This window comes from Streptomyces sp. NPDC028635 (assembly GCF_040637635.1).
Lineage (GTDB): Bacteria > Actinomycetota > Actinomycetes > Streptomycetales > Streptomycetaceae > Streptomyces.
In genome coordinates, this window is record NZ_JBEZWX010000032.1 from 1 (window position 1) to 81,256 (window position 81,256).

General features: G+C 72.9%; 67 protein-coding genes. 25 read left to right on the top strand and 42 right to left on the bottom strand.

Annotated elements, in window-relative coordinates; genetic code table 11:
- Positions 1-9: 9 nt before the first annotated feature.
- Positions 10-1,809, bottom strand: coding sequence for a gamma-glutamyltransferase (ggt, locus tag AB0E88_RS27125; RefSeq protein WP_361635547.1), 1,800 nt, complete (start codon positions 1,807-1,809; stop codon positions 10-12).
- Positions 1,810-1,887: 78 nt separating this feature from the next.
- Here ggt and AB0E88_RS27130 point away from each other — a divergent pair, with 78 nt between their 5' ends.
- Entirely contained in the window at positions 1,888-2,646 is a 759-nt protein-coding gene (locus tag AB0E88_RS27130; RefSeq protein WP_361635550.1) for a hypothetical protein, read from the top strand.
- A gap of 377 nt (positions 2,647-3,023) precedes the next feature.
- On the opposite strand, the gene AB0E88_RS27135 is transcribed toward AB0E88_RS27130, so the two are convergent.
- Both AB0E88_RS27135 and AB0E88_RS27140 read right to left on the bottom strand, forming a co-directional pair.
- The gene (locus AB0E88_RS27135; protein WP_361635552.1) at positions 3,024-3,767 is read right to left on the bottom strand and encodes an amino acid ABC transporter ATP-binding protein; all 744 of its coding nucleotides are present in this window, start codon (positions 3,765-3,767) and stop codon (positions 3,024-3,026) included.
- A 147-nt stretch (positions 3,768-3,914) separates the two neighbouring features.
- The gene (locus AB0E88_RS27140) at positions 3,915-4,334 is read right to left on the bottom strand and encodes a DUF6278 family protein (RefSeq protein WP_361635555.1); all 420 of its coding nucleotides are present in this window, start codon (positions 4,332-4,334) and stop codon (positions 3,915-3,917) included.
- Positions 4,335-4,541: 207 nt separating this feature from the next.
- On the opposite strand from AB0E88_RS27140, the gene AB0E88_RS27145 reads away from it, so the two are divergent.
- Positions 4,542-6,332 (top strand): SGNH/GDSL hydrolase family protein, encoded by a 1,791-nt coding sequence (locus AB0E88_RS27145; RefSeq protein ID WP_361635558.1) that lies wholly within the window; start codon positions 4,542-4,544, stop codon positions 6,330-6,332.
- 70 nt (positions 6,333-6,402) lie between these two features.
- On the opposite strand, the gene AB0E88_RS27150 is transcribed toward AB0E88_RS27145, so the two are convergent.
- From AB0E88_RS27150 to pcaC, 3 genes are all read right to left on the bottom strand, one after another.
- Positions 6,403-7,182: an exodeoxyribonuclease III gene (locus AB0E88_RS27150; protein WP_361635561.1), complete on the bottom strand. Its 780-nt coding sequence runs from the start codon at positions 7,180-7,182 to the stop codon at positions 6,403-6,405.
- A 41-nt stretch (positions 7,183-7,223) separates the two neighbouring features.
- Positions 7,224-7,859 carry an MBL fold metallo-hydrolase gene (locus AB0E88_RS27155; RefSeq protein WP_361635564.1) on the bottom strand — a complete coding sequence of 212 codons (636 nt, stop codon included), beginning with the start codon at positions 7,857-7,859 and terminating at the stop codon, positions 7,224-7,226.
- 78 nt (positions 7,860-7,937) lie between these two features.
- Positions 7,938-9,239 (bottom strand): 4-carboxymuconolactone decarboxylase, encoded by a 1,302-nt coding sequence (pcaC, locus tag AB0E88_RS27160; protein ID WP_361635566.1) that lies wholly within the window; start codon positions 9,237-9,239, stop codon positions 7,938-7,940.
- A gap of 166 nt (positions 9,240-9,405) precedes the next feature.
- Between pcaC and AB0E88_RS27165 the strand changes: the two genes are divergently transcribed.
- Positions 9,406-11,091 carry a ribonuclease J gene (locus tag AB0E88_RS27165; RefSeq protein WP_361635569.1) on the top strand — a complete coding sequence of 562 codons (1,686 nt, stop codon included), beginning with the start codon at positions 9,406-9,408 and terminating at the stop codon, positions 11,089-11,091.
- Between the two features lie 231 nt (positions 11,092-11,322).
- Here the strand turns inward: AB0E88_RS27165 and AB0E88_RS27170 are convergent, their stop codons facing one another.
- Complete coding sequence (locus AB0E88_RS27170; protein WP_361635571.1) at positions 11,323-11,823, bottom strand: GNAT family N-acetyltransferase; 501 nt, start codon at positions 11,821-11,823, stop codon at positions 11,323-11,325.
- A 64-nt stretch (positions 11,824-11,887) separates the two neighbouring features.
- Between AB0E88_RS27170 and AB0E88_RS27175 the strand changes: the two genes are divergently transcribed.
- Together AB0E88_RS27175 and AB0E88_RS27180 are read left to right on the top strand one after the other, a co-directional pair.
- The gene (locus tag AB0E88_RS27175) at positions 11,888-13,297 is read left to right on the top strand and encodes an NAD(P)/FAD-dependent oxidoreductase (RefSeq protein ID WP_361635574.1); all 1,410 of its coding nucleotides are present in this window, start codon (positions 11,888-11,890) and stop codon (positions 13,295-13,297) included.
- Positions 13,298-13,445: 148 nt separating this feature from the next.
- Positions 13,446-14,090 carry a dihydrofolate reductase family protein gene (locus tag AB0E88_RS27180; RefSeq protein WP_361635577.1) on the top strand — a complete coding sequence of 215 codons (645 nt, stop codon included), beginning with the start codon at positions 13,446-13,448 and terminating at the stop codon, positions 14,088-14,090.
- 325 nt (positions 14,091-14,415) lie between these two features.
- Here the strand turns inward: AB0E88_RS27180 and AB0E88_RS27185 are convergent, their stop codons facing one another.
- The 13 genes from AB0E88_RS27185 to AB0E88_RS27245 all read right to left on the bottom strand — a co-directional run bounded on the left by AB0E88_RS27185 (position 14,416) and on the right by AB0E88_RS27245 (position 33,234).
- On the bottom strand, positions 14,416-17,214 hold the full coding sequence (locus tag AB0E88_RS27185; RefSeq protein WP_361635580.1) for a hypothetical protein: 2,799 nt from the start codon (positions 17,212-17,214) through the stop codon (positions 14,416-14,418).
- A gap of 5 nt (positions 17,215-17,219) precedes the next feature.
- Positions 17,220-18,332 carry an AAA family ATPase gene (locus tag AB0E88_RS27190; RefSeq protein ID WP_361635582.1) on the bottom strand — a complete coding sequence of 371 codons (1,113 nt, stop codon included), beginning with the start codon at positions 18,330-18,332 and terminating at the stop codon, positions 17,220-17,222.
- 75 nt (positions 18,333-18,407) lie between these two features.
- Positions 18,408-19,913, bottom strand: coding sequence for a VWA domain-containing protein (locus AB0E88_RS27195; protein ID WP_361635584.1), 1,506 nt, complete (start codon positions 19,911-19,913; stop codon positions 18,408-18,410).
- Positions 19,910-21,328, bottom strand: a complete 1,419-nt coding sequence (locus AB0E88_RS27200; RefSeq protein WP_361635586.1) for a hypothetical protein — start codon at positions 21,326-21,328, stop codon at positions 19,910-19,912. The genes AB0E88_RS27195 and AB0E88_RS27200 overlap by 4 nt, the downstream gene beginning before the upstream one ends.
- Entirely contained in the window at positions 21,298-21,801 is a 504-nt protein-coding gene (locus tag AB0E88_RS27205) for a hypothetical protein (protein WP_361635589.1), read from the bottom strand. The genes AB0E88_RS27200 and AB0E88_RS27205 overlap by 31 nt, the downstream gene beginning before the upstream one ends.
- A gap of 328 nt (positions 21,802-22,129) precedes the next feature.
- Positions 22,130-23,962 carry an SWIM zinc finger family protein gene (locus tag AB0E88_RS27210; RefSeq protein ID WP_361635735.1) on the bottom strand — a complete coding sequence of 611 codons (1,833 nt, stop codon included), beginning with the start codon at positions 23,960-23,962 and terminating at the stop codon, positions 22,130-22,132.
- Positions 23,963-24,567: 605 nt separating this feature from the next.
- The gene (locus AB0E88_RS27215) at positions 24,568-27,441 is read right to left on the bottom strand and encodes an SNF2-related protein (protein ID WP_361635592.1); all 2,874 of its coding nucleotides are present in this window, start codon (positions 27,439-27,441) and stop codon (positions 24,568-24,570) included.
- 133 nt (positions 27,442-27,574) lie between these two features.
- The gene (locus AB0E88_RS27220) at positions 27,575-28,156 is read right to left on the bottom strand and encodes a sugar kinase (protein ID WP_361635595.1); all 582 of its coding nucleotides are present in this window, start codon (positions 28,154-28,156) and stop codon (positions 27,575-27,577) included.
- Positions 28,153-29,301, bottom strand: a complete 1,149-nt coding sequence (locus AB0E88_RS27225; RefSeq protein ID WP_361635598.1) for an ROK family glucokinase — start codon at positions 29,299-29,301, stop codon at positions 28,153-28,155. The genes AB0E88_RS27220 and AB0E88_RS27225 overlap by 4 nt, the downstream gene beginning before the upstream one ends.
- Positions 29,302-29,448: 147 nt before the next feature.
- A complete protein-coding gene (locus AB0E88_RS27230) occupies positions 29,449-30,240 on the bottom strand; it encodes an ATP-binding cassette domain-containing protein (protein ID WP_361635601.1) in 792 nt (263 codons plus the stop codon).
- Complete coding sequence (locus AB0E88_RS27235; protein WP_361635604.1) at positions 30,237-31,268, bottom strand: ABC transporter permease; 1,032 nt, start codon at positions 31,266-31,268, stop codon at positions 30,237-30,239. Before AB0E88_RS27235 ends, AB0E88_RS27230 begins: the two co-directional genes overlap by 4 nt.
- Positions 31,265-32,269 carry a sugar ABC transporter substrate-binding protein gene (locus AB0E88_RS27240; protein ID WP_361635607.1) on the bottom strand — a complete coding sequence of 335 codons (1,005 nt, stop codon included), beginning with the start codon at positions 32,267-32,269 and terminating at the stop codon, positions 31,265-31,267. The genes AB0E88_RS27235 and AB0E88_RS27240 overlap by 4 nt, the downstream gene beginning before the upstream one ends.
- Before the next feature lie 227 nt (positions 32,270-32,496).
- The gene (locus AB0E88_RS27245) at positions 32,497-33,234 is read right to left on the bottom strand and encodes a GntR family transcriptional regulator (protein ID WP_361635738.1); all 738 of its coding nucleotides are present in this window, start codon (positions 33,232-33,234) and stop codon (positions 32,497-32,499) included.
- 129 nt (positions 33,235-33,363) lie between these two features.
- Between AB0E88_RS27245 and AB0E88_RS27250 the strand changes: the two genes are divergently transcribed.
- Positions 33,364-34,368, top strand: coding sequence for a Gfo/Idh/MocA family oxidoreductase (locus AB0E88_RS27250; protein WP_361635610.1), 1,005 nt, complete (start codon positions 33,364-33,366; stop codon positions 34,366-34,368).
- A gap of 106 nt (positions 34,369-34,474) precedes the next feature.
- On the opposite strand, the gene AB0E88_RS27255 is transcribed toward AB0E88_RS27250, so the two are convergent.
- The 4 genes from AB0E88_RS27255 to AB0E88_RS27270 form a co-directional block, all read right to left on the bottom strand.
- Entirely contained in the window at positions 34,475-35,659 is a 1,185-nt protein-coding gene (locus AB0E88_RS27255) for a cytochrome P450 (RefSeq protein WP_361635613.1), read from the bottom strand.
- A gap of 93 nt (positions 35,660-35,752) precedes the next feature.
- Positions 35,753-36,433 carry a response regulator transcription factor gene (locus tag AB0E88_RS27260; RefSeq protein WP_361635616.1) on the bottom strand — a complete coding sequence of 227 codons (681 nt, stop codon included), beginning with the start codon at positions 36,431-36,433 and terminating at the stop codon, positions 35,753-35,755.
- Positions 36,434-36,562: 129 nt separating this feature from the next.
- On the bottom strand, positions 36,563-37,819 hold the full coding sequence (locus AB0E88_RS27265; protein ID WP_361635619.1) for a histidine kinase: 1,257 nt from the start codon (positions 37,817-37,819) through the stop codon (positions 36,563-36,565).
- Positions 37,820-38,212: 393 nt separating this feature from the next.
- Entirely contained in the window at positions 38,213-38,608 is a 396-nt protein-coding gene (locus tag AB0E88_RS27270) for a ribonuclease domain-containing protein (RefSeq protein WP_361635622.1), read from the bottom strand.
- Positions 38,609-38,756: 148 nt separating this feature from the next.
- On the opposite strand from AB0E88_RS27270, the gene AB0E88_RS27275 reads away from it, so the two are divergent.
- Positions 38,757-39,500, top strand: coding sequence for an SDR family oxidoreductase (locus AB0E88_RS27275; protein ID WP_361635625.1), 744 nt, complete (start codon positions 38,757-38,759; stop codon positions 39,498-39,500).
- Between the two features lie 91 nt (positions 39,501-39,591).
- Here AB0E88_RS27275 and alc read toward each other — a convergent pair whose 3' ends face one another.
- Positions 39,592-40,707, bottom strand: coding sequence for an allantoicase (gene alc, locus AB0E88_RS27280; RefSeq protein ID WP_361635628.1), 1,116 nt, complete (start codon positions 40,705-40,707; stop codon positions 39,592-39,594).
- A gap of 71 nt (positions 40,708-40,778) precedes the next feature.
- Positions 40,779-42,116 carry an allantoinase AllB gene (allB, locus tag AB0E88_RS27285; protein WP_361635631.1) on the bottom strand — a complete coding sequence of 446 codons (1,338 nt, stop codon included), beginning with the start codon at positions 42,114-42,116 and terminating at the stop codon, positions 40,779-40,781.
- A gap of 294 nt (positions 42,117-42,410) precedes the next feature.
- Between allB and AB0E88_RS27290 the strand changes: the two genes are divergently transcribed.
- Positions 42,411-43,214, top strand: a complete 804-nt coding sequence (locus AB0E88_RS27290) for an IclR family transcriptional regulator (RefSeq protein WP_361635634.1) — start codon at positions 42,411-42,413, stop codon at positions 43,212-43,214.
- 549 nt (positions 43,215-43,763) lie between these two features.
- Positions 43,764-46,136, top strand: coding sequence for an excinuclease ABC subunit UvrA (locus tag AB0E88_RS27295; protein WP_361635637.1), 2,373 nt, complete (start codon positions 43,764-43,766; stop codon positions 46,134-46,136).
- A gap of 127 nt (positions 46,137-46,263) precedes the next feature.
- Here AB0E88_RS27295 and AB0E88_RS27300 read toward each other — a convergent pair whose 3' ends face one another.
- Positions 46,264-46,572 carry a DUF5955 family protein gene (locus AB0E88_RS27300; RefSeq protein WP_361635640.1) on the bottom strand — a complete coding sequence of 103 codons (309 nt, stop codon included), beginning with the start codon at positions 46,570-46,572 and terminating at the stop codon, positions 46,264-46,266.
- 181 nt (positions 46,573-46,753) lie between these two features.
- Between AB0E88_RS27300 and AB0E88_RS27305 the strand changes: the two genes are divergently transcribed.
- Together AB0E88_RS27305 and aceB are read left to right on the top strand one after the other, a co-directional pair.
- Positions 46,754-47,377: a nucleotidyltransferase family protein gene (locus AB0E88_RS27305; RefSeq protein ID WP_361635643.1), complete on the top strand. Its 624-nt coding sequence runs from the start codon at positions 46,754-46,756 to the stop codon at positions 47,375-47,377.
- A 223-nt stretch (positions 47,378-47,600) separates the two neighbouring features.
- Complete coding sequence (gene aceB / locus AB0E88_RS27310) at positions 47,601-49,226, top strand: malate synthase A (RefSeq protein ID WP_361635647.1); 1,626 nt, start codon at positions 47,601-47,603, stop codon at positions 49,224-49,226.
- 61 nt (positions 49,227-49,287) lie between these two features.
- Here aceB and AB0E88_RS27315 read toward each other — a convergent pair whose 3' ends face one another.
- Both AB0E88_RS27315 and AB0E88_RS27320 read right to left on the bottom strand, forming a co-directional pair.
- On the bottom strand, positions 49,288-50,193 hold the full coding sequence (locus tag AB0E88_RS27315; RefSeq protein WP_361635650.1) for a HipA family kinase: 906 nt from the start codon (positions 50,191-50,193) through the stop codon (positions 49,288-49,290).
- Positions 50,194-50,213: 20 nt separating this feature from the next.
- The gene (locus AB0E88_RS27320; protein ID WP_361635741.1) at positions 50,214-51,707 is read right to left on the bottom strand and encodes an IucA/IucC family protein; all 1,494 of its coding nucleotides are present in this window, start codon (positions 51,705-51,707) and stop codon (positions 50,214-50,216) included.
- A 122-nt stretch (positions 51,708-51,829) separates the two neighbouring features.
- Between AB0E88_RS27320 and AB0E88_RS27325 the strand changes: the two genes are divergently transcribed.
- The 3 genes from AB0E88_RS27325 to AB0E88_RS27335 all read left to right on the top strand — a co-directional run bounded on the left by AB0E88_RS27325 (position 51,830) and on the right by AB0E88_RS27335 (position 55,469).
- Positions 51,830-53,317 (top strand): IucA/IucC family siderophore biosynthesis protein, encoded by a 1,488-nt coding sequence (locus AB0E88_RS27325; RefSeq protein ID WP_361635653.1) that lies wholly within the window; start codon positions 51,830-51,832, stop codon positions 53,315-53,317.
- Positions 53,318-53,394: 77 nt separating this feature from the next.
- Entirely contained in the window at positions 53,395-54,657 is a 1,263-nt protein-coding gene (locus AB0E88_RS27330; RefSeq protein WP_361635656.1) for a VWA domain-containing protein, read from the top strand.
- The gene (locus AB0E88_RS27335; RefSeq protein WP_361635659.1) at positions 54,657-55,469 is read left to right on the top strand and encodes a hypothetical protein; all 813 of its coding nucleotides are present in this window, start codon (positions 54,657-54,659) and stop codon (positions 55,467-55,469) included. Before AB0E88_RS27330 ends, AB0E88_RS27335 begins: the two co-directional genes overlap by 1 nt.
- A 29-nt stretch (positions 55,470-55,498) precedes the next feature.
- On the opposite strand, the gene AB0E88_RS27340 is transcribed toward AB0E88_RS27335, so the two are convergent.
- Complete coding sequence (locus tag AB0E88_RS27340; RefSeq protein ID WP_361635662.1) at positions 55,499-56,140, bottom strand: winged helix-turn-helix transcriptional regulator; 642 nt, start codon at positions 56,138-56,140, stop codon at positions 55,499-55,501.
- Positions 56,141-56,221: 81 nt separating this feature from the next.
- Here AB0E88_RS27340 and AB0E88_RS27345 point away from each other — a divergent pair, with 81 nt between their 5' ends.
- The 4 genes from AB0E88_RS27345 (at position 56,222) to AB0E88_RS27360 (ending at position 59,287) form a co-directional block, all read left to right on the top strand.
- Positions 56,222-57,430: a pyridoxal phosphate-dependent aminotransferase gene (locus AB0E88_RS27345; protein WP_361635665.1), complete on the top strand. Its 1,209-nt coding sequence runs from the start codon at positions 56,222-56,224 to the stop codon at positions 57,428-57,430.
- A gap of 79 nt (positions 57,431-57,509) precedes the next feature.
- The gene (locus AB0E88_RS27350; protein WP_361635668.1) at positions 57,510-58,109 is read left to right on the top strand and encodes a histidine phosphatase family protein; all 600 of its coding nucleotides are present in this window, start codon (positions 57,510-57,512) and stop codon (positions 58,107-58,109) included.
- Positions 58,110-58,163: 54 nt separating this feature from the next.
- Entirely contained in the window at positions 58,164-58,793 is a 630-nt protein-coding gene (locus AB0E88_RS27355) for a hypothetical protein (RefSeq protein ID WP_361635671.1), read from the top strand.
- A 71-nt stretch (positions 58,794-58,864) separates the two neighbouring features.
- The gene (locus AB0E88_RS27360; RefSeq protein ID WP_361635674.1) at positions 58,865-59,287 is read left to right on the top strand and encodes an acyl-CoA thioesterase; all 423 of its coding nucleotides are present in this window, start codon (positions 58,865-58,867) and stop codon (positions 59,285-59,287) included.
- Positions 59,288-59,587: 300 nt separating this feature from the next.
- Here AB0E88_RS27360 and AB0E88_RS27365 read toward each other — a convergent pair whose 3' ends face one another.
- The 8 genes from AB0E88_RS27365 to AB0E88_RS27400 all read right to left on the bottom strand — a co-directional run bounded on the left by AB0E88_RS27365 (position 59,588) and on the right by AB0E88_RS27400 (position 67,928).
- Positions 59,588-60,955 carry a nucleobase:cation symporter-2 family protein gene (locus tag AB0E88_RS27365; protein WP_361635677.1) on the bottom strand — a complete coding sequence of 456 codons (1,368 nt, stop codon included), beginning with the start codon at positions 60,953-60,955 and terminating at the stop codon, positions 59,588-59,590.
- A 221-nt stretch (positions 60,956-61,176) separates the two neighbouring features.
- Positions 61,177-62,562: an 8-oxoguanine deaminase gene (locus AB0E88_RS27370; protein ID WP_361635680.1), complete on the bottom strand. Its 1,386-nt coding sequence runs from the start codon at positions 62,560-62,562 to the stop codon at positions 61,177-61,179.
- A 69-nt stretch (positions 62,563-62,631) separates the two neighbouring features.
- The gene (locus tag AB0E88_RS27375) at positions 62,632-64,044 is read right to left on the bottom strand and encodes a nucleobase:cation symporter-2 family protein (protein ID WP_361635683.1); all 1,413 of its coding nucleotides are present in this window, start codon (positions 64,042-64,044) and stop codon (positions 62,632-62,634) included.
- Positions 64,045-64,109: 65 nt separating this feature from the next.
- A complete protein-coding gene (pucL, locus tag AB0E88_RS27380) occupies positions 64,110-65,045 on the bottom strand; it encodes a factor-independent urate hydroxylase (protein WP_361635686.1) in 936 nt (311 codons plus the stop codon).
- An 8-nt stretch (positions 65,046-65,053) separates the two neighbouring features.
- Positions 65,054-65,455, bottom strand: coding sequence for a hydroxyisourate hydrolase (gene uraH, locus AB0E88_RS27385; protein WP_361635689.1), 402 nt, complete (start codon positions 65,453-65,455; stop codon positions 65,054-65,056).
- Positions 65,456-65,463: 8 nt separating this feature from the next.
- Positions 65,464-65,973 (bottom strand): 2-oxo-4-hydroxy-4-carboxy-5-ureidoimidazoline decarboxylase, encoded by a 510-nt coding sequence (gene uraD / locus AB0E88_RS27390; RefSeq protein WP_361635692.1) that lies wholly within the window; start codon positions 65,971-65,973, stop codon positions 65,464-65,466.
- A 1,332-nt stretch (positions 65,974-67,305) separates the two neighbouring features.
- Positions 67,306-67,674, bottom strand: coding sequence for a helix-turn-helix domain-containing protein (locus tag AB0E88_RS27395; protein ID WP_361635695.1), 369 nt, complete (start codon positions 67,672-67,674; stop codon positions 67,306-67,308).
- Complete coding sequence (locus tag AB0E88_RS27400; protein WP_361635698.1) at positions 67,671-67,928, bottom strand: hypothetical protein; 258 nt, start codon at positions 67,926-67,928, stop codon at positions 67,671-67,673. Before AB0E88_RS27400 ends, AB0E88_RS27395 begins: the two co-directional genes overlap by 4 nt.
- 232 nt (positions 67,929-68,160) lie before the next feature.
- On the opposite strand from AB0E88_RS27400, the gene AB0E88_RS27405 reads away from it, so the two are divergent.
- The 5 genes from AB0E88_RS27405 to AB0E88_RS27425 all read left to right on the top strand — a co-directional run bounded on the left by AB0E88_RS27405 (position 68,161) and on the right by AB0E88_RS27425 (position 73,195).
- Positions 68,161-69,000 carry a TIM barrel protein gene (locus AB0E88_RS27405; RefSeq protein ID WP_361635701.1) on the top strand — a complete coding sequence of 280 codons (840 nt, stop codon included), beginning with the start codon at positions 68,161-68,163 and terminating at the stop codon, positions 68,998-69,000.
- 68 nt (positions 69,001-69,068) lie between these two features.
- Positions 69,069-69,959 carry a 2-hydroxy-3-oxopropionate reductase gene (locus AB0E88_RS27410; protein WP_361635704.1) on the top strand — a complete coding sequence of 297 codons (891 nt, stop codon included), beginning with the start codon at positions 69,069-69,071 and terminating at the stop codon, positions 69,957-69,959.
- A 235-nt stretch (positions 69,960-70,194) separates the two neighbouring features.
- Positions 70,195-71,658, top strand: coding sequence for a catalase (locus tag AB0E88_RS27415; protein ID WP_361635707.1), 1,464 nt, complete (start codon positions 70,195-70,197; stop codon positions 71,656-71,658).
- Between the two features lie 575 nt (positions 71,659-72,233).
- On the top strand, positions 72,234-72,494 hold the full coding sequence (locus tag AB0E88_RS27420) for a hypothetical protein (protein WP_361635710.1): 261 nt from the start codon (positions 72,234-72,236) through the stop codon (positions 72,492-72,494).
- Positions 72,495-73,057: 563 nt separating this feature from the next.
- On the top strand, positions 73,058-73,195 hold the full coding sequence (locus tag AB0E88_RS27425; RefSeq protein ID WP_361635713.1) for a hypothetical protein: 138 nt from the start codon (positions 73,058-73,060) through the stop codon (positions 73,193-73,195).
- Positions 73,196-73,305: 110 nt separating this feature from the next.
- Here the strand turns inward: AB0E88_RS27425 and gcl are convergent, their stop codons facing one another.
- Positions 73,306-75,093: a glyoxylate carboligase gene (gene gcl / locus AB0E88_RS27430; RefSeq protein WP_361635716.1), complete on the bottom strand. Its 1,788-nt coding sequence runs from the start codon at positions 75,091-75,093 to the stop codon at positions 73,306-73,308.
- Positions 75,094-75,342: 249 nt separating this feature from the next.
- Here gcl and AB0E88_RS27435 point away from each other — a divergent pair, with 249 nt between their 5' ends.
- Complete coding sequence (locus tag AB0E88_RS27435) at positions 75,343-75,966, top strand: hypothetical protein (RefSeq protein WP_361635720.1); 624 nt, start codon at positions 75,343-75,345, stop codon at positions 75,964-75,966.
- Positions 75,967-76,125: 159 nt separating this feature from the next.
- On the opposite strand, the gene AB0E88_RS27440 is transcribed toward AB0E88_RS27435, so the two are convergent.
- From AB0E88_RS27440 to AB0E88_RS27450, 3 genes are all read right to left on the bottom strand, one after another.
- Positions 76,126-76,659, bottom strand: a complete 534-nt coding sequence (locus AB0E88_RS27440; RefSeq protein WP_361635723.1) for a hypothetical protein — start codon at positions 76,657-76,659, stop codon at positions 76,126-76,128.
- 116 nt (positions 76,660-76,775) lie between these two features.
- On the bottom strand, positions 76,776-78,365 hold the full coding sequence (locus AB0E88_RS27445; RefSeq protein ID WP_361635726.1) for an AMP-binding protein: 1,590 nt from the start codon (positions 78,363-78,365) through the stop codon (positions 76,776-76,778).
- The gene (locus AB0E88_RS27450) at positions 78,362-80,032 is read right to left on the bottom strand and encodes an AMP-binding protein (RefSeq protein ID WP_361635729.1); all 1,671 of its coding nucleotides are present in this window, start codon (positions 80,030-80,032) and stop codon (positions 78,362-78,364) included. Before AB0E88_RS27450 ends, AB0E88_RS27445 begins: the two co-directional genes overlap by 4 nt.
- 125 nt (positions 80,033-80,157) lie before the next feature.
- Here AB0E88_RS27450 and AB0E88_RS27455 point away from each other — a divergent pair, with 125 nt between their 5' ends.
- Complete coding sequence (locus tag AB0E88_RS27455) at positions 80,158-81,018, top strand: LuxR C-terminal-related transcriptional regulator (RefSeq protein WP_361635732.1); 861 nt, start codon at positions 80,158-80,160, stop codon at positions 81,016-81,018.
- Positions 81,019-81,256 lie beyond the last annotated feature (238 nt).

Below are 81,256 nucleotides of genomic sequence, written 5' to 3' on the forward strand. Positions count from 1 at the left end.
GCCGTCGTGTCAGGACGCCGGGCGGACGACCATCGCCGAGCCGCCGCCGCGCCGTACCTTCTCGGCGGCGGCGAGCCAGCGGCCGTCCGGGAGCCGCTGCACGCCGGTCCCGGCACCGATCTCCGGGTTGAGCTTGAAGGAGTGTCCCAGCTTCTCCAGCTGTGCCCGCAGATCGCTGTTCCACAGGCCGGGTTCCAGCTCGGTCTGCGCGGCGTTGCGCTGGCTGGCGCGCGGCGCGGCGATCGCGTCGACCAGCGGCAGCCCGCGGTCGAGGAACTCGGTGAGGGTCTGCAGCACGGTGGTGATGATGGTCGCCCCGCCGGGCGAACCGAGCGCCACGACCGGCTTGTTGTGCGCGTCCAGCACGATGGTCGGGGAGATCGACGAGCGCGGCCGCTTGCCGGGGCCGGGCAGGTTCGGGTCGTGCACGGCCGGGTTGGCCGGGACGAAGGAGAAGTCGGTCAGCTCGTTGTTGAGCAGGAAGCCGCGGCCGGGCACGGTGATGCCGCTGCCGCCGGTCTGCTCGATGGTGAGCGTGTAGGCGACGACGTTGCCCCACTTGTCGGCGACGGTGAGGTGCGTGGTGTTCTCACCCTCGTACGTCGTGGGCGCCGCGGTGCCGTGGGCGCCGCACCCGGCGGGGTGGCGCGGGTCGCCGGGCGGCACGGGGCTGGTGAGCACCGCGTCGTCCTTGATCAGGCAGGCCCGCGAGTCGGCGAACCGCTGCGAGAGCAGCTCCTTGGTCGGTACGTCCTCGAAGGCGGGGTCGCCGACCCAGCGGCCGCGGTCGGCGAACGCGATCCGGCTCGCCTCGATGTAGCGGTGCAGGTACTGCGCCTCGGTGGCCTTCGACAGGTCGGTGTCCTCCAGGATGTTGAGCGCCTCGCCGACGGTGGTGCCGCCGGAGGAGGAGGGCGCGATGGAGTACACACCGAGTCCGCGGTACGAGGTCTTCGTGGGCGCCTGGTACGTGGCGCGGTAGGCGGCCAGATCGCGGGGGGACAGCTTGCCCGGCCGGGCGTTCCAGCCGGAGGCCGGGTCGACGGGCGGGTGGTTGACGGTGTCGAGGATGTCCCGGCCCAGGTCGCCGTGGTAGATCGCGCCGACGCCCTTGCGGGACAGTTCGGCGTAGGTGGCGGCCAGGTCGGGGTTCTTGAACGTCGAGCCGACGACCGGCAGCCGGCCGCCGGGCAGGAACAGCTTCGCGGTGTCCGGGAAGTAGCGGAAGCGGGTCTCGTTGGCGGCCGTCTGCGAGCGGAAGGTGTCGTCGACGGTGAACCCGTCCCGGGCGAGCCGCTCGGCGGGCTTCAGCACGTTTCCCAGCCGCTTGCTGCCCCAGGCGTCCAGTGCCGCCTGCCAGGTGGCGGGGGTGCCCGGGGTGCCGACGCTCAGTCCGCTGCTGACGGCGTCGGCGAAGGCCAGCGGCTTGCCGTTCTCCGTGAACAGGTTCTGATCGGCACTCAGCGGCGCCGTCTCGCGGCCGTCGATGGTGTGCACGGTGCGCGTCCTGGCGTCGTAGTAGACGAAGTAGCCGCCCCCGCCGATACCGGCGGAGTAGGGCTCGGTGACGCCGAGCGCGGCGGCGGTGGCGACGGCGGCGTCGACCGCGTTGCCGCCCTTCTTCAGCACCTCGATGCCGGCGGCCGAGGCGTCCGCGTCGACGCTGGCGACGGCGCCGCCGTAGCCGACGGCGAGGGGCACCTTCTGGACGGGATCCCGGTGCGCGGTGGGCGGTGCCGCCGCCCCCACCGACACCACGGCGGCCGAGACCGCCAGAACGGACAGTTTCCGGGCAACAGGACGACGCATCCGCACCTCCGGTTGAGGGACCGTTCGCGCAGCCTATTCCACCATCATGGTCACGTCAGTCACGTACCATGCGCGCCCATGAACGACGACGTGCGCAACATCGTCCTCGGGGTGATAGCGGCCGGTATCAGCGCCGCGCTGGGCTGGCTGGCCCGCACCTGGCTGTGGCAGCGGAAACTGCGGCGCAAGCAGGCCTTCTTCGGGCTGCCGGACGAATCCGAGTCGCTGCTGGTGGTCAACCGCAACGCGGGCGGGCCCGAACTGGCGGTGATGCGCCACGACGTGTTCGCCCTGCTAGAACTCTCCGCGCTCATCAAGGACTGCCGTGCCCACGCCCAGGTGCTGGCGCACGACACGGCCCGTCAGGGGTTCGGGGAGCGCACCGAGTTCTGCGTCGGAGGCCCGGCTTCGAACCGCCGTATGGCCGCGCACCTGTCGTCACTGCTGCCCGGGGTGCGGATCAACGTGGACGCCGAACCCGGTCCGGACCGCGGCGTCTTCCAGATCGGCTCCGAGCGCCACCGGCTGGAGCCCGGCCGGGCCGAGTACGTGCTGCTCGCGCGGCTCACGGTGGACGGCAGTCACGGCGACCGGCCGGTGTTCCTCTTCTGCGGCCAGACCGCGATCACCAATCAGGCCGCCACCCGCTACCTCGCCCGCAACCACGAGCGGCTCGCCCGCAAGCACGGCCGGAACTCCTTCGTGCTGCTGCTGAAGGTCGTCAACTCGCAGGCCTACGGTCCCGACGTGGTGGAGCTGGTCGCGGACGTCACGCGGGCCGCGCTGGCCCCGCTGCCGGCGACGACGCCGAGGACCTCGCACCGGTCGCAGAGCTGACGGCGCGTCGCCCGAGGGGGATGCACGCCCCCTGGAACGAGCACAACCCGACCGGCGCGCGGCTGACCTTCTCCTCGCGGCGGGCGGCCCCTGGCGTGGGTCGCTGCCGCCGCGCGCAGTGATCTGCGGCCGCGGCCGGGCGGGTATGGCCCTGTGTACTGCTGCCCCCTACGGACGAGGGGCCGTGGGGGGACCCACCCCCGGCAGCAGCGTTCGTGGTGCGGCCGCACCGGCGGGTACGGCCTCTGTCGTCACCACAGGGATGAACGGCACATCGTAGTTGAGAACCGCCGTGCGGGCACAAGCGGTACGGACCATGCGGAGCGCTCCTCGTTCGATTCCGCGCAGGGGCCGGCGCCCTGAGGGCCTGAACTCCCTCAGTGCTTGAGGATCTTGGAGAGAAAGTCCTTGGCGCGGTCGCTGCGCGGGCTGGTGAAGAACTCGTCGGGGTTGCGGTCCTCGACGATCCGGCCGTCCGCCATGAACACCACGCGGTTGGCGGCGGAGCGGGCGAAGCCCATCTCGTGGGTGACGACGACCATGGTCATGCCGTCGCGGGCGAGTTGCCGCATCACCTCCAGCACCTCGTTGATCATCTCCGGGTCGAGGGCGGAGGTCGGTTCGTCGAACAGCATCACCTTGGGGTCCATGGCGAGGGCCCGGGCGATGGCGACGCGCTGCTGCTGGCCGCCGGAGAGCTGCGCGGGGTACTTGTCGGCCTGTTCGGTCACCCCGACCCGGTCGAGCAGTTCGCGCGAGCGCCGGTCGGCCTCGTCCTTCTTGCGGCCGCGCACCTTGACCTGACCGAGCGAGACGTTCTGCAGCACGGTCTTGTGGGCGAAGAGGTTGAACGACTGGAAGACCATGCCGACCTCGGCGCGCAGCCGGGCGAGCGCCTTGCCCTCCTCCGGCAGCGGCTGCCCGTCCAGCAGGATGGTGCCCGAGTGGATGGGCTCCAGCCGGTTGACGGCCCGGCACAGCGTCGACTTGCCCGACCCGGACGGGCCGATGACCACGACCACCTCTCCCCTGCCGACCGAGAGGTCGATGTCCTGCAGGACGTGCAGCTCCCCGAAGTACTTGTTGACGTTCCGCAGCTCGATCAACGGATCGACGGCCATGCGCAGCCCTACTCACTCTCAGCTGTGTCGTGGTTGCCGCAACCTATCCAGCGGCCCTGGCCCCGGAGACACGACACGCACCTTCCGGGCATAAGCCGTATTTAAGCCGGAGGTTGGGCCATGACCTCACCCTCGGATTCCCCGGGGTCAGTCCTCGGCGACCTCGGCGTACAGCTGTGACAGCTCGGGGACCCCGCTCTCGGCCCAGTCCCGGCCCGCGGCCACCACGTCGATCTCGCGCCCCGAGGCGAGCCGGACCACGGGCGGCTCGGCGGGGCGGATCTCCCACTGGGCGCCGGGCACCGTGCGCACGACCACCGTGCCGAGGTACAGCCCCGCGTCGTTGCCGAGCCAGGGCAGCGTCTCCGCGTCGTCTCTCCAGCGCGGCACCAGCTGGTCCAGTGCCTCCAGCGAGGCCGCCGTGTCGTCGAGCCGTACGCCCGCCTCGGCGGCCTGCGAGCGCAGCAGCTCGCACTCCGACAGGAGCGCCGCGACCGCCTCCGGGGCCGCCGTGAACCGTGCCTCGCCGATCTTCCTGCGCCCGATGCCCAGAAATGGGAGATTCATACGGACAGCGTGACATTCGCACCCACGTGCGCACCACAGGCGCGCGGGCTTCCTTTTCACCCGCACCTGCGCCGCCGTCCGGCCCATTTCGCGCCCCTCCCACGCATGGCGCGTTGACGGGTTCCTGACGCCTTCCTAGCTTCGCGGTGCGCGGGCGCGGTCGGGGCCCGGGTGGACCGACGAGCTCGGGAGGAACAGGTGCCGGTGATGCGCCGAGGCGTCGGGGGGCTGACGGCGGCCCTCGTCCTGGCCGCGGCCGGTCCGCTGCCGGCCGGCGCGGCCCCGGCGGCGGACACGGCGCCACCGGCCGCGTCCGCGACCCCGGCCGCGCTGCCGCTGGAGCGGTTCTACGACAACGTCGCGGTCAGCGACGACGCCCGGCCCGGCGCCGCGGACTTCGACGGCACGGGTGCGTCGCTGTCGGCGCGGGACCTCGCGGCCGCCGGCTGGACACCGGGCCGGGCGCTGACCGTGCAGGGCGCGCGGCTGACCTGGCCGCGGCGGGCGCCGGGCGAAGCGGACAACGTGCGGGCCGCCGGGCAGTGGGTGCGTCTGCCGGGGCGTGGTGACGCGCTGGCCTTCCTGGTGGCGGGGACGGCCGGGGACGTCACGGGCGGGGCGGGCACGGTCCGCTACACGGACGGCACGACCACCTCGTACGCGCTCACCGCCCCGGATTGGCGCACCGGCCCGCTCGCCACGAAGGCGGTGGCGCTCTCGCACGTCAACACGCCCGCCGGCCGGCTCGCCCGCCGGGTGCGGCTGTACGTGGTGACGGTGCCGCTCGCCGCCGGACGCACGGTGGCGGCGGTACGGCTGCCCGTCGCGCCGGCGCTGCATGTGTTCGCGGTCTCGGTGCGCTCGCCCGCGCCGGGCTGGACCGGCAGCTGGGCCGCGTCGACCGGCGGTCACCCCGCCGTCGGCCCGTGGACGGACCGCACGCTGCGGCTGGTCGTGCACACCTCGGCGGGCGGCCGGGGGGTGCGGCTGCGCTTCGACAACACCTTCGCGGCCACGCCGGTGCGCATCGGCGCGGCGACGGTGGCGGTACGGACGCCCGGGGCGGCGGGGGCCGTTCCGCAGGCCACGCCGGTGGCGCTGTCCTTCGGCGGGGCGGCCGGGGTGGTGATCCCGGCGGGGGCGCAGGCCGTCAGCGATCCGCTGGACTTCGCGGTGCCGGCCGGGGCCGACCTGCTGGTCGGCTTCCATCTGCCGGGTCCGGTGACGGCGGCGCCGGTGCACCGGCTCGGGCAGCAGCGGTCGTATCTGAGCGAGCCGGGCGACCACACCGGGGACGTGAGCGGGGACGCGTACACGACGGTCCTGACCAGTCGGCCGCTGCTGACCGGGGTGGACGTCGGCGGCGGGAGCGGGGCGGTGGTCACCCTCGGCGACTCGATCACCGACGGGGACCGTTCGACGCCCGACACGAACCGGCGCTGGCCCGACGTCCTGGCCGGAAGGCTGCTCAGGCAGAGTGCCGTGCCACGCTACGGCATCCTCAATCACGGCATTTCGGGCAACCGTGTGCTGGCCGACCGCTACCCCGGCGACGGCGTCTCGGCCGAGCAGTCCGGGGTGAGCGCCCTGCACCGGCTGGACCGGGACGTGTTCGCGCAGACCGGCGTGCGCACCCTCGTCGTCTTCGAGGGCGTTAACGACCTGCTGGCCGGAGTGAGGGCCGCCCCGCTGATCGAGGGGCTGCGCACGATCGCCGAGCGGGCGCACACGCGCGGGGTGCGCGTGCTCGCCGCGACGATCCTGCCCTGCGGGGGCCACGCCCGCTGCCCGGCCGCCGTGGACGCCGAGCGGACGGCGGTCAACCGCTGGATCCGCTCGGCCGGTGTCTTCGACGGCGTGCTGGACTTCGACGCCGTGGTCCGCGACCCCGCGCACCCCGCGCGGATGCGGGCGGCCTACGACAGCGGCGACCACCTGCACCCCGGGGACGCGGGACTGGCCGCGCTGGGCGACTCCGTCGACCTGAGGCTGCTGTGAGCCGGACACCCCGCGACGGCTGCGGTGAGCCGGACACCCCGCGAGGCCGGGACGATCCGGGCGGCGGGGCCTACACGTCCAGGTCGACCACGACCGGCGCGTGGTCCGAGGCGCCCTTGCCCTTGCGCTCCTCACGGTCGACGTAGGCGTCCTTGACGGCCTGGGCGAAGGGCTCGTTGCCGTACACCAGGTCGATGCGCATGCCGCGGTTCTTCGGGAAGCACAGCTGGCGGTAGTCCCAGTACGTGAAGGGGTGCTCGTACTTCAGCGGGCGCGGCACCACGTCGTTCAGCCCGGCCTCGCGCAGCGAGGCGAGCGCGGCGCGCTCCGCCGGGGTGACGTGGGTGGAGCCCTCGAAGGCGGCCACGTCGAAGACGTCGTCGTCGGTCGGCGCGACGTTGTAGTCGCCCATCACCGCGAACGGCCGGCTGCCCTGGGCGTCACCGGCGACGGCCGCGCGGAGGGCCTCGAACCACTGGAGCTTGTACGCGTAGTGCGCGTGCTCCACCTCACGGCCGTTCGGCACGTAGACCGACCAGACGCGGACCGGGCCGCAGGTCGCCGAGATCGCGCGCGGCTCGGTCCCGCCGTCGAAGCCGGGGTCGCCGGGCAGGCCCTTGACCACGTCCTCGATGCCGACGCGGGAGAGCACCGCCACGCCGTTCCACCGGCCGGTGGCGTGCACCGCGGCCTCGTAGCCCAGCTCGCGCAGCTGCTCGAAGGGGAACTGGTCCTCGGCGACCTTGGCCTCCTGCAGGCACAGCACGTCGGTGCCGCTGCTCTCCAGCCAGGCCAGCAGCCTCGGAAGGCGGGCGGTGATCGAGTTCACGTTCCAGGTCGCGATGCGCATGCCTCACAACCTACCCGGCGGCACCGACAACGCGGTCCCCGCTAGACCTGCGTGCTGCTGCCCGGGGCCAGCCGCTGGTGATCGGTGCCGCCGAGGGCGCCGATCTGGCGGTCGTAGATGGGGCGGGCGAGGTCGGTGAGGTAGGCGTCGTGGACGTCGTAGGCGCGTCGCGGCCGGACCTCTCGGACGTAGTCGATGACCTCGGAGATCTTGTTCCAGGGGGCCATGACGGGCAGCATCAGCGTCTCGACGGGGTGGTCGGGGACGGTGAGCGCGTCGCCGGGGTGGAAGACCGCGCCGTCGTCGAGCAGGAAGCCGACGTTGGTGACGCGCGGGATGTCCGGGTGGATCACGGCGTGCCACTCGCCGTGGACCCGCACGTCGAAGCCGGCGGCGGTGAACGTGTCGCCGTGGCCGACGGTGTGCACCCGGCCCGGGAAGGCCGCGGAGATCTTCTCGGCGACCGAGCGCAGCGTCCAGATCTCGGCGGCCGGGTTGTGCTCCAGCGCGGCGCGCAGCCGCCCCTCGTCGAAGTGGTCCGGGTGCTCGTGCGTGACCAGGACGGCGTCCGCGCCGAGCGCGGCGTCCTGCTCGCTGAACCCGCCCGGGTCCAGGACGAGCGTGCGGCCCTCCTTCTCCAGCCGGACACAGGCGTGCGACATCTTCGTGAGCTTCATGCGTCCCATCCTGCACACGGGGAAGCGGAGCGGGGTGCGGTGGCGCGCACCCCGCCACGGAACCGGTCCCCGTCGGCGTCACTCCGCGAGGGTGGTCTCCTCGAGGATGACCTGCTGGACCACGCGGAAGGCGCTGTTCGCCGCGGGGATGCCGCAGTAGACGGCCGCCTGGAGCAGGACCTCCTTGATCTCGTCCGGGGTGAGGCCGTTGCGCAGGGCCGCGCGGGTGTGGAAGGCCAGCTCCTCCAGGTGGCCGCCGGCGACGAGCGCGGTCAGGGTGACGCAGCTGCGCGAGCGCCGGTCGAGTCCGGGCCGGTTCCACACCTCGCCCCAGGCGTAGCGGGTGAGGAGCTCCTGGAAGTCGCCGGAGAAGTCACCGGCCTGCGCCAGCTCCCGGTCGACGTGGGCGTCGCCCAGCACCTCCCGGCGCACCTTCAGCCCCGCGTCGTACGGGTCGGGCCGCCCGGCGGGCTGGGGCTGCGCCACGGGCGGCGCGATCTCGGCGACCGGCGCGGTGGGCTGCGGCGGCGGCGCGGCCAGCACCGGCTTGACGGGCGCGGCGGGGATCGCGATCTGGCCCGTACCGGGGTCGATGAGGGGCTGCCAGGCGGTCGAGAAGTGCGTGACCAGCAGATCGGTCACGGCGGCCGGCTGTTCCACCGGGACCAGGTGGGAGGCGCCGGGTACGACCGCGAGACGGGCGTCCGGGATGCCGGCGACCAGTGTGCGCGCCTCGGCGGGGCCGGTGACCTGGTCCTCGGAGCCGACCAGCACCAGGGTCGGCACGCCGATCCGGCCCAGCTCGGGCCGTACGTCGAACGCGGCGAGCGCCTCGCAGGCGGCGATGTAGCAGCCCGGGTCGGTGGTGCGGACCATCTGCACGGCCCACTCGGTGATCGCGGGCTGGGCGGCCGCGAAGCCGTGGGTGAACCAGCGGTCGGGGGACGTACGGGCGATCGGGTCGAGGCCGTTGGTCCGGACGATCACGCCGCGCTGGCGGAACTCGTCGGCGGTGCCGAACCGGGGAGAGGCGGCGATCAGCACGAGCGAGGCGACCCGCTCGGGGTGGCGCAGCGCCAGCTCCACACCCACCGCACCGCCGAGCGCGCAGCCCGCGTAGCCGAAGCGCTGCACGCCGAGCGCGTCGAGGGTGGCGAGCAGCCGGGCGGTGAGTTCGGCGACGGACCCGGCCGGGTGGGCGGGCGCGCCGCCGTGCCCCGGCAGGTCGAACCGCAGGACGCGCCACTGCTTGGCCAGCTCGGGGACCTGCCGGTCCCACATGTGCCATGTGGTGCCCAGTGAGGGACCCAGGATCAGGACCGGGGCGTCTTCCGGCCCGTCAAAGCGGTATTGCAGGGTGTTCGACGGTGTCTCACTCACGCGTCAGACCCTCTCACGTATCGGGACCGCCCCGCTGACGGGGGTTGTGGCCGTGTGGGTCCGACCGGGTGGAGGACCTCCCGGGCCGTGCCGGGGCATGGTGAGCGCTCAGGGGATCACCCGGGCAATGGATCAACCGGCCCCGGTCTCCGGGTACCGTCAGGGTATGAGTCATCCGCACCCCGAACTGAAAGCCGCCCCACCCCTTCCCGAAGGAGGGCTGCGGGTCATCGCCCTGGGCGGCCTGGGTGAGATCGGCCGCAACATGACCGTCTTCGAGTACGCCGGCAAGCTCCTCGTCGTCGACTGCGGCGTGCTGTTCCCCGAGGAGACCCAGCCCGGCGTGGACGTGATCCTGCCGGACTTCACCTCGATCCGCGACCGGCTGGACGACATCGTGGCCGTGGTGCTCACCCACGGTCACGAGGACCACATCGGCGGCGTGCCGTACCTGCTGCGCGAGCGGAGGGACATCCCGCTCGTCGGCTCCAAGCTGACGCTGGCGTTCCTGGAGGCCAAGCTCAAGGAACACGGCATCCGGCCGCGCACGGTGCGGGTGCGCGAGGGCGACCGGCGCGGCTTCGGTCCCTTCGACTGCGAGTTCGTGGCGGTCAACCACTCCATTCCCGACAGCCTCGCGGTCGCGATCCGCACCGGCGCCGGGATGGTGCTGCACACCGGTGACTTCAAGATGGACCAGTTCCCTCTCGACGACCGCATCACCGACCTGCGCGCCTTCGCCCGCCTGGGCGAGGAAGGTGTGGACCTGTTCCTCACCGACTCCACCAACGCCGAGGTGCCCGGCTTCACCACCTCCGAGCGTGAGCTGAACCCGGCGATCGAGCAGGTGATGCGCACCGCACCGCGCCGGGTGATCGTCTCCAGCTTCGCCAGCCATGTGCACCGCATCCAGCAGGTCCTGGACGCCGCCCACCAGTACGGCCGCAAGGTCGCCTTCGTCGGCCGGTCGATGGTCCGCAACATGGGCATCGCCCGTGACCTGGGCTATCTGAAGGTCCCCTCCGGTCTCGTCGTCAGCACGCGGGAGCTGGAGAAGCTCCCGGACCACAAGATCACTCTGGTGTGCACCGGCTCCCAGGGCGAACCGATGGCCGCGCTGTCCCGGATGGCCAACCGCGACCACATGATCCGCATCGGCAAGGGCGACACCGTCCTGCTCGCCAGCTCCCTCATCCCCGGCAACGAGAACGCCATCTACCGGGTGATCAACGGGCTCACCCGGTGGGGTGCCCACGTGGTCCACAAGGGCAACGCCAAGGTGCACGTCTCCGGGCACGCCAGCGCCGGCGAACTCGTCTACTGCTACAACATCGTCAAGCCGCGCAACGTCATGCCCGTGCACGGCGAATGGCGCCACTTGCGGGCCAACGGCGACCTCGCCATCCGTACCGGCGTCGACCCCGACCGGGTCGTCATCGCCGAGGACGGCGTCGTCGTCGACCTCGTCGACGGGCGTGCGTCCATCACCGGCAAGGTCCCCGCCGGCAACGTCTACGTGGACGGCATGGAGGTCGGCGGCGCCACCGAGGCGTCCCTCAAGGACCGCCTGACCCTGGCCGCCGAAGGCGTGGTCACGGTGGTGGCGATCGTCGACGCGGACACCGGCGCGCTCGCCGAGGCGCCCGACTTCCTGGCCCGTGGTTTCGTCCACGACGACGCCACCTTCGAGCCGGTGGTCCCCGTCATCGAGAAGACCCTCGCCACCGCGGCGGAGGAAGGCGTCGGGGACGCGCGCCAGCTCGAACAACTCATCGCCCGCGCCGTGGCGAACTGGGCGTTCCGCACCTACCGCCGCAAGCCCCTCATCATCCCCGTCATCATCGACGCCTGAGCGAGGACCCGGCAGCGCGGTGCCCGCTTCCGGCCGGGCGCCGCGTCATCCCGGCGCCGGGCACGGGAGCGTGTCGTCCCGCGGCGGGCACGGGAACGCGTGGTTGCGGGTCAGCCCGCGGCGGGGACGGGAACGCGTGGTTGCGGGTCAGCCCGCGGCGGGCACGGGAACGCGTGGTTGCGGGTCAGCCCGCGGCGGGCACGGGAACGCGCGGTTGCGCGCCGGCCCGCGTCATTCCGGGGGGAGGCGGAACTCGAGTTCGGGGCGGTCCCACGGTACGGCGGGCGGGTTCGCGAGCACGGTCCCGGTCCGCACCGCGCCGGTGCGGTGGTAGAAGTCCTCGGCGGGAGGATGCGACACGACCTTGACGCGGTCGAGCCCGGCGGCGCGGGCCTCGGAGCGCATGTGCGCGACGAGCAGTCGTCCGATGCCCCGCCCCTGCGCCTCGTCCCCGACGAACAGCAGGTCGAGCTCCGGCGGATCGAGGACGAGCGAGTAGAACCCGAGGACCCGGCCTGCCTCCTCGCCTCCCTGCTCGTCGGCGCCGACGGCCACGAAGGCGCGGTGGGCCTCGATGTAGTCGGGACCGACCCGGTAGCCCGCGACGGCGGCCGCGTACTTGCCCGCGTAGGCGCCTGAGCCACGCACCAGCCGCGTGAGCCGTTTGGCGTCCCGCGGGACGGCCCTGCGTATCGTGATCAGCCGGCTGATCGGGGACGTACGTGCACTCATCGGGAGAGTATGGCACCCGAGAGGACCCCGCCCACCCGGCCACCGACAGGAAAGAGGCGGTCGCATGACCACCGCAGCCGTGGTCGGCAGCGGGCCCAACGGGCTCGCCGCCGCCCTCACCCTCGCCGCCGAGGGCGTACGCGTCCGGGTCATCGAGGCCGCGGACGTCCTGGGCGGCGGCACCCGCTCCGGCGAGCTGACCCTGCCCGGCCTCGTCCACGACGAGTGCTCCGGCATGCACCCGTTGGGGCCGGGCTCGGAGTTCGCCCGCCGCTTCGACCTGGCCGGGGCGGGCCTGACCTGGCGCTGGGCCCCGGTGGAGTTCGCGCACCCGCTCGACGGCGGGCGCGGGGCGGCCGTGGTCCGCTCCGTCGCCGAGACCGCCGCCGGCCTCGGTGCGGGCGGCCGCGGCTGGGAGCGCACGTTCGGGCCGCTCACCGAACGGTTCGACACGATCAGCCAGGAGTTCCTGCAGCCCGTGCTGCACGTTCCGCGCCACCCGCTCCACCTGGCCCGGCTCGGCGCCTACGCGGGGCTGCCGGCCACGCTGCTCGCCCGCCGGTTCGGTTCGGCCGAGGCACGGGCGCTGTGGGCCGGCGCGGCGGCCCACACCTTCCGGCCGCTGCACACGCTCGCCTCCTCGGCGATCGGCGTGGCACTGACCGCGTCCGCGCACGCCTTCGGCTGGCCGGTCGCGGAGGGCGGCTCGGCCGCGATCCGGGACGCGATCGTCCGCCGCGCGACGGAGTACGGCGTACGGTTCGAGACGGGCCGCCGGGTGACCTCGCTCGACGAGCTGGGCGGCCCCGACCTCGTCATGCTGGACACCTCACCGGCCGCCGCCGCCCGGATCGCCGGCGAGCGGATGCCGGCCCGGGTGCGCCGCGCCTACACCCGCTACCGGCACGGGCCCGGTGCCTTCAAGGTCGACTACGCCGTCGAGGGCGGCGTGCCCTGGACGCACGAGGCCTCCCGCTCCGCCTGCACGGTGCACCTCGGCGGCACCCTGGAGGACATCGCCGCCGCCGAGCGGGACGTGGCGGCAGGCCGGATGCCCGAGCGGCCGTTCGTCCTCGTGGGCCAGCAGTACCTCGCCGACAAGACCCGCTCGTCCGGCGACGTCCATCCCCTCTACGCCTACGCCCACGTCCCGGCCGGCTTCACCGGTGACGCGACCGAGGCCGTCACCGCGCAGATCGAGCGGTACGCACCGGGGTTCCGCGAGCGGATCCGGGCGATGCACGTGCGGAGCACCGCGCAGATGAGCCGGTACAACGAGAACTACGTCGCCGGCGACATCGTGACCGGAGCCAACGACCCCTGGCAGCTGGTCTTCCGCCCGCGCGCGGCTCTCGACCCGTACGCCACGGGCATCCCCGGCGTCCACCTGTGCTCCGCCGCGACGCCGCCCGGAGCGGGCGCCCACGGCATGTGCGGCTACAACGCCGCACGGCGTGCGCTCGCCCGGCTCTGACGTGGCCCCGGCCGGCTCCGCGCTGGACTCCGGCGCCGGAGCCGCCGACGCTGGAACCGACGGCACCGGTCTGCCGTGGCACCGATGAGTTCTCGCGCTGCGGACGGTCTCACCACCGTCGGAGCCGACACGGGAAGGACCCCACCTCATGACTCAGCTGCTGCGCGTGCAGAACTTCAACATCTCCAGTGACGGATTCGGTGCCGGGGAGGGCCAGAGCCTCGAGCGGCCGTTCGGCCACGCCGATCCGGGGCAGATGTTCGCGTGGGCGGGGGCCACGGCGAGCTGGCCCATGCGCACCGACCCCGGGGGCAGCCGCGGCCTCGACGACTACCTGACCCGGGACTACGCCCGCAACATCGGCGCCGAGATCATGGGCCGCAACAAGTTCGGACCCCAGCGCGGGCCCTGGGAGAACCACGAGTGGCGCGGCTGGTGGGGCGACGAGCCTCCGTTCCACACCCCCGTGTTCGTCATGACCCACCACCCGCGTCCCTCGTTCACCCTCTCCGACACCACCTTCCACTTCGTCGGCGGTGACCCGGCCGACGTCCTGGCGCAGGCCCGGGAAGCGGCGCAGGGCAAGGACGTCCGGCTCGGCGGCGGGGCGACCGTCATCCGGGAGTTCCTGGACGCCGGCCTCGTCGACACCCTGCACGTGGCGGTCTCTCCGCTGAAGCTCGGGTCCGGCGCACGGCTGTGGGAGTCACCTGAGGAGCTGCTCGACCGCTACCACCTGGACGTCGTGCCCAGCCCGAGCGGCGTCACGCACCATCTGTTCTGGCGCAAGTGAGAGAAGGCGTTGCCGGGGCCACCGCACCGCGAGGCGGGTGGCCCCGGCGGCGGACCCGGCGCTGAGCGGGGGCCGGTCGGCATGGCCGGTGACCCGGGGGCCGGTCCGCGTGGCCGGTGCCAGGAGGCCGGTCCGCGTGGCCGGCGACCGGGGGCCCGTCGCCGTGGCCGGTGCCGGGGGGACCGGTCGGCGTGGCCGGTCGCCGTGGCCGGTGCCAGGAGGCCGGTCGCCGTGGCCGGTCGCCGTCGCCGGTGAGCGGGGGCCGGTCGACATGGCCGGTGGCCGGGGCCCGTCGGCGTGGCCGGTCGCCGTCCGGCCGTCGTCGTCAGCCGGCGGCCAGCAGCGCCTCCAGGGCCTCGGCGGTCTGCGGATGGCGGGCGAGCAGCGCGACACCGGCCGGGGCCGGTGCCGCCGTCAGCCAGGGGTCCGTGCAGCCGAGCAGGTCCGCGACCGCGTCGCAGGTCGCGGGGTGCGCGGCCGGCAGGGGCAGGCCGCGCGGGCCGGGCACACGCTCGCCCGACGGGCGGGGTGCCGCGGGGGCCGGGGCCGCCCGCCACGGGGGTGTCCACGAGTCCAGCTCCGCCAGCCGGCCGGGGAAGATACGGCCGGCCTCCCGGATCAGCAGGGGCGCGAGGTCGGTACCACCACCGCGCAGGGTGGTGATCAGGGTCGGCAGCCAGGGCAACAGCACCGGGTCCGGCAGCTGAGCGAAGGCCTGGGAGACGGCTTCGACGACGAAGTCGGCCAGGTGGGGCACCGGTTCCAGCGCGTGCAGGAAACCGCTGAGGTAGCGCGGATAGGCGGGCACCACCAGCGGGTTGCCCAGGAGTTCGGCGCACCGCGCCCGCAGCTCGGCGCGGGAGAGCCGGCCCAGCTGCGTCTCGGCCGCCCACAGCAGCGCCGTCTTGGCCGGGTCCTCGGGGTGGGACTGGGCGACGGCCAGCTCCAGCTGGTTGCGATCGCAGCCGAGGGACAGCGCGAGGCTCTCCATGCTGAACAGGAAGCCGAGCATGGCCGCGACCTGGCCCACGCCCGCGTCGTCGTCGGTGAACGCCGTCGGCAGCAGCGTGCAGTAGTGCGCGTAGCCGGTCTTGACGAACGACTCGATCCACGGCGGGAGCGCCGGCTCGCTGGTGCGGTAGTACGCCAGCAGACCGCGTACCCGGCGCAGTACCTCGGGCGCACCGTCGACGCTGCGCTCGGTCGCCAGCACCTCCAGGGCGCGCTGACCGAGTTCGTCGGCCAGTCGGCGGCTGTCGAGGTAGAGGGTGGCGTCCTCGACGGCCTCGAGGACCCGCGCCGCGGTCGCCTGCGGGCCGTACGCCACGCGCCGCAGCCGCTGTTCGAGGACCTGCTCGATGCTGACGCCCTCGTAGCCCAGCTCGATCAGGGCCCGCTGATGGGTGCCGAGGGCCAGGTCCCAGGACTCCTGGATCGGCTGTTCGCCGAGCCGCCGCTCACCCATGATGGGGCGGGCGGCGCCGTGCGGCATCAGGTACCGCAGCATCCACAGCACGTCGGAGCACCGCGCCAGCTCCGGCCGGGACGCCATGTCGAGCAGTGCCCGCTGCACGCCGCGCTGTTGCAGCTTGAGGTTCAGCGGGGCCAGCCGGTCGTGGACGTCACGGGCGAGCGGCGGCAGGGCGTCGTAGCCGACCTGGCCGACGCGGTCACCGCCGAGCATGATCTCCACCAGCCGGCGCACGTCCCGCCGGCCCGGCACGGTGTCCTTCTCGATGCAGGTGACCGCCGCGTCCTGGAAGTCGTACGGCGTCGGCTTGGCGCGTTCCCGCATCCCGGCCAGCAGGATCGACGTCTCGAACACGGCGATGGCGTCGGCGGTGGACGCGAGGTAGCCGTTGCGGCGGGCGGCGCGCACGATCTCCACGGACCAGCCGAGCAGCTCCGCCTCGTCGAGACGGTCCAGGACGGGTGGCCTGCGCAGGAAACCGGTGAGCTTGTCGGAGGCGTCGAGCGGTGGCGCGGGGGTGACGGCGGGAACGGCCTCGGCCGCCTTCCTCGGTGCCTTCGTGCCGGCCTGTCCGGCGAGCCGGTACGGCTTGGTCCGGGTGCGCTTGACGTTCTTCGCCCACTCGGTCGCGGCGATGGACACCGAACCGGCGGCGAGGCCGAACTGCGCCTCGATCGCCGCGTGACTGGACGGGATCAGGCCGTGCTGCCACTTGGTGGCACTGCGCGGACCGATCTCGAAGGTGTCGGCGCCGTGGACGCCGAACTCCTCGACGCGGCTGGCCGCGTGGAAGGCGCCGCACACATAGAGCGCGTCCGCGGGGTCGGTGCCGGTCGCCGCGAGGTGGGCGCGCATCCGCGTCCACATGTACCGCTCGCGGTCCTCGTCCACCCGCACCCGGCCCTGATCGCCCGGCGCGAGGCGGCGGAAGAGGCTGCCGATCAGCAGCATCACCTGGCGGTAGGTGTCGTGGTCGGCGTCCCCGAGGGGCAGTTCGACGTACTGGTGCCACCACTCCGACCAGTGCCGCACCCGCCCGTGCCGCAGCAGGTGCTGCTCCAGCTCGGCGAAGCGCGGGCGCAGGTCGCCGATCTCCACGCCGACCGCGTCGCCGTGCAGTGCCGCCTCCTCCTCGGCGGGCGGTGCGTCCGGGCCGCCGGCATCGGCCGTGTCGCCGGTGTGCTCCTGCCACTGGAAGACGTGGTCGGAGGAGCGGTCGACGAGGACCAGCTCGACGCCGGGGGTGTCCAGGGCGTAGGCAATCGCCTGGTACTCGGCGGACGCCTCGGTGATCGGGGCGACCACCGACAGCGGCGCCCACTCGGCGGGGAACCCGTCGGTCTCCGTCGCGAACGCCTGTACCGCGACGGGGAGCCGGCAGTTGCGCAGCTCCGTCAGCAGCGGCGCCATGTCCTCGCACAGCTCCAGGTACACCACCTTCGGCTGCTTCTCGCGCAGCCGGCGCGCCATGGCGAGCGCCGAGGCGGGCGAGTGGTGGCAGACCGGGAAGATCTCCAGCGGTTCGCGCACCGCGCGGTCGACGTCGTCGACGATGCCGAGGAGGACGCCCTCCAGCGCGTCGGGACCGCCGGCGAAGGCGGAGGCGGCTTCCTGCAGTTGGCCGCGCAGGGCGGCGAAGGTGGTCTCGGTCATGGCGCTCACGCCAGGGTGGCGATCGCGTCGCGGCCGCCCTCGTAGAACTCCGGCCAGGAGCCGCCCTCCTCCTTGCCGCGCGGCTCGACGACGCCGTGCAGGTACTTGTTGAGGATGGCCAGGTCCTCGGGTTCGCGCCGGGCGAGGGAACCGACGAGCGAGGAGGCGAGGGTGCGGGCGGTCAGGGCGCGTTCGCCGAAGAAGTTGCTGTGCAGGATGGCGTCCTCCAGCACGCCGATCTGCTCGGCGGTGGACAGCGCCGACTCCAGCTTCTCGTCGTCGCTCGCGGCCGCGGCCGCGGAGGCGCGCAGGTCGGCGAAGCTCTGCAGCAGCACGTCCAGCAGCGTCGGCGGCACGTCCAGCTCTATCCGATGGCGGCGCAGCAGTTCCTCGGTGCGGAAGCGGACGATCTCCGCCTCGCTCTTCTTGTTCGTCACCACCGGGATGCGGACGAAGTTGAAGCGGCGCTTGAGGGCGGAGGACAGGTCGTTGACTCCGCGGTCGCGGCTGTTGGCGGTGGCGATGACGGAGAAGCCCGGCTTGGCGAACACGATGCCGTCACTGTCGAGTTCGGGGACCGAGATGTACTTCTCGGACAGGATGGAGATCAGCGCGTCCTGGACGTCGCTGGTGGAACGGGTCAGCTCCTCGAAACGGCCGATGACGCCGGCCTCCATCGCCGTCATGATCGGCGAGGGGATCATCGACTCCCGCGACTGCCCCTTGGCGATGACCATGGACACGTTCCACGAGTACTTGATGTGGTCCTCGGTGGTGCCGGCCGTGCCCTGGACCACGAGCGTGGAGTTGCGGCAGACGGCGGCGGCCAGCAGCTCGGCCAGCCAGCTCTTGCCGGTGCCGGGGTCGCCGATCAGCAGCAGACCGCGGTCGGAGGCGAGAGTGACGATGGCACGCTCGACGATGCTGCGGTCACCGAACCACTTCTGGGAGATCTCCCGGTCGAGGCCGTCGGCGCGCTCGGAGCCCAGGATGAACAGCCGGATCATCTTCGGCGACAGCCGCCAGGAGAAGGGCTTGGGGTTGTCGTCGACGGACTCCAGCCAGTCCAGCTCCTCGGCGTACTTGATCTCGGCGGGGGCACGCAACAGGTCGGACACGTCAGGGCCTTTCGATGGAAGCCGGGAAGGAAAAACGGCGAAGAGGAACGAGGTGGGGGCAGCGAGCGGACGGACCTAGGCGAGGAACGTCTTCAGCTCGTGCACGAGCTTGCGGATGTGGCCGGATATGACCGGCGTACCGAGGTCCTTGAAGCGCTCCTTGAACCACGGGTTGACGCTGCCGCGTCCGGCGCTGGTCACCGAGCCGACCGGGATGAACTTCGCGCCGGAGCGGTGGACGGCCGCCATGCTCTCGAACAGCGGTTCGCAGCGCCATTCGTAGAAGTCGGAGATCCACACCACGACGGTGTTGCGCGGCTCGGCGATCTTCGGCTGGGCCAGGGCCATGGCGACCGTGCCGTCCGTGCCGCCGCCGAGCTGGGTGCGCAGCAGGGTCTCGAAGGGGTCGTTCACCCACGGGGTGAGGTCGAGCGCCTGGGTGTCGTACGCGATCAGGTGGACGTCCACCTTGGGCAGTCCGGCGAAGATCGACGCCAGGATGGTGCAGTTGACCATCGAGTCGACCATGGAGCCCGACTGGTCGACGACCACGATCAGCCGCTGCGGTGTCGTCCTGCGAGCGGTGTGCCGGTAGTAGAGGCGGTCGACGTAGAGCCGCTCCTGCTCCGGATCCCAGTTGGTGAGGTTCTTCCAGATGGTGCGGTCGAGGTCGAGGTTGCGGAAGACACGCTTGGGCGGGACCGACCGGTCCAGGGCGCCCACGGACGCCTTCTCGACCTGGGTGCGCAGCACCGCGGCGACCTCGTCGACGAAGCGGCGGATCAGTGCCTTGGCGTTGGCGAGGGCCACGCCGGAGAGGTTGTTCTTGTCGCGCAGCAGCTGTTCGATGAGCGACATGCTCGGGGTGAGCTGCGCGGCCAGCCGAGGGTCCGCGAGAACTTCCCGCAGGCGCATCCGCTTGACCATGTCGGCCTCGATGGCGCCGAGTTCGGGTCCGATCGCCGGGATCAGGTTGCTGAGGTCGGGGGCCGGGAAGCCGGTTCCGGTGCCGGTCGGGCTCACTCCCCCGCCGGTGCCGGACCGGGCGCCGCCGTTGCCCGCGCCGCGGCCGCCGCGCAGGTCGCCCGGGGTGCAGCCGAGGGCGCGCTCGAGCCACCCGGCGTCGGCCTGCCAGCGGGCGAGCTGTCCGGCCGTGACCGTGCCGGTGCCGGAGGCGAAGACATTGAGCAGCACCTTGGACGCCAGGGCGGCCCGGCGGACCTCGGCGGCCCGGTCGCGGCCCTCCTCCTCCGGCTCGGGCACCATCAGGCCGTCGAACTCGCCGGCCAGCTCGGGGTGGCGCTGCAGGACGGCGTCGACGGACGCCTGCGGGTCCAGCAGCGCCGGCGGCAGCCCGATGTCCTCGACGACGGCCAGGGAGGCGGACTCCAGTGAGGCCTGCTCCTCGGGGTCGAAGAGACGGGCGAGCAGGCGCCAGTACAGGACCTGCCGGCGGTTCTCGTCCGGTGCGGGCAGCGGGGGCGTCTCGGCGGCGGGGTGGGGGCTGAGGTCGGTGGTGATGTGGGGGTTCTGGCCGGTGGTGGGGTGGGGGTTGACGCCGGTGGTGGTGTGGTCGGTCATGTGCGCAGCAGCCTTCCCGCGCGCTCGCGCAGTACGGCCACCGCGTCGGTGGCGGCCTTCTCCGCCTTGACCCCGGCCTTGTCCGTCGTGCCCCCGGCCCAGGCGCCCGCGTGCACCGCGACCGTCTTCTTGCGCACGGTGGTCTCCACCGCGAGCGGCTGCAGCAGCCACCGCCCGGCGTCCCAGCGCAGCAGCCCGATACAGGCGCTGGAGGTGGCGACGGCCTGTGGGCTCAGAGGTCCGGCGACCGGGGCGCGGTCGGTGTCGACCGCCAGGCGATGCCCGGTGAGGGTGAACGTCACCGTGTCGCCGTCCTGTTCGATGCCGTAGCCCTCCAGGAACACCGGGTGGGCCAGGCGCACCGGGTGCCGGTCCAGGGGGGCGGTCCGGGAGGCGACGGCGGTCGGCAGGGCGACGCGGGCGGTGGCGAAGGGGTCGGCGCTCTCGCCGGGGCGGGCGTGCTCGTCCTGCCAGATCAGATCGCCCTCGGCGGTGACCGGCATGTCGGTGAGGTCCATGCTGCGGCCCTCGCCGGCGGCGGCCAGGAGCGACAGGTGCGGACGCAGCAGCTGCCAGACACCCGCGCCGAGGACCGTGTCGGGCTTCGGCACGGACACGCTTGCCCGCACCAGCCGGGGCGCGGTCCCGTCGGCGGGTTCGAGCACGGCGTGCACCTGTGCCTGGGCCGCGGTGGCGTGCTCCTGGACGTCGACGCCGAGGGGCAGCAGCCGGCCGGTCACGGTCTGCGTGACGGGCGCGGTGGCGGCGCCGGGCACGGTCAGGAGCATGGCGCGCGCCCACAGATCGGCCCAGCGGCGCACGGGCACGGAGTCCAGGGAGGCGCCCGGGCAGGATGCGGCGAGTTCGCCGGCGAAGCCGTCGAGGAGGGTCGCGAGGCGCCGTAGCGCGGGGTTCGGGAGCATCGCGGAGACCACCGGGGCGGAGCCGGAGACCACGTCGTGGTCGAGGCCCTGCCAGCCGGTGCGGGCCAGGTCGCAGAGCCAGGCGCGGGCGGCGGCGAGCAGGTTGGGCGCCTGCTCGCCGGTGGCGGCCGGGGCGGGAGCCTCGGCGCCGGACCGGCCGGTGGCCTCGTCGGCGCGCGCGGCGAGCGCGTCGTGCGCGGCACCGAGCAGGGCGGTGCGGGCCGCGGCGAGGGCGAGGAAGTGGTCCTCGCTCGCGGCGCCGGCCGCGGCCTTCTCGGCGGCTTCGGCGACACGGGTGGCGAGCGGGCTCGCGGCCACCGCGTCGGCGAGCGCCGTCAGGCCCTCGGTCTGGGCGGGCCGGGGACGCAGGAGGCCCCCGAGCAGGGTCCGGTCGAAGGCGTCCACGACGGCCAGGGTCTCGTCGAGGCCGTCCACCGGTTCGGTGAGCAGATCCATCCGCATCAGGCCACCGCCCTCGTCGGCGGGAACCACTGCATCTCCGGCAACGGCGCGGTGGTGGCGGCCAGTTCCAGATACGCCAGATGGCGCAGGAAGCGGCTGAAGACGGAGGCGGCGCCCTTGCTGTCCGCCGGCGCGGGGCGGGTGCCGCTCATGGCGAGGCGGATCGACTGCGCGCCGGGCTCGCTCGCGCCGAGGTCGACCCGCAGATAGCGGGCGACGCGCTCGGCGCCGTACTGGAGCACCGATTCGTTGATCAGCGCGCCGATGTGGTTGCAGAAGCCGCCGCGGGCGCCACCGCAGGGGCGGTTGTTGTTGGTGCTGCACGCGTAGGCGTACGACGCGGCGGCGACCGAGGAGACGTAGACGCGCTCGATGTCCGAGCCGCTGGAGACGACGCCCTGCAGGCGTCCGTCGGCCAGTTCGACGAACGGGACCTTGGCCAGCTTGCGCGGCCTGGCGGGTGGGACCACCCGCGTCGTGCTCGACCTCTCGACGTCGGACAACGCACCATCTCCTTTGCAGCACGAGGGAAGCCCATCGCCGGACCGGCGGGACACCAACGAACTTAGCGGGGACCACTGACAACGCCCCTGCGACGGACGGCTGATGGGGCCCGCGGGCAGGGCAGGACCACCGGCGCACGGCCGGAGCCCGGTGCGGTCGCTCGGAGGGTGGTGCGGTCGGCCGGAGGCCGTGCTGGGCTCGCCGGGGAAACGGCCGGAGCCCGGTGCGATCGGTCGGAGGGTGGTGCGGTCGGTCGCGGGGTGGTGGTGCGGACGATCGGAGGCCGTGCTCGACTCGCGGCGCAAGGCCGGGGCCGGGAGCGGTCGGTCAGAGGTCGTCCGTGGTGCCGAGGCCCGTGAGAGCGCCGACCGGGTCGGAGTCGGGCGTGCCGCGCGGCCACCAGTCGTCGGCGCCGGGCTCGGACTCGTAGGCGTACCACAGGCCGTCTCGGCCCAGCCGGAGCTGGACGTGTCCGCGCGGGTGGGTGAGACGGTTGCGCCAGGGGCGGAACGCCGGGAGATCGGCGGCCAGGAGCGCCGGACGCGCCCGGTCGAAGCGTCCCGCCGGGGGATCCCACGCCTCCTCCAGGACGGCGAGCCCGTCCGGGCCGCCCTGGCGCCAGGCGGCGACCGCGCGGGCCAGCTCGGCGGGGGTGCGGCCGGCTGCGGAGGCGAGGGAGGAGTACAGGGCGCGCGAGCCGGCGGTGAGCCCGGAGCCGGGCCTGGCCGCAGCCAGCCGGATCGCGTCCTGCCACAGGGTCAGTTCGCCCACCTCGTCGTGACCGGTGGCGAGCAGAGCGTGGGCACGTGCGGCCGCGTCGGTGGCGAGCTGGTCCAGCGCGATCGGGTCGGGTCCGCCGGGGGCCGCCGGATAGACGGGCGGCTGCTCCGGGTGCGGCGGGAGCGGCAACGGGTTGGGCAGCGGCGGCAGTTGGCGGGGCGCGAGGGCTTCGGCGGCCCGGACGCCGGGCAGCGGGGCGGGTTCCCGGTCCTGGGCGGCTCTGGCGGCGCGTGTGGCGCTGAGCCGGGCGAGCGCGTCGAGCAGCTCCCGCTCTCCACGGCCGCGCAGCAGGAGCAGCACGAAGGGGTCGGCGTCGAGCAGGCGGGCGGTCTGGTAGCACAGGGCGGCGGCGTGTTTGCAGGGGTGGCCGCGGTCGGGGCAGCTGCAGCGCGGCTCCAGGTCGCCGGGGCCGGGCAGCAGCCGGACACCGCAGTCGGCGAGGGAGTGCGGCATCTCCTTGTCGAGCAGGGCGGCGATATGGCCGGGCCGCTCGGCGGCCGCGTCCAGGAAACGCGCCCAGTCGGCGTCGTCCAGGGTCCGCAGCCGCACCTGCACGCGGTACGGGCGCGGCCGGCTGCCCTGCACGTACGCGAGCACCGAACCCGGGGTGACGGTGATCGCGTCCACGTTGCCCTGCTCGGCGTAACCCCGCCCGCGGGCCAGCCTCTTGGGGTCGAGCGCGCCCTCCTCCAGCGCCGTCACCCAGGCGTTGCCCCACCAGGTCTCGGCGAACCGGGAGTCCTCGCCCGCGGGCAGGGGCGCGAAGGGCGGGAAGGTACGGCGCAGGTCACCGTCGCGCGCGGGGGCGGCCATGGAGCGGGGCAGCAGAGGCGCCGGGGCGGGAGTCCCGGGCGGCGTGAGGCGGGCGGGGGCCTCGTCCTCGTGCGCGGGCCGCGGTGTCACCGGCGGCGGGGTGGTCCGGCTCACCCGCTCTCCCGGGCCGCCGGTCTCCCCGGCGACCTCGTCCGACGTCGCCTCGGTGGGCATGCGGAAGGCACCCGCCAGCAACTGCCGCAGCTCCCGCGCTCGTTGCCCGGCCCGGGGATTGCCGGGGACATGGGTGGGGTGCGGGGCGGCCGCGGGGTCGGAGGAGCGGGACGGGCGGCGCCGCAGGGAGGACGCGCGGTCCGCCTGTTCCGCGTCGGCCGCCTTGCGCTGCGCCTCGGCGCGGGCCGCGCGCAGCGCCTCACGGGCGCGGTCAGCGGGCGCGGCGTCGTCGGCCGGAGGTCTGCCGGACGCGGATGCGTCCGCCGCAGCTCCCGGCTCCGTCGGCGCGGCAGCGGGAGCGGCAGTGGCCTGCTCATCGGGCGGAGCCGGATGCCCTACGGCTTCGTCGTCGGCCGGCAGCGCCGTGCGCCGCTGGGCCACGGCGCGGCGCAGCGCCTCACGCGCGACGTCCCCCGGCCGTGACTGCGGCCGCCCGCCAGGCGCCTGTCCGCCGTCGGTGGCCGCCCCACGCTCCGGCTGTACGCCGTCGGCGGCTGTCCCATGCTCCGGCTGTACACCGTCGGCGGCCGCCGCGTGCTCCGGCTGTACACCGTCGGCGGCCGCCGCGTGCTCCGGCTGTACGGCGTCGGTGGCGGCCCCACGTCCCTCCTGGACCCCGTCGGCGGCTGTCCCGGGACCTGGCTGTCCGGAGTCGGCGGCTGCCCCGTGCTCCGCCTCTACGGCATCGGTGGCCGCCGCGCGACTCGGCTCCGGCGGTACGTCACCGAAGGCCTCCGCGTGCTCTGCCGGTACAGCGCCAAAAGCCGCGTCGTGGTCCGGCGGTACGGCATCGGGGGCCGGCGCCTGCTCCGCCCGCGCGGACTCGTCCTCGCCCTGGGTGCTTCGCCGTTCCCCCGCGCCGGTCGACTCCGCCGTCGCCGCACCCCGCTCGCGCGCCTCGCGCAGGGCCCGGCGGGCCGCCTCCGCGGGGCCGGGGCCGGGCGCGTCGGCCCTGCCGTCGGCCCTGCCGTGGGCCGTGCCGTCGTCGTCCGTCGGTGTCATCGCGCCTCCCTCCGCAGCGAGACCAGGTCGGACAGTTCACGGTCCGTCAGTTCCGTGAGGGCGGACTCGCCGGAGCCGAGGATGGCGTCGGCCAGGGCGCGTTTCGCGGCGAGCATCTCCGCGATGCGGTCCTCGACGGTGCCCTCCGTGATCAGCCGGTGCACCTGGACCGGCTGGGTCTGGCCGATGCGGTAGGCGCGGTCGGTGGCCTGTTCCTCCACGGCCGGGTTCCACCAGCGGTCGAAGTGGACGACATGGCCGGCGCGGGTGAGGTTCAGGCCGGTGCCCGCGGCCTTGAGGGACAGGACCAGGATCGGTGTCGTACCGGCCTGGAAGCGGTCGACCATGCGCTCGCGCTCGGGGACGGGGGTGCCGCCGTGCAGCAGGTCGACGGGGACCGCCCGGGCGGCGAGGTGCGCGGTGATCAGACGGGCCATGCCGACGTACTGCGTGAAGACCAGGGCGGAGCCGTCCTCGGCGAGCAGGGTGTCCAGCAGCTCGTCGAGCAGGGCGAGCTTGCCGGAACGGTGGGCGAGCCGGTCGCCGGCGGCCGGGCCGTGGTCCTCCTTCAGATACAGCGCGGGATGGTCGCAGATCTGCTTCAGCGAGGTGAGCAGTTTCAGCACCAGGCCGCGGCGGGCCATGCCCTCGGAGACCTCGATGGCGAGCATCGACTCGCGCACCACCGCCTCGTACAGCGCGGCCTGTTCGCGGGTGAGCGGCACCGGGTGGTCCGTCTCCGTCTTGGGGGGCAGCTCGGGCACGATGCCGGGGTCGGACTTCTTGCGCCGCAGCAGGAACGGGCGGACCAGACGGGCCAGACGCTGCACGGCCTCCTCGTCCTCGCCCGTCTCCACGGCACGCGCGTGCCGGGCGCGGAAGGACTTCAGGGGGCCGAGCAGGCCGGGGGTCGTCCAGTCGAGCAGGGCCCACAGCTCGGACAGGTTGTTCTCGACCGGGGTGCCGGTCAGCGCCACGCGCGCGGGGGTCGGGAGCGTGCGCAGCGCCTTGGCCGTCGCCGAGTACGGGTTCTTCACGTGCTGGGCCTCGTCGGCGACCACCATGCCCCACGCCTGTTCGGCCAGGGTCTGCGCGGCCGAGCGCATGGTGCCGTACGTGGTGAGGACGAAACCGCCGTCGAGGTCGTCCAGGCTGCGGTCCGGGCCGTGGTAGCGGCGGACGGGGACGCCGGGCGCGAACCGGGTGATCTCCCGCTGCCAGTTGCCGAGCAGGGACGCCGGGCACACCACCAGGGTCGGCTCGCTGCGGGCCCGCTTGAGGTGCAGGGCGATCACGGTGATGGTCTTGCCGAGGCCCATGTCGTCGGCGAGGCAGCCGCCGAGGCCGAGGGAGGTCATCAGCTCCAGCCAGGCCAGCCCGCGCAGTTGGTAGTCGCGCAGGGTGGCGTGCAGTCCGGCGGGCGGCTCCGCCGGGGCGACACCGGCGGTCAGCCGGTCGCGCAGGGCCGCCAGCGCGCCGGCCGGGACGGCCTCGACCGTCTCGCCGTCGACCTCGGCGGTGCCGGTGAGGGCGACGGACAGCGCGTCGACGGGGTCGAGCAGGCCCAGGTCGCGCTTGCGTGCCTTGCGGACGAGCGCCGGGTCGACGAGCACCCACTGGTCGCGCAGGCGCACCACCGGGCGGTGGGCCTCGGCGAGCGTGTCCATCTCGGTCTCGGAGAGCGGGTCGCCGCCGAGAGCGAGCTGCCAGCGGAACTGCAGCAGGTCCTCGCTCTCGAAGAAGCCGGTGCCGTCGGTCGCGGAGCCCGGGGCGGGCCGGACCACCGCGGCGGCGGTGAGGTCGTGCGCCAGGTCCCGCGGCCAGTGCACGGCGACCCCGGCGGCCGCGAGCCGGGTGGCGGCGACGCCGAGGAGGTCGCCCAGCTCGTCCTCGGACAGGGCCAGCACGTCGGGCGCGTCCTGTTCGGTGAGCCGGGCGAGCGGGGGCCACACGCGGGCGGCGCGCCGTACGGCGAGCGCGGCGTCGACCCGCGCGCGGGGGCCGAAGGCGGCGTCGGCCTCGCCCGCCCACAGCGCTGCCGCGTCGGTGACCAGGGTGGGGTCGGCGAGGCTGTGCACCTGCACGATGGCCGCGCCGGCGCCGCGCGCGCCCGCACCGCCGGAACCCTGGTCGAACAGGTCGGTCGCCGACAGGTCCAGGCGCAGCGAGATCCGGACTCCCGCGTCCATGCCGGCGGCGACCTCGGCGGCCCAGTCCTGCGCGCCGGGCAGCCGGACCGGTTCGCGGGCGGCGAACGGCCTGCCGGAGGCGTACGGCGCGGCCGGGGTGCGGGGCAGGGTGTCGGCGACCGCGTCGAGGAAGGCGCGCAGGAGCGCCTCGGGGTCGGGCAGCCGCAGCGGGCCCGGGCCGGGCAGCGGGACGGCGTGCCCCTCGGCGGGCAGCGCGGCGGCGACCGCGCGCAGGTGGGCGATGTCGTCGGGGTCGAGCGGCCCGGCGCGCCAGGCGTCGTGGCCGGTCGGGGTGAGGCCGGGCAGCAGGCGTCCGCGCGCGGTGAGCCGCAGCGCGTGCAGCGCGGCCGCGCCCCAGCAGGCGGTGGCGGGGTGCGCGGCCGGGTCGCGGCGGGCGCCTGCCAGCAGCGGCAGGGCGGTGTCGAGCGGGAGGGACAGCGCCGGGGTCCGGTGGCGGCGGACGGACGCGCCGTGCGGCCGTACGACGGTCAGGTCGACCGGCTCTGCGCCGGTCTGCTCGGGCAGGGGGCCCTCGTCGGGGTCCCAGAAGGCGATGCGGCTCTCGCGCGGCAGAGGGGCCGGCAGGAAGACGGCCGCGAGCCGCACGGGAACGCGTTCGGCCGTCGCGGGCGGGCCGGCCGTGTGCCCGGCACGCTCCGCCATCGCGGGCACCTCACTCATACGCTCTGCCACCTCCCGTCCACGCGTCGGATCGGACGTCTTCGACTCTACGGGCGGGGTCTGACAATCGGCTCCGCCGGCCGGGACGCGCCGGGACGCATGGCCGGCGACGACCGGCGGGCGACGGCCGGGCTCAGGGCACGGTGCGGGAGACGACGTACACCATCGGGTTGTCCGGGTCGGCCGTGTTCACGACGATGTCCTGGGTGGGCGCGGGGTTCTTCTGCTCGTGCACCAGGCCGCTGTACGGGCCGGGGCCGGTGAACTTCCAGCCGGTGATCTTCTGGTCGCGGTCGCTGATGGCGATGTCGTCCGGCCGCAGGTCGCTGCGGCGGGCGCCGATCCACCGCAGGAAGTTGTCCAGGTTCGCCGCGGAGGTCTGGAACTGGACGTAGAGACGGCTGGTCTTCCAGTTGTTGGTCTCGTAGTAGGCGACCTCGTACGACTGCCTCGGGATCGGCACCTGGTACAGGCGGCGCTGCACCCCGGACGGCCAGCCCGCGGTCAGGCCGGTCGCCGAGTACTTCGCCTCCTTGTCCTTCCCGCTGTCACGGCTCTGGTTCGCCGAGATCACCAGGTAGCCGGCCGGGACGCCGATGAGCAGCACGATGATGAGCAGGGTGAGGGCCCGGCGGCGGATCCGGTGCCTGCGGTCCTCGCCCTGCTCCTCCGGCTCGTCGGCGGGGGGCGCCTGGTGGGGAAGCGAGGCGGTCATGCGGAGTCCCGGGCCGCGCGGCGCGCCTCGGCGTACCGCTCGTAGCGTTCGTGGCGCTCCACCCGGCGCCGGTTGGCGCGGCGGAACCGCCGGGCGACCAGCCGCGCCAGGTCGGCGGCGCCCACCATGCCGGCCTCGGGGCCGAGCTGGGCCCGCACTATGCGCGCCTCGGGGCGGTAGCCACGCCCGGTCAGGTGCCGTTTGAAGGCGTCCCGGGCGGGGCCGATCAGCAGGTCGTCGGCCGCGGAGACGCCGCCGCCGACGACGAAGCAGGAGGGGTCGAGGGCGGCGGCGAGGTTGGCGATGCCGACACCGAGCCACTGGCCGATGTCCTGGAGCAGTTCCACGCACATCGCGTCGCCCTCGCGGGCCAGCTCGGTGATCATCGGGCCGTTGATGTCGGCGATGTTGCCCTTGACGTGCTCGATGACCCCGTACGCCACCGGAGAGTCCGCGGCGGCCAGCTCCCTGGCCTCCCTGACCAGGGCGTTGCCGGAGCTGTACTGCTCCCAGCAGCCGCGGTTGCCGCACGGGCAGCGGTGGCCGCCGGGCACGACCTGCATATGGCCGAACTCGCCCGCGACGCCGTACTTGCCCCGCTTGACCTGGCCGTCCTCGAGGATCGCGCCGCCGATGCCGGTACCGAGCGTGATCATGACGAGGTGGTCCTCGCCGCGGCCGGCGCCGAAGCGCCACTCGGCCCAGGCGGCGGTGTTGGCGTCGTTGTCGACCAGCACCGGCACCGACAGGCGGTCGGCGAGGCGGTCGCGCAGCGGCTCGTTGCGCCAGGACAGGTGCGGGGCGAACAGGACACGGTTGCGGTCGGCGTCGACCCAGCCGGCCGCGCCGATGCCGACGGCGTGCACGTCGTGCCGGTCGGACAGGTCCAGCACCAGTTCGACGATGGTGTCCTCGACGACCTTGGGGCTCTTGGACTTGTCCGGGGTCTCCGTGCGGAGCTTCTCCAGGATGTTGCCGTCGGCGTCCACGACACCGGCCATCACCTTGGTGCCACCGATGTCGATGCCGACGGTGGGCACGCGGGGGGCGGTCAGGTGGGACCGGCGCTCCCTGGTGCCGACGGTCCGCAGCGCGGTGGCCCGGCGGGAGCCGATGGGGGCCGTGAAGGTGCCGTAGGTGCTCATCGCCGCCGATTCTGCCCCACGGGTGCCTTCGGCGACCAACGGGGAACCGAGGAGTGGTTGATCATTTACGCCGGGTGCGGGTGCGTGCCGGTTGTTCGCGCCCGCGTCCACGCGGCGGAGCCGCACAGGGACACAGCCCGGCGCCCCTCAGGGGCGCTGCAGTTCGTGGCGTAGGGCGTCCAGGTCGCTTCCGCCCGCCATCTGCCGGGTCAGCTCGTCCAGGGTGATCTCGTCGCGTGTGTGGTTGCCCACCATCGTGCCGCGCTTCAGGAGGACGAAGCGGTCGCCCACCAGGTAGGCGTGGTGGGGGTTGTGGGTGATCAGTACGACACCGAGACCCTCGTCACGTGCCGCGGCCACGTACTTGAGGACCACGCCGGACTGCTTCACCCCGAGAGCGGCCGTCGGCTCGTCCAGGACCAGGACCTTCGCGCCGAAGTGGACCGCCCGCGCGATGGCGACGCACTGGCGTTCGCCGCCGGACAGGGTGCCGATGGGCTGGTCGACGTCGCGCAGGTCGATGCCCATGCGCAGCAGTTCCGCGCGCGTGGTGCGGCGCATGTGGTCGACGTCCATGCGCTTGAACGGGCCGACGCCCTTGCGCGGCTCGGAGCCGAGGAAGAAGTTGCGCCACACCGGCATGAGCGGGACGACCGCGAGGTCCTGGTAGACCGTGGCGATGCCGCGGTCCAGGGCCGCGCGGGGCGAGGACAGGCGGGTCTCCTCGCCGTCGATGCGCAGTACACCCTCGTCATGCTGGTGCAGTCCGGCAATCATCTTGATCAAGGTTGACTTGCCGGCGCCGTTGTCGCCCAGGACGCAGGTGATCTCCCCCGCGTGGACCTCGAGGGACACGCCCTCCAGGGCGCGGATGTTCCCGTAGTGCTTGCTGACGTCCGACAGCTCGACGAGTGCCGTGCGGGCCTCGGTCTGCGTCATGTCGTGGCCTCCGCGCGCTTGCGGACCCAGGCGTTGAGCAGGGTCGCGAGGAGCAGCATCGCTCCGAGGAAGAACTTGAACCAGTCGGGGTTCCACTCGGCGAAGACGATGCCCTTGCTCGTCATGCCGAAGATGAGGGCGCCGACGGCGGACCCGACCGCGCTGCCGTAGCCGCCGGTGATCAGGCAGCCGCCGATGACCGCCGCGATGATGTAGATCAACTCGTTGCCGACGCCCTCGCCGGACTGGACGACGTCATAACTGAACAGCAAGTGCTGACCGGAGATCCAGGCACCCAGGGCCACGCCCATGTACAGGCCGATCTTGGTCTTCGCGACGGGGACGCCGACCGCGCGGGCCGCGTCCTGGTTGCCGCCGACAGCGAAGATCCAGTTGCCCGTGCGGGTCCGCAGCAGGATCCAGGAGGCGACGCCGACCAGGGCCAGCCACCACAGGATGGTGACCTTGATGTCGACGCCGCCGACGGTCAAGGTCGAGGCGAAGACGTCGTGGGCGGTCGCGAAGCCCTCCATGTCGGCAATGGTCTTCGTCGACACCGTGCCGTCGATCAACTTGGTGAAGCCGAGGTTCATGCCGGTCAACATCAGGAAGGTGCCCAGCGTGATGATGAAGCTGGGCAGCTTGGTGCGCGTCAGCATGAAGCCGTTGAAGGCACCGATGGCCAGCGTGACCAGCAGGGACACACCGACGCCGACCCAGACGTTCGCGGTCGCCTGGAAGCTGAACATGGACGAGATCAATGCCGACGACGTCACCATGACGCCGGCCGACAGGTCGAACTCGCCGCCGATCATCAGCAGCGCGACCGGGACGGCCATGATCCCGATGGTCGAGGACGCGTACAGCACCGTGCTGAGGCTGGACGCCCGCAGGAAGCTGTCGGCGAAGAACGCGAAGAAGACGAAGACCGCGACGGCGCCGACCACCGAGCCCAGCTCGGGACGGGCGAGCAGCTTGCGCAGCGGCGATGTCTCCAGGAGCCGTTCGTCCGCGGTGGTGGCGGTCATCGGGTGCCTCGCTTCGCGTACTCCTGCAGCGCGGCGGCCTGGTCCTTGGTGATGATCTGCGGGCCGGTGAGGACCGGGCGCCCGCCGCCGAGGACGTCGTTGTTGTACCTGTACAGCCACAGCAGGTCGACGGCCTGGTAGCCCTGGAGGTAGGGCTGCTGGTCGACGGCGAAGCCGAGGGTGCCGTGGCGGAGTTCGGTGGCGACCTTGGCGTTGAGGTCGAAGGTGTCGATCTCGGCCTTGCTGCCCGCGTCCGTCTTGGCCTTCACGGCGGTGTCGGCGTAGGGGGCGCCGAGGGTGACGACGGCGTCGATGGACGGGTCGGCCTGGAGCTTGGCCCCGATGCCGGACTGCACGTCGGGCATGTTGGTGCCGTTGACGTAGACACGCTGCAGGGTGCCGTGGAAGGTCTTGCCGATGCCGTCGCAGCGCTGTTCGTGACCGACGTTGCCCTGCTCGTGCAGCACGCACAGGGCCTTCTTCCTGCCGCGCTTGTTCAGCTCCTCGCCGACGGCCTCACCGGCGATCGTCTCGTCCTGCCCGACGTGCGTGAGCGCTCCGAACGCCTTGGACTCGGCGGAGCCGGAGTTCACGGTGATCACCGGGATGCCGGCCTTCTCGGCGCGCGCGACGGCGGCCTTCATGGCGTCGGGCTTGGCGAGGGTGACGATGATGCCGTCGACCTTCTTGTCGACGGCGGCGTCGACGAGCTGCGCCTGCTGCTGGGCCTCGTCGTCGTGCGAGTACAGGAAGTTGATGTTGTCCTTGACGGCGGCCTGCTTGGCGCCGCTCTGGACGATGTCCCAGAAGGTGTCGCCGTCGCCGGAGTGCGTGATCATCGCGAAGGTCCAGCGGGGCGTGTTCACCGCCGCCCGGCCCTGTGCGGCCGCGGCCTTGCGGGCGTCCTCGGCGCGTTTGCCGCCGGTGCTGCTGCACGCCGACAGGGACACACACAGTGCCCCCGCCAACGCGATCCCTGCCCACGTCCGAAACCGTGCCACGAGGCCGTGCCCTTCTTGCTGTCTGCTGTGCGGTGTCCTGCGAGGGGGCCCAGTGGTCTCGTCTGCCTCAGCAGTCCCACCGGCCCCAAACGCTCCAGTATCGGGCACGGCTCACCCCCGCCGTGCGCCCGGGGAGCCCACGCCGGTCTCATTGTCCGGACATTGCGACGAAACGGGCGGGGAGCGACGGGAGCGGAGCCAGGGGCGCCGGAACGGCGGCAGCGGAGTCAGGACCGTACGAGCAGCTGGAACTCGAAGGAGTAGCGGCTCGGGCGGTAGATGTGGTCGCCGTACTCCACCGCGCGCCCGGTGTCGTCGAAGGTGGTGCGCTGCATGGTCAGCAGCGGGGCGCCCTCGCTCTCGGTGAGCCGCTCGGCCTCGTCGGCACTCGCGCCGCGGGCCCCGATCGACTGGCGGGCGCTGTGCAGGGTGATCCCGGCGCTGCGCATCAGCCGGTAGAGGCCGGTGGCCTCCAGCTGCGCGGTGTCCAGTTCGAGCAGCCCGGCCGGCAGGTGGTTGCACAGGTACGCCATCGGCTCGCCGTGTGCGAGCCGCAGCCGCTCCACCCGCTGGACGTCGTCCCCCTCGGCGACCCCGAGGGCCGCCGCGACCTCGGCGGACGCCGGGACGATCGCGTTGACCACGACCTTGGTCGCCGGACGCTGCCCCGCCGCCTCCAGGTCGTCGTAGAGGCTGCTGAGCTCCAGCGGCCGCTTGACCTGGCTGTGCACGACCTGGGTGCCGACCCCGCGGCGGCGCACCAGCAGACCCTTGTCGACCAGGGACTGGATGGCCTGGCGGACCGTCGGCCGGGACAGGCCGAGCCGTGCGGCGAGCTCGATCTCGTTGCCGAGCAGGCTGCCCGGGGTGAGGGTGCCGTGCTCGATCGCGGCCTCGAGCTGCTGGGAGAGCTGGAAGTACAGCGGCACGGGAGAGCTGCGGTCCACACGGAGTTCGAGCTGCACGGTCGGGTCCACTTCTGGTTTCGGCACGGCCCGAGCGTAGCTCCGAGCGCTGTTGACGGGAAGTTGTGTAGTTCGGTTGTCCGGACATACGCATTGACAGGGGCCGGATCGCGACCTCACTTTGTTTCCATGCGCATCGGGGTCATCGGTACGGGCCGGATCGGCACCATCCACGCGAACACCCTCAGTCGCCATCGCGACGTCGGTTCGCTGATCCTCACGGACGCCGACCCGGCTCGGGCCCAGGAGCTCGCGCTGCGGCTGGGCGAGACGGCGGCGCCCGGGGTGGACGAGATCTTCACCTGGGGCGTGGACGCGGTGGTGATCACGACGGCGACGCAGGCCCACGCGGAACTGATCGGCCGGGCGGCGCGCTCGGGGCTGCCCGTGTTCTGCGAGAAGCCGATCGCGCTGGACCTGCCGGGCACGCTGCAGGCGATCGCGGAGGTCGAGGCGGCCGGCACGGTGCTGCAGATGGGCTTCCAGCGCCGTTTCGACGCGGGCTACGCGGGCGCCCGGGAGGCGGTGCGCTCGGGGCGGCTCGGGCGGCTGCACACCGTACGGGCGGTCACCTCCGACCAGACGCCGCCGCCCGCCGCGTGGCTGCCGCTGTCCGGCGGCCTGTACCGGGACACGCTGATCCACGACTTCGACGTCCTGCGCTGGGTCACCGGCCGGGAGGTGTCCGACGTGTACGCCGCGGGGTCCGACGCCGGGCCGGCGATGTTCCGTGAGGCGGGCGACGTGGACACCGCCGCGGTGGTGCTGACCCTGGACGACGGCACGCTCGCCACCGCCACGGCGACCCGGCTGAACGGCGCCGGGTACGACGTGCGCATGGAGCTCGCCGGGGAGCGGGACCAGATCGTCGTCGGGCTGGACGACCGCACACCGATCGCGTCCACGGAGCCGACCGGGCCGCCGGCCGCCGACAAACCGTGGACCGGCTTCCTGGAGCGCTTCGCGCCCGCGTACGAGGCGGAGCTGATGGCCTTCGTGGAGGTGGTCCGGGGCGAGCGGGCCAACCCCTGCGACGGGCGCGAGGCCTTGCAGGCACTGCGGATCGCCGAGGCCTGCGAGGTGTCGCGACGCGAGCGGCGGCCGGTGCGGCTGGCGGAGGTGGCGGGGGCGTAGGCGCGCCCGGGGCGGCGTCGGGGCAGGCGCGGGCCAGCGTCAGGGCCCGAGCCGGCGTCGGGGCCGGGGGGAGGGCCACGCGTGCGCCCGCGCCTCGGCTCCCTCCCTACCAGCTCACCGGCAAGCTCCGTACGCCTCGGATCAGCGTGCCCGGGAGCCAGGGGCCGGGCGGGGCGGCCAGGGCGAGGGACGGGGCGCGTTCCAGCAAGGACCGCAGGGCGATGTGGGCCTCGAGGCGGGCCAGGGGGGCGCCGAGGCAGTAGTGGATGCCGTGGCCGAAGGCCAGGTGGCCGCGGGTGTCGCGGCGGATGTCGAAGCGGTCGGGGTCGGGGAAGCGGTCCGTGTCCCGGTCGGCGGCGGTCAGTCCGACGAGCACCGGCTCGCCCCGCCCGATCCACCGGCCCGCGATCTCCAGCGGCTCCACGGCGAAGCGGAACGTCGTGTTCTCCACCGGCCCCTCCCAGCGCAGCGTCTCCTCCACCGCTCCGTCGACAAGGCTCCGGTCGGCGCGCAGGGCGGCGAGTTGGGCGGGGTGGGTGAGCAGGGCGTGCACGGCGTTGGTGATGAGGTTGACCGTGGTCTCGTGGCCGGCGATGAGCAGCAGGAACGCCATGCCGCGCAGTTCGTCCGCGGAGAGCCGGTCGCCGTCCTCCGTCACCGTGCGGATCAGGTCGCCGAGCAGGTCGTCGCTCGGGCCGGCGCGGCGCTTGTCCTCGATCAGGCCGGTGAGGTACGCGCCGAGCCGGGCGAACGCGTCCTGTTCGGTCGCGGCGCTGCTGGGCGCTACGGCCTCCGTCGACATGCGGCGGAACTCCGCGCGGTCCAGCTCGGGCACCCCGAGCAGTTCGCAGATCACCGTGATCGGCAGCGGGTAGGAGAAGGACTCCACCAGGTCGGCCCGGCCGAGCGGCAGCATCGCGTCGAGGAGGTCGTCGGTGATCTGCTGGATCCGCGGCCGCAGCCGCTCCACCCGGCGCATGGTGAAGGCGCGGGTGACGAGCCCGCGCAGCCGGGTGTGCTGCGGCGGGTCGGTGGTGAGCAGGTGTTTGCCGATGAACTCGTCGTCCAGGAAGGTCAGCCCGACCCGGGCGGTGTCCTTGACCAGCCGCGGGTCGGTGAGCGCGGCCCGCGCCTCCTCGTGGCCCACGACCAGCCAGGTCTCCTGGTACCCCTCGCCCGTGGGCAGCCGCACCCGGTGGACCGGGCCGCGCTCGCGCAGCGCGGCGTACGCCGGATGCGGGTTCTCGGTGAACCCGGTGCCGAACTCCTCGACGTCGATCACTTCGCCCACGGCTCTCCCCCTTGTTCTGGCCGGACCCGGCCGGCCGGCGCGGACCGGCCGCTGAACGGCCTTGACTCTCCTGCCAACGCGCGAGCGCGGCCGTCAGTGCCCGCCGCGGCCGGTTTCGTCGACGAGTCCGGCGTCGTACGCCAACAGGGCGATCTGGACCCGGTTGTTGAGGCCGAGGCGTGCCAGGATGCGCGAGACGTGCGCCTTGACGGTGGCGACGCTCATGAACAGTTCGGCGGCGATCTCCGCGTTGGACAGGCCGCGGCCCACGGCGACGGCGACCTCGCGTTCCCGCTCGGCCAGCGTGGCGAGCTGTTCACGCGCGCGTGCGCCGCGGGTGTCGGCGGCGGTGCCGGCCGCGTGCAGCATCAACTGCCGTGTGACGGCGGGCGACAGGACCGGATCCCCGGCGGCGACCCTGCGGACCGCGTCGATGATGTCGGCGGGCGGGGTGTCCTTCAGGACGAACCCGGCGGCGCCCGCGCGCAGGGCGCGCAGGACCTGGTCGTCGGCGTGGAAGGTGGTCAGCAGCACGACCTGCGGCGCGTCCGCACGGCCGCGCAGCCCCTCGGTGGCGGTCAGTCCGTCCACGGACGGCATGCGGATGTCCATGAGCACGACGTCCGGGCGCGTGCGGTCCACGAGTTCGGCCACCTCGCCCCCGTCGCCCGCCTCACCGACGATCCGGATGTCGTCGGCCCCGCCCAGCATCAGCGACAGCCCGGCCCGCACCAGCGGGTCGTCGTCGACGAGGAGCACTCTGATCGCAGTCATGGCCCTACGAAACCACGGCCGCAGCGCGCCCCGCGCGCGGCTTCGACCGCAGGCGCCGCCCGGCCCCGGCCCCTTCTGCAAAGCCGTCACATCACCACGCACCACCGCACGCGCCACGCGCGCCCCGCCTCACCCCCACGGCAGCCACGCGTGTACCTCGAAACCGCCGTCCGCGCGCGGGCCGTGTTCCAGGCGGCCGCCCGCGAGGGTGGCGCGTTCGGTGAGGCCGATCAGCCCCTGGCCGGAGCCGGGGACCGGCGGGGGCTCGTGGTCGGGAGCCGGGTTGCGTACAGCGATGGTGAGGCCGTCGCCCGGGGCCCCGGCGACCGTGACGGCGACCTCCGTGCCGGGGGCATGCTTGCGGGCGTTGGTCAGGCCTTCCTGGGCGATGCGGTAGGCGGTGCGGCCCACCGAGGCGGGGACGCCGGCGGCGTCGGTGACGTGCTGGTCGAGCGTGACCTTCATGCCGGCCTCGCGGGACTCGGCGACCAGTGCCTCCAGCGCGGCGAGCGTGGGCTGCGGCCGGCCCGCGTCGTCGGCGTCGCCCGTGCGCAGGACGCCGATGATCTCCCGCAGGTCCTGTAGGGCCTCGTGGGCGCTCTCCCGGATGACGCCGGCGGCCCGCGCGATCTCCTCGCCGGGGGCGTCGGGGCGGAACTCCAGTGCCCCGGCGTGCACGCTGAGCAGGGTGAGCCGGTGCGCGAGCACGTCGTGCATCTCTCGTGCGATGGCCTCGCGGGCGAGCCGCTGCGCCTGCTCGGCGCGCAGCCTCGCCTCCGACTCGGCGCGCCGCGCGCGTTCCCGCAGGCTGAGCAGCAACTGCCGCTTGGAGCGCACGAACATGCCCCAGCCGACGACGGCGACGACGAGCACGTAGATGAAGGCGACGGCGGCGGGATAGGACAGGTCGGCGTCGGGCCGTACCCAGTAGTACAGCGGGATGATCGCGAGCTCGGCCGCACCCACCCAGGCCACGTACCGGAAGGGCCGGTGCACGGCCAGGGTGAACAGGGCGATGAGGTAGGCGCCGCCGGCCGTGTCGGAGACGAAGTTGACCGCGGTCAGGGCGATGGCGAGGGCGACGGGCCAGCGGCGCCGCAGCCACACGGCCGCGCAGGCCGGCACGCCGAGGATCTGGTCGGCGACGGCCAGCGCGTGCGGCACGTGCGGGTTGTCGCCCACCGACTGGGCGGCGGTCAGCCCGATGACGACGGCCAGCGCGAAGCAGGAGAAGTCGACGACCCAGTCGCGCGCGGTGCGCCGGAACCGTCCGGCGCGTCCGGTGACCGGGTCCAGCTCATGGGTCAGGGCGGACGGCAGCCACCACCGCCGGCCGGGCAGGACCGGCACCTGCGCCGCTCCGTCGTCCTTCGCAGTCCACTTCACGAGCGACCAATCTACGGAGCGCGAGGGGGCCGCACCCGCCGGTGCGGGCGATCGTCGACCGAAGTCGCCCGGGCGCCGACTTTGGTCGCAGGCGCCGCCGCCACCCCGCCACCCGGGTCGCGCGCGCCTCGACGCGTGGCCGATGCGGGTGGGGGGTGCGGGTGGGGGATGCGCGGAGACGTTGCTCGAGACAGCGGAGTGAGGCGGACCGTGCCGCAGGCTCGGCGGCACGTTCGGGCCACAGGCCCCGGGACCCAGGCTGCTGCCGGGCCCCGGTACGCCGGCCCTCGGACTGCGGCCGGGCCCCGGGGCCGCCGACTCTTCGCCTCCGACCGGCCCCGGGCCGCCGGTTTCACGCCTCCGGCCGGCCCCGGGCCCGGCCGCTCGGCAGCCTCAGCAGCCGAAGTCGACCAGGTCGAACGTGGCGTAGTGGTCGGCGGTGTAGTAGTCCTCCTGCTGCTGCTCACCGGTGACGATGCGGCGGGCGCCGCGGGTGGGTGAGCCGGGCGTGATCACCGTGTACTCGTGGTAGTAGCCGCTCGTCCGGCTCGGCAGGACTCCTTCCCTGTTCTGGAAGACGACGCCGTCCTGGTCGTACGGGAAGGGGCCGCCCTGTTCGATCAGGTTCAGCGTGTCGTGTGCCTGGGAGGGCAGATCGCTGTAGCAGATGCTGCCGACGGACGCGGCGGCGGCGCCGGCCGGGGTGGCGGAGACGGTGCCGCCCATGAGGAGGGCGGACAGGACTGCGGCTGCGGCGCCGAGCCGCGAGATGCGTGGGGGGAATCTCATGGCGGCATGATGACGCGCGTAGACGCTGGCATGTCAATGACAATCACGGAGTCTCCGCCTTTCCCTCCCGGGTGTTCGCGCGCCGTTAACTCGACTCGATGTCCGTTGCCCGCCGGTCATCGCGGCGCGAGGGCGCTGGGATGAAGGCATGACACAGAACACGACTCTTCACGGGAAGGCGGCCCTCGTCACCGGTGGCAGCCGGGGCATCGGGGCGGCGACGGCACTGCGGCTGGCGCGCGAGGGCGCGGACGTGGCGCTGACCTACGTCCAGGGAAAGCAGGCCGCCGAGGACGTCGTACGGGCCGTCGAGGCGCTGGGGCGGCGGGCGGTGGCGCTGCGGGCGGACGCGGCGGACGCGGACGAGGCGGCGGGCGCCGTGGGCCGGGCCGCCGACGCGCTGGGCGGCCTGGACGTGCTGGTGAACAACGTGGGGGTGGGCGTGCTCGGCCCGCTGGAGAGCCTGCCGGTCACGGAGGTGGACCGGGTGCTCGCCGTGAACGTGCGCGGGGTGTTCCTCGCCTCACAGGCGGCGGCCGCGCGGATGTCCGACGGCGGGCGGATCGTCACCATCGGCACGTGCATGGTCCGGCGGGTGCCGGGGCCCGGCGGCACGCTGTACGCCATGAGCAAGGCGGCCCTGGTGGGGCTGACGAAGGCACTGGCGCGGGAGCTGGGGCCGCGCGGGATCACGGCGAACATCGTGCACCCCGGCCCGATCGACACCGACATGAACCCCGCCGACGGGCCGTACGCGGACGGCCAGGCCGCGATGACGGCCCTCGGCCGTTTCGGGCGGGCCGAGGAGGTGGCCGTCACGGTGGCCCACCTCGCGGGCGCCGCGTACGTCACGGGCGCGGAGTTCACGGTGGACGGCGGCCACTCGGCTTGACCGAACGCCCCGCGGCGGACGGGTGCACGCGCGTGGGGCGCACCGGTGCTGTCAGGCCGGTGCGCCCCACGGGTCCTTCGGGGGCTGCGGGTCAGCCGCCCAGTTCCTGGTGGCGGGCCGCCAGGCGGGTCGCGCCGGCCTCGGTCAGCGAACCGAACAGGCGCAGGCGGGAGATGCCGCCGTCGGGGAAGATGTCCACGCGCGCGTGGGTGCCGACGGCCGGTTCCGGCAGGACGAAGCGGTGGTTGGTGTCGGGCTGCATCCGGGTGCGCGGGAGGATCTCCACCCACTCGCCGTCCTCGCCGTCCTTGACGGAGACCGACGCCCAGCCGGCGCTGTTGCCCTTGAGGTAGGCGGTGTCGATCTCGATGGCGCGGATCTCGGACTGGGCGACGAGCTGGTAGCGGATCCAGTCGTTGCCCTGGTCGCGCCGGCGGCGGGTCTCCCAGCCGTCGTCCATCTTGCGGGAGCGGCCCGGCTGGATGGTGTTGGTGGCCGGCGAGTAGAAGAGGTTGGAGGCGTCCTCGACCCGGCCGCCGTTCTCCAGGGCGACCACGTCGAAGGTGCCGAGCACCCCGAGCCACTTCGGGTCCGGTACGACCTCGCCGTACACCCGCAGGCGCGCGATGCCGCCGTCGGGGTGCTGCTTGAGGCGCAGGTGCGTGAAGCGCTGCTCGACGTCGACCGCGAACCCGTTGGCCGCGTGGCCGCCGACCGCGGTGCGCGGGACGAGCGTCGTCCACTTCACGTCGTCGGCGAGCAGCTCCTCGGGCGACGGCGAGCCCGGTACGGAGGTGGCCTCGAGGGAGACGGCCTGCGGGTAGTTGCCGCGGAAGTGGGCGGTGTCGACGACGACGCCACGGACCACGCCGGGGGCGCCGAGGCGGATCAGCGCCCAGTCGTGGTCGTCCTCGGTCGGCCACGGGTGCGCGGCGGAGGCACCGCGCCGGCGGCGGGTCTCCCAGCCGTCCATGACCTTGCCCTTGTGCCCGAAGTGCTCGGGGTCGAACTCCGCGGCCTCGGGGACCAGCAGGTTCTCGCGCTGGGCGAAGAACTCGTCGTTGGCGGCGATGACACCGGCGCCGAGCTGCCGGTCGGCGAGGTTGGCGTGGTGGGTGAAGGGGAAGTCGGCGGTGCGGTAGTCCGCGTACGGGTCGCCGCCGGAGTAGGGGTTCGCGTCGCCGGTGAAGCTGGGTATCGCCGTCACGGTGATCGGTTCCTGCCTTTCGGTTCTACAAGTCGCTACGGGGGTGGGAGTGGGCGACGGGGCTCCTTCGGTCAGGCGGACCGGTTGAGCAGACGGCCCTTGGGCTCGGTGAACTCGCCGTCGGCGACGATCCGCTCGCCGCGCAGCCAGGTCGACCTGACCACGCCGTACAGGGTGCGGCCGGCGTAGGCGGTGACGCGGTTGCGGTGCTGGAGAGCGGCCGGGTCGACGGTGAAGGTGTCGTCGGGGGCGAGGACGGCGAAGTCGGCGTCGCGGCCGACCTCGATGGCGCCCTTGGAGCCGAGGCCGACCAGGGCGGCCGTACGCGCCGACATCCAGCGGACGACGTCCTCGAGGCCGTGGCCGCGCTCGCGGGCGGCGGTCCACACGGCGGACAGGCTGAGCTGGAGGCCGGAGATGCCGCCCCAGGCGGTGGCGAAGTCGTCGGTCTTGAGGTCGGCGGTGGAGGGCGAGTGGTCGGTGACGACGCAGTCGATCGTGCCGTCGGCGAGCGCCTCCCACAGCAGGTCCTGGTTGGCGGCCTCACGGATGGGCGGGCAGCACTTGAACTCGCTGGCGCCGTCCGGGACCTCCTCGGCGGTGAGGGCCAGGTAGTGCGGGCAGGTCTCGACGGTGATCGCCACGCCCTCCGCCTTGGCGGCGCGGATCAGCGGCAGCGCGTCACTGGAGGAAAGGTGCAGCACGTGCACGCGCGCGTTCAGACGCTTGGCCTGCGCGATGAGGTTCGCGATGGCGGTGTCCTCGGCGTCGCGCGGGCGGGAGGCGAGGAAGTCCGTGTACTTGGGGCCGCCGTGCTGCGGGGCGGCGGCGAGGTGGTGCGGGTCCTCGGCGTGCACGATCAGCAGGCCGTTGAAGCCGGCGATCTCGGCCATGGACTGGGCGAGCTGCTCCTGGTCGAGGTGGGGGAACTCGTCCACGCCGGACGGCGACAGGAAGCACTTGAAGCCGAAGACGCCGGCGTCGTGCAGCGGGCGCAGGTCCTTGACGTTGTCCGGCAGGGCGCCGCCCCAGAAGCCGACGTCGATGTGCGCCTTGGCGCGGGCGACGTCCTGCTTGACGCGCAGGTTGTCGACCGTGGTGGTGGGCGGCAGGGAGTTGAGCGGCATGTCGATCAGGGTCGTGATGCCACCGGCCGCGGCGGCGCGGGTGGCGGTCCAGAAGCCCTCCCACTCGGTGCGGCCCGGGTCGTTGACGTGCACGTGCGTGTCGACCAGGCCGGGCAGCAGGACGTCGTCGCCGAAGTCCTCCACGCGGGCCGTGGCCGGTACCTGCGCGTCGTAGTCGAGTACGGCGGTGATCGTGCCGTCGGCGACCACGACGGACGCGGGCCGCGTCCCCTCGGGAGTGATGACGCGCCTCGAACGCAGGACCAGTTCAGCGTCGGACACCCGGACCCCTCTCTCTGCCGCCGTGGGCCGCCTCGAAGGCCTCAGCGGCCTCCGCGCGTCTTCCACACAGCGGAATTTCAACGAACTGTTGAAGCTACTTCGGGAGTCTTCACTCCCGTCTTCGCGTCGTCAAGGGCACACTCATCCACAGTGCACCCGATCCGCCCACCCTGGACGTTTCCACAAAGCGGAATTAGAATTCCGTCAGATAGAACGTAGCTACGCACAAGCGGGGAGTCAACCGACTGCCGGGTAGGCTGCTGCCTCTTCAGTCAGTCCCGAAAGGAACGCGCCGTGCCGACGTCCAGCGCCAGCACCACCGACTCCGCCAAACCCGCCGCCACGGGGGGTGTCCAGTCCCTGGAGCGCGCCTTCGACCTGCTGGAGCGCATGGCGGACGCCGGTGGCGAGGTCGGCCTCAGCGAGCTGTCCGCGAGCAGCGGACTGCCCCTGCCGACCATCCACCGTCTGATGCGCACGCTGGTCGCGTGCGGTTACGTCCGCCAGCAGACCAACCGGCGCTACGCCCTCGGCCCGCGCCTGATCCGCCTCGGCGAGTCCGCCGCGCGCCTGCTCGGCACCTGGGCGCGGCCGTATCTCGCGCGCCTGGTGGAGGAGACCGGCGAGACGGCGAACATGGCGCTGCTGGACGGCGACGAGATCGTGTACGTGGCGCAGGTGCCGTCCAAGCACTCGATGCGGATGTTCACCGAGGTCGGCCGCCGGGTGCTGCCGCACTCCACGGGCGTGGGCAAGGCGCTGCTCGCCGGCTACCCGCCGGAGGAGGTGCGGGCCCTGCTGTACCGCACGGGGATGCCGGCGGCGACGGACAAGACGATCACCACGCCGGACGACTTCCTGGCCTCCCTGGAGGAGGTGCGCCGGCTCGGCTACGCGGTCGACGACAGCGAGCAGGAGATCGGCGTCCGCTGCCTGGCGGTCTCGGTACCGAACTCCCCCACGGCGGCGGCCATCTCGATCTCGGGCCCGGCGGGCCGCGTCACGGAAGCCGCCACGGAAAAGATCGTCCCGATCCTCCAGCAGGTGGCCGAGGAACTCTCCGAGGCCCTGACCAGCTCGGGCACCAACGGCGCCTGACCCCTGCCGGGGGCTCACGGAAGGATTGCGCCGCCCAGCCCCTGCCGGGGGGACTCACGGCAGGGCCACGCCCCCCGCCGGGGGGGAGCGCCGATGCCGCCCGGATGCGCCAGGCGACCTGACCCGCGACGGGGGCGCCGGGGCCGCCCACCACGGGCGCCGAGCGGGGCGGCAAGGACCGCCCGGCGAGACACGGGGCGCGGAGTCGGTGGCGCCGGCCGCCGCCGTAGACGCGGAGAGCGGCAGAGGCCGCCGCCGTAGACGCAGGAGGCGCCCCGCGCCCCGAGGCGCCCCGCAGGCGGCCTCACGCTCCCGTGGACGCCGTAGGCAGACGCGCCCCGCCGGGGCAGGCGCCCGCCCCCGTCGGGTGGACGGCTCCGCGCCCGTGCCGTTGATCCCGTTCGCCGCCGGCAGGCGAAGGTCAGGATTCGAGAAGCGCCGGCGACCCGGTTCCCCGTAGCGTGAACGGCACGGGTACCCGTGGGGCGTCGGTCGGGCGGCAGGCGCCGGGGGTGCCCGTGATCGAGGGTCCGAACGGATGGAGATGCCATGACCAAGGGCACGGGGACCGGCCACGCCGCCGACAGCCATGACCTGATCCGCGTGCACGGCGCGCGCGAGAACAACCTCAAGGACATCAGCGTCGAGCTCCCCAAGCGCCGGCTGACGGTGTTCACCGGCGTCTCCGGCTCGGGCAAGAGCTCCCTGGTGTTCGACACGATCGCCGCCGAGTCGCAGCGGATGATCAACGAGACCTACAGCGCCTTCGTGCAGGGCTTCATGCCCACCCTCGCCCGCCCCGACGTCGACGTGCTGGACGGCCTGACCACCGCGATCACCGTCGACCAGCAGCGCATGGGCGCCGACCCGCGCTCCACCGTCGGCACCGCCACCGACGCCAACGCGATGCTGCGCATCCTCTTCAGCCGTCTCGGCAAGCCGCACCTCGGCTCCCCCAAGGCGTTCTCCTTCAACGTCGCCTCGATCAGCGGGGCCGGCGCGGTCACCGTGCAGCGCGGCGGGCAGACCGTGAAGGAGCGCCGCCAGTTCAGCATCACCGGCGGCATGTGTCCCCGCTGCGAGGGCCGCGGCTCGGTCACCGACATCGACCTCACGCAGCTCTACGACGACAGCAAGTCCCTGAGCGAGGGCGCGCTGACGGTCCCCGGCTACAAGTCCGGCGGCTGGAACCACCGCCTCTACACCGAGTCCGGTCTCTACGACGCGGACAAGCCGATCCGGAAGTTCACCAAGCGGGAACTGCAGGACTTCCTGTACCGCGAGCCGACCCGGATGAAGATCGCCGGCATCAACATGACCTACGAGGGTCTGGTCCCGCGCATCCAGAAGTCGATGCTCGCCAAGGACAAGGAGGCGATGCAGCCGCACATCCGGGAGTTCGTGGAGCGGGCGGTCACCTTCACGACCTGCCCCGAGTGCGAGGGCACCCGCCTCAACGAGGGCGCCCGGTCATCGAAGATCAAGGGCCTGAGCATCGCTGACGTCTGCGCGATGCAGATCAGCGACCTGGCCGCATGGGTGCGCAAGCTGGACGAGCCCTCCGTGGCACCGCTGCTCGCCTCCCTGCGCGACACCCTCGACGCCTTCGTGGAGATCGGCCTCGGCTATCTCTCCCTCGACCGCCCGGCAGGCACGCTCTCCGGCGGCGAGGCGCAGCGCGTGAAGATGATCCGCCACCTCGGCTCGTCCCTCACCGACGTGACGTACGTCTTCGACGAGCCCAGCATCGGCCTGCACCCGCACGACATCCAGCGCATGAACGACCTGCTGCTCCAGCTGCGGGACAAGGGCAACACGGTCCTCGTCGTGGAGCACAAGCCGGAGCTGATCGCGATCGCCGACCACGTCGTCGACCTCGGTCCCGGGGCCGGCACGGCGGGCGGCACGGTCTGCTTCGAGGGCACGGTGCAGGACCTGCGGGCCAGCGGCACCCTCACCGGACGCCACCTGGACGACCGGGCCCGTGTGAAGGAGACGGTCCGCACGCCCACCGGGAAGCTGGCGATCCGGGACGCCACCACGCACAACCTGCGGTCCGTGGACGTCGACATCCCGCTCGGCGTCCTGGTCGTGGTCACCGGTGTCGCCGGTTCCGGCAAGAGCTCGCTCGTGCACGGGTCGATGCCGGCCGACGCCGGTGTGGTGTCCATCGACCAGACCCCGATCCGCGGCTCACGGCGCAGCAACCCGGCGACGTACACCGGCCTGCTGGAGCCGATCCGCAAGGCGTTCGCCAAGGCCAACGGCGTCAAGCCGGCGCTGTTCAGCGCGAACTCCGAGGGTGCCTGCCCCACCTGCAACGGCGCCGGCGTCGTCTACACCGACCTGGCGATGATGGCCGGGGTCGCCACGACCTGCGAGGAGTGCGAGGGCAAGCGCTTCGAGGCGTCGGTGCTGGAGTACAAGCTCGGCGGCCGCGACATCAGCGAGGTGCTGGCGATGCCGGTGGCCGAGGCGGAGGAGTTCTTCGCCGACGGGGAGGCGCGTACGCCGGCCGCGCACAAGATCCTGGACCGGCTGTCCGACGTCGGGCTCGGCTACCTCACGCTCGGCCAGCCGCTCACCACGCTGTCGGGCGGTGAGCGGCAGCGGCTGAAGCTGGCGACGCAGATGGGCGACAAGGGCGGCGTCTACGTCCTGGACGAGCCGACGACGGGGCTGCACCTGGCCGACGTCGAGCAGTTGCTCGGGCTGCTCGACCGGCTGGTCGACTCCGGGAAGTCGGTCGTCGTGGTCGAGCACCATCAGGCCGTCATGGCCCACGCGGACTGGATCATCGACCTGGGGCCGGGCGCGGGACACGACGGGGGGCGGATCGTCTTCGAGGGCACGCCGGCGGAGCTGATCGCGGCGAGGTCGACGCTGACGGGGGAGCATCTCGCGGCGTACGTCGGCCGGTAGGCGCCGTACGCCGGCGGTCGCGCGCCTTCGCGTGTGCCGGCGTCGCATGTCGGGTGCGGGCGGACTGTGGCTGGTCGCGCAGTTCCCCGCGCCCCTTTCGGGGCGCTGTCGTGCCCGGGGGTTCGAGTCAGCCTGGTTCGCTGAACGCCTCCACCGCCGCGCGGACCTCCCTCAGGGCCGCCGACAGTGCGCTCACCGAGCCGATCGCTCCGGCTATCAGCAGCAGGGAGCGGTGCAGCGGGGCCGGCTCGGGGGTGCCCCGGGCGGCCATGGCCGTCAGTGCGGCCAGCTCTTCCTCGGCTATGTCCCGGTCCCGTAACTCGGCCCGGTACGCGGCCAGTTCGCGGTGCAGTCGGGATGCCGCCGCGCGCAGTCGGCTCGCGCGCAGGTCCCCTTCGCCGCCGGTGACCGGCAGGTGCTGAACACTCCGCAACACAGCCCTCCCCCTCGCACTCCGTCGTGCGATCTCCCTGAGCCGTCCGGCCCGCGCCGGTGCGGTGAGCCGGGGCGGGGGAGACAGTAAACGACACCTCGACCGCGCCGCGCCAGTCCGCTGCGTCATCGAGTTGCTGCACAGCGTGAACCCGTGGCCCGCTCCGGTGGGGTATGCAGGGCGTATGACGACACCTCGCCCCACAGGCACCGCCCGTCCCACCGACGCCGTCGCCGGGCTGCTGCTCGCCGCCGGGGGTGGCCGGCGGCTCGGCGGGCGCCCCAAGGCGCTGCTGGAGCACCGGGGCCGCCCGCTGGTGGAGTACGCCGCCGGGGTCCTGCGGGCGGCCGGATGCGCGCGCGTGCACGTGGTGCTGGGGGCGGGTGCCGACGCCGTACGGGAGCGGGCGCGGCTTGCGGGGTGTGTGCTCGTGGAGAACCCGGACTGGGAGCAGGGGATGGGGTCCTCGCTGCGGGCCGGGCTCGCCTCGCTGGCCGGGACCGGGGCGCGGGCGGCCCTCGTGTCGCTCGTGGACCAGCCGGGGATCGGGCCGGAGGCCGTCGCACGGGTGCTCGGCGCCTACGTGGACGAGCAGACCCTCGCGTCGGCCGCGTACGACGGCGTGCGCGGGCATCCGGTTCTGCTGGGCGCGGCCCACTGGGCGGGCGTCGCGGCGACTGCCACCGGCGACCGCGGGGCACGCGCGTACCTGCGGGCACACGCGCGTGAGATACGGCTCATCGAGTGCGGGGAAGTGGCGCGGCCGTACGACATCGACACCGAGGCCGACCTGGGCCACCTTCAGTGAACGAGGTGGCACCGAGCGCCACCTTTGCTCGACTCAGAGAATCTCGACATCAACAAACCATTGAACTTCCACCATGCGATAACTACTATCCACTGTTCAGAAGCACCCGACCGCACAGCGGGTGCGAACCGCCCCATTTTCTGCCTGTAGGCACCCCGTGCCAGGGCAGAGTGGCGTTGCACGTGGTTCGCTGAAACAGCCCCCCGTAAGGAAGTGACCGCTCATGTCCGCACCAGCGCCGTCCACGCTGGCCATCGTCGACGCCGAGCCCCTGCCCCGGCAGGAAGAGGTCCTCACCGACGCGGCGCTCGCCTTCGTGGCCGAGCTGCACCAGCGGTTCACGCCGCGCCGCGCGGAACTCCTCGCCCGCCGTGCCGAGCGCCGCGCCGAGATCGCCCGCACCTCCACGCTCGACTTCCTGCCGGAGACGGCCGCCATCCGCGCGGACGACTCCTGGAAGGTCGCCCCGGCCCCGGCCGCGCTGCAGGACCGCCGTGTCGAGATCACCGGCCCGACGGACCGCAAGATGACCATCAACGCCCTGAACTCGGGCGCGAAGGTCTGGCTCGCGGACTTCGAGGACGCCTCCGCCCCCACCTGGGAGAACGTCGTCCTCGGCCAGCTCAATCTGATCGACGCCTACACCCGCAGCATCGACTTCACCGACCCGAGGTCGGGCAAGTCCTACGCGCTCAAGCCCGACGAGCAGCTCGCCACGGTCGTCATGCGGCCGCGCGGCTGGCACCTCGACGAGCGCCACCTCGTCGGCGCCGACGGCACCCCGGTCCCGGGCGCCTTCGTGGACTTCGGCCTGTACTTCTTCCACAACGCCCAGCGCCTGCTCGACCTCGGCAAGGGCCCCTACTTCTACCTCCCGAAGACGGAGTCGCACCTCGAGGCCCGCCTCTGGAACGACGTGTTCGTCTTCGCGCAGGACTACCTCGGCATCCCGCAGGGCACCATCCGCGCCACCGTCCTGATCGAGACGATCACGGCGGCGTACGAGATGGAGGAGATCCTCTACGAGCTGCGCGACCACGCCGCCGGGCTCAACGCCGGCCGCTGGGACTACCTGTTCTCCATCGTCAAGAACTTCCGTGACGGCGGCGAGAAGTTCGTCCTGCCGGACCGCAACGCGGTGACGATGACCGCCCCGTTCATGCGGGCCTACACCGAACTGCTGGTGCGCACCTGCCACAAGCGCGGCGCGCACGCGATCGGCGGCATGGCGGCGTTCATCCCCTCCCGCAGGGACGCCGAGGTCAACAAGGTCGCCTTCGAGAAGGTCCGCGCCGACAAGGACCGCGAGGCGGGCGACGGCTTCGACGGCTCCTGGGTCGCCCACCCCGACCTGGTGCCGATCGCCATGGAGTCCTTCGACAAGGTCCTCGGCGACAAGCCCAACCAGAAGGACCGTCTGCGTGAGGACGTCGACGTCAAGGCGGCCGACCTGATCGCCATCGACTCGCTGGACGCCAAGCCCACCTACGACGGTCTGGTCAACGCCGTCCAGGTCGGCATCCGCTACATCGAGGCCTGGCTGCGCGGCCTCGGCGCCGTCGCGATCTTCAACCTGATGGAGGACGCGGCCACCGCCGAGATCTCCCGCTCCCAGATCTGGCAGTGGATCAACGCCGGTGTCGTCCTGGACAACGGCGAGAAGGTCACCGCCGACCTCGCCCGCAAGGTCGCCGCCGAGGAGCTGGAGAACATCCGCGAGGAGATCGGCGACGAGGCCTTCGCCGCCGGCAACTGGCGGCAGGCGCACGACCTCCTGCTCCAGGTCTCCCTCGACGAGGACTACGCCGACTTCCTCACCCTGCCGGCGTACGAGCAGCTCAAGGGCTGACACCCGGCCCCGGCGATCCGAGCGGCCCCGGGGGGGGTGTCCCCGGGGCCGCTCGGCCCGTTCAGCCCAGATGAATTGACCAGTCCTGCTGCGCGGCCGGCTTGCCGTGCAGATCGGGCACCCGCTTCAGCCAGTCGGGGCGGCCCGCCCGGGTGCGCGCCGCCCGCCGCGCCTCGTCCGCTGCCAGCTCCTCGCGGCCGGGGAAGTCGGTGGGCAGCCACTTCCCCGAGGCCCGCACGCGCGCGTACAGGTACGCCACGTACGCCTCGCGCATCTCCTCGGGGCTCGCGAAGTCCGTCAGCCAGGCGTCCGGCACCTCGGCGACGACGGCGCGCAGCAGCTCCTCGGTGACCCGGGGCGCCAGTTCGGCGTCGGCGGCGCGCACGTCGGGGCCGTAGTGGCCGAGGGCGTGGTGGCGGAAGTCGTAGGCCTTCTCGGGGTCGGCGCCGTCCCAGCGGTGGTGGAAGACGAGTGCGGCGCCGTGGTCGATGAGCCACAGCCGCGGGCGGGCGACACCGAGGGTGGGCCACACCATCAGGTTGGAGCTGTGGACCGTGCGGTCGACGTTCGCGGTCAGCGCGTCGAGCCAGACGATCCGGCCGGCCTCCAGCGGGTCCACCGGGAACTCCTGCGCGATCTCGGGCGTGAAGTCGACCGCGCCCGGCAGATGGTCCATGCCGAGATTGATCCCGTGGGAGGCGTCGTGCAGGTCGCGCACCTCCTGGTGCGGTTCGTCCGCGGCGATCGCCGGGTCGAAGTGGACCAGCACCAGCTCGGGGAAGCGCAGTCCCAGCGCCCGGGCCAGCTCCCCCACGATCACCTCGGCGACCAGCGCCTTGCGTCCCTGCGCCGAGCCGGTGAACTTCACGACGTAGGTGCCGTCGTCGTCGGCCTCGACGACCGCGGGCACCGAACCGCCCGACCTCAGCGGGGTCACGTATCGAACAGCGGTCACGTCGCGCAGCACACCGGCCAGCCTACGGCAGGTCAGGTGGCGGCCAGCGGGTTGGGCAGCGGCAGGTAGCGGGCCGCCGCGCCGTCCGCCGCGGTCCAGCGCAGCAGCAGGTTGGTCTTGCCGGGCAAGGTGGGCGAGGCCAGCAGCGCGGCGACCTCCGGAAGGTCGTGGCGGGCCAGTTCACGGCGGGCCGCCGGCCAGGGGTCGAGGCCGGGGTGGTGCTCGGCGAGCGCGGCGGCGACCTCGGTGAGGTGGTTGACGACCAGGCAGTACACCAGCCGTTCCCACCCGGCCCGCGGTGTCACCTCGGGCAGCAGCTTCACGCCCTCGGCATCCCGGAAGAGGGCCTGGACGGGCATCCCGTCGGCGTCGACCGCGACCAGCGTGTTCTGCAGGTGCGCCTCCAGGACGACGCCGTGGTCGGCGTAGGCGGCGAGGGCGGGCGGCACCACCGCGCGCAGGTACGCCTGCCACCAGGCCGCCGGGTCGGCCGCGGCGGCGAGCGGGTTGCCGTCGAAGCCCTCCACCAGGCCGGCCGCGAGCAGCGGGGTCGCGCCGGGCAGGACGGCCCCGCGCAGGCCGTCGCGGACGACGACGACCAGCTCCTCGACGGCGAAGCAGGCGGTGCGGTGGCCCCGGTCGCTCAGCCAGGCCGCGGGGCCGCCGAGCGCGGCGAACGCGTGCGCGGCGGCCTTGTCCGTACGGCGCAGCCCGCGCAGGTCGTGCTCCCACAGCCGGCGGATGTCGTTGGTGATCCGCACATCCAGGCTGAACTTCAGGAACAGGTCCTCCTCCGGCGCGTACACGGTGCGGATCGCGGCCGTCGGCCACACCGGGAACGCGGTCGCGCCCAGCCGGATCAGACGGCCGTCGGCGAAGGCGTCCGCGAGGGCGGACTCGGCCAGCCGGAGCTGCCAGGGATGGGCGGGCAGCAGCAGGTAGCCGGGCGGGGCCTCACCGAGCGCGTCGAGGGCACCCGTGTCGCCCTCCTCGACGACCGTGTCCGCGCGCACGCCGAGCAGGGTCAGCGGGAACCGGGCGTGCGCCTCCGGGGCGTACGGCAGCCAGGCGGCCGGCGGGCCCCCGCCCCGCGCCTTCGGGGCGGGGTGGTGGGGGTGGCCGGTGATCAGGGACTGCTCGGAGCGCAGATACGGGTCGGCGGGCGCGGTGGCGGCGGCGCGCGCGGCCAGCAGGGCGGCGACCACGTCCCGGCTGTCGGTCATCTCGGCGGGCAGATCCGGGCTGTCGAGCCCGGTGTGCCGGCGCAGTTCGTCCGCGACGAGAGCGACCAGGTCGCGGTGGTCCAGCGGGCGCCACGCGCCGTCCGCGCGGACCTCGGGACAAGCGGGCCGGCGGGTGCCGCGCACCCGCAGCAGCCGCCCGGATGCGGCCAGCCGGTGCACCCGCCAGGCGGCGTCGGCGCCCACCGGTTCGGCGACCTCGCGCAGCAGGCAGTTCAGCAGGGGCGCCGCGGCGTAGGCGTCGGCCCGGGCGGCGAGGTCGTCGCGCGGCGGGAAATCGCCCATGGTGGGAGGCAGGAGGTCCACGCGATCCACTCGTTCCCTACGGTCCTGTCGGTCGGAGACGATCAGTATCCCCGCCGTCACGGCCCGCCGTGACGCCGTCCGCGTACCCGAGGAGCCCGCCCGTGCACCGACCCGCCACCGCCGAGGCGGAGGTCGCCGCCGCACTCGCCGCCGAGCGTCCCGGCCTGGTGCCCCGGTACCGGGCCGCGCTGCCCGGCGCGCGCGCCGCCGTGCTGACCCGCCTGTGGCGCGGCCTCGGCCACGAACCGCTGCCCTGGATCACCCGCCGCGAGGAGAGCGGCGACGGCCTCACCCTGCGCCTGGCGGACGGCCGCCGGCTGCACGGCCCCGTGCCGGACGCGTACGCCACCGACGCGTACGTCGGCGCCGTACACCTCGACGGGGTGGCGTACGAGCGGCCGGAGCGGCTGATGACGGACCTGGCGGTGCCGCACGCGGCGGGGTTCGCGACCGAGCTGGGGCACAGCGTCGCCTCGCTCGCGCTGTCCCGGGCCGGGCAGGAGGGGCTTTCGCACGGGCGGCCCGCGCGGGGCTGGGAGTGGGAGCAGCGGGTCGTGGACGGGCATCCCTACCATCCCTGCTGCCGCTCGCGGCCCGGTTTCTCGGTGGCGGAGCAGCTGGCGTACGCGCCCGAGCACCGGCCGGTGGTGGAGCTGCAGCTGCTGGCGGTGCCGGCCGAGGGGTGCCTGGTGACGGGTGGCTGGCCGCAGTGGCTGCGGGACGGGGAGCGGCTGCTGCTGCCGGTGCATCCGTGGCAGGCGGAGCATGTGCTCAAGCGGACCGGTCGGGCCACGCTCGCCGCGCATCCGCTGATGGCGCTGCGTACGCTCGCGCTGCCCGGCGGCCCGCACGTGAAGACCGCGCTGAGCGCCCGGCTGACGTCCTCGGTGCGGGACATCTCGGTCGGCTCGGTGCGCATGGCGGCCTCGCTGTCGGAGTTCGGCGAGCGGCTGGCCGCGCACACGGACGGGCTGCTGCACATCACGCGGACGCTGGGCGCGGCGACGGCCCACTCCCCCGATCTGGCGGCGCAGCTGCGCGAGGCGCCGGAGGTGTACGCGGGGCCCGGTGAGGAGGTGGTGCCGGTGGCGGCTCTTCCCGGGCCGCACTCCGCCGCCTGGCTCGCGGACTTCGCCCGGCTGGCGCTGTCCGTGGGCCTGCGGCTGCTGGAGCTGGGCGCGGCGCTGGAGGCGCACGGGCAGAACCTGCTGGTGGTGCTGGGTCCGGCGGGTGAGCCGCGGCGGCTGGTCTACCGGGACCTGGCCGACATCCGGGTCAGCCCGGCCCGGCTGGCCCGCCACGGCATCGTGGTTCCCGGCGACCTCGCGGGCCGGATCGTCACGGACGACGTGACGACGCTGCGGCGCAAGCTGTTCGGCTCCCTGGTCGCGGGTGCGCTGGCCGCCACCGCGGGCAACGGCCCGGCCCTGCGGGGGGCGTTGGCGGCGGCCGTACGGGATCTGCCGCGCACCCCGGACCTGGTGGCGCTGTGTCAGGAACCGCTGCCGGTGAAGGCGCTGACGCTGATGCGGCTGACGCCCGACGTACCCGGCGACCAGTGGGCGCTGCTGCCGGCCCCACTCGCCTGACCCCCGTCGCGCCGCTCGTACCGCTCGCCTGACGGACCGTTTTGGAGCCGGGACCCGGAGATCAATAAGATCCGCCGATGATCAGAAGACAACGGCTGGCGGCGGGCGTCGGCGCCCTGCTCGCCGCGCTCGCGGCCGGGCTCGCGTGCCCGGCCGGGGCGGTCGCCGACGAGACCACCGCAAGCGCGCCGAAGGTCGACCTCGTGATCGACGTCAGCGGATCGATGCGGACGCGGGACATCGACGGGCAGTCGCGCATGTCGGCGGCCAAGCAGGCGTTCAACGAGGTGCTGGACGCGACACCCGAGGAGGTGCAGCTCGGCATCCGCACGCTCGGCGCCACCTACCCGGGCGACGACCGGCAGACCGGCTGCAAGGACACCGCGCAGCTGTACAAGGTCGGCCCGCTGGACCGCACCGAGGCCAAGACGGCGGTGGCCACGCTCAACCCGACCGGCTGGACGCCGATCGGTCCGGCCCTGCTCAAGGCAGCCGGGGACCTCGACGGCGGTACCGGTTCCAAGCGGATCGTGCTGATCAGCGACGGCGAGGACACCTGCGCCCCGCTCGATCCGTGCGAGGTGGCCCGCGAGATAGCCGCCAAGGGCATCGGCCTGACCATCGACACCCTCGGCCTGGTGCCGAACGTGAAGATGCGCCGGCAGCTCAGCTGCATCGCCGAGGCCACCGGCGGCACCTACACGTCGGTGGAACACACCGGCGAACTCGCCGACAAGGTGAACCAGTTGGTGGACCGGGCGGCCGACCCGGTGGTCACGCCGGTCGCCACCGACGGCGCGTCCTCATGCACCAAGGCGCCGACGCTGAACTCGGGCCTGTACACCGACCGCGAGGAGTTCGGTCAGCAGCGCTGGTACCGGGTGGACGTCAAGCCCGGCCAGGAGCTGCGCGCCTCGGTGAGCGTGGCCGCGGACCGCTCGATGCACCCGGACTACGGTGTGCTGCTGCGCGCGGTCACCGTGCACGGCCGGGAGATCGTGCGCGGTGAGGCGGCCGGCACCGGCCGCACCGACGTGATCTCGACCGGTCTGCGCTACCCGAAGGCCGACAGCGACGACGACGACGCCCCGGCGGAGACGGTGTGCCTCGCGGTGACCAACTCCTTCTCGGCGGCGCCCGGCGTGAAGGCCACGCCCGGCATGCCGCTGGAGCTGACCGTGGACGTGGTCGACGGTCCGTCGCAGGCGGACGACGTGGCGTCCTTCGGTCTCGGGCGCGGCTGGTGGCTGCTCGGTCTGCTGGTGCTGATCGGCTTCCTCGCGGGTGTGGTGTGGGGCTGGCTGTCGCGCTGGCGTGTCGCGGTGTGGAGGACGAACTGATGAGGATCACCACCGCGCTGGGCGCGGCACTGCTCACGCTCGGCCTCGCCGCCGCCCCCGCCGCGGCCGACTCCTCGCCGTCGCCGAGCCCGTCCGGGTCGAGCGCGGCACCGGCGTCGGCGGGCACCTCGTTCCGTACGGCGACGGAGGTGGAGCAGGGACAGACGGCCACCGCGAGCGCCTCCACGGGTGACTACCTGTACTGGTCGTTCCCGGCGGACGCGAAGCAGCGGCCCACCGTGAAGGCGACGGTGAAGCTGCCGCAGACGCACACGACGCAGACCTGGCAGGTCGACGTGTACGACGGCCTCAGGCGCCGTCAGGCCTGCCAGTACGGCGCGCAGACCCGCACGGCGGACGCGGGGACCTCCTCGCTGGAGCTGACCTGCGTGCTGCGCACCGTGCGCGCCTGGTCGGAGCCGTGGGCGAACGACCCGCTGCCGGGCACGTACTACGTCCGGCTGACGGCGGTCGGCGTGCAGACGGCCGACCTCGGGCAGCCGGTGGACGCCGAACTGCGGGTGGAGTCGAAGGACATCGGCGGTGCGGCGGCCGTGGACGGGTGGCTGGCCGAGCCGCTGGTGCCGGGCGTCGCCGTCACGAAGCAGCAGGACAAGGACGGCAAGGACGACTCGAAGAAGGCAGCCGTGCTGGCGAGCGTCGAGCCGGACGGCGGCTGGTCGTCCGGCTGGTGGTCGGACCGCTGGGTGTGGACCGCGATCGGCGGTGTCCTGGCCGCGCTCGCGGGCGTCGGCGGCTACGCGCTGACGCGTGGCCGGGGTCGCCCGTCCCATGTGCCGCCGAACGTCTGACGAACCGCTGACCGGGCCCGCCGCACGCGCTATGCGGCGGGCCCTTCGCGCAGCTGCCCGGCGAGGGCGCCGTCGCCGGTCACCTCGACGCGCCCGCCGCGGATCGCGTCGGCGAGGCTCGTCTCACCCCGGGAGAGCGCCGCGCAGGTGTGCGCGTCCATCACGAGCCGGGCGTCGGGTTCGCGGGGTGCGGCGCCGTCGCCGTAGACCGGGCCCTCCCCGGCTCCGGCGTGCAGATGGAACACGCCTTCCTCGAGGCGCACTTCGACCAGTCCCTCGCCGTCGATGGCGCGCAGCAGCGGCAGGGCGAACCAGTGGGCGCGGACGGCGTCGGTGGGCCGCCGCTCCCCCAGTTCGGCCTCCCCCCAGGCGCCGAGGGCCTGCAGCACGGGGAGCAGCCGGTTTCCGCGCGCGGTCAGTTCGTAGACGAAGGCGGCGCCCGGCGGGGGCAGCCGGCGCCGGGTGGTGAGGCCGCCCTGCTCCATGTCCTTCAGCCGTGAGGCGAGCACGTCCGTGCTGACGCCCGGCAGGTCGGCGTGCAGGTCGGTGTAGCGGCGCGGTCCGGCGAGCAGCTCCCGGACGATCAGCAGGGTCCAGCGGTCGCCGACGAGGTCGAGGGCGCGGGCGGCGGAGCAGTACTGGTCGTAACTACGGCGCGTGCGGGGTGACATGCGACGCAGTCTAGACGGCTTGTTGGACTTTCCAAGCTCCCACTTGGTAAAACCAAGCAACACGAGTTTCCGGAGGGGCGCATGGAGTTCCGGCAGTCGAACAAGCTCAGCGAGGTCTGTTACGAGATCCGCGGGCCGGTGATCGAGCACGCGAACGCGCTGGAGGAGGCCGGGCACAGCGTGCTGCGGCTGAACACCGGCAACCCGGCCCTCTTCGGCTTCGAGGCGCCGGAGGAGATCCTCCAGGACATGATCCGGATGCTGCCGCAGGCGCACGGCTACACCGACTCGCGCGGCGTCCTCTCCGCCCGCCGCGCGGTCGCCCAGCGCTACCAGACCCTCGGCCTGGAGGTCGACGTCGACGACGTGTTCCTCGGCAACGGCGTGAGCGAGCTGGTCTCCATGGCCGTGCAGGCGCTGGTCGAGGACGGCGACGAGATCCTCATCCCCGCCCCGGACTTCCCGCTGTGGACGGCCGTGACGACGCTCGCGGGCGGCAAGGCGGTCCACTACCTGTGCGACGAGCAGGCCGAGTGGTACCCGGACCTCGCCGACATGGAGGCGAAGATCACCGACCGCACCAAGGCGGTCGTCCTGATCAACCCCAACAACCCCACCGGCGCCGTCTACCCGAAGGAGATCGTCGAGGGCGTCCTCGGCCTCGCCCGCCGGCACGGCCTGATGGTCTTCGCCGACGAGATCTACGACCAGATCCTCTACGACGACGCCGTGCACCACTCGGCCGCCGCGCTCGCCCCCGACCTGGTCGTCCTCACCTTCTGCGGCCTGTCCAAGACCTACCGCGTGGCCGGCTTCCGCTCCGGCTGGCTCGTGGTCACGGGCCCCCGGCAGCACGCGAAGGACTACCTCGAGGGCCTGACCATGCTGGCCTCCATGCGCCTGTGCGCCAACGCGCCCGCCCAGTACGCCATCCAGGCCGCGCTCGGCGGCCGGCAGTCCATCCGCGAGCTGACCGCGCCCGGCGGCCGGCTGCGGGAGCAGCGGGACGTGGCGTGGGAGAAGCTGAACGAGATCCCGGGCGTGTCGTGCGTGAAGCCCAAGGGCGCGCTGTACGCCTTCGCGCGGCTGGACCCCAAGGTCCACAAGATCCACGACGACGAGAAGTTCGTCCTCGACCTGCTGCTGCGCGAGAAGATCCAGGTCGTCCAGGGCACCGGCTTCAACTGGCCCGCCCCCGACCACTTCCGGATCCTGACCCTGCCGCACGCGGAGGACCTGGAGGCGGCGATCGGCCGGATCGGGCGGTTCCTGAGCGGGTACCGGCAGTAGCGGGCGCCTCCCGTGCGCGCCGGAGCCCGACGGCCGCGACGGCGCGCGAGCGGCGGACCGGGCCCGTAGCCTGTGAGGCGTGGGTGATCTCTTTCTGGTCCGGCACGGGGAGACCGAATGGTCGCGGTCCGGCCGGCACACCGGCTCCACGGACGTCCCGCTGACCGAGCGGGGGCGCGAGGAGGCACGGCGGCTGATGCCGCTGATCCGCTCGCACCGGATCGGGGCCGCGTTCGTCAGCCCCCTGCAGCGGGCGCGCGAGACGGCCGAGCTGATCGGGGTGCGCGACGCGCGCGTGGACGCCGATCTGCGCGAATGGGACTACGGCGGGTACGAGGGCATCACCACCGTGGAGATCCAGCGCGAGCGGCCGGGGTGGTTCCTGTTCACGGACGGGGTGGCGCCGGGGCCGCCGGACCACCCCGGGGAGTCTCCCGAGGACGTCGGGGAGCGCGCCGACCGGATGCTCGGGAAGGTGGACGCCGCCCTCAACAACACCGAGGGCATCGTCCTGCTCGTCGCCCACGGGCACTTCCTGCGGGTGCTGACCGCCCGTCGGCTGGGGCTGCCGCCCCAGCACGGGGCGCTGTTCCAGCTGGCCACCGGCACCCTGTGCCGGCTGGGCACCGAGCACGGGCGGCCGGTGATCGCCGGCTGGAATGTCAGACCCCCGGCGTAGCCTGCGAAGCGGCTGACATCCCGGCCACGGGAGCCGCGCAGGAAGGAGTACGCCGTGACCCGACCGCCCACCGCCGCTCAGCGGCGTGTCATCGACGCCGCCGACCCCGTCACCGGGCGGCTGCGGGGCACTGAGGCGCAGCTCGCGACGCTGGTCAGGCAGGGGCTGGCCTTCCGGCATCCGCGGCCGCCGCACGATCACTTCCTGACGCCGGCCGGGCACCGGATACGTCGGGCGCCGGTCACCGCGCCGCCCGAGCCGACTCCCGCGCAGCCCGCGACCGGTGTGTTCAGCGCGCGGCCGGGCGGTGAGGACGAGCCGCCGGACACCGGTCCGGCCCGGGCGCGTGAGGTGCACAGCGCCTGGCAGGGGCTGCTGGAGCTGCGCCGGATGACCAATCCGGACGGGGCCGTGGACCGCCCGTGCGGCTGGGAGCGCACGCATCTCGTGCAGGCCGCGGCGCTCGCCCTGGAGGCGGCGGGGCAGCGGCCGGCCGGGGGCGGGCAGGACGGGTACCGGGTGCGGGCGACGGCGCAGCCGGAGGCGGTCGCCGTGCACGCGGACGCCCCGGACGCCCTCGGCGGCTGCGCGGCCGCGCTGGAGGAGGCCGGCTGGCAGGCCGGCGAGTACACCGAGCCCCGCACCCGGGCCCGGTATCTGCTCGCTTCCCCGCGCCGGGTGTGAGGAGTCCCCGCGTCCGGGGTGCGGGGCGTGCCAGGATCGGTGGGCAGTGCGAGGAAGGCGAAGGGGAAGTGATGAGCGAGCCGTTCTCCGTCCGGATCAGCGTCCGCGGATACGAGACCGACGTACAGGGACACCTGAACCAGAGCGTGTACCTCCAATACGCGGAGCACGCGCGCTGGTCGCTGCTCCAGGCGGCCGGGATCACCCAGGCCGGGCTGATCGCCACGGGCGTCGGACCGGTCGCCCTGGAGACCACCATCCGCTACCGGCGGGAGCTGCTCGCGGGGGACGAGGTCGATGTGACGTGTGCCTTCGAGTGGGGCGGCGGCAAGACCTTCCGCATACAGCAGACGATCCTCAAGACGGACGGCACGATCGCCGCCGAGATCACGGCGGTCGGGGGGCTGCTGGACCTGAAGGCCCGCCGCCTGGTGGCGGACCCGCAGGACCGCTTCAAGCAACTGGCCGACCACCCGGGCCTGTTCGGCCTGTGACACCGGGCCTCGTCACGTTCCGGCGAACGCCTCCCGGCCCTCGTGCGCCCGGTGCCGGAACGGCGGCGCCGGCCTGCCGAGCACCTCGGCGACGTCCTCGGTGACCATGGCGGTGACCGGGACGTCACGGCCTTCCCGGATAACTCGGTGTCGGCCAGGGCGCCTTGTGCCCCTTCCGCGTCCAGCCCCTGCCCGTGTGCGGAATGCGCCGTGCAGGGCCGCCGCGTCGGGTCACGGCGACGGCCGGGGGTGACGGTTGCTGTCCGTCTCCCCCGGCCGGTCGAGCCCTCACCGCCGGTCTCAGTGGGCGGCGGCGATCTCCTCCCCCGCCTCCATGGGGTGCGTCACGTCCTGGGCCTCGCGGCTCTTGCCGAGGTGGTTGAAGAGGAGGTTGAGCACCACGGCCGTGACACAGCCCGTCGAGATGCCCGAGTCCAGGACGATCTTCGCCGTCTCGGGGAAGGAGTGGTAGAACTCCGGCGCGGTGATCGGGATGATGCCGACGGCGAGGGAGACGGCCACGATCAGGACGTTGTTGTCCCGTTCCAGGCCGGCCCGCACCAGGGTCTGGATGCCGCTCGCCGCGACCGAGCCGAACAGCACCACTCCGGCGCCGCCGAGGACCGGGCGGGGCACGACCGCGATCAGTGACGCCGCCATCGGACACAGGCCCATCAGCACCAGGAAGGCGCCACCGGTGGCGACGACGTACCGGCTGCGGATCTTCGTCATCGCGACCAGGCCGATGTTCTGTGCGAAGGCACTGCACATGAAGCCGTTGAACAGCGGGCTGAGCGCCGAGCCGAGGGTGTCGGCGCGCAGGCCGGCCGCGATGGTCTTCTCGTCGGCGGGCCGCTCGACGATCTCACCGAGCGCCAGCATGTCGGCGGTGGACTCGGTCATCGAGACGACCATCACCACGCACAGCGAGAGGATCGCGGCGAGCTGGAACTGCGGGGCGCCGAAGTGGAACGGGGTCGGGAATCCGATGACGGCGGCCTCGCCGACGGGGCTGAAGTCCGTCACGCCGAACGGTATCGCGATGAGGGTGCCGGCGATCAAGCCGAGCAGCACCGCGATCTGCTTGACGAAGCCTGTGGTGAAACGGCGCAGCAGCAGCACGATCAGCAGGGTGATGCCGGCCAGGGTGAGGTAGGTCGTCGAACCGTAGTCGTCCGCCTTGGGGTTGGGGCCCTGGGCCCAGCCGAAGGCGACCGGGAGCAGCGACACCCCGATCAGGGTGATCACGGTGCCGGTGACGACCGGCGGGAAGAAGCGCAGCGCCTTGCTGAAGATGGGAGCGGCGAGGAAGCCGAGCAGACCGGCGACGATGACCGCGCCGAAGATGATCGGCAGCGCGTCGGACTTGTCGTGGGTGGAGGCGACCACCGCGGTCATCGGGGCGACACCGGCGAAGGTGACGCCGTTGACGAAGGGCAGCCGGGCACCGATCTTCCAGATGCCGAGGGTCTGCAGGAAGGTGGCGAGGCCCGCGGTGAACAGGCAGGCACCGGTGAGGAACGTCAGCTCGGCGGCGGAGAGGCCGATGGCCGCGCCGACGATCAGGGGTGGGGCGACGACTCCGGCGTACATGGCGGCGACGTGCTGCAAGCCGCTGGTCGCCATTTTGAGTGCGGGGAGTTTTTCGTCTACGGGATGGGCGGCCACAGCTGCTCCTCCGGGCGGCTAACACGTCGTGGGGCGACGTGGATATCTGGGAGGTGGTGCGAGGTCGTGCGGGACCGTGACGGGGGGTGGCGCGGGTGAGCGGTGAGACCGTTCCGGGGCGCGCGCGTTCACGCGCGCCCCGGAGACGGCTGCCGTGGATCCCGCTCGGATCCACGGTTCCCGGCCGGGAGCCGTCCCTCTCGGCCGGAGACTTGGGGGGATCAGCCCTGGGCGCTGATCCGGGCGAGGCGCTGTGCTTCCTCGCGGGTGGAACGGGCGACGGCGTCCTCGTCGACGGTGAGCAGGCGCCCGTCCTCCACGATCTGCCGGCCGTTGACGAAGGAGGCGGTGACCGGGGCGGCCGCGCCGAAGACCAGCGCGGTCACCGGGTCCGCGATGGACGCGTGGGCGAGGGTGTCCATCCGCCACAGCACCAGGTCGGCCAGCTTGCCCGCCTCCAGCGAGCCGATCTGGTCGGCCCGGCCGAGCACCCGCGCGCCGCCGTGGGTGCCGAGGCGCAGCGCCTGGCGGGCGTTCAGCGCGGCCTCGCGGTGTGCGCCGAGGCGGTTGATCAGCAGGGCGTTGCGCAGCTCGGTGTGCAGTTCACCGGACTCGTTGGAGGCGGTGCCGTCGACGCCGAGGCCGACCGGGACGCCCGCGGCGAGCATGTCGGGGACGCGGGCGATACCGGCCGCGAGGCGGGCGTTGGACGACGGGCAGTGGGCGACGCCGGTCTTCGTCCGGGCGAACGCGGCGATGTCGGAGTCGGTCATGTGGACGCAGTGCGCCATCCACACGTCCTCACCGAGCCAGCCCGTCGACTCGAAGTAGTCGGTGGGGCCCATGCCGAACAGCTCGTGGCAGAACTTCTCCTCCTCCACCGTCTCCGAGCCGTGGGTGTGCAGCCGCACCCCGAGGCGGCGGGCCAGCTCGGCGCCCTGCCGCATGAGTTCGGTGGACACGGAGAAGGGCGAGCAGGGCGCGACGGCCACCTGGGTCATCGCGTCGAAGGAGGCGTCGTGGTGCTTGCGGACGGTGTCCTCGGTCGCCGCAAGCGCGCCGTCCAGCGTCTCCACCGCGAAGTCCGGCGGCAGCCCGCCGTCCTTGACGCTGCGGTCCATCGAGCCGCGGGCCAGCGTGAAGCGCACCCCCATCTCGGCGGCGGCCTTGACGATCGCGCCGGACAGGTCACCGGAGCCGTGCGGGAACACGTAGTGGTGGTCCATGGCGGTGGTGACACCGCCGCGGGCCATCATGGCGAGCGATCCCTGCGCGGCCGAGTAGCACATCGGCTCGTCGATGCGCGCCCACGTCGGGTACAGCGCGACCAGCCAGTCGAACAGATTGTGGTCGGTGGCCAGGCCCCTGCTGATCCACTGGTAGAAGTGGTGGTGCGTGTTGACCAGACCGGGCGTGGCGAGATGACCGCTCGCGTCGATCCGGCGCACCACGTTCCGCAGGCCCTCGGGGGCCTTGCCGGCGCCGACCGACTCGATCCTGTTCCCGGCGAGGACGAGATGCCCCGACACGTGCTCGGTGTCGTCCGCGTCCACGGTGGCGATCGCACAGTTCTCGATGACGATGCGCTGCGCTGCCGATGCTGCCATCGCGCTTCCTTGTCTTTCAGTGACGGCCCGTGGACGCAGGTGGGTCCACGGGGAGGGCACGGCAGGACCCTAGGAAGATTTGAGTGCCGGAGCGGTCTGGCTGCTCCGGGTGCCGAGATGGTGGAAGAAGAGGTTGAGCAGGACCGCGACGAGCGCGCCGGCGCTGATGCCGGAGCCGAGCACCGTCTGGGCCCAGGCGGGGAAGTCGGCGTAGAAGGTGGGGGCGGCGAGCGGGATGATGCCCGCGCCGAGCGCCACGGCCACCAGGATGATGTTGGAGCTGTCGTCCAGGCCGGCTTCCGACAGGGTGCGGATGCCGCTGACGGCGATCGAGCCGAACAGCACGATGCCCGCGCCGCCGAGGACCGGCATGGGGACCAGGGAGACGACCGCGCCGAGGACCGGGAAGGCGCCGAGGACCAGCAAGGTGGCGCCGGCGACGGCGACGACGTAGCGGCTGCGCACCCGGGTCAGCGAGACGACGCCGACGTTCTGGGCGAAGGCCGAGGTGGGGAAGCCGCCGAAGACCGGACCGAGCAGGGTGGCGATGCCGTCGGTGCGCAGGCCCCGGGTGATCGTCCTGGCGTTCGCGCGGCGGTCGCAGATCTCGCCGAGGGCGAGCATGCCGGCGCTGGACTCGGTCATCAGCACCAGCATCACGATGCACAGCGACAGGATGGCCGCGGGCTGGAACTCGGGCGTGCCGAAGGCGAACGGGGTCGGCAGCGCCGCCACGGGCGCCGACTTGAAGGCGGTGAAGTCGGCCATGCCGAAGGGGATGGCGACCAGGGTGCCGACGAGCAGGCCGAACAGCAGGGCGACCTGCTTGACGAAGCCCCTGCCGAAGCGCTGGATCAGCAGGATCACGGCGAGGGTGAAGCCGGCCAGCGCGAGGTACTTCATGGCGCCGAAGTCCGCGGCGGTCTTGTCGCCGCCCTGCGCCCAGCTGACGGGCACGGGCATCAGGGTGACACCGATGAGCGTGATGACGACGCCGGTGACCAGCGGCGGGAAGAAGCGCAGGAGCCGCCCGAAGAAGGGCCCGACGGCCAGGCAGAAGACACCGGCGACCATCACCGCGCCGTAGATCGCGGGGAGTTGGTGGCCTTTGTCGTTGGTCTCGGCGATCGCGAGGATCGGCGCGATGCCGGCGGAGGAGGCGGCGTTGACGAAGGGCAGCCGGTTGCCGACGAAGCCCTTGACGCCGATGGTCTGCAGGATGGTCGCGACGCCCGCGATGAGCAGGGACGCGGCGATCAGGCGGGTGCGGGCCGCGATGTCGAGACCGCAGGCCTGGCCGATGATGAGCGGAGGAGTGACAACGCCTGCGTACATGGCGGCGATGTGCTGGAGCGCGGCGGGGACGAGCCGCGAGAGGTGGAGCTTCTCGTCCACCGGGTGCACGGACGTGACGGCGTCCTCGGTGTGCACCGGCGGGGTGGAACAGGAGCCTTTCACCGGCTCCATTGCAGGCTGTGCCATTGTGTTCCCTCCGGTGTGGCGTGTCCCCGGGCCCGGCGGCCGGGTCCGGGGACACGCGCCCCGCGTCAGAGGTTGGTCATGTCGACCGGGATGAGCTGCTCAGCGCCGTCCCGCAGGATGGTGGCCTCGATCAGGCCGTAGGGGCGGTCGGCGGCGTAGTACACGGCGCCGTCCTTCGCCTCGTTGTCGATCCCGAAGGGCGACAGGTCCGAGCGGAAGTGGTGCTTGTTGGGCATCGAGAAGCGGATCTCGTCGACCTCGTCGCGCGAGTTCAGCACCCGCACGCCCATCTCGAAGAGGGTCTGCTGGAGCGAGTACGAGTAGGTCTCGGCGAACGCCTGCAGCGCGTGCTTGCGCACCCCGTTGTACGAACGGTCCCAGTCCGGGGCGTGCGAGTCGATGCCGTCCCAGTTGTGCCGCCACCAGGTGGAGACGGTAGTGGCGAGGATCCGGTCGTAGTCCTCCTTCAGGGTGGTGTACTTGTCCTTCAGGTAGCCCCAGAACTCGGAGTTCGTCGTGTTCAGGACGGTCAGGTCCTTGAACCCGGAGAGCACCTGGATGCCGTGGCCGTCGTAGGTGATCTCCGCGACGCGGGTCTCCTGGCCCTTGCGGACGAAGGAGTGCGCGATCTCGTCGGAGCCGACGAAGCGGGCGCCGGACTGCGAGGTCTCGATCCGCTCCCAGCCGTACTCCTCGACGCGGATGCGGGCCCGGCTGATGGAACCGGTGTTGTCCACGAAGTGGCGGGCGAGCTTGATTCCGAAGTCCTCGGAGCTCTCGATCCCGTGCTCCTTGGCGAACGCGTACACCGTGTTCTTGGTGGTGTCGGTGGGCAGGACGTTCGCGTTGGAACCGCTGCGGTGGACCTCCTCCATGTCGCCGGACAGGGCGACGGAGACGTTCAGGTCCTTGATGTGGTGCGTGTCGCCGTCACGCGTGATCTTTACGACGCGGTTCTCTGCCTTGCCGTACTGGTTCTGTCCCAGGACGAAACGGGTCATGGTGTCGGTCAGCTCCCTCGGTAAACGGAGTAGCCGAACGGGTTGAGCAGCAGCGGAACGTGGTAGTGCTCACCGGGCACCACCGCGAAGGCGATGGATACCTCGGGGAAGAACACCGGCCGGCTGTTCTCGCTGTCCCGGAGCGCGGGGGCGTCCTGCTGGGCCGCGGCTTGTTTCTTGGCGAAGTACGTCTCGGTGTCGAAGTCGAGCCGTACGTGTGTGGTCCCCTCCGGCAGGGCCGGGAGGTCCTTGCACCGCCCGTCCGCGTCGGTGGCCGAACCGCCGAGTGCCTGCCAGTCCGCGTCGGGCCCGGAGCGGGCCGACAGGTGGACGGCGACGGCCTCGGCGGGCCGGCCGACGGAGGTGTCCAGGATGTGCGTGGACACCGAGGCGGTGGTGCTGGTGCTCATGGCTGCTGTCAGTCCTCTTCGACGAGTCGTGCCAGTCGGATGCGGTTGATCTTGCCCAGCTCGGTGCGGACGATCTCCCGCTCCTGCTCCGGCGAGTTACCGATCCGCTCCTTGACGGCATCCCGCATCTGCTCACCGGTCCTGCCGGTGGCGCAGATCAGGAAGACATGGCCGAACTTCTCCTGGTAGGCCAGGTTCAGTTCGAGCATCTCCGCCCTGAGCTCCTCGGATGCGCCGGCCATGCCGCGCTGTTCCCTCTCGGAGGTGGGATCCCCCGGCTTGGGGCGGCCGATCGGCGGGTGCCCGGCCATGGCCTCCTCGAGGTCCTTCGCGGTCAGCTCCGCCATGGCGGCGTCGCTGGCTGCGTAGAGATCTTCGAGGGCGGCATAGGGGCGGGCGGCCAGCAGCCGCTGCGCCCATGCCGTGGAGCTGCACGCCTCGAGGAGCGCGGCGCGAGCCGTGTCGTCCCCAGAGGCGTTGAAGCGGGCCAGGCCCGGCGGCGTGGAAGTCGAAGTCACGGGTGCCTCCGTGGCCTTGTGCTGAACGGGCTGCCGATAGCTAACGCCCTCCGAAACACGACGTCAACAGTTTGTTGAAAATTCGGCGTAACAAATACGACGCCTTGACGAACGGCTCCCTGCGGGGTGTCGGAGCCGGTGCCCTGCGGGGTGAGCGAGGGTGCCCTGCCGGGCGCCGCGCCGATGCCGGACGCCGTCCGGGGCCGCCCCGGCCCGGCTCCGGCCCCGGTACGACGGGCCCCGGGCCCGGGGGGGGGGGACGACAGGGCCATGGTCCCGCACCCGCGGGGACACGGCACGAGCCGGGCCGCGTCCGCGCCCGCGCAGGGGGTGCCGGATGCCCCGGACGCCCTGTCGGGGGCCTGGGCCCGGTGCGGGCGGGTCGAGGCGGGGCCCGGCGGGGGCAGGCCGTGGCGGGGGCCCGGCGGGGGCAAGCCGTGGCGGGGGCCCGGCGGGGCAGGCCGGCAGACCACATCCGCCGGCCTGGCCGGCCGCGACTCCGAGCCAGCCTCCTACCGAGCCGGACGGACCCGAACCCGGCTGCCTGCTGGTACACGCGGGCGCTCGCGCCTGAGGGGGCGAGTGGGCCGCGGTCGCGGACCGGCAGGGCACGGGTGCACTCATGTCCGGCGAGGGCCGGGTGGACCAGGGAACTGTGGCGGGACCCAGGCCGCGGAGCGGCCCGTGCCCGGAGAGGGCCACGCCGGTCAGGACGCCGGGGACTGCTGGGCGCAGGGCGCCCCTGCCCGGGAGGGCGACGTAGACGGGGAGCCTGGCCTGCCGGGTGCGGGGCGCCCCTGCACCGCGAGGGCCCCGTGGCCGGGAGACCTCGGCGCAGGGCGCCCGTGCCCGGCGAGGGCCACGTAGCCAGGGAACCCGGCCGTCAGTGCGCGGGGCCGCCCGGCAGGGTCAGGGGGAGCCGGTACGCGGCGGGACCGCGTGACGTACAGGCCATACCGGCCACCGGCGCACCCGGCGGGTGCGAGTGGGGCGAGGGGCCAAGGCCTACGAGCGCAGCCGCGGGGCGGCCCGTGTGGAGTGACGGGCCGGGGGCCCGCTGGGCGGGCGACAGTGGCAACGGGCTGGGGGCTTGCGGGCGCGGCGCAGCCCCGCGGGGCGGCCGGGTGGGGCGGCGGACTGCTCCTGCGGGCGTCGGCTCGCAAGGCGGCCGGGGGCGTGACGGCCCGGGCTCGCGGGTGCCGTCGCGGGGCGGGCGGGTGGGGTGACGGGCTGGGCCTAGGCGCAGCCGGGGGCGACCGGGGCGGGCGGGTGGAGGGACGCGCCCCCGGCCTGCGGGCGCAGCCTCGCGGGGGCGTCGGGCGAGCGGAGCGGTTATGTGGACTTTTGGCGGTTGAGGTAGTTGTAGACCGTGAAGCGGCTGACGCCGAGGGCGCCGGCGACGGTTTCCACGCCGTGGCGGACCGAGAAGGCGCCGCGGGCCTCGAGTATGCGGACGATCTCCTGCTTGGCCTTGCGATCCAGGTCGGCGAGCGGCATGCCCTTGCGGCGCTCCATCGCGGCCAGGATGTGGTCGAGGGAGTCGGCCAGCTGCGGCAGCCGTACGGCGACGACGTCCGCGCCCTCCCAGGTGAGCACGACGTCGTCGGGACGGGCCTCGTCCGGCGGCATCATCTCGCCGCCGATCGCATCGACCAGCGGCTTCACGGCCGCGATGAACGGCTCGTCCCCGGTACCGGTCACTCGTCCTCCCCGATCCCGTCGATCACGTTGACCTGCAGCGAGATGCGGGTGGCGCCGGCCGCGAGCGACTTGCGCAGCAGCGCGTCGACCGCCGTGAGCACGGCGTCGGCGTCGCCCTCCGCCGTGTTCCCGAACGGCCCGACGTCGACGGCGTCCAGCTCGGCCGCCTCGACGACCTCGCGGGCGACCACGGCATGCGGCGGCGCCTCGTCGAGATCGAAGGGCTCGGTCGTGAACTCCACTCTCAATCGCACGCGCACAACCTAACGCCCGCCGCGCGTTTTCGTGCAGCCCCGGAGAACACCGCTCCGGCCCCGGCCCGCCGGGCCCGGAGCGACCCGTCCGCCGCCCCGAGGAGCAGGTCGGAAGGGTCCACCGGTCGGGCCCCTCTTGACAACCGGCTACACACGACGGCAATCTTCCATTACGCAGAAACGAACTTCCGTAATACGGAAACTCGACTAACGGAAGGGAGCGCGGCCCCAGATGGGATTCGCAGACCAGCGCTTCAACGTCAACCTGTCGATCCTCTTCACGGAACTCCCGCTCCTGGAGCGTCCCGCGGCCGCCGCCGCGGCCGGCTTCACCGCGGTCGAGCTGTGGTGGCCCTGGATCGAGACCCCCGCCCCCGAGCAGTCCGAGCTCGACGCCCTGAAGAAGGCGATCGAGGACGCGGGCGTACAGCTCACGGGCCTGAACTTCTACGCCGGCCAGCTGCCCGGCCCCGACCGCGGCGCCCTCTCGGTGCCCGGTGAGGAGTCGGAGAAGTTCCGCGCCAACATCGACGTGGCCATCGCCTTCGCCCAGTCCCTGGGCTGCACCACGTTCAACGCCCTGTACGGCAACCGCGTCGACGGCGTGGACCCGGCCGAGCAGGACGCGCTCGCCCTGGAGAACCTCGTGCTCGCGGCCCAGGCCGTCGGCCGGGTCGGCGGCACGGTCCTGATCGAGGCCCTCAACCAGCCCGAGTCGCCGAAGTGCCCGATCGTGAGCGCGCCGAAGGCGATCGAGATCGTCGACAAGGTGAACGAGGCCACCGGTCTCGGCAACGCCAAGTTCCTCATGGACCTGTACCACCTGTCCATGAACGGCGAGGACCTGCCGTCGGTCATCGAACAGTACGCGGCCAAGACCGGCCACGTGCAGATCGCCGACAACCCGGGCCGCGGCGCCCCCGGCACCGGCTCGCTGCCGCTGGAGGACCTCCTCGACCAGCTGACCAAGGCCGGTTACGACGGCTGGGTCGGCCTGGAGTACAAGCCGGGCGACAAGCCCAGCGCCGAGGCCTTCGAGTGGCTGCCGCGCGAGGCCCGCGCCGCCCGCTGACACCCGGGGCGCCCGTGAAGCCGGCGCCACCTCACAGACGTAGCACAGCAGTTAGAGAGGCACCCCCGATGAGCAACCTCCCCAAGATCGCCTGGATCGGCCTCGGCATCATGGGCTCCCCCATGTCCGAGAACCTGATCAAGGCGGGTTACCAGGTCACCGGCTTCACCCTCGAGCAGGACAAGCTCGACCGCCTGGCCGCCGCCGGCGGCACCGCGGCCGGCTCGATCGCCGAGGCCGTCAAGGACGCCGACGTCGTCATCACGATGGTGCCCGCCTCCCCGCAGGTCGAGGCCATCTCCTACGGCCCTGACGGCATCCTGGAGAACGCCAAGTCCGGCGCCCTGCTGATCGACATGTCCTCGATCACCCCGCAGACCTCCGTGGACCTGGCCAAGGCCGCCAAGGACAAGGGCATCCGCGTGCTGGACGCCCCGGTGTCCGGCGGCGAGGCCGGCGCCATCGAGGCCGTGCTGTCGATCATGGTCGGTGGCGAGCAGGCCGACTTCGACCAGGCCAAGCCGATCCTCGAGGCCCTCGGCAAGACCATCGTGCTGTGCGGTCCGCACGGTTCGGGTCAGACCGTGAAGGCCGCCAACCAGCTGATCGTCGCCGTGAACATCCAGGCGTGCGCCGAGGCCGTGGTCTTCCTGGAGAAGTCCGGCGTCGACCTGAAGGCCGCGCTCGACGTCCTCAACGGCGGCCTCGCCGGCTCCACCGTGCTGACGCGGAAGAAGGACAACTTCCTCAACCGCGACTTCAAGCCGGGCTTCCGCATCGACCTGCACCACAAGGACATGGGCATCGTCACCGACGCCGCCCGCAACGTCGGCGCGGCCCTGCCGGTCGGCGCCGTGGTCGCCCAGCTGGTCGCCTCGCTGCGCGCCCAGGGCGACGGCGGCCTGGACCACTCGGCCCTGCTGCGGGCCGTGGAGCGCCTCTCCGGCGCCCAGGTCTGATCCAGGGCCGACCCGGATCCGACCCAGGTCCGACCCTCCCGGATCTTCCGGGCCGTGGCGGCGCCGACACCTGTCCCGTCGCGCCCACGCGCCGCCACGGCCCGGAACCATGCATACCCACCACTTCAACAAAACGTTGAAATTGACTTCAACAAACTGTTGACGCTCCTGGTCGGGCGTCCCTACGCTCACTGCACCGTCACCAGGCCTCAGCAGTCCCGTTCGGAAGGTCCACATGTCGAAGCGCGTGCTCACGACCGAGTCCGGCGCCCCCGTCGCCGACAACCAGAACTCCGCCTCCGCCGGCGTCGGCGGGCCGCTCCTGATCCAGGACCAGCAGCTCCTGGAGAAGCTCGCGCGCTTCAACCGCGAGCGCATCCCGGAGCGTGTCGTGCACGCCCGCGGTTCCGGCGCCTACGGCCACTTCGAGGTCACCGACGACGTCACGGGCTTCACCCACGCCGACTTCCTCAGCGAGATCGGCAAGCGCACCGAGGTGTTCCTGCGCTTCTCCACCGTGGCCGACTCGCTCGGTGGCGCGGACGCCGTCCGTGACCCGCGCGGCTTCGCGGTGAAGTTCTACACCGAGGAGGGCAACTACGACCTCGTCGGCAACAACACCCCGGTGTTCTTCATCAAGGACCCGATCAAGTTCCCCGACTTCATCCACTCGCAGAAGCGCGACCCGTTCACCGGGAAGCAGGAGCCGGACAACGTCTGGGACTTCTGGGCCCACTCCCCCGAGGCCACGCACCAGATCACGTGGCTGATGGGTGACCGCGGCATCCCGGCGTCGTACCGCCACATGGACGGTTTCGGCTCGCACACCTACCAGTGGACGAACGCCAAGGGTGAGGCCTTCTTCGTCAAGTACCACTTCAAGACGAACCAGGGCATCCGCTGCCTGACCGGCGAGCAGGCCGCCGAGCTCGCGGGCAAGGACCCCAACTCGCACCAGACGGACCTGCTCCAGGCCATCGAGCGGGGCGTGTTCCCGTCCTGGACCCTCTCCGTGCAGATCATGCCGGCGGCCGAGGCGGCGAACTACCGCTTCAACCCGTTCGACCTGACCAAGGTGTGGCCGCACAGTGACTACCCGCTGCAGCGCGTGGGCCGCCTGGTGCTGGACCGCAACCCGGACAACGTCTTCGCCGAGGTCGAGCAGGCCGCGTTCTCCCCGAACAACTTCGTGCCGGGCATCGGCCCGTCGCCGGACAAGATGCTCCAGGGCCGTCTGTTCGCCTACGCGGACGCCCACCGCTACCGCCTGGGCGTGAACCACACGCTGCTGCCGGTCAACTCGCCGAAGGCGGTTCCGGGCGGCGCCCGCAACTACGGCCGCGACGGCTTCATGGCGCTGAACGCCCAGGGCCGCGACGCGAAGAACTACGAGCCGAACTCCTACGACGGCCCGGTCGAGACCGGCCGCCCGCTGTCGGCTCCCCTCGCGGTCTCCGGTCACACCGGCACCCACGAGGCCCCGCTGCACACCAAGGACGACGACTTCTTCCAGGCCGGTGAGCTGTACCGGCTGATGTCGGAGGAGGAGAAGTCCCGCCTGATCGCGACCATCGCGGGCGGCCTGTCGCAGGTCTCCCGCAACGACGTGGTCGAGAAGAACCTGGCCCACTTCCACGCCGCCGACCTCGAGTACGGCAAGCGCGTGGAGGAGGCGGTCCGCGCCCTGCGCGAGGACTGATCCTCAAGGCCATGAGGCTGCGTCCGGACCCGGCGGGGAGGCCGGGATCCGGACGCGCAGGACCCGCCGCCACGCGATCCGGATGAGGGGTGATCGCGGGGCACGGCGGGCAGGGCGAGGACCGCGGCGGCGTGCGAGCCAGTGCGGTGGTGAAGGAACGTGACGTGACTGCCGACGTGAGGCAGGTACGTCCGGCTCCGTCGCATCCGCCGCGGTCCCAGCCACTCCCCTCCGGGGGCGCACGATCCAACGGGGCGCTTGCTCCGGCGGGGCACTCGCCCCGTGGCCACCGTGCGGGTTCGGTGCTCCGACGAAGCCCGAACCCCGGTGGCCGTAGAGCCCTTGTGGGCCCACAGACTCCGTCCGGCGGCGCGAATGTCCTGTCGCGCCCAGTCTCGCGCCGTCGGGCGGCCACAACCGAAGATGCCTCACCGGCCGAGCGGCGCCGGATGCGGACGGTCCCGCATCCGGCGCCGCTCGGCGTTTTCCGTGCCGTCCGGTGCCGCCCCGTGCCGTCCGGTGCCGCCCGGCGTTTCCGGGGTGCGGTGGCGTCGGGGCGGCAGCAGCCTTGAGACATGACGCACGCAACGCAGCACCCGCACGTCGTGGTGCACCCGCCGGCGCTGGACGGCTCGCGGCGGGTCACACAGGGTGACGAGACGCTGGGCGTCGCCACGCACATCGACGACGTCGCCGAGATCCTGCGGCTGGCCGACCTGTACGTCACCGACGTGGCGGAGAGCGACTTCGTCGAATGGCAGGGCGGCGGCCCCGACGACTGGCCGGGCCTGTCGGAACACCACGAGTCCACCGGCGACGTACGCCAGGGCCCGTAGCCGGTCCGCGCCCCCTCCGATCCAGCTCCGGACCGGCCCCACGGAGGCTTCGGCCCCCGGCGGGCACGTACGGCTCAGACGCCGCTCCCCGGGGCGTTCTTCCGGGCCCCACGCGGCCGCCTTGGCGCGGGCCGGGGCGCGTGCCGCCGTCACCGTGGTCGCCCTGCACCCGTGGGGCGGCGTCGACGCCCGGTGGTCGGGGACCGGGCCCAGGAGCGGGCGGGGCGGGGGCAAGGCGGCCGTGCGGCACCCCTGGAGAAGGCCGTACGCACCGCCGTCCGCCGGGCTGCCGGACCCCCGGGAGTTGCCCGGGCCCCACGGTGCGGCGAGCCCTGTGACGGCGGCGGGCCGTCCTCGCCGCGCCCGCTGCCACCGCGCCGTACCGTGCCGCAGGCCGGCTGCTCGCCGAGGTACGCGAGCAACATCCGCTCCCGCGAGCCCCTGACCGCGCTGCCGCCGCGGTTCTCCGGTACGGCGGGGCTGACACGCCGCAACGCCCTCGCGGACGAAGGACTTTTCCCCTTCGGCACGGATCAGCGGCCTGCGGGTGATCACTGCCGACCATGCCTCCTACGACCGGGGCGCCGACGGCATGCCGTACGGCCACCCCGGCGGCCACGATCATGACCGCCCCCAGCCCGGCGGCCACCACCCCGGCGGTCACGACCGAGGCGGCGGCAGCCGGCGGCGGCTTCGGCTGACGGGCGGTGTCCCGGAACCCGGGTACGCCGAAGGGCGGCCCGTCCCCCCCACGGAACGGACCGCCCTTGCTCGGGCCGGTGTGTCAGACCGGTGTGTCAGGCCGCGGTCGTCAGACCTTCAGCGGCTTGATCGACGTCGGCGCGTGGCCCGGCTCGGTGGCCAGGTCCTCGAACTCGCTGATGTCGCTGATGTCCATGGTGCGGCTCATCGAGATGTTGGTGATCCGCTCCAGGATCGCCTCGACGACGACCGGCACCTGGTACTCGGCGGCCAGCTTCTTCGCCTGCTCCAGGGCCGCGCCCAGCTGGTCCGGCTCGGTGACCCGGATCGCCTTGCAGCCCAGGCCCTCGGCGACCTTGACGTGGTCCACGCCGTAGACGCCGATCTCGGGCGAGTTGATGTTCTCGAACTCCAGGTTGACCTGGAAGTTGATGTCCAGGCCGATCTGCGCCTGACGGATCAGGCCCAGGTAGGAGTTGTTCACCAGCACGTGGACGTAGGGGACCTTGTGCTGGGCGGCGACGGCCAGTTCCTCGATCATGAACTGGAAGTCGTAGTCACCGGAGAGCGCGACGACCTGGGCCTCCGGGTCGGCCTTGGCGACGCCGATCGCGGCCGGAATGGTCCAGCCGAGCGGGCCGGCCTGGCCGCAGTTGATCCAGTGGCGCGGCTTGAAGACGTGCAGCATCTGCGCGCCGGCGATCTGGGAGAGGCCGATGGTGGTGACGTAGCGCGTCTCCGGGCCGAAGGCCTTGTTCATCTCCTCGTACACGCGCTGCGGCTTCATCGGCACGTTGTCGAAGTGCGTACGGCGCAGCAGCGTCGCCTTGCGCTCCTGGGTGGAGGCGACCCACTCACCGCGGTCGGGGAGCTTGCCCTCGGCCTTCAGCTCCTTCGCCACCTCGACGAACAGCTCCAGCGCGGCCTTGGCGTCGGAGACGACACCGTAGTCCGGCGGGAAGATCTTGCCGATCTGGGTGGGCTCGATGTCGACGTGGACGAACTTGCGCTCACCGCGGTAGACGTCGAGCTTGTAGCCGGTGTGACGGTTGGCCCAGCGGTTGCCGATGCCGAGGACGAAGTCCGACTCCAGGAAGTTGGCGTTGCCGTAGCGGTGCGAGGTCTGCACACCGACCATGCCGGCGTTCAGCTCGTGGTCGTCGGGCAGCGCGCCCCAGCCCATCAGGGTCGGGATCACCGGGGTGTTGGTCAGCTCGGCGAACTCGACCAGCAGGTCGGCGGCGTCGGCGCCGATGACGCCACCGCCGGCGACGATGACCGGGCGCTCGGAGGCGAGCAGGAAGGAGATCGCCTTCTCGATCTGCGCACGGGTGGCGGTCGGCTTGTACACCGGCAGCGGCTCGTACGTCTCGGGGTCGAACTCGATCTCGGTGAGCTGGACGTCGATCGGCAGGTCGATCAGGACCGGGCCGGGACGGCCGGAGCGCATCAGGTGGAAGGCCTGCTGGAAGACGCCGGGGACCTGCGCGGCCTCCAGGACGGTCACCGCCATCTTGGTGACCGGCTTGGCGATCGAGGCGATGTCGACGGCCTGGAAGTCCTCCTTGTGGATCACGTGGGTGGGCGCCTGGCCCGTGATGCACAGGATCGGGATGGAGTCACCGATCGCGGAGTACAGACCGGTGATCATGTCGGTGCCGGCGGGGCCGGACGTACCGATGCAGACACCGATGTTCCCGGGCTGGGTCCGGGTGTAGCCCTCGGCCATGTGGGAGGCGCCCTCGACGTGGCGGGCGAGGGTGTGGTCGATCCCGCCGCCCTGCTGCAGCGCCTTGTAGAAGGGGTTGATCGCTGCGCCCGGCACACCGAACGCCTGGGTGACACCCTCGCGCTTGAGGATCTCGACTGCCGCACGGGCAGCGGTCATACGAGCCATGGAGTTACTCCTGCTTCGGCTGTCGGATTCGCTCTCCCCGTCGCGCCCTGCGGTGAGTTCGTGTCCGCGTCCAGTCCAGCTCCGCCGTCCGGTGTCCGGGCCTTCCCGGACTTCCGTATTGCGGAAACTAATTTCTACTATCTGGAAGCAATGTAAGGGGCCGGACGAAGACCGTCAAGAGACGGACAGAGGGTGGACAGGTGGAGGACCATGGGAGCGCCGAGCCGACGCGACGCCTGGGAGGGGGCCATGCCCGAGAGCGTTCCGGTGCGCTGCCCGTCCTGCCGACGCGAGCGGCGCTTCACCGTGCCGGTGTATCCCTGCGCGTGCGGCGCGCCCGTCGCACCGCCGCTGGACCCGCGCGGGACACCCACCGCCGTGACGCACCGGGTGTGGGACGAGGAGTGGGTGTCGCTGCGCTGCGGGGCGTGCGGGCGCGAGGGCGAGTGGCCGCGACCGGAGCTGGGATGCCCGTGCGGCACGGTGGTGCGGGTTCCGGTGGCGGGCGGTGCGCCGGGGCCCTGGGACGAGGTCGTCGCTGCCGCGCGGCTGCTGCACCGGCTCGGCCACCGCGACGTGCGCCGGGCCCGCCGGTGCCCGCCGAAGGGCATCGGCCTGGTCGCCCCCGGCCTGGTGGCCCATGTCGACCCGGGCGGGCGGCCGGCCTCGCTGCGGGACGTGGAGTGCCTGTGGCTGACGGCGATGATCCGCTCGGCGCGGGGCGTCCACTTCTCCCGGGCCGGTTACACCGCCGACGCCCGCGCCCGCGCCGACAGCCTGGACATCCCGTTGTTCACGCTGGACGCGGCGCACACTCCCCGCGCGGTCAACGACGCGGCCCGCGCCTTCACGGCACCGGGGACGGCGCCCTGAGCGCGGTCGGCCCCACCTGGTCGCGAGCGCGGACAGGGGCGCCTTCGACGCGCCTGCCCGGACGGCAGCGCGCGCCGTGCGTGCCATGCCCTGCGCGGGGAGCGTGCCCTTCGCGCCCCGCATGGCGAGGGTGCCCTGCGTGCCCTGCCTGCCGTGCGCTCAGCGCCCGGCCCGGCGGCGGCGCCAGTAGTGCACGGTGACCGCGCTCAGCAGCGGGCCCCAGGCCAGCAGGGGCAGGTAGCAGGCGTTCATCAGCCACAGCCCCCACCTCGTGACGTCCATCTCGCCGTGCAGGGTCGTCCACACGAACAGCACGCCGTAGACGGTGCAGGCGAGGGCGCCGAGACCGGCCGGTACGACGGCCGCGAGCACGGGGACCGGGCGGCCGCCCAGGCCCGGCAGCCACCGCGGCCATCTCTCGCCCCACGGGCGGACCAGTCCCAGGGTCAGCGCGGCCAGCGCCTCCTGCATCAGGGACAGCAGCGGCAGCGCCAGGTAGCCCCAGCCGGGGAGCATCATCGCGTCGTACTCCGAGTCGCCGAGCCCGAGCGGAACACCGAGCACTACGGCGAGGCGCCACAGCCCGGAGGGCAGGTTCACCCAGACGACGGCGGCGGCCGCCCGCCGCGCCCAGGGGGGTACGGGCGCGGCGGTGCGGGGCTTCACGGCGGCGGGTTGCGTGGCGACGGCCATGGGGGGCTCCTTCGCGTCGGGGGCGTGCGGTGACGCACCCGATGCTGTCGCCCCCGCCCGCCCCAGCGCGTCCGACCGCGGGCCGAACCCCGCTCCCCCGTGCGGCGGAGGACGGCTCAGCCGGCGTACCTCTGCCGGAGTTCCACCTTGCGCACCTTGCCGGACACCGTCATCGGGAAGGCGTCGAGGAGCTGGAGCCGGCTGGGGATCTTGTAGTGGGCCAACTGCCCCTCGCAGAAGGCGCGGACGTCCTCGAGGGTCGGCGGGTCGGCCGGGTCGCGCGGGATGACGCAGGCCAGCACCTCCTCGCCGTACTTCTCGTGCGGGACGCCGACGACCTGGACGTCGCGGATCTTCGGGTGGCCGTAGAGGAACTCCTCGATCTCGCGGGGGTAGATGTTCTCGCCGCCCCGGATGATCATGTCCTTGATGCGGCCGACGATCTCGACGTAGCCGTCCTCGCGCATCACCGCGAGGTCCCCGGTGTGCATCCAGCGCCCCGCGTCGATCGCCTCGGCGGTCTTGTCGGGCTCCTGCCAGTAGCCGAGCATCACGCTGTAGCCGCGCGTGCACAACTCCCCCGCCGAGCCCCGGGGTTGAGTGATCCCGGTGGCCGGATCGACGATCTTCACCTCGATGTGCGGCAGTACGCGGCCGACGGTGCCGGTGCGGTGCTCCAGGTCGTCGTCCATACGGGTCTGCAGGGACACCGGGGAGGTCTCGGTCATGCCGTAGCAGATGGAGACCTGCTCCATGTGCATCTCGGCGACCACCCGCTTCATCACCTCCACCGGGCAGGGCGAACCGGCCATGATGCCGGTGCGCAGCGAGGTGAGGTCGTAGGCCGCGAAGTCGGGCAGGTTCAGCTCCGCGATGAACATGGTCGGCACGCCGTACAGCGAGGTGCAGCGCTCCTGCTGGACCGCCTCCAGAGTGGCCTTCGGGTCGAAGGACGCCGCCGGGATCACCATGCACGCGCCGTGCGAGGTGGCCGCCAGGTTGCCCATGACCATGCCGAAGCAGTGGTAGAAGGGGACCGGGACGCAGATCCGGTCCTGCTCGCTGTAGGCGATCAACTCTCCCACGAAATACCCGTTGTTGAGGATGTTGTGGTGGGAGAGGGTGGCCCCCTTGGGGAAGCCCGTCGTGCCCGAGGTGTACTGGATGTTGATGGGGTCGTCGCAGGACAGGGCCTCGTACGTCACGTCCGGCGCGGCACGGGAGAGCAGCGCCTGCCAGCTCGGGTCACCGATGTACACGACCTCGCGCAACTCGTGACATCTGCCGCGCACTTCGTCGACCATCGCCCGGTAGTCGCTCGTCTTGTGGCTGAGGGAGGCGACGAGCAGCCGGACGCCGGACTGGTTGAGGACGTACTCGACCTCGTGGGTGCGGTAGGCCGGGTTGATGTTCACCATGATCGCGCCGATGCGGGCGGTGGCGTACTGGACCAGCACCCACTCCGGGCAGTTGACGGCCCAGATGCCGACCCGGTCGCCCTTGGCGATCCCGCTCGCGGCCAGTGCCCGCGCCAGCGTGTCGACGTCGGCGCCGAACTGCGCGTAGGTCCAGCGCCGGCCGGACGGCACGTCGACGAGCGCCTCGCGCTCGGGCCAGGTCGCGACGGCCCGGTCGAGGTTGGCGCCGATGGTGTCGCCGAGCAGGACCGTCCCGCTCGTGCCGTGCGTGTAGGACAGCGCGGTCACCGGAAGTCCTCCTCGCGGTACTCGTCGTCCGAGCCCGCGGCCGTGGCCTCGCGCAGCTCGATACGGCGGATCTTCCCGGACACCGTCTTCGGCAGCGCGCCGAACTCCAGCCGCCTGATCCGCTTGTACGGCGCCAGCACCTGACGGGAGTGCTCGAAGATCACCTTGGCGGTGTCGGGGCCGGGCTCGTACCCCTCGGCGAGCACGACGTACGCCTTCGGCACGGCCAGCCGCAGCTCGTCCGGCGCGGGCACGACCGCCGCCTCGGCGACCGCCTCGTGCTCCAGCAGGGCGCTCTCCAGCTCGAACGGGCTGATCTTGTAGTCGCTGGCCTTGAAGACGTCGTCGGCCCGGCCCACGTAGGTCAGGTAGCCGTCCTCGTCCCGGGCGGCGATGTCGCCGGTGCGGTAGTAGCCGCCGGCCATCGCCTCCGCCGTACGGTCGGCGTCGCCGTGGTAGCCGGTCATCAGGCCCACCGGGCGCTCGGAGAGGTCCAGGGCGATCTCGCCCTCGGGGGCGCCGGGCGCGCCCGAGACCGGGTCGAGCAGTTCGACGCGGTAGCCGGGGCTGGGCCGGCCCATGGAGCCGGTCTTGAGGGGCTGGCCCGGTGTGTTGGCGACCTGCACGGCGGTCTCCGTCTGTCCGAAGCCGTCCCGGATGGTGCGGCCCCAGGCGCGCCGCACCTGCTCGATGACCTCGGGGTTGAGCGGCTCGCCGGCGGCGACGACCTCGCGGGGCGGGGTGGCCAGCTGGCTCAGGTCGGCCTGGATGAGCATGCGCCACACGGTCGGCGGGGCGCAGAACGTGGTCACCCCGGCCCGGTCCATCTCGGCCATCAGACGGGCTGCGTCGAAGCGCGTGTAGTTGTGGATGAAGACGGTCGCCTCGGCGTTCCACGGGGCGAAGAGATTCGACCAGGCGTGCTTCGCCCAGCCCGGCGAGGAGATGTTCAGATGCACGTCGCCCGGCTTCAGGCCCACCCAGTACATGGTCGCCAGGTGCCCGATCGGGTACGAGGTGTGGGTGTGCTCGACCAGCTTGGGGCGGGCGGTGGTGCCGGAGGTGAAGTACAGCATCAGCGGGTCGTCGGCGCGGGTCGGGCCGTCCGGGACGTATCCGGCGGGAGCCGCGTAGCCGTCCTCGTACGGCTCCCAGCCCTCCGTGGGCAGGCCGCCGACGCTGATCCGGGTGTAGGCGCCGGGCACCTCGGCGAACTTCTCCGTGTCCTCCGCGCGCACGATCACGTGCTTGACCCGGCCCCGCTCCACCCGGTCGCGCAGGTCGGCCGGGCCCAGCAGCGGGGTGGCCGGGATGACCACGGCGCGCAGCTTCATCGCGGCGAGCGCGGTCTCCCACAGCTCGGCCTGGTTGCCGAGCATGACCAGCACCCGGTCCTCGGCGGCAACGCCGCGGTCGCGCAGCCAGTTCGCGACGCGGTCGGAGCGGTCGGACAGCTCGGCGAAGGACAGCCGGGTCTCGGTGCCGTCCTCCTCGACGATGTGCAGCGCCGTGCGGTCGTTGCCGTCGGCGATGACGTCGAACCAGTCGAGCGCCCAGTTGAAGTACTCGGGCCGGGGCCAGCGGAAACCCCCGTAGGCGCCTGCGTAGTCCTCGCGGTGCTCCAGCAGGAAGTCCCGTGCCCTGCGGAAGTCGTCCGTCGCCGTCATCTGTCCTCCTGTGTGCCGGACCATTGCCGGGCGGCTCGGGTACATCGTGTAATCCGTGATGCAGGTCTCACTACCCCCGAACGGGGGTGGGGGCCTCGAATCAGCCGCAGTGAGGGGTCGAGCAGGTGACAGCGGACACGTCCGACGTGGTGGAGATTCGCGGTGCGCTGGCGCGGCTGCGGCGCGGCACCGGGCTGCCGGTGGCCTTCGGCGGGCTGGTGGACGCCGGGCACCGCCGGATCCGGATCAGCGAGCTGAGCGGCAACGACACCTCCGCGCTGCGCTCGCTCGCGGTGACCTCCGGCAACGGGCTGGGCGGCAAGGCGGTGGCGCTGGCCCGGCCCTGCGCCGTGTCGGACTACTCCTCGTCCCGGCAGATCAGCCACGAGTACGACGCGGCCGTCGCCGAGGAGGGACTGCGGTCGGTGCTCGCGGTCCCGGTGGTGGTACGGCGGCGGGTGCGCGGGGTGCTGTACGGCGCCCTGCGGAGCGCTCAGCCGCTGGGTGACCGGGCGCTGAGCGAGGCCGTGGCGGCGGCGCGGGACGTGGAGCAGGCGCTGGTGGTGCGGGACGAGGCGGGCGAGCTGCGGGAGCTGGTGGAGGCGGGCGCGCGTGCGCCGCAGGCGCGCTCCGCGGGGGGCTGGGAGCAGGGTTTCGTGGGGGGCTGGGAGCAGGTGCGGGAGGCCCACGCGGCGCTGCGGGCGCTGGCCCCGCGGATCGCCGATCCGGCGCTGCGGGCGGAGCTGCTGGGGGTGTGCGGGCTGCTGGCGCCGGGGGCCGGGGCGCCCGCGGTGACGCTGGCTCCGCGGGAGCTGGACGTCCTGGCGTGCGTGGCCGACGGCGCCACGAACGCGGTGATCGGTGAGCGGCTGGGGTTGCGTGCGGAGACGGTGAAGTCGTATTTGCGCTCGGCCATGCGGAAGCTGGGGGCGCATACCCGCGGGGAGGCGGTGGCGGCTGCGCGGCGGGGTGGGCTGTTGCCGTAACGCGGCGTGCGGGGTGCCTGCGGCGCTGGGTGCGGGGTGCCTGCGGCGCTGGGTGCGTTGTCGTCTGCGGGTTCGTTGTGGCTGGTCGCGCCGTTCCCCGCGCCCCTTTTGTGCCTGCGGCGGCCCGTTGCCGTCCGGTGGGTGGTTGCGGTCGCGCCTGCGGCCGGTGGGTGGGTCGGGGCCGGGGTGGGGGGTGTCCGTCCTCGGTCCGGCCGCCCGTCACTCGATACGGCGCCCT

Excerpts from the sequence above, each read along its gene's own strand:
- ggt (WP_361635547.1), bottom strand. The coding sequence starts at position 1,809 with ATGCGTCGTCCTGTTGCCCGGAAACTGTCCGTTCTGGCGGTCTCGGCC.
- AB0E88_RS27130 (WP_361635550.1), top strand. The coding sequence starts at position 1,888 with ATGAACGACGACGTGCGCAACATCGTCCTCGGGGTGATAGCGGCCGGT.
- AB0E88_RS27135 (WP_361635552.1), bottom strand. The coding sequence starts at position 3,767 with ATGGCCGTCGATCCGTTGATCGAGCTGCGGAACGTCAACAAGTACTTC.
- AB0E88_RS27140 (WP_361635555.1), bottom strand. The coding sequence starts at position 4,334 with ATGAATCTCCCATTTCTGGGCATCGGGCGCAGGAAGATCGGCGAGGCA.
- AB0E88_RS27145 (WP_361635558.1), top strand. The coding sequence starts at position 4,542 with ATGCGCCGAGGCGTCGGGGGGCTGACGGCGGCCCTCGTCCTGGCCGCG.
- AB0E88_RS27150 (WP_361635561.1), bottom strand. The coding sequence starts at position 7,182 with ATGCGCATCGCGACCTGGAACGTGAACTCGATCACCGCCCGCCTTCCG.
- AB0E88_RS27155 (WP_361635564.1), bottom strand. The coding sequence starts at position 7,859 with ATGAAGCTCACGAAGATGTCGCACGCCTGTGTCCGGCTGGAGAAGGAG.
- AB0E88_RS27165 (WP_361635569.1), top strand. The coding sequence starts at position 9,406 with ATGAGTCATCCGCACCCCGAACTGAAAGCCGCCCCACCCCTTCCCGAA.
- AB0E88_RS27170 (WP_361635571.1), bottom strand. The coding sequence starts at position 11,823 with ATGAGTGCACGTACGTCCCCGATCAGCCGGCTGATCACGATACGCAGG.
- AB0E88_RS27175 (WP_361635574.1), top strand. The coding sequence starts at position 11,888 with ATGACCACCGCAGCCGTGGTCGGCAGCGGGCCCAACGGGCTCGCCGCC.
- AB0E88_RS27180 (WP_361635577.1), top strand. The coding sequence starts at position 13,446 with ATGACTCAGCTGCTGCGCGTGCAGAACTTCAACATCTCCAGTGACGGA.
- AB0E88_RS27185 (WP_361635580.1), bottom strand. The coding sequence starts at position 17,214 with ATGACCGAGACCACCTTCGCCGCCCTGCGCGGCCAACTGCAGGAAGCC.
- AB0E88_RS27195 (WP_361635584.1), bottom strand. The coding sequence starts at position 19,913 with ATGACCGACCACACCACCACCGGCGTCAACCCCCACCCCACCACCGGC.
- AB0E88_RS27215 (WP_361635592.1), bottom strand. The coding sequence starts at position 27,441 with ATGAGTGAGGTGCCCGCGATGGCGGAGCGTGCCGGGCACACGGCCGGC.
- AB0E88_RS27220 (WP_361635595.1), bottom strand. The coding sequence starts at position 28,156 with ATGACCGCCTCGCTTCCCCACCAGGCGCCCCCCGCCGACGAGCCGGAG.
- AB0E88_RS27225 (WP_361635598.1), bottom strand. The coding sequence starts at position 29,301 with ATGAGCACCTACGGCACCTTCACGGCCCCCATCGGCTCCCGCCGGGCC.
- AB0E88_RS27230 (WP_361635601.1), bottom strand. The coding sequence starts at position 30,240 with ATGACGCAGACCGAGGCCCGCACGGCACTCGTCGAGCTGTCGGACGTC.
- AB0E88_RS27235 (WP_361635604.1), bottom strand. The coding sequence starts at position 31,268 with ATGACCGCCACCACCGCGGACGAACGGCTCCTGGAGACATCGCCGCTG.
- AB0E88_RS27250 (WP_361635610.1), top strand. The coding sequence starts at position 33,364 with ATGCGCATCGGGGTCATCGGTACGGGCCGGATCGGCACCATCCACGCG.
- AB0E88_RS27260 (WP_361635616.1), bottom strand. The coding sequence starts at position 36,433 with ATGACTGCGATCAGAGTGCTCCTCGTCGACGACGACCCGCTGGTGCGG.
- AB0E88_RS27270 (WP_361635622.1), bottom strand. The coding sequence starts at position 38,608 with ATGAGATTCCCCCCACGCATCTCGCGGCTCGGCGCCGCAGCCGCAGTC.
- AB0E88_RS27275 (WP_361635625.1), top strand. The coding sequence starts at position 38,757 with ATGACACAGAACACGACTCTTCACGGGAAGGCGGCCCTCGTCACCGGT.
- AB0E88_RS27295 (WP_361635637.1), top strand. The coding sequence starts at position 43,764 with ATGACCAAGGGCACGGGGACCGGCCACGCCGCCGACAGCCATGACCTG.
- AB0E88_RS27305 (WP_361635643.1), top strand. The coding sequence starts at position 46,754 with ATGACGACACCTCGCCCCACAGGCACCGCCCGTCCCACCGACGCCGTC.
- aceB (WP_361635647.1), top strand. The coding sequence starts at position 47,601 with ATGTCCGCACCAGCGCCGTCCACGCTGGCCATCGTCGACGCCGAGCCC.
- AB0E88_RS27320 (WP_361635741.1), bottom strand. The coding sequence starts at position 51,707 with ATGGGCGATTTCCCGCCGCGCGACGACCTCGCCGCCCGGGCCGACGCC.
- AB0E88_RS27330 (WP_361635656.1), top strand. The coding sequence starts at position 53,395 with ATGATCAGAAGACAACGGCTGGCGGCGGGCGTCGGCGCCCTGCTCGCC.
- AB0E88_RS27335 (WP_361635659.1), top strand. The coding sequence starts at position 54,657 with ATGAGGATCACCACCGCGCTGGGCGCGGCACTGCTCACGCTCGGCCTC.
- AB0E88_RS27340 (WP_361635662.1), bottom strand. The coding sequence starts at position 56,140 with ATGTCACCCCGCACGCGCCGTAGTTACGACCAGTACTGCTCCGCCGCC.
- AB0E88_RS27345 (WP_361635665.1), top strand. The coding sequence starts at position 56,222 with ATGGAGTTCCGGCAGTCGAACAAGCTCAGCGAGGTCTGTTACGAGATC.
- AB0E88_RS27360 (WP_361635674.1), top strand. The coding sequence starts at position 58,865 with ATGAGCGAGCCGTTCTCCGTCCGGATCAGCGTCCGCGGATACGAGACC.
- AB0E88_RS27370 (WP_361635680.1), bottom strand. The coding sequence starts at position 62,562 with ATGGCAGCATCGGCAGCGCAGCGCATCGTCATCGAGAACTGTGCGATC.
- AB0E88_RS27375 (WP_361635683.1), bottom strand. The coding sequence starts at position 64,044 with ATGGCACAGCCTGCAATGGAGCCGGTGAAAGGCTCCTGTTCCACCCCG.
- pucL (WP_361635686.1), bottom strand. The coding sequence starts at position 65,045 with ATGACCCGTTTCGTCCTGGGACAGAACCAGTACGGCAAGGCAGAGAAC.
- uraH (WP_361635689.1), bottom strand. The coding sequence starts at position 65,455 with ATGAGCACCAGCACCACCGCCTCGGTGTCCACGCACATCCTGGACACC.
- AB0E88_RS27405 (WP_361635701.1), top strand. The coding sequence starts at position 68,161 with ATGGGATTCGCAGACCAGCGCTTCAACGTCAACCTGTCGATCCTCTTC.
- AB0E88_RS27410 (WP_361635704.1), top strand. The coding sequence starts at position 69,069 with ATGAGCAACCTCCCCAAGATCGCCTGGATCGGCCTCGGCATCATGGGC.
- AB0E88_RS27415 (WP_361635707.1), top strand. The coding sequence starts at position 70,195 with ATGTCGAAGCGCGTGCTCACGACCGAGTCCGGCGCCCCCGTCGCCGAC.
- AB0E88_RS27420 (WP_361635710.1), top strand. The coding sequence starts at position 72,234 with ATGACGCACGCAACGCAGCACCCGCACGTCGTGGTGCACCCGCCGGCG.
- AB0E88_RS27425 (WP_361635713.1), top strand. The coding sequence starts at position 73,058 with ATGCCTCCTACGACCGGGGCGCCGACGGCATGCCGTACGGCCACCCCG.
- gcl (WP_361635716.1), bottom strand. The coding sequence starts at position 75,093 with ATGGCTCGTATGACCGCTGCCCGTGCGGCAGTCGAGATCCTCAAGCGC.
- AB0E88_RS27435 (WP_361635720.1), top strand. The coding sequence starts at position 75,343 with ATGCCCGAGAGCGTTCCGGTGCGCTGCCCGTCCTGCCGACGCGAGCGG.
- AB0E88_RS27440 (WP_361635723.1), bottom strand. The coding sequence starts at position 76,659 with ATGGCCGTCGCCACGCAACCCGCCGCCGTGAAGCCCCGCACCGCCGCG.
- AB0E88_RS27450 (WP_361635729.1), bottom strand. The coding sequence starts at position 80,032 with ATGACGGCGACGGACGACTTCCGCAGGGCACGGGACTTCCTGCTGGAG.